The organism is Flavobacterium nitrogenifigens (assembly GCF_003254565.1).
GTDB classification, from domain to species: domain Bacteria; phylum Bacteroidota; class Bacteroidia; order Flavobacteriales; family Flavobacteriaceae; genus Flavobacterium; species Flavobacterium nitrogenifigens.
Genome location: NZ_QJRI01000160.1, coordinates 1 through 87,541 on the forward strand (window position 1 = coordinate 1; position 87,541 = coordinate 87,541).

The window sequence follows — 87,541 nt, forward strand, 5'->3', positions numbered from 1 at the left end:
AACCGACACCGCAAGTTTTCCGTCCGGACTTTTTACCACTGATTGGGCGTTTAGTTTAAAGAAACTTACAAGCAATAAACATATGCTAAATTTTATATTCATAATTATAGAGGTTGGTTAGTCAGTTTATTTTTGATTTCAAGATGATTCTGAACAGCTTCTTCTTCATAATCCTCAAGTAGGCTGTTCGGTGCTCCAGCTCTGAAACTTCACAGATGCTAATGTACTCTTTACTTTGAATGCTCAAAAGCAATAATACATTTCTGCCAGCCATAAAATACATTCTGACCCCTTTTACAGCATCCAAAAACGTGATAATACATAAGAGCCTCTCAAATAACACATTTACGCCCCCTGTCCTTTTACATTAAAAGATATTTTTACACTCCAGCATTATCAGCTGCCAATACAACTTGAATGAGCCTCATGCAGTCACCAAAAAATGAAGATTGCCATTTGACTTTTACAGCTTGCAATCGTTTGAAACCCATTTGAAATTTAGCTCGACTGAATATAGTAACTTCAAGATCGGGGAAAACATAAATCGCAAAAACTGCTAATTATCATATAAACTATTCTTAACCAAAAAACATGAAAAAAAACACAATCGCTTTAGGTCTTTCCGCCGGATTGCTCTTGGCATCGTGCGCTGTTAAAAATTACACCAAAACAAATGACAGTGTGTTTATAAACTTGAAACCAAACGCAGAAAACCAATTGCGCACACTGCGTCTGCAGGTTTTAGGCAATGATCTGATACATGTTGCTGCGTCAGCCAAAGAATCTGTGAAAGATTCCAGTCTGATTATTGTACCCGGCCAGCAAACTGTCCCTTTTCAAATCAGTCAATTAAAAGACTCCCTTAAACTCGCAACCAAGACTTTAAATGTAATGGTTTCGGCAAAAGATGGAGGGATTAAGTTTAAAGATAAAAACGGCAAAATGCTGCTGGCCGAAAAAGCAGGCGGCGGCAGGACTTTTCTTCCTATAGAGGCTGACCAGACAAAAGGCTATACGGTGCGGCAGATATTTGAATCGCCTAAAGATGAAGCGTTTTATGGGCTGGGACAGCATCAGTCGGATGAATTCAATTACAAAGACAAAAGCGAAGAGCTTTTCCAATACAATACCAAGGTATCGGTTCCTTTTATTGTATCAAATAAAAACTATGGCCTTTTATGGGACAGCTATTCCTTAAGCCGATTTGGAGACAGCCGTCCTTATGAGCAGTTAAACAAGGTTTTCAAATTATATGGAAAAAATGGCGAGCCAGGCTTCTTAACGGGAACCTACATCACGCCAGAGAAGAAAAATGCACCGCTCATCCGTCAAGAGCAATCTATTTTTTTTGAAGACGTTAAAAGCATTAAAAATCTGCCAACACATCTGCCTTTAAAGAATGCTGCTGTTGCTTATGAAGGGGAAATCGAAGCGCCGCAAGACGGAGAATATAAATTTACTTTATATTATTCCGGATATGTAAAAGTCTATCTAGACAATCAATTAGTGGTTCCTGAGCGATGGAGAACAGCTTGGAATCCTAACAGCTACAAATTCTCTATGAATCTGAAAGCAGACAAGCGCACTGCTTTAAGAATAGAATGGAAACCGGACGGTTCAACATCCTATTGCGGATTAAGGGTAAGAACGCCTCAATTGGCTGAGGAAAAAAACAGCCAGGTCTGGTGGAGCGAAATGAACAAAAAAATCGATTACTACTTTATTCATGGCAATTCCATGGACAGCATCATTAAGGGATATAGAACCTTGACAGGAAAATCCCAAATTATGCCTAAATGGGCAATGGGCTATTGGCAGAGCCGCGAGCGATACAAAACCCAAGATGAAATCTTAAGTAATTTAAAAGAATTCAGAACGCGCCAGATTCCAATTGATAATATCGTATTGGACTGGAATTATTGGGAAGATGATGCATGGGGAAGCCACAAGTTTGATCCAAAGCGTTTTCCTGATCCAAAAGCCATGACAGACTCCATCCATTCGATGAACGCCAAAATGATGATCTCCGTCTGGCCTAAATTTTATAAAACCACAGACCACTTTAAAGAGTTTGACCAAAAAGGATGGATGTATCAGCAGGCCATTAAAGATAATGTATGCGACTGGGTTGGCCCAGGTTATGTAGGCTCATTTTATGACGCTTATGCAAGCGGTGCGCGTAAACTGTTTTGGAAGCAGATTTATGAAAATTTATATCCTATAGGAGTTGATGCATGGTGGATGGATGCAAGTGAACCTAACGTATTGGACTGCACAGATATGGAGTACCGTAAAAAATTGCAGGGACCAACCGCTTTAGGGTCTGCGACAGAGTATTTCAACACTTATGCCCTAATGAACGCCGAAGCAATATATGACGGACAAAGGGCTATAGATCCTAATAAACGTGTATTTCTTTTAACTAGATCAGGTTTCGCTGGACTGCAGCGTTACTCAACAGCAACCTGGAGCGGAGATATTGCAACGAGATGGGAAGATTTGAAAGCGCAGATTTCAGCAGGCCTTAACTTTGCTGCAAGCGGTATTCCATACTGGACTATGGATATCGGAGGATTTTGCGTTGAAGACCGCTATGTGAGCGCACAGCAGCAGTACGACAAAAGCGGAAATGAAAATTCCGACAGCAAAGAATGGCGCGAATTAAACACGCGCTGGCATCAGTTTGGGGTGTTTGCTCCTTTATACCGTTCTCATGGACAATTTCCGTATCGCGAACCTTGGAACATCGCTCCAGAAGGCCATCCTGCATACGAATCAATTGTATTTTATGATCGTCTGCGTTACAGACTAATGCCGTACATCTATACAATGGCGGGCATGACCCATTTTAACGATTATACCATTATGCGTCCTTTGGTGATGGATTTTCAAAACGATAAAAATGTCGTTAACATCAGCAGCCAATTCATGTTTGGGTCATCTTTTATGGTGTGCCCTGTTTACCAATATGGAGCCAGAAAAAGAGAAGTGTATCTTCCTGCTGGCAAAAACTGGTACGATTTTTATACGGGTAAGCAGCTCTTAGGAGGACAGACTTTACAGGCTGACGCTCCTTATGGATGCATTCCCCTCTTTATTCCAGAAGGCGCTATAGTTCCCGTTGGCCCTGAAATCCAATACACCGATCAGAAACCTGCTGATAATATGGTGCTGTATGTTTATAAAGGCCGCGACGGAAGCTTTACCTTGTATGAAGATGAAGGCGTTAACTACAATTACGAAAAAGGCAATTATGCCACGATAAGCTTCAATTATGATCAAAAAAACGAAACTTTAACCATTGGCGAGCGCAAAGGAGATTTTAAAGGCATGCTAAAAGACCGAAAATTTAAAATCATCGCTGTCGATCCATCTAATCCAAAAGCATTCCTTTCTGATACTTCTGGAAAAGAAATCCATTATAATGGAACGCTTCAAGCCATTAAAATTTAATTATCCTAAAACAATCACATCAAACACCTGCATTAAGACAACTTAATGCAGGTCTCGATGCAAGTGAGAAAAATATAGATCCATGAAATTAAAAAAATATATCATTTATTTATTGCTGCTGTCTTCAGCAGGCATAATGGCACAAAAGTCCCCAGTTTTCTTTCCTAAAGAAAATCTGATGGCAATGGGGATTTATTACTATCCGGAACACTGGAATAAAAAAGACTGGGAAAGAGATATCAGCAACATTTCTAAGATTGGTTTTGAGTTTATCCATATTGCGGAATTTGCTTGGATAGAGATGGAACCCGAAGAAGGAAACTACCAATTTGAATGGCTTGACGAAGTGATAAATCTTGCAGGAAAATACAAGTTAAAGGTTATTCTAGGCACGTCTACGGCAATTTCGCCTGTCTGGATGGGCATTAAATATCCTGAAATCTATCTGATGGACAGCCATTACCAGAGAGCTGAGCATGGCACAAGAGCACAGCAGTCTTTGAGCAATCCCGTATGGAGAAATTTTTCTAAAAACATCATTAGTAAATTGGCGGCACGCTACGGCCATAATCCAAATGTAATAGGATGGCAGCTCGACAACGAACCGGAAGCCAAAGAAGACTATAGCCCTTCCTCACAAGATGCTTTCCGCAATTGGTTGGAAAGCAAATACCGCACCATAAACGCTTTGAATACTGCATGGGGAACTGCTTTTTGGAGCCAGACTTACGGCAGTTTTGGCCAGATTAAAATTCCAAATGCAAATCTTGTTGGATGGTGGGGAATCAATCCGCATGCCTTGCTGGACTTTAAACGATATACTGCCGATACGCAGGCCGATTTTTTAGATTTTCAGGCAGACATTATCAGGCCTCTAATTGCTAAAAATCAATTTGTAACAACAAATTATACCGCTACTACTCCATCAGCAGATCCAAGAAGAACAAAAAAACTCGATTTTAATGCTTTTACAAGCTATCCGAATAAAGGAGTTCCTAATATAGGAGACAAGGGGTTTCGTCTTGGCGATCCCGGGGAACTTTCCTTTGCGCTGAGTTTTTTCAAAACTAAAGACAACATTTCTGGCATAATGGAACTCCAGCCTGGTTTTGTCAACTGGGGAAATGTTAATCCTTTGCTTCAGCCTGGAGCGGTGCGCATGTGGCTTTATCATTGTATGGCCGAAGGCATGTCTTTTGCGTGCTCTTATCGCTATCGCCAAATCAATTATGGTGCGGAGCAGTACCACAGCGGGATTACCAAACTTGATGGAACCACCTTATCGCAAGGAGGAAAAGATTACCAGCAGACCATGCAGGAAATGAAATCATTAAGAAAAGCTTATAATCCCAAAGCGGTAATGCCTAAAGAAGTACAGGCTCGAAAAACTGCCTTATTATGGAATTATGACAATTTATGGAGCATGGGACGCCAAGGGCAGACAAGCCAATGGAATACCCTAGCTTTTTTCCAGAAATATTTGGAAATCGTAAAATCATGCGGCGCGCCGGCAGAAATAATCTACGAAAACGAGCCATTAGATTCTTATAAGGTGGTGATTGCCCCTGCTTATGAGCTGGCAGACGAGAAACTTATCAATAAATGGACAGAGTATGTAAAACAAGGCGGGCATTTAATCTTAACGGTGCGCACCGCCGTTAAGGACAAAAACGGACATTTGTTTCAAGGGTGGGGAAATCCGATATATAACCTAATAGATGCCAAAATTGAAGATTTTGACCATCTTCTGCCCTATGCAAAAGGCACAATTCAAGGTTTCGGAAAGGAGTATTACTGGAATAACTGGGCAGATCTAGTAAAAGCCAATAAACCTGAAAATGTGCTTGCTAAATACACTAATCAATTTTACGCAGGCACAGCATCTGTGGCAACCAACAAAATAGGAAAAGGAACCGTTACTTATATTGGCACTGATACAGATGATGCCCAACTTGAAAAAGACGTTCTGCAGCATGTATACAAGCAGGCTGGAATTGCTGTTGAACAATATCCTAAAGGTGTTTACATTAATTGGCGTGACAGTTTTTGGATCGCGGTAAATTATTCTTCAGAGGATTATGAGATAGAAAAAATATCCGGTACAGCAAATATAATAATTGGCGGCAAAACTTTGCCTCCAGGCGGTGTAACAGTTTGGCAGCAATAATTTTTTTAAAACAATTGCAGCCTTTGAACATCCCTGCAACTCTTGCTGCAGATTTAATGCTAACTATAAATTTAAACCAACCAAAATGAAAAAAAAATTAATCACTTTGCTTTTTGCGCTGAGTTTATGCGCAAATGCTAATGTAAAAATGCCGCTGCTTTTTAGCGACGGAATGGTCTTACAGCGCAATAAACCCATTTCTGTTTGGGGCTGGGCCGATTCAGGAGAAAAAATTGAAGTCGCTTTTAATAAACAGATCCAAAGAACTAAAGCAGACAAAAACGGAAAATGGCTTTTATACTTAAAGCCTGAAAAGGCAGGCGGGCCTTTTAAAATGGCGATTAAAGGAAAGAACAGCATTACCATTGAGAATGTTCTGGTCGGAGAAGTCTGGATCTCCAGCGGACAGTCTAATATGGAATGGACCGTTGGCCAAGCTCAGAATGCTGATTATGAAATCAGTCAAGCAGATAATCCTTGGATACGACAATTTTTAGTGGACAAAGATTTAAATTCGACACCCAAAAAGGAGCTCAAAGCTGGCAGCTGGAAAGAAAGCAGCAAAAAAAATACGGGCGCCTTTACAGCAGTGGGCTATTTTTTTGCAAAAAAAGTGTACAATGAATTAAAAATCCCGATCGGAATAATAAATGCTTCTTGGGGAGGCACGTGCTCAGAAACCTGGACCAGCAGAGAAGCTTTTGAAAAAAGCCCTGAGTTCAGCAGCATGATTGCCGATCTTCCAAAAGGCACAATGGATTCATTTCTAAAAAATAAACTCGATGCGCTTACAGCAAAAATTGAAGCTCTTCAAAAATCTAAAATAACTTCAAACTCGGAAAGCCAGTACAAAACAGCAAGCTTTGACGATAGCGCATGGCCAGAAATACATGCCCCGCAATTGTGGAACCAGCAATTAGGCAGTTTAGACGGCACGGTCTGGATGCGCAAGTCTTTTATAATTTCAAAAGAAGATGCCAGTAAAGAAGCTTTACTGGAGCTAGGCAAAATAGATGATGAAGATCTTTCTTATGTAAATGGAATTGAAGTGGGGAAAAATACCCAATGGGACAAAAAAAGAATATACAAAATACCTGCTGGAACGCTTAAAGAAGGCATTAACACGGTTGCAGTGCGAGTGACGGATTACAGCGGAGGGGGCGGCATTTTTGGCGATGAAGCTGATTTAAAATTAACTGTAGGCACTACAATTGTGCCACTTGCAGGAAAATGGAAATTTCAGGTTACAGAAATCAAAACAGACCTTTCTCCAAACAGCCATCCCTCTCTTCTTTACAATGCCATGATCAATCCTTTGGTGCCCTATTCTTTTCAGGGTGTGCTTTGGTATCAAGGCGAGGCAAATGCTACACGTGCCGAACAATATAAAAAAGCTTTTCCGTTACTAATCAATGACTGGAGAACAAAATGGAATCAAGGTGATTTTCCTTTCTTTTTTGTCCAGCTGTCTTCTTTTAATGAGTTTGGAGGAAACAGCAGCGTTGGCAGTTATTGGGCAGAATTAAGAGAGGCTCAGAATTTCACCCTTAACAATGTCGCCAATACCGGCATGTGCGTTACTGCAGATATTGGAGATCCAAAAGATATTCATCCAAAAAACAAACAGGACGTTGGATATAGACTGGCGGCCATTGCCTTGAATAAAGTGTACGAAAAAGGAAATGTTTTCAGCGGACCAGCCTACAAATCTATGGAAACAAAAGGCGATCAGGCACTCTTAACATTTGACAATGCCGAAAGCGGATTAACGGTTCATGATAAATACCAGTATGTAAAAGGATTCGAAATTGCAGGATCCGATCATGTTTTTCATTACGCCAAAGCCCAAATAAAAGGCAGTCAGCTTTTGGTATGGAGCGATCAGGTACAAAATCCGCAAGCTGTCCGCTACGGCTGGGCTGACGATGCTAGCGACTGTAATTTGTACAATGCAGAAAATTTCCCTGCTATTCCTTTTCGAACAGATGACTGGGATACCATCTCAAAAGGCATTAAATACAGCTTTGAAAAATAAATATCTTTAATAAGCCAAGCGTATTGCATATTTCAAATTTCACTATCGATTCTAAAAGAAAATAAAATCGATAGTGATTGAAATAATGGCTGTGATTTTACATAAAAACTGTTATTTTGATACTGCAGCTGCAGATAAATGATTAATTTAGACCGAATGAAAAAACATAAAGCACTCTTATTATTTCTTGCTGTTTTTGGAATAATTTCGTTCCAGAGCATTCTTGCGCAGTCCAATTATATTTTTCATCAGTTGAAAACCAGCGAAGGGTTTTCGAGCACCAATGTCAAGACATTTCTAAGGGACAGTTACGGTTTTTTATGGATTGGCACTGAAACCGGACTTAATAGATATGATGGCTACGAATTCAAGGTTTACACTACCAACTCTAAAAAGCCCAACAGCCTAATTTCAAATGATATATTAGGCCTTCAAGAAGACGGCATGGGCAATATATGGGTCAATTTTGGACATGATAATGCAATATATAACAGAGATAAGGACTGCTTTATTACAGACATCGGTTTTCTTTTAAACAAGCTGCACATTCGCGCAGACAGCAACTGTAAAATTTATGTGGATAAAAAAAAGAATTTATGGATTTTCAATAAAAAAAATATTTCTTTCTACGACATAAAAAAAAGGCATACTTCCATCTTTACCGGCGTAAACATTGAAGACCCTTTTTTTATTAGCGTAACAGATAATGGCGAGTCTGTATATTGCATTGAAAATTCTCAAAAATGCTGGCAGTTAAACAGTACTACAGGTCATATTAAAAACATTACACTCCCAGTTTCAAGCAGAAAAAATGGAACTGATGAATGGCATATCGCTTTTCTGGACAGCAACAACGGATTATGGGTCTATTTCAGCAATAACCCCTATGAAGTTTCTTATCAGGATCATCAAACTAAGAAATGGAGCTCTATAACATTAAAATCCAGTGTAGACAGCGACATTAATTTCGTTAGCAGCATTATCGAAAATAAGCCAGGCGAAATATGGATTGGAACCGACCATAAAGGGCTTTTTATTTTTGACAAATCAAAAAACAGCATAACAAACTGTGTTCAAAACCCAAACAAAGACAATTCTCTGCCGTCCAACAATATAACCTGCATGTATCGCGACAACGATAGGACCATCTGGATTGGACACAGCAAAAAAGGGCTTTCTTTTTTTAATGAAAGCTTTAAAAATTTCATCAATTTCAAACACCCGGAATGCTCTGATATTAGCACCATAATGGAGGATCACAACGAAGATCTCTGGATTGCAACAGATGGGAAAGGACTTTTTAAAAAAGATAAAAAATCAGGAAATACTTCTCGAATTCCATTTCCCAAAGCAGCTATCACCTGTTTATTGGAAGATCGCAAAAACCGCATTTGGATCGGCACTTATCAAAATGGGCTGTTTTGCTGGCAAAATGGCGTAATAAGCCAATATACCACAAAAAACAGCAAACTAAGCAACAACAATGTCTGGAACTTAAAACAGGACCGTTACGGAAATATCTGGATAGGGTCTATGGGAGGAAAAATACAGCAGCTTCCGTCAGATGCCACAAGTTTTGATTCTGTGATTTCTGTATTTGAAGATCAAGTCTTTGCGCTCGATATGTTTTACGATTTAGGCGATGAGCTTCTGCTGGGTACGGGTTACGGGCTTTTCAATATTGATATTACCAATAATAAGAAAATCGTATCGTATGGCAATAAAAAAGGAACGCAAAAATTCAAGCACTTTCAGATTTCTACGGTCTACAAAGACAAACACAATATTTTATGGATTGCCCATAATGATGGACTCAATATCTGGAATCCGAAAAAAGATACCATTTATTACTTCAACAAATCAAATGGCCTTTGCGACAATTCTGTAAGCGGCATATTGGAAGATAACCGCAATAACATTTGGGTTACAACCCCTAATGGACTTTCCATTTTAACTGTAAGTTATGATGCAAATGATAATTTATCCATAAGCAGCAAAAACTATTCGGTTAGGGATGGGCTGATGGATAATTATTTTAACAAACACTCTATACTGCAATTAAGAAACGGTGATATTTTGCTTGGCAATCTGGACGGATATACCATAATCAATCCAAACAAGCTGCTAAAAGAAAATAGACCAGTTTCAAAAATTATTTTTACAGGGCTAACTCTTGGAAATCAGACCATAGAGGTAGATTCTGTCTATAATGGGCATAAGTTGCTGCAACATTCTACAGAACTGCTTTCCAAGCTTACCTTAAGGCACGATGACAGGCTTATTACCCTTAAGTTTACGAGCACGGATTTATTAAATGCCGATAAAGTCAAGTATTTTTACAGGATTGAAGGGTTTAATTCTGAATGGATTCCTATTCAGGACAATAAAATTGCAATTTCTGCCTTGCCAGCCGGCAATTACAAACTTTTGGTAAAAGCATATGATAATGCTTCGGGTTGGAACGATAATATCAAAGTATTGGCATTGAGTGTACTGCCACCTTTTTATTTAACTATCTGGGCGTATCTTTTTTATGGGCTAACGATCTCGGCCCTAATATGGTATACCGTGCGCAGATCAAAAATCCGCCATCATTTAAAGTTAGAAGAACAGCGCGAGAAAATGAATCATGAGAAGGAATGGCAGATTAACGAAATGAAGCTGAACTTTTTCACCAACATAAGCCATGATCTGAGAACTCCCCTAACCCTTATCATAACGCCTCTGCAAGTGCTCTTGAATGATTCTATGGATGAGGTTATGCGAAAGAAAATAAATGTCATCCATAAAAATGCGCAGCAGCTTCTTTCCTTAATCAATTCGCTGCTGGATTTTCGCAAATTAGATGCAGGAATCGTCAGCTTAAACTTAAAGGCATCAGAGTTTGTAAGTTTCGCCGAGGATATCTGCAGTTCGTTTAACGTGTATGCCGCTGAACGCAATATCCAATTATCTTTTGAAAGCGAAATAGACAGCCTGCTTATGGAATTTGACAAGGATAAGATACAAAAAACACTTGCCAATCTGCTTTCGAATGCTTTTAAATATACTCCCGATGGAGGAAAAATTCAGGTAAAAATTAGCCGCAACGATACTCAAGTCTGCGTCAAAGTTCTGGACACTGGTTCGGGAATAAACGATAAGGATAAACCGCTTGTATTTGAGAGATTTTATCAAGGAGAACAGAGCCAGAATGAAACCGGCAGCGGTCTTGGACTGCATATTGCAAATGAGTACATACAGCTTCATGGCGGCACCATAACCATTGAAGATAATATTCCGCATGGGTGTGCATTTACCTTTAAAATCCCAATTAGAGAAAGCTCTGAAAAGAATTTGATGCTTAGTCCTGCTCATGCAGATATTATAACCATTGAAGAAGAAAAAACAGAAAGTCCTGCCCAGCAGCTCGTTCTTTTTGTGGATGACAATAAAGACCTGTGCGAATTTATAGAAGACAACCTAAAAGATGACTTTACAGTACTTACGGCCCATAATGGCCAAGAGGCTATTGAACTGCTGCAAAAACACAATATTACGGTTATTGTAAGTGATGTAATGATGCCTGTTATGGATGGCATTGAGCTTTGCAAATTGGTCAAAACCAATATCTACTGGTCACATATTCCTGTAATTCTTCTTACAGCGCGCACTGCTGAGGAATATCATATAGACGGACTAAAATATGGAGCGGACGATTACATCACCAAACCATTTAATATCCATATTCTCAAACTTCGAATTAATAAATTTATCGAATGGACCAAAAAGAGCCATGCCGCATTTAAACAAAAAATAGACGTTAATCCGCAGGAGATTACCATTACCTCTCTAGATGAAATTTTTATCGAAAAAGCTATAAAAGCGGTCGAACAGCATATTAGCGATACTGAATTCTCTGTAGAAAATCTTGGAGATTTTTTAGGCTTGAGCCGAGGGCATCTGTATAAAAAACTAATGTTTATAACAGGCAAAGGCCCTGCCGAATTCATCCGTACAATCCGATTGAAAAGAGGACGACAGCTTTTGGATAAAAGCCAGATGCAGGTTTCGCAGATAGCCTATGAAGTCGGATTTAATTCCCCAAAAAGGTTTTCAAAATACTTCCGTGAAGAATTTGGCTTGTCTCCTTCTGAATATCTAAAACTTCATAAAAAACTGTAAAAAACAGCGCAATAAAAAGCAGCCTTTATATATGTTAAGGCTGCTTTTTTTTATTTTCTCAGACTATATGTTTTATCTAAAAGCGTTTTAAAAAAGAGTTATAAACTGCTTAAAAGAATTTTTATTTAAAAATATGCTGCGAGAAAAGATACAGATTGTTCGCCCATTCTGTATCATCGTGCGCATTGCCATCTACATGCCATACATGAGGCACCTGGTTTGCTTTTAGACAGCTATGAATGCGCTGGCTCACATTGAAAAGCCAGTCTTTACTGCCGCAAGAAACCCATAACACTTTAAGATCTTTTCTTGCCGCTTTTACCTCTGGCACAAGCTTAAGACTCGAAAGTCCTCCGACTTCATTTGTATTGGGAGCTGATGAAAAGCCTCCAATAAAAGCAAAAGTATCGATATGGGAAAGGCCAATGTTTAGAGATTGCCCGCCTCCCATAGACAAACCTGCTAAAGCTCGCTGCTGTCTGTTGCAATATACAGCATAATTTGCTTCAATATACGGAATGATATCCTTCAGCAGATCTTTCTCAAAAAATACTCCATAACTTTTATATCCCATTTCTTTCTCCTTCTCTTGGTCAGGAGCCGGATTTTCAACAGTGACACTTGAGTTGCAGTTGGGAAAAACCACCAGCATTGGCTTGATTTTTCCGTCACGGATTAAATTATCTATAACATCCTGGGCGCGAATCCAATCCGTCCATTGCCCTTTATCTGAATTAAGGCCATGCAGCAGATAAAGCACCGGGTATTTTTTATCAGTTGCATAACCTGCAGGGGTGTAGACTGCCATTTCGCGGCGCGTGCCCAATGTTTTGGAATTGTACTGGACCACAGTCAGTTTTCCCGAAGCCAATTCCGCGTGCTTATCCCTAAATCCTTGTGGCGGATCTTCAAATGCCGGTTTGTCGTCGGCATTGAATACTATGGGCTGCAGGTTTAATTTTTTATCTGCAGCATTCTCTGTTTGGGAGTGCCCTATAGACCAGCAGACCAAGGCCAACATAGCCATTAAAAATGGTTTGTTTTTCATTATTTATCTTCTTTGTAATAGTTATTTATAACGTTCCAAGCTTTTTTCTTTTCGCCATTTTCAGAGATCAATCCTTTCCTATTATATCCCTTCTGATACACAGGGTGCATCCTTCCCAATGATCTGTAATCATACAATAGCCATGGGCAGACACCTCTTAAATTTGGAATAGTCTTAAACATTTCAATCTGATTTTTATAAACCTGCTCCTGATATTCTTCAGACCAGTAGGCAGCTTGATCTGCAGGAACATTTCTGGTTCCATATAATGCTTCTGCTCCAAATTCAGAAATAAACACAGGTTTATTAGAGAAATCTATTTTCCACTTCACTTCTGAAGGTTTTCCTTGCCAAGGAATATACCAGCCAATATACTCATTAAGAGCAACTAAATCAGAATAATTATAAAGCGGATCCCAAACATGAAATGCATTATTGGCATAACCTTGCGTATTGATAACATGGGTAACCAATCTTGTAGAATCGATCGCTTTACATTCTTTTGTTAAATCAATAAGCGCTTTATCTCTATTTGGAGTGCCGGGATATGTTTCGTTCGAAAGGCTCCAGACCACAACTGCACATCGGTTTTTGTCTCTAGCAATCATTTCTTGTAGCATATGCCACATTTTTTGGGGAACCAAACTATCGGAAAACTTAATATTCTGATAGATGGGAAGTTCGCTCCACACCATCAGACCCATTTTTTCAGCTTCTTTAACCATGTCTTCATTGTGCGGATAGTGTGCCAATCTCACTAAATTACATCCTAGCTCTTTGGCAGAATTAAGCAATAGCCTGTCATCATCCAATGAAAATGCTCTAGATTTTTTCATCGGATTTTCTTCATGAATGTTTATGGCCTTAATGAAAACTGTTTTTTTATTAAGCAGAATTTCACTCCCTTTGGTCTCAATGCTCCTAAAGCCAATTTCATCAGCAAGGGAATCGGTGTCGCATTCGACAATTACATGGTATCGTTTCGGATTTTGAGGCGACCATAGCTTAAACTTGGATGAAAATTCAAGCTTTGCATAACCGTTGCTATCGGTCTTTGTCTGATAAACGATATTTAATTCTGGTATTTTAACTATAATTTTTTGGGTCAAATTCTCGCCGTTCAATCGAATCCATCCCAGCACATTGGTCATACTGCCTTTTTCTAGCTGGATGGAATAATCCTCAATGTATGTTTTTGGGGTTTCAATAATTTTCACCTCGCGAGTAATTCCTCCATAATTCAGCCAGTCATATCCTAAACCGGGAATTCCGTTCTCTAAACGCCTATTGTCTGCTTTTACAATAATGGTATTATCTCCATCCTTTATTTTGTCTGTAATTTCAAATTGGAACGGAGTGAAACCTCCCTCATGGCTTCCCAGTTTTTCTTCATTCAGATACACATCGGCACTATAATTTATAGCTCCAAAGTACAGAAACTGTCTTGAATTTTTCTTTTTAAGAGTAACCGCTTTTTTGTACCACACAGCACCTTCATAAAAAGCAAGCTCGCATAATTGCGAATTGAAGTCGCCCGGAACATTCAATTCTGGCGCACCGTCAAATGAATATTCAAAAAAATCTGTTTTCCTCTGCGCTTTTGGCTCTATCCAAACTTTCTTCCAGTCGCCAGCAGCTCCCGGATCAGACAGCACTTTCCATTTCCCATTCAAACTTGTTGAGTTTCTAGATGCAGCATTGGCCATTGCTGTTTGGGCATTTGTCGTGCTGGCTAAAAAAACTGCCAATAAAACGTTTATTACCTGTGCTTTGCAGATTTTTTGCAGTCGATCCATTTTCTATTCCATTTTACCGGGTTTATATGTGAAACTGTCAAAATCCGCAAAGGCTTTGGTATTTTTATTTTGAGATGAGGCATACAGTCCAACATACACGCCAGTAAAACCTCCATTGGTCTCAGAGCTTAGATACCAAACATTGATTTTATCCAAAAACTTAAATTCCTTTCCATCCAAAGAATAATAGAAGCTGTAAAAATCCTTATTGCCTTCCACTTTCAAATAAATTGTATCGGCAGGAATTTCCACTTCAGATGCGGTATGATTCAGTATGCCCATTTTATAACGCAATACCAATTTATTTTTGCCTTTTTCTGTTTTTTTCAAAGAAAGGTCGTAATGCGCCTGACTCGAATAGAAGATGGTCATTCCAGCGTCATCTCCACTTTTTGCATTATCCAATGACATCACGGTGGAAGCTGAAAAATCAATATGTTCCTGTCTGCGCCCTACAAAAGTTGGCGAATCATTGTCGTCTAAAGATACCGAAGTAGCTTTTAATCGCAATGAACCTTTCCTTTCGGTAAGTGAATATTGCTGTAGGAAAGGATTTCTAAGATAATTCCAATCGGTTCCGAGCTTTATTTCATCAAAATTAGTAGAATAATCATGAGGTTTTACAGCCTGTACCGGTAAAGTAGGCACATTCATATCTATATTAACCGTTCCATTGCCATTTATTACGGGCCAAGCATTTGCATCCCATCTTACAGGAGCCAAAAATGTTTCTCTACCTAACACGTGGTGCAGCAGACTTTGCGGACGGAAAGCCAGAAAGACAATCCACCAAGAACCATCATGCGCCTGAATAAAATCGCCATGCCCTGTACCTTGAATCGGATTGCTTTGAGCGATTTCATTGATATGGGTCAAAATCGGGTTGGCAGGATTGGATTCATAGGGTCCGTAAATGTTCCTGCTTCTCGCTATGGTTATTTTATGGCCGTATTCTGTACCTCCTTCAGAAATAAGCAAATAGTACCAGCTGTCTTTTTTATAAATGTGCGGCGCTTCAGGATAACGTCCTCCTGTTCCATTCCACACCGTTTGTCCTTTGGTGAGTTTTTTTCCTGTTTTAATATCAATTTCGCAGATCGTAATGCCATTCTGATTCGATACAAAATAAGATTTGCCATCCTCAAAATATAAAGAAGGATCTATACCGCCTTGATCGACAAAAACGGGTTCTGACCATTCTCCTGCAGGATTATCGGTATGCACATAAAAATTTCCTCCACCCGATACATTGGTTGTGACCATATAAAAACGGCCTTCATGATAACGGATTGTAGGCGCATAGATCCCAGCTGAAGGAGCGCATTTGTCTAATTTGAGCTGAGAAGCACGCGTAAGGCAATGCCCAATTTTGGTCCAATTGATTAAATCTTTACTGTGAAAAACAGGAACTCCCGGAAAATACTCAAAACTGGAAGTGACCAAATAATAGTCATCTCCTACCCTGCAAACGCTCGGATCGGGATGAAATCCAGAAATGACTGGATTCTTGTATCCTTGCGCATTCAAAAAATGGCAGCATCCGACTATAGTAATTAAAAGGAAAATTATTCTTTTCATAATTGTAAATTATTGCAATGCTTTATTTTAAATTAAAATCTGCCACACCTCTAATATCAGTAGCCGAAGCTCCAATCATGATTTTGAATTTGCCCGGTTCTGCAACCCATTCTTTTTTAGTGTCGTCGTAATAAGAAAGATCTTCTTTTGTTACAGTGAAATGCACTGTTTTTTCTTGTCCCGGTTCAAGCGAAATTTTTTCAAATCCTTTTAACTCCTTAATTGGACGAGGCAGGCTAGATGTTTCGTCACTAACATAAAGCTGCACAACTTCTTTTCCTGCCACTTTTCCTGTGTTTTTTATGGAAACTGCCACCTCTAAAGAGTCAGCAGCTGTAATAGTTTTTGATGAAACGGCCGGCTTTCCGTACTGGAATGTGGTGTAGCTCAATCCATATCCGAATGGGAAAAGCACAGGGATTTTTTTAGTATCGTACCAGCGGTATCCTACCAAAATATCTTCTTTATAATAGACATTATTTCCATCACCCGGATAACAAAGCTGGTCAAAAGAATGTGCCCCTACGTCTTCCAGTTTTTTAGGAAATGAAATAGGGAGTTTTCCTGACGGGTTTGCTTCACCCGAAATAATATCGGCCAAAGCATTTCCTGCTTCCGAGCCAAGATACCATCCTTGCAAAACGGCTTTTGTTTTGTTAAGCCAAGGCATCAAAACTGCATTTCCGCTTAGTAAAACAACCGCAACGTTATGATTCACTTTCTGAATTTCTTTAATAAGCTTATCTTGACCAAACGGCAGGCTCAATGATTTACGGTCTCCGCTTTCGCAATCCTGAAAATAATTTTTATTCAGCCCTCCAACAAAAAGCACTATATCAGCCTGGCGGGCAGTCTCGATAGCTGCATTTTGCAAAGAATCAAGTTTTAATTTAGAGGGTTCTTCGGCGCCATAAAGCGGTCTTCCCGAAGCATATCCCATACTGTAAACAATATTATTTTCGCCGTATTTATTTTTTAATCCTTGTAAAGGAGAAATTTCGTAAGCCGCTTTCAATGACGTAGAACCGCCGCCAACAATCAGGCTTTTCACGGCATTTTCACCTATCACCGCAATTTTTTTGTATCTGCCTTCTGGAATAGGCAAAAACTGTTTCTCATTTTTAAGCAATACGATTCCTTCCTGTGCTATTTTTCTAGCCGCATCGCTATGTTCTGGAGAAACAAAACGGCCATAAAGACGATTGGCGCTCATAGTGGTGCGGAAAATCATTCGGAGAATTCGGCTTGCTTTATCGTCAAGTTTTGACATCTCGTATTTGCCCGATTTAATTCCCTTTAAAAAAGGATCGGCTAAATAATAGCTCGAGAAAGGAAAATAGCCTTGCGTGGTCAATCCGTTTGTATAAGTGCCCATTTCAATATCAAGTCCGCCATTGACCGCTTCATCCGTATTGTGGACACCTCCCCAATCGCTAACCACTACACCATCAAATTTCCAGTCGTTTTTTAAGATTTGGTTGAGCAAGATGTCGTTATGGCAGCAGTGCACTCCCCATATTTTGTTGTATGCTCCCATGATGGACCATACCTTTCCTTCCTGAACTGCCGCTTTGAAGGCTGGCAGATAAATCTCATGCAAGGCGCGATCGCTTACGTTGACATTAATTTCACCACGGGCGATTTCCTGATTGTTCAGTGCGAAATGTTTCACGCACGCTGCCACTCCATTAGACTGCACGCCTTGCACGTATGGAACTACCAATCGCGAAGCCAAAAAAGGATCTTCGCCCATGTATTCGAAATTTCGCCCATTAAGTGGCGTACGGTAAATATTGACGCCAGGCCCTAACAGCATGGTTTTGTTTCGGTATCGGGCTTCTTCTCCAATAGATGTGCCGTAAAGCTGCGCAATCTTTGGGTTGAATGTTGCCGCTAGACAGGTTAAAGCCGGAAAAGCAGTGCAGGAATCATTCGTCCATTGTGCTGAGTTCCATTCATCCCACAATTTTTCATCGCTCACTCCATGCGATCCGTCTGATGACCATACATCTGGTATGCCCAGACGCGGAACTCCTTTGGAGCTGAACTTTGACTGCGCATGGCAAAGTGCCACTTTTTCTTCTGCCGTCATTCGCGATAAGGCATCCTTTACACGAACTTCTATCGGTTGGCTTTGATCTAAATAAAGAGCCCTTTGTGCCCATCCAAAAATTGGTGAGAGGAAAAAATATAGTAATAGCAATACAGTGATATATCTTTTTTTCATTATGGTATATTTTCTAATTATTTATGAAATCACGAACAATCCTTCCCTTAATTGAAATAAGCAGAGCATCATTCCATGATATTTCAATTACTTTTCTGGATTAATTATAATCGCAAAACCGCCTCCAGGTGCCATCTGCACTTTCAGCTTAGCGGCATTTGTAACTTTAATTATTTCGCGCTTATAATCTGTAGGATCTTTTTCGGCATTCAAACCGTCTTTAAAAACTTCTGCTGTAAAGCTTCCTTTTTCAAGGAAAGATAAATCGATCTCTATTTCTCTAGCCGACCAATTGGTTAGTCCGCCTACAAACCATGTATTGCCTTTTTTTCTGGCAATAGCTGCATATTCGCTCACTTTTCCATCCAGCGCAACAGTTTCATCAAAAGTGGTTGGAATTTGAGATATAAATGTGGTGCTTTCCTGCTCTTTCATATAAGCTGTTGGACTATCTGCCATCATTTGCAGCGGCGCTTCATAAAGAACATACATTCCCAACTGATGGCATCTTGTACCTTGGCTCATAGGCAGTGAATTGCTTGGACGAAAATCTGCTTTTGTAGCATTGCGCATTGCTCCCGGCGTATAATCCATAGGGCCGGCCAGCATTCTTATAAAAGGTATGCTTGTTTCATAATGCGGCATGTCATCATGTGGTGTCCATTTGGCATTTTCCAATCCTTTAACGCCTTCAAAATTCACAATATTAGGATAGGTTCTTTGAATGCCCGTTGGCTTATACATTCCGTGATAGTCAATAAGAAGTTTATAAGAAGCCGCTTTATTGGCAATATTATAAAGAGAATTTACCATTTTTTGATCGTCGCGGTCTATGAAATCTATTTTAAAGCCTTTCACTCCCATATTCGAATACTTCGCAAATGCATCATCTAAAACCTGATTTATCGCATACCATGAAGCCCAAAGGATGATTCCGACATTTTTTTTCTTACCATATTCTATAAGCTCCTTAATGTCCATCGCAGGCGAAATCTTCAAGATATCCGTTTCTTCACTCCATCCCTCGTCTATCACCACATATTCAATATTGTTTTTAGAAGCAAAATCGATATAATATTTATAAGTCTGCGTATTGATTCCTGCCTTAAAATCTACTTTCGATATATTCCAATCATTCCACCAGTCCCAAGCAACTTTACCGGGCTTTATCCAGCTTATATCTGAAATTTGTGAAGGCGAAGAAAGTTTCTGAACCATATCATTATTCAAAAGCTCGCTGTCTTTTTCGCTTATTATGACTGCCCTCCAAGGAAAACTTCTGCTGCCATTTGTTTCAGCAATGTAGTTCTCTCTCTCAGAGACCATGTAATTCATTTTATTATAGCCTCCTAAACGTTCTTTTTTTGGATAACGGGCAAATATTCCCTTCAGGCCATATTGTGCCTCATTATTGCGTGTTAAGAACATCCCCGGATAATCTTGGAGTTCAGCCTCAATAATAGCTGCTTTTTTTCCATTCCCTAAATCAACAAGAAGCGGAGAAATAGCCAATGAATCTTTGACGAATTTAGAAAGCGGAATTTCATCATAAAGCGCTTCAAAAGCAGAAGTGTACATGTCTTTTTCTCTTAAATCGCGAACATAGGGCACAAAAGCTTTATGGTCTTGGCTGAAGTTAAAACTGGTTTCTTCAGATGCAATGGCAATTTTTTTATTCTTATTTGTAAAAAAACGATACGCTACACCATCATTATAGGCTCTTAGTATCAGTCCAAAATTCCCTTTAAAATTCACAATCAGCTGATTGTATTGGTCCACAACCGTTTTCTTTTTATAAACAGGCGTTTCAAAAGTAGTGTTGGAAGCCGATTTTTTAGTGCTAGTAATTTTAGCATTGTTTCCTAAAATCTCTCCGCTGCCCAAGGTTAGTGAAATAGCAGAAGGAGCAACGACTTCTGTATTGTTATGTTTTACAGACCATCGGATTTTGGTTCCGTTTTCTAAATCCATCTCAATCTTTCCGTTGGGAGATTTGAGATGAAGCACTTGCGCCGATCCGCTTGCCGATAAAAATATAAAAATAATTGCCTGTAATAAAGTCCTGTTCATTTGATGTGTGGTTATTCTAGTTAGTAATTACATGTTTTTTAGTGCGCTTTGAAAAAACTTAAAAAACGTTCGTGTAAGCGTTATCTCTTTTGGAAAACTATTTTGACATCTCGCTGCACTAATTCATATTGGTAATTTGAATTATAGCTTCGAAGTTTTTTCAACGGGCAAATTTGACAAGAAAAAATAGCTGAATACGGTACGATTTGTATTAAAAAAGGGCAATAATTGTTGTAATCATCAATATTTTAGACCATATAAAGATGAATCGATTGGTTTTCCAAAAAGATCTGCTTCCGCAAATAGATAGATAGTGGCTGAGAAATTAAATATAGGTTCTTGCCCGTTGGGTGCAATTGCTCCAAATTTAATTTTAACACATAGAAACATAGATTCAGAAAAGCTTAAAAAAGGCGTTTCACTAGTTTAAATGCACATAGCAGTTATATGAAAGAAATAAATTTCTCTTTTGGAGACTTTAAAAAACATAAAATCTATGTTCCTATGTGCTTAAATTTTATATACCAACGGGTTAGGTTCTTTTAATTGATCAAGCCTTTTGATTTAAGCCATCTGCCGCATGCCAGACTCCAATCAGACTCTGTGCCGCCAGATTTGCCAAGTCCATAGCCATGTCCTCCTTTTTCGTAGATATGGAGTTCGCAAGGAATTTTATTTTTCTTTAGCGCTAAAGCATATTCTATACTGTTTTCTACCGGTACAGCATCATCATTCATTGAATGCACTAAAAATGCTGTCGGAGTTTCACTATTGACTTGCAATTCGTTTGAAAAATTATTAACCTGCTCCGCTGATGGTTTTTCACCCAAAAGGTTGATTCTCGATCCCATATGTGTGATACCTTCACGCATTGATATTACAGGATATATCAGCAATGAAAAATCTGGACGCGCACTAGTCGCATCTGCATCATCATATGCTTTTGCATTAAAATGCGTAGAAAGAGTAGATGCCAAATGCCCGCCGGCAGAAAACCCCATAATGCCAATCTTTTTAGGATCGATTCCCCACTCTTTGGCCCTGCTTCTAACCAAACGGATAGCACGCTGTCCGTCTTGCATAGGACCAACCGATTTATCAGCCATTATCGCAGCATCTGGCAATCTGTATTTTAGTACAAAAGCCGTAATGCCAAGACTATTGAGCCATTGCGCAACCTGTTTTCCCTCATGGCCGATAGCCATTCCAGAATAACCTCCTCCAGGGCAGATAACAACGGCTGTCCCTGTTGCTTTTTCTGCAGGAGCAGGATACACATCTAATCTCGGATTTGTGACACGCTGCATCCAGCTATCGTCTGAATTGGTTTCTTTATAATCGGCATTAGCGATTGCGCCTGGCGCTTTCTTATCCCAAAGATTAATGGTTTTACTTTGTCCAAATGTTTTACCTGCTACCATAAGCATAATAAGCAATGCGATTCTAATTCCTTTTGTTTTCAAAATATCTTTCATTTTAATTATCAATATTCTAACTATTTTATTACGCCTGTAAATCCTCCTCTTGGCAGGCACTCAATTTTTAATACGGTGCCTTTTTTTACCTTTATTATTTCAGAAGAAAAAGATTTATCGTCTTTACCGTCTTTTATAAGTTCAAAACTATAAGTCCCTTTGCCAAGGAAATCAAATGTTACAGTTAAAGTCTGAGCCAGATCTTTACCGTTTAAGCCTCCAATGTACCATTTATCTGCCTTTTTACGGGCAATAATAACTTTTTCGCCGGGAAAGCCGTCAATTAATTGCGTATCGTCCCAACTTACCGGCACTTTTTTCAGAAATTCTTTGGCCGGTTCAGGCAATGATCTGTAGGCCGATGGCCTATCGGCAAAATGCTGCAGGCCTGATTCAAAAACGACTGCCAAAGCCAATTCGTGGCCATAAGAAGTAATATGCGGATGCTGTGAGTTTGAAAAAGTTACAGGAGTGTAATCCATCGAGCCTACTGCATTTCGAGTAAAAGGAAGCGTGGTATTGTGTACAGCCGCTTTATCTGTAAGTTCAGCCGTATTGTTGTACCATTCTGCTCCATAAACTGCCTCGGTGGACATCAGGTTCGGATAAGTTCTAGCCCAGCCTCGAGGAACAGTGGCACCATGAAAATTTACCATCAGATGATATTTAGCGGCATCTTCTAAAATAGCGATGTAGTACTGCATCATTTCTTGCTGGTCGCCTGCAAAAAAGTCGACTTTAATGCCATACACGCCAATCTTATTGAGCCACGAAAATTCCTTGGCTCTTTTTTCAGCCGTTTGCAAACGATCGTTTGGAGTAGGCTCCATCCAGCTTGTGCCAGAATTGTACCATATCATAGGTTTTATAGATTTGCTTTTGGCATAGTTTACCGCATCGATAATACTGCCTCCATTTGCCATTACATCCCATTCCCAGTCAATAAGCACGTACGGCCAGTTCATTTCAACAGCCAAATCGATATAATCCTTCACAATCTGATAATCCTTAGATCCTCGGTTGTTGGCCCAGTAGATCCAAGAAACGGCACCAGGCTTAATCCATTGGGTATCTTTCACGCGGCTAGGCGCACTTACATCTGTAATAAGAGTAGAGGCCACGATATCAGAAAGTTTTCCAATTATTACGGTATGCCATTGGGAGTGCCATGGCTGTTTTGATTGCACAGCAGAAGGATATGCAATTTGATATTCATCATCATTTGAAGTGCTCGTTAATCTGGCACCGCAGTTCCCCTCGCTGATATCAGCTTCAGAAATCAATGCCCACACTGGTTGGTCTTGAAGCTTATACAATGCTGGAAATCCATATTGCTGTGCCTTATCTGCTGCTGATTCGCCTGTTCTATAAGGGAAAAATCTTTCGTAAGAAGGATCGTATGGCTGCATCCATCGGTCTGCTTTTTTCGGCAGGCTGTATGTCGTAGCTTCTCCAGTAATGCTAAGTTTAGAATCGGAAGCATCAGGAAATACATAACGAAAGGCTACTCCGTTGTTATAAACCCTGAAAATGATATCTAAAGTCTGATTGTTTGTGTTTTTAAAATGAAATGTTTTTTCAACTGCTGTATTTTCGCAATGCTTGCGTTTGCCACAGATCATCTCGTAAGTGTCCTTCACCGAAACAGATTCAGATTGTCCAACAAACAATAGATTCCCCACAAACTGCTGATCTTCTCGTGTTATGCCTAATTTTGATTCGCGAACCACTTCTGAAAGTGTATTGTCGCTTTGGTATAAAACTTTATAAGAAACACCATCAGGCTTATTGTTATCTGGCAGGTTTAAAATAACCTGCATACGTCCATCAGGAGAACTGATCTTCTGGGCGTCTATACAGAAGGAACATAAAAAAAGGATTAAAAAAAGGCTTTGCCTTGCTGCTGATATCATATTCTTTTAATTAAATTGATGTAATAGTAATGGTCTGTGGCTGTAATCCATCTCCGGAAACGGTTACTTTGATTTCTCCTTTCTCGTGCGTGCTTCTCACAATTGCCAGAGCCCTTCCGTGCCAAGCTTTTCGAGTAAGAGATTGATAGGGTTCAAAATCTTTTAGATTGGCATTATCCACTCCTTGTATAGTTCCAGGCCCTTCAATTTTAAAAGTAAGGCGTCTATCTGCATTAGGATTCAAAACTCCTTCCCGATCCCTTAGTTCAACTGCAATATAGGACAGATCTTGTCCGTCAGCTTTGATCTCTTTTCGGTCGGCCACCAATTTAATCTGCACCGCCTCACCTGCTGTTTTCAGCGTAACGGATTCCTGTTCTTTTTCATTTGCTACACCAACCGCTCTTAAGCTGCCTGATGCATAAGGTACGGTAAAAACCGCTTTAAATTCTTGCTGCTCGCCCGTCTGCTTTTCTCCTAAAAGCTGGCCATTAAGATACAGTCTAACCTTTGGATATTTGGAATACACTTCGACCTCCACATTTTTCCCAGTATATTCAGTCCATGTCCAGCTTTCCCATGTAGGATATACCGACCACCACGTCTGCTTGATTTCCAGAGGTTCTGGTGCCGGCTCTCGAACTGCCATATAGAGTTTTTCTTTATCATTATAAAGCATTCCTCTATAATGTGCAATAGGTTTTCTCCATCCAATCAAATCTATATCTCCACAGTAAGCGCCGTGCCATGGAAAAAAATCATTCTCCCAATGCTCTCCAGGCACTTCTCCAGAATAATAGTAGCGTCCTATTCCAGATTCTCCCAGATAATCCATGGCTGTCCATACAAAGTCTCCAATGATGTACTTGTTTTTCTGCACTAATTCCCAGTTTTTAAAAGCATCTTTAGGATACGATTCTGTTTGGACTATAATTCTAGAGGGCACTCTTGTATGGTCTTGCGGCGCTTTGTCTAAGTTGTAGTTGTATCCCGCAACATCATGCTGAGCCATCAAAGGATCAAATATATCCCAATTTTTACCGCCATTAACAACGGCCGATGTTACCGGACGGCTTGTATCGATTTTCTTTATTTCTTCAGAAAGCATTTTGGCCGTATTCACTGCATCAGGATCTTCCCTTTCTGGTATTTCATTTCCAATGCTCCACATAAAAATACTCGGATGATTGCGGTCGCGCAATACCATGGCCTGCAAATCGCGTTTCCACCAGGCATTGAAATAGTTTGAATAGTCATATTTATTTTTACCAATCTTCCAGCAGTCAAAAGATTCGTCCATAACCAGCAAACCTAATCTGTCGCAAGCGTCTAGGAATGCTTCTGATGGAGGATTATGCGATGTTCTTACAGCGTTGAATCCGCTGGCTTTTAAAAGCTCCACTTTGCGCTGTTCTGCACGGTCAAAAGCAGCGGCGCCAAGAGCACCGTTATCGTGATGCACACATCCTCCGTTGAGCTTAATTGTTTTTCCGTTGAGCTGAAATCCATTCTCAGCTGTAAATTTAAGAGAGCGGATTCCAAAATCGACAATACTCTCATCAATAATTTTCTTCTGTTTTGCAACCTGCATCAAGACTTTATACAAAAAAGGCTGCTGCGGGCTCCAAAGTGCCGGATTACTTACTTTTATAAGCTGAGTCACGACTTTTTCGCTCTTTGGAGAAAGCACCACTTTTGTTTCATGACGTCCTGCGGTATTGGAATTCGGATTTTGGATTAATGCTGTAACGGTAATTTCCTGTAACGATTCGGTTTCATTCATCAGTTTTGTTTCCACGCGAACCGTTGCTTTTTTGGCAGAAATCTCGAAAGTACTGATTCCTGTTCCCCATTGCGCTATATGAACTGGATTGGTCTGAATTAGCCAGACATGTCTGTAGATTCCCGATCCGCTATACCAACGGCTATTCATCTGCTGCGAATTGTCTACACGCACAGCAATAACATTCTGTTCTCCATATTTGAGATACTGAGAAAGATCGTAGCTAAAAGAGGAATATCCGTAAGGATAAACGCCAAGCGATTTTCCGTTAATAAACACTTCGGAATTCATATAAACCCCTTCAAAATAAATCGCTGTTTTTTGGGTCTTCCAATTCTCTGGCACCGTAAAAGTCTTTCTGTACCAAGCGACTCCTGCGGGAAAATATCCTCCTCCTGCTCCAGTAGGATTCTTTGGATGAACTTTACCTTCAATACTCCAATCATGAGGCAGATCAAGCTTTCGCCAATCTTTATCATTGAAATTATCGGATGACGCTTTAGTTTCCTCTCCTAAAAAAAATCTCCAATCATCGTCAAAAAGCTGTTTTCTCTTTACGTTTTCCTGTGCATGCAGAGATAAAAAATTTAGAAGCAGCAGGCATAAAAACAGCATGCTTTTCTTTAAATAGTGTATGTGATGCAGAATTGAATTATTCATTTTTGTTATTTGATTTTATGCTGTTCTAAAATAATGCAGCTAAGACGCTACTGCTTTTGGAGATATTCTAAAGTAAATCCAAACTCATACGGTTTGCTGCCAGAATTGGTATATTTTTCCATTGTTTTTGCCCCCCAGGAATCATTGCCTCCAACACCATGTATATTTAGATCAATATTTAGGTTTATAAAATCGCGTCTGGCCAACTGATAGTCATGTCTGGCATTTTCCAAATCTTCTTCTGCATAACGCCAAGCGCGGAAATTCAGCGGCTGCAATCCCGTTACTTTAATACTGTTTCCGTCTGGAGATTCAAGAGAAAACCAGCGCACATCACTGCGATTTGCATTATCTTGCGGAGCTGGATACGGAACAATAAAATGTTCGAGATCTTTGTGATACGCTCCTAAAAAAGAAGCTGTTTTTCGGTCTGGGTAATTCTCATAAGGGCCTCGGCCATACCAATCTACGGCATTATAATTTTTGGAAATGCGCAGTCTCATTCCAAATTTAGGAATTTGTCCGATCGTATCGTTTAATGGCCTATAAAAAGCTTTTGTTCCTAATTTTCCATCTCCGTTGAGCTGATATTCCAGCGTATAATTGGCTCCAATACGAGGAAAATTGATATCAAACTTTACCGTAGCCAAGGTGTCTTGTTTAGTTATAGCAACCTTTTTAACCACTCTATCGGCTGTTGCGTTTTTCCATTTTGAGAATTCTTTTGAATAACCGCTCTGCTTCTGGTTGTCATTTGGCGTTTTCCAGAAATAAGGCTCCAAAGGTCCTATTAAAAGCTCCTGATCTTTAATCTTCCAGCTTGTCAAATCACCATTGGTTTTATCGAAAACAAAATTCATAGCATCCGTTTTAAGCTCAATAGCAGCAGGTGTTTCCTTTACTTTAACAGTCTTTGCTCCAGAAATATTGTTTTTCCACTGGTAAGGTTTAATGACAAACTGCTCGCGGGCGATGCAATAGCCTGTTTCTGCCCAAAGTGCGGCGTCTTTTAGCCTTACATAAATATTGAGGCAGATCTCAGAACAGGTTTTCTGTTCGTTCTGAAGATGTGGAAGATCAATAACAGAAGAAGCGCCTGACAAAACAGAACCAAAGTTCAGAAGGCCTTTCTGCAAAGATTTTCCTTCGCAGACATATTCATATTCGATATCGAAATTTTGAAGCGGCAGAAAATCAAAACGATTGGTGGCTTTAATGCTTGTTTTCTTTTCATCCTGCATCTGGAAAACGACAGGCTGATAGACTTTCTGCACCTCATAATAATGCGGATACGGTTTTCGATCAGAAGAAACAAGTCCTCTCATGACAAAATTGCCATCGTTGGGCTTGTCGCCAAAATCTCCGCCATACGCCCAGAATTCACTGTCTTTTAATGCATAATCGTCAGGATGCTGGGTAAGCTTAAACGGAGAACCATCTTTAGCTTTTGGCAGTCCGTGCTCGTCCCATTCCCAGATTGCAGCTCCGCATAGGCTTGGATCTGCATAAATTATATCCCAGTATTCCTGCAGATTGCCTCCAGAATTTCCCATAACATGCGCATACTCGCGCATAATTACGGGTTTGTCTTTGATCCTCTCGCCCAATTTCTTGAAATCCTCGGGATGCAGATAGCTGTCATCATAAAGATCTGATATTTCTCTGTGGGTATCCGAGAAAACCAGACGCGTCTTATCAAGTTTGCGGATGGTATCTGCCATTGTCTTCATATTTTCTCCTTTTCCTCCTTCATTCCCCAATGACCAGAAGATAACGCACGCATGATTTTTGTCTCTTTCAACAAGCGATACTGCACGTTCTATATGAGAAATTTTCCAGAGAGGATCTTCACCCAGCTCTTTATTCCCCAGACCGAAAGCATGGGATTCCTGATTCGCCTCGTCCATTACATAAAAACCGTATTTATCGCAAAGCTCATAAAACAGCGGATCATCGGGATAATGGCTTGTGCGTATCATATTGATATTGGCCTGCTTCATGAGCTCCATGTCTTTCACCATGACTTGGCGGCTGATATACCTTCCGGTACGCGGATGCATTTCATGCCTATTAATGCCTTTCAATTTCACCGCTTTGCCATTGATGTAAAATACGTCCCCGCGCACTTCAATGCTGCGAACGCCAAAATAGCATTCGGCTCTGTCTACAATCTCATTTTTCTTATTTTTAAGCTCTAGCACAAGCTTGTACAAATCCGGAGTTTCTGCCGACCACAGTTTCGGATTCTCTAGTATGGCGCTAATCGCAAAGGTGCTTTTATCGGATGATGAAACAGGCGCTTTTGCCTGAAACTGTTTTTCTACATAACCTCCTGATTTTGAATACCCGCTTATGGCTGCTTCAACTTTCAAGCCCGCAGAATTCTCTTTATGCCTGTTATCCAAACGGACATCGATGGCAACTTTTGCCTTTGAAAAGCTTTTATCCGGAACTGCTTTTACAAAATAATCTCCAATAAAAATTTTAGGTCTTGCAATCAGATCCACATCTCGAAATATCCCTGCCAATCGCCAAATATCCTGATCTTCCATATAACTGCCGTCGCAGTATTTGTAAACCTCTAGGGCCAGTTTATTTTCCCCTTTCTCTATATAGGGAGTAATATCGAACTCGGCAGGCGACATAGAGTTTTCGCTATAACCAACTTTATGTCCGTTTACCCACAGGTACATTGCCGACTGGACTCCACCAAAATTAATAAACACCTGTTTATCAAACCAATTATCTGGAACAACGAAACTTGTTGTATAACTCCCTACCGGATTCCTTTCTTTAAAAGCTGTATAATCTTTATCGGGCTCAGCGCTTACTCGCGGAATATCTTTTTTGAAGGGATAGGCGACATTGGTATAAATTGGCGTTCCAAATCCCTGCAATTCCCAACTCCCAGGCACCAGAATAGCATTCCAGTTATCTGTAGAAAAATCTTTGGCATAAAATCCAACCGGTCTAGACTGGGGATCAGCAGACCAGTTAAATCTCCACATTCCATTTAGGGACTTAAGCATTGGATTATTTTTTTTCTTCTCGGCAAGAAAACCGTAAGCATGGGGTTTTTCCTTATTGATCCCATTAACCGCTGGATTCTCCCAATCATTTACCAGCTGGGCATCTGCAATATTAACCGCAAGAAACACGGCAATGAGAAAGATTTTTTTTATCATGTCAATGGGTTTGAACATTTTTGTATGTTCCTAATTATTAATAACTTGTAACAGCGACTTAATACTGTATCTTAAAAACTACCGCTATGGCATTCGGCATAACTTTTGGTTTGGCAATTGCCAGCGAATCATTATTCTGTTTCCATGATATTTTTTCATTGCTTCCCAGCACTTTAATGCTTTTTATTTTTCTGTTTTCTTTTGCTTTGCCAAGAGATTTTACGATTATATCTTCTGAAGGCGCTCCCATAACCGAAACATAAAGCAGATTGCCTTTCTGGTTGAAACGAATGTCTTTCTCAGTTAAGCTGGCCTTACCTTCATTAAAGCCTGCATCTTTTATTGGATTGCTTGTCTCAGCAATCGGCCCTTCTCCAAAAACTTTCCAAGGGCGGGTATCAAAAATACTTTCTTTGTTTACATCCATCCATTTGGCTATATCTTCAAGAATTGCAATTTCTTTCTCATCAATAGAACCATCTCCGCGCACTGGAATATTTAACAGCAAGTTTCCATTTTTGCTGACAATATCAATAAGCATCTGAACAACCGTTTTGGCTGATTTATATCCGTTGTTGTCATAAATTGCCCTGCTGTAATGCCAGTCGCCAATACAGGTGCAGGTCTGCCAAGCTTCGTTTTGAATCTGGTCGGGCACTCCTCTTTCCACATCCCAAACCATACATTTTTTCTGTTCTGAAGTCAGCACTTTTCCAAATAAAACTGCTTCCAGCTTGTTATCATGGGACGCCATGTTGGTATTGTAGTAATGGGCCGCTATTTTCAGGCCTGCATCGCTTACAGGATAAAGCGGAAGTCCCGTATCATCAAAATAAAGAAGGTCCGGTTTGTAAATATTGATTAAATCCATCGTGCGGTTATAAAAATTCTCGCAATATTCTACAGAAGGAATAGAGGCTCCATTATCCCAGTTCCACTGTCCCCATAAAGAGGTAATGCTTTGCTCGCTTCCAGCGCTTAGCGGATGGTTTTGCGCATATAAAGCCTGAGGATCTAACCCTTCCCACCAAGTGCCAATTCCGTCTTTCTTGGTAAGTTTTCCATCGTAAGGAATTCCAGCATAAGGCCCTTTTTTGTCTGAACGCTGCGAAGTTTCAAACCAAGTCCAAGCATGAGCTGCATGAACACTTAATCCAAATGGCAATCCCTGTTTTTTAGCCGCCGCAGCCCAGCCTGAAATAATATCCTTTTTAGGACCGACTTTTGTAGAATTCCACGCTTGGTACTTGCTGTTCCATAAATCAAGATTGTCATGATGGTTGGCCATGGCAAAAAAATACTGTGCTCCCACCCGTTTATAAAGCGCTACAATTTTCTCAGGATCCCAGTTGTCAGCTTTCCAATCCTTAATAACCTCCTTAAACCCTGCTTTAGACGGGTGCCCGTAATGTTCTGCATGCCATTTGTACTGCGCTCCGCCTTCATCATACATAAATCGGCCATACCAATCTCCCTGCTCCGGCTGGCATTGCGGTCCCCAATGCGCCCAAATTCCAAACTTAGCATTACGAAACCATTCAGGAGTTTTATACTGCTGGAGAGATTCCCAAGTCGGTTTAAATTTTCCCGAAGCGACCTTTTCAGTGTTTTCTGTAACCGGCGACTGGTATTTTTGCTGTGCCTGTAAAAAACTGGCGCAGAGGATGCATAAAGCAGCAAATAATTGGTTTCTTTTATTCTTTTTATACATTTTGATTTTTATTTTTTGTTAGCCCTGAGCTAACGTGTTTTTAAATTTTTCTTTTCGGCTTTTATTGCAAAAGATTATTGGCTTTCTAATTTACCGTAGATTCTGCTGATACAGGTACATAATCTCTATATGAAAGTCCTAACAGAGATTACTCTACTGTTAGGACTTCTGTCAATTTAATTTATCTAGTTTTTTTAATCATTTTAAATGACTGGAGAAGATTGCCTCCAGTTCCTTCCACTTTTACGATATAGAATCCCGACTGAAGCGTATTCCCCATTGACAGCTGGCTTTGGTCTTTAACTTGGGCAGACTCAACATTTTTTCCGTTAATATCAAAAATTCGCACGCTTATCGGTTCCTTATAATCGTTTATTTCAATTTTAAAGCTGTTTGTAAACGGATTTGGAGAACAGATCACAGTAATTTTTTGATCTTGCAGGTTTTCTGCATTAGCATTTAACCTCAAAGTTGCGCCCGATACCGCAGTAAGAGACCATTGCTGGTTATTACTTGAACTAAGACTCCATTGGCTTAAATCTGCTCCGTTAGTTGCATTTCCTAAACCATCCAAGTACAATCCGGTCGCCTTGTTTTTAAACTTGAAATAACCTGAACCAGCGTCTTCTTGTATCCATTTTTGCGCTTCACTTCCACTATAGGCCCATTGTCCAGCGATTGATGGATTAGCTGTTCTGCTCATTCCGTCGATGTACAATCCAGTAGTTCTGTTTTTAATCATAACTTCGCTGCCGTTATACTCTAGAGCCCATTGCTGGGCACTGCTTCCGCTGTAGTTCCATTGTCCTGCGTTACTTCCATTTGTGGTTCTGCTCATTCCGTCTATTAGCAGTCCAGTGCTTCTATTTGAAATGGTGTAATAAGCTGCAGTTTCAGCAAGATCGTCACCATAAACAAGGCCTCTTCCAACAGTACTCATATATACGCGTCCGTAGATATTCATGTCTCCCATTACGAAGTTTCCGTTTCCTGTACCTCCATACTCATGCGCATCATCATTAACGCGAGTCCAATTGCTGCCTTGGTCTACAGAACGAAAAACTCCCGTAACGCCGCTTACAGTACCCCAGATATAAATAGTTGGATAAGAAGCGCCAGCCTTCGCTTTACCGATTCCGACTGCCGAAGCATTGCTTACAGCTGTTGAAGGTGTGCTAAAACTAGTTCCGCCATCAACTGACCTTATCAGCCCTCCATAATTCTTAGCAATCCACAAGTGCCCAGCATACCCAGGAACTGTCCTAATCAGGCTAGATCCTCCTGCTCCAACATTGGAAACCGTATTGAAAGAAGCTCCTCCGTCTGTACTTGCTTTTAAATCTCCGTTACTTCCGTTGTAGGCATAAAACTTGTTGTTCGTAACAGCATCAGATACCGGAATTGTATTGAAATTAATTCCTGTTACGGTCGTCCAGCCAGTTCCATTATTGGTGGAACGGTACATAGCGCTGGAGGATTCCGGAACATGCAGAATAGTTGCGCCGTCATACGAAAGCGCCACCGTTCCGCGTGGTCCTGCTAAGTTTGCGGTTGTCTTTGTCCAATCAGTTCCTTGATTGTTGGAATAATACATATATTCTCCAAGTCTTACAATTTTATTGGTATTTCCTGATGCATAAGCCAATCCAGATGTGGTTCCCATTGCTGGCTTATACTGCGGCGCATATACCGAAACATCAGTATGCTTAAATCCATCATAATCTCCAATAACACTCATTAAAGGTCCGCCAGGAATGCTTATTAAACCTAGTGGAACGCTCTCTTCAAGGCCAATAGCATCAAACTTCCACGAGGTTTTTGATGCATTAAGATCATCACAGGTAAAAATACCGTTTCCAGATATTACGCTTGCCTTATTGGTATTAAAAGGATTAAATTTGATATCGCCAGTCCAGTGAATGGATGCTGAAGATCCTGAAATCCAAGTACAGCCATTGTCCAATACGTTGATTCCTGAATTTCCAACCAGATCTCTCCATGATGCGCCGCCATCTGTGCTTAAAAAGAAGCGGTCTGCATAAATTATACTGCCCTGTGCATTAGTATACTGCGCCATATAAGTATTCATCGAAGAGGCAATCAGACGCTGCGAATTGGAAGGGTCAACATCAATTCCGCCAAAAGGCCCCGAAAAGCCTGATGGCGTAATATTGGTTAGAGCCCCTGCACTGGAAAGCTTCCAAATCTGTCCTGAAGAAGGGTTCCAAGGCCCTTCTTTATCAGCATACGTAATTAATAAAGCTCTGTTGGAATCCAATACTGCGCGCTGAGGCATATAATTTACTGTGGCTCCCGAAACGGCGTTCCAAGTATTTCCTCCATCCGAACTTTTATAAAGATTAGACGCCCCGGTTCTGGAAACGCCAGCATAAATAGTCTGGGTGATGCCTCCAGAAACTGATGCAGAATCAAAAATCACAAAACAGATTCCGTTGTCATTTGCTGTTGCCGTAACCGGAAATGACGATACCTTAGTCCAAGCCGAACCGCCATTAGTGCTTTTAAACAATCCATCGCGTCTGCTTCCGCAGAAAAGCACATTAGAATTATTGGGATCTACAGCCAATCGCTCGCCGTTAGATCTTCCCATACCGTTTCCATGCGCCTTAAATTGTGAGGTTACTATAGTTTCAGTAAAATTGGCCCCTCTGTCGGTTGATTTTAAAATCGCTGTTTTCTGCCCATTAAAATAATCGGTTCCCACCAGCATATATACCACATTATTATTCTGAGGGTCGATAGCCAATGATTCCACTCCCTGATACCCCAGCTGGTCTACACTGGTCCAATCCAACAAAGGTATCCATCTGCTGCTGGATGAATCCCATCGATAGGCTCCCCCCACATCTGTACGGGCGTATTTTAAATTGGCATCTGTTTTACTTGGAATAATGCCGGTAACAAAACCTGCGCCTCCAATCTGAACATTTTTCCAAACACTTTGGGCTTGGGAAACGAAAACTGATAAAATCAATACGCATAATAAGTAAGCTTTTTTCATTTTGATTTGTTTTTAAAAGTTTAAAATATTATCATCCTTACAATCTATTCTTACCTGGCCAATACTTTTAATTCTCAGCATTTTGGCATTGATAAGAGCTGCCGCATCAGAAATGCGGCAGCATACTGCATAATGTAAAAGCAAAAAATTCCCTTATTCCAGGAATGGCCAATAAATGCCTAATCCTGAAAAAAACTTTGAAAGAAGGCTATCTTAAAATTTTAATTAGCCCCTGCTTTAATGGCATCTATCGTACGTTGATCTTTTACAGTAAAATTACTCCTGTCTATAGCTGCTCCTGTATCCCACCAAAAAGGTTTAATGCCGCGCGTTAACGCTTCTTTGGTTGTAAAGTTTATCCAATAGTCCACCGAGGCGTTATGCATGGCCAAATCTTTGGGAAGATAAGCAGGATCGCTACGTCTGTAAGCGCCATACTCTCCCATGATAACCGGTATCCCTTTATCAACAAATTTAGTTTTCATCTTGTTGTAATCAGCAATTATCTCGTCCTCTTCTCCGTATGTGGCATTACGCTCAGGTTCAATGGCTGAATGATGGCCTTTACCCCAGTAGTAAATCAATTTGCCCCAGCTCTCATCTTTATTCCCGATACAAAATTGTGATGGCGTATAGTTATGCACCTCAACCATAAGGCGATTTGGCACCTGATCTGTAGGAAGCGTGTCCATCAGGTCAAATGTCAATCCAGGATTTGTTTGAGGACCTTGAACGATAAGAACTCGGTGACTGTTTCTTCCGCCTGTAGAGCGAACAGCTTGAACAAACGTCTGGTGGTATGATGCTAATACTGCCATCTCCTCATCATTCTTAGCATCCGGTTCGTTAGCGCTGGCAAACATCAAGTGCTCGTCAAAATCACGCATTGCGGTAGCGATTTGCTCCCATAATGCTTTTTGTTTGGCATTGACAGCCTCCTGCTTTGCTTTAGTGATGTTTTTTTCCAGCCATCCGCCGTCCCAATGGATATTAAGCATAACATATATGTCATTATTCACACAATAGCCTACAACCTCTTTTACCCTTTTGATCCAATTTTGATCAAGATGTGCGGTAGCTTCGTTGTCAAGATGAAAATTCCAGGCGCAGGGTATGCGAATGGCAGAGAAACCCAATTGCTTTACAGCTTTTACATATTCCTCTGTGATCACTGGACTACCCCAACCGGTTTCACCGCCTGGCGCTTCGAATGTATTCCCAATGTTCCATCCCAGTTTAAATTTGGCAGCCAATTCAACCGCTGTGCCCATCCCTATAGCATCAGCCGGCTTTGGAGATAAATTATAACTTGGATACAAATTGCCGGTTTGCGTTACTGTTATGCGCCTGGCCTGTCCGTTATCTGCTGTAACAGTCAGCACAGCCGAACGGCTAACTCCGCTGTTATTGGCAGAGGCTGTAAATGAGGTCTTCTCCGTGCCTTGAACCCCGCTTAATTTGCTCAACTGCAGCCAAGATGAGGCTGAATTTGTTATAGTCCATCTACTGTTTGCTTCAATGCTAATTGGTTCAGATGTGCCTCCTTCGGGCATAAAAGAAACTGATTCTGACGAGACCGTCAAAAACGGCTCTTCATCTGCATTTTTAGAACAGCTAAATGAAGATGCGCTGATCATAAAGAGCAGCAGCATCTGATATAAAAATTTATGTTTCATTTTATTTATTTTAGAATTAATGAATTTTATTTAAACCCTGCGAAAAAATTCAAGCATTTAGAATATCCGCAGGCTTAATTCTTTAATTGCTTTACTCATTAATAATTTTTACCACTCTGATATTATCAAAAGCAGCTTTAAAAGCTATATTTGATGCCCCGTAATTATGCAGATATATCTGACAATCGGATTTTCCTTCTGCTCCAATCAGGGCTGTAATATTTTTCACGATGTCACCTTTTCCATTTCCTCCATCACGAAACTCTGCAAAAGGAATCGTTACAGTCTGCCAGCCTGTTGTTTTAAAACCTGTTGGAGAACCTTGCCAAGGCTCATATCTTGCTAAATAATTTCCTGTTGAGGTAGCAACCATTATAGAACCGCCCAACCAAGGATTTGGAACGTTTATTTCAAATTTTAAAGCCCAATTATCAACAGGATCTGAAAGATTTTCGGCAGGTATCCATTGTGTTTGATCAATTCTGACCGCATGGCTCCAAGATTGCCCCTCTCCAGCGGATAAAGAAGCAAAATCCATAACAAAGAAATTCGTTACATTTCCTCCATGAAAATTAGAATTACCCGCGCCACTAACAACTTGCGCACCTCCCCAATATGGCCAATTGAAGATATTATCTGCATTTGATATCACACCAGTTGTTTTATCATTCACATTAAATGCGGTAAGAATTTTACCTGACTCTGTTGTTATTTTTAAAGGCCCGCTTGTCGCAATACTAGGCATTATAAAACTGACTGATGTTCCGTCATCTGAACCTGTAAATTCCTGTACTGACACGCCTGCAAAAATCAGTTCGCTGATATGGAACAAATTTGTTCCGTACACAACCACCTCTTCTCCCGGCAGAGCATTTTCATTTGATATGCGATCCAGAGCGGGAGGTCCAGCTACAATATCAATATCAAAAACCACTTTTCCACTTGGAGTGACAAGCTCAATGGTGTTTAAATCATTTTCAGCAACAGAAGGAAATGGAATCACTGCTGGCACCTGTACAACTGCATAATTGTCTGCAAACAGCCCGCCATTAAAATCGACCGCTATACCATTGAAGGCAATCTTTACGGCATCCTTTAAATGGGATCCTTTTAGGACAACCCACTGTCCCGGAACCAGTTTATTAACCAATGTGTCATTAGGAGCCGCCGCATAATTGCGCACTTCTGTGATCTCCGGCCCAGAACCTGAATCTTCATCATTGTTGCAGGACACAAACATTGCCGCCACAAGCATCATGCTTGCAAAAAAAAGACGTGCAAAACTATTGTCTATTATTTTTTTCATAACTGTCATTATTTATAGTATGGAACTGACGGTTCATTTAGTTTAGGATTCACTACAACTTCTGTCGTTGGAAGCTGCAGGGTAAAAGTGGCAGAGGTTGCAGGCGATATCGTTCCGATAGGATCGTTTGGCGTTGCTGTTTTTGAATCCTTATTATAATCAAACAATACTCTCTGCTGATCACTTAAAAGCTGCACTGCTTTTTGGGGGTTATAATACGAGAGCCTTACCAAATCATACCAATATTGCCCCTCGCAGGCAAACTCCACCCTTCTTTCGTTCAAAATGATATCTTCATTAATCGAGGTAAGAGGATCCACACCTGCGCGCGTTCTTACCTTATTAAAATATAGGAGCGCATCGGCATCACTTGTTGAAACATCATTTCCAAGCACTGCTTCGGCATATACCAGATATACATCTGCAAGTCTGAGAAGGGCATTATGCTCGATAGATCCCAAATAAGACATAGCAGGAGAATTATTGTCGGCTTCATTGCCTATGATATGCTTTTTCATTCCAGGAGAAGCAGCCGTATAACCGCCTCCCGCAGCATTAAGCTCAGGATAATGGTCTCCTGGCAGCATAAAGCTCGCTTTGCGTCGGATAGAATCCTTCTCTGTATAGGCTAAATACAAATCGTAGCTCACGCCTGGAGAACCCCAAGCGCCCCCTTTTTGAGGATTAATGTCATTGCTCGGCGAATAGGTCAGCAGATGATTGCCCTGCATCCATTCGGTAGTGGCAGACCACTGCAGCGCAAAAAGCGATTCCTGATTGTCGTTAAACTTGGTCTTAAAAAGATCTGCATAACTAGGCAGCAGGCTTAGCCCGCTATTTGCAATGACATCTTTGGCATAGGTCTTTGCCAGATTTAAATACTCCTGATTGCGGCTTCCTCCCGGCTGGCCAACTCCCGCTCTAGTCAGATAAACCTTGCTTAACATTCCTTTGGCAGACCATGATGTAACTCGGCCCGGCTGATCGGTTTTAGGCAGTTTTTCCGCCGCAAAAGTTAAATCCTCAATTACAAATCTGTACACATCCTCTATTTTATTTTTATTGATTAGAGGCGATTTTATCAGTTTGGTATTATCTTCTATAATAGGCACTTCTCCCCAAAGCATGGCCAAATGATAGTAAGCCATGGCACGTATGAATCTTGCCTCGGCTATCGCCGCATTTTTATCTGCAGCTGAAACTGTTGATGGGGTTCTCTCATTAATGGCATTAATAGTCGTATTGCAGTGTGCCACGATAATGTAAAGTGCCGCCCACCCCGTTGTCAGTCGTGCATTGGATCCCGAAAGGGTAAAAGTATTGAGCTGCACCAGATCGGAACCCTGATACTGCAGAATAAGATTGCCGCTTAATATATCTCCTAAAGGCAGATAAGCCGTATTATTCCATTGTGCCCATATTCTTCCTCCATACAAGGCAGCAGTAGCCAAACGAAGCTCCTCTTTTGTCTGGTAAAAGTTCTCTGTACTTATTTCTGATTGCGACGGACGATCAAGAAAATCGTCTTGGCATCCAGCAAGCACTGCTGAAGCCAGCAGGCTTAAAATGATATTTTTATAAATAGACCTCATATTGTTCTGTTTCATTTTTTAGTTAGTTAATCCCAGATTAAGTCCAAATGTAAAGCTTCGGGATTGCGGATAGAAACCATTGTCAATTCCCGCCTGCAGAGGATTCCATGAACCCACCTCCGGATCCATTCCCGTATAGCTGGTAATTAAAAAAGGATTGTTGACATTCACATACAGCCTAAGGGAGCTTATATGAATTTTCTTCATCATCTCACTTGGAAAAGAATAGCCTAAAGTCATGTTTCGGCATCTTATAAAGGAACCGTTCTCCACATATCGGTCAGAAAAACGGTTGTTTCTGTTGCTGTCATTATTTTTCAATCCCACAATAGAAGTTTCCGGATTGGTCACATACACGTTATTGACATCTGAAGCTGAACCGTTAGGATCAATTAAGGCCAATACAGCGTGATCTTTTAAAGACTTCAAATAGCCGTTATTGGTAAGCGGATTGTCTCCATTGATTCTCATTCCGTTCACGACCTCGCTTCCCTGGTTGGCTGTAAAGAAAATATTCAGATCAAAACCTTTGTAGGTGAAAGTATTCCCAAGTCCAAACTGAAATTGCGGAACAGGCGATCCTAAAAATGTCTGATCTTTTTCAGTGATCACGCCATCTCCGTTAAGATCTTTGAATTTAAGGTCTCCATACCATACACCGCCCGAATTGGGAGTAATCGGCAGCACTGTTCCGTCAGTATTGGTTGGCAGTGCATGGTTTTTAAAATCTTCTGCCGTAGCAAATACGCCATCTACTTTGTAACCGTAGAATGCTCCAATGGAACCGCCAACTACAGTTCTAGACACAACATCTCCTCCATAGTATCCTGGAAGGAAAGCTCCGTCTGTATTTAATTTCATCACTTTATTTTTATTGTGGGATAAAGTAAAATCCGTAGTCCATGTAAAATCTCCACGCTCCATATTTTTTGAGCTCAAATGAAGATCTATACCTCTGTTGCGGACCTGTCCAATATTTACATATGGGGCATTGATGGCTCCGGGAGAATACCCCACAATGGTACCTGAATATAGCGGAAGAGGAATCTGCATCAATAGTCCATCAGTCATGCGGTTATAAACATCAACAGATAGATTAAGCTTCCATCCAAACAGCGCGGCATCAAGCCCTATATTTCCGTATTTGGTTTTTTCCCATTCCACTGCGGGATTTGCAATATTGGTAGTCATTTGCGCGTTGCCTGAAAGCCCTGTTGATACCGATTCTAAGGTTGACAGGTAGGCATTGTTTCTGACATTTTGATTGTTGGTAAGTCCATATCCTGTTCTCAATTTCAATTCATTGACTATTTTAGAGCCTTTTAAGAATTTCTCATTGTTTAATTTCCATGCAAACGCTCCAGAATATGTGGTTACCCAGCGGTTGTCAGGTGCAAATTTTGATGAGCCGTCAGCACGGATATTTGCCGTAAAAAGGTATCTGTCATCATAGATGAAATTCAAACGCCCAAAATAGGATTCCAGTGCGCTGTCCCCTTTGGTGCCTCCATTGGTTGCAGTGGTCATATCGCCGCTTCCGATATTGGTCACATTGTTGGAAATGAAATTTCTTCTGCCCGCAGAAACATTTTCAAACTGTGTAAGCTGCGCCTCATGTCCTAAAAGGGCATTGAAATTATATTTTTTATTAAAGACTTTTGAGTAGGTGAAGAAACTTCTAAATGTGGTAAAATAATCCTGATTGTAAGAGTAAAAAGCTTCATTGGTCACTTTTTCGGCTAGTCCGAATTTATAGGTCGGGCTAAACCTGTCTTCTGTCTTATAGAGGAAATTACCTGAGATCTCATTACGGAAAGAAAAGTCTTTTGTGAAAGCGATATCGATATAAAAATTGCCAAAAAACTGATTTCTCTTTGGATTATTTTTATTGATAAGCGCCAGTGCATAAGGATTTACACGCTTTGCAATCCATCCTTCGCTGCTTTCTTCCCCTGCAAAGCTTCCATCGGCATTTCTCACGGGAATGTCCGGTGTCTGGCTTAGCGCTTCCTGAATAACGTTTGATCCGGTAGAGTTCACATTCTCATCAATGTGGGTCAGCTGCAGGCTGGTTCCTAGCTTTAGCCAGCTGGTTGTCTTGTTGTCCAGATTCAATCGCACTGATGCTCTTGTAAATTCAGATCCCAAGGCTATACCTTCCTGATTAAAATACGATCCTGAAAGCAGATACTGCGTTTTTTCAGAACCTCCGCTTAAAGTTAGGACATGATTCACCATAGGGGCTTTGCGAAACAATTCTTCCTGCCAATTGGTGCCCTTACCTAAATATTTTGGATTGGCAAACTCCGGCCTATCATCAAAACCCCATACTGCCGCTCTCTGATTAATAAATGTGGCATATTCCCTTAAATCCATGGTCGGATACTGCTTGATAAGCTCTTGGAATCCTGTTGAAACCTCATAGGTTATTTTAGGAGCTCCTTCCTTGCCTCTTTTGGTGGTAATCACAATTACGCCATTTGTGGCCTGCGAACCATAAATTGCAGTTGCCGAAGCGTCTTTCAATACGTCAACCGACTCAATATCCGAAGGACTTATGGTCGCTAGCGGATTGGTGCCATTGCCGCTGTCAAAACTCTGCCCAATGATTACCCCGTCAATTACATACAATGGCGAGCTGCTGCCAAAGGAAGACATGCCTCGTATCTGTATGTTTACACCCCCTCCAGGCTGCCCCGAAGTCTGCTGCACCACCACTCCGGCAACTTTTCCCTGCAGCGCCTGATCGAAAGTAACAGGCTGCGTCTTGCGGAGCTCGTCACCGCTTATGGAAGATATGGCTCCTGTAAGATCTTTTCGTTTGGCTTTTCCGTATCCGATCACCACTACTTCATTTAGCGCTTTTAAATCCTCTTTCAATTTGATTGTGAGCTCGGCATCGGTAATTTTCACTTCCTCCTTGACAAAGCCCAGATAGCTAAATACAACCGTTTCACCTACTCTAGCGGTAATGGAAAAACCTCCATCGGCATCTGTTGCTGTTTTCTGATTGGTTCCTTTAAGCTGGACATTCACCCCAAAAAGAGGCTGGCCATCTGTTTCCGATGTGACAGTGCCCTTAATTTTTTTCTGGTCAGAATTTTGGGCTGACATCAATCCGGCATACAATAGCATCGCTATTACGATGCCTGCATTAAAAAGACTGCAGCTGCGCTTTTTAATGCATCGCATTTTTTTTTCATTCATAATTTGGTTGGTTAGGTATTAGTTAATAAGCTGGTTTGCCTCTTTAGAAAAACCCTTAGAGACAGGGAACAAATTAACAATAAAGACTAGCCAAACTACGGTTCTATTTGTATCAAAAAAAGGGTCTAATTGTAATTATTACAGAACTTATGACAAAAAAAAGCTGCTATTTATTTTATTAAAATATTTTATATCTTAATTTTTTATGATATTATCAATACAAAATACTAAATCAATAATACCTCAGAAAGCAGCTTATGCAAAAGGATTCGTGATATACCCATTATAAAGCCTAAGAGTAGGTTTAGCAGACAAAACATCGGCTCTTCTAAAAAACGCAATCTTTAAAAAGCCAAACTGCTATTTCAATAATTCACTTATCTTTTCCACTAAGATATTTAGCAAATGAGAGAAATTATTATAACTGATTTACTGTTAAGTTTTCAGGCTGCGAGCAGAAAGTATTCTGATGCATCTGCATTTATGCATGCTGCGATTGCACGAAAAGCAGGGCTTTCGGGAACCGACCACAAATATTTTAGGGCTTATTCTTCCCTACAAATCTACAACCGCGGGAGAAATTTCAAAACTTACAGGTTTAAGCACAGGTGCCGTAACGGGATTAATAGACCGATTGGAAAAAATGAAGCTCGTGGAAAGGCATTTCACCAAAGAAGACCGAAGAAAGGTCATCATTGTTCCAAATGTCGAAAACAGCATGAAACTTCTTAAGCCGTTTTTTGATGAACTGCAGCAGAAAACTATGGCATTGCTTGCCACTTTTTCAGAAGAGCAGATCAAAACTATAGAAAGCTATTTTATTAAAGCCACAGCCATAATGGAAGAAACAAAAGATAATTTAAACAAAAAATAATATGGGAGGTCTTACTGCAAATTACCTGACTAGAGCTGAAATATGGCTCTGCATCACCACGCTTATCTATTTTTTAATGAATGGCGCTCAGATTTTCGAAACTCTGGTTTTTGTGCCTAAATGGACCGAATCGGCGCCTGAAAATTTTAAGCTTCTGCTTGATGGAAAAGGCGCAAGCCTGAAAGTTTTCTGGATTATATTTCATTCTCTGCATGAAATCGCCTTTATCCTTGCCATTATTTTCTGCTGTAAATTGACCCTGTCAGAAACTGGCTTTTAGTTTTATTTGCTGCACATTTTGCAGTTAGAGCATGGACGCTTTCCTATTTTGCACCAAACATCATTGATTTTCAAAAAATAGCAGAAAACCCTTCACTTGCAAAGGATCTTGCAAAACGAACTTCCCTTTGGCAGACGCTCAATTATATCAGGGTTCCTATATTTCTTGCCATTTCCTGCGCATTAATTCCGCTCTGCATTAAATTATTCAGTCTAAGAGCATAACAAAAGGCAGTGTAGATTTACACCGCCTTTTGTTTTATGCTAATTAGGTTCCTTTTTTATCATTGCACTGATATTTTATAAAAAGCATAGCTTAGAAAACACTCATGCAGTCTAATGCCGCTTATCTTTTGTTCTTGCTTATCTCGAAGGCTGAAAATGCATCATTTGTCGCACATAATGCTTCAAATTTATTACCCAGACTGCTTTGCTAAAAGTACATTTACAGCCTTTAATTTTCTGCCCATGCCATTCTAAGATGATTTTTTGGCATTGAATATAAACTGCGCAGAAAAACAGCATTAGAAAGTGACCTAATTTAATCTCAATAATAAAATTAAAACCGTAATGATGAAAAAGCAAATGAAACGATACGCATTTTTACTGCTGGCAATTTATGGAACCAGTTATGCACAGACAAAAAAATATCTTGACCCGACCAAACCGACAGAAGAGAGAATTTCGCTTTTAATGAAAGAAATGACATTGGAAGAAAAAGTTGGCCAAATGAATCAGTACAACGGTTCATGGGATGTTACCGGACCTAAACCTGAATCGGGCTCTAATGAAGAAAAATACAATAATATCAAAAAAGGATGGGTTGGCTCCATGCTAACTGTTCGAGGCGTAAAAGAAGTGAGAGCCGTGCAAAAAATTGCTGTTGAAGAAACCCGTCTTGGCATTCCGCTCCTTTTTGGTTTTGATGTAATCCACGGCTACAAAACCTTAAACCCAATTCCATTGGCTGAAGCTGCCAGCTGGGATTTGGAAGCCATTAAAAATTCGGCTGGCGTAGCTGCTTTAGAAGCATCTGCTTCTGGATTAAACTGGACTTTTGCCCCTAATGTGGATATCTCAAATGATGCAAGATGGGGAAGAGTTATGGAAGGCGCCGGTGAAGACCCTTATTTGGGAAGTAAAATTGCCACAGCAAGAGTTAAAGGTTTTCAAGGCGAGCGTTTTGACCATACCAAAATCATCGCCTGTGCAAAACATTTTGCCGGTTATGGTTTTGTAGAAGCAGGCCGAGATTACAACAGTGTAGATATGAGCAATTCTAAACTATACAATACGGTGCTGCCTCCTTTTAAAGCGGCAAGCGACGCAGGAATCCGAACTTTTATGAATTCATTCAATACCTTAAACGGCATTCCCGCTACAGGAAATGTTTTTTTACAGAGAGATATTCTAAAAGGCTCATGGGGATTTAAAGGATTTGTGGTTTCTGATTGGGCATCAATAGCCGAAATGATCACACATGGCTATGCCGCAGATCGTGCCGATGCGGCTAAAAAAGCGGCTCTCGCAGGTTCTGATATGGATATGGAATCGAATATATATGTTACAGAACTGGCTAAACTGGTAAAAAATGGATCGGTAAAGGAAAGCGTGATTGATGATGCCGTGCGCAGAATCCTTCGCGTGAAATTTGAACTGGGCCTTTTTGACGACCCTTATAAATATTGTGACGAAGCTCGCGAAAAATCAGATATTGGCAGCAAAGCAAACAACGACGATGTTCTGGATATGGCCAAAAAATCGATTGTGCTATTAAAAAATGATAAAAATCTTCTGCCTTTAAAAAAATCGGGCGCTAAAATTGCTTTAATCGGCGCTTTGGCCAATGATAAAAACAGCCCTCTGGGAAGCTGGAGAATCGCCGCTGATGACAACACCGCAGTATCGGTTCTGGAAGGAATGCAGCAATATAAAAACAGCGCATTAGTTTATGAAAAAGGGACTGATGTCGCTACAAACAAGCAATCCTTTTTAGACGAAGTGAAAGTCAATACCACTGATTTTTCCGGATTTGAAGCGGCAAAAAAAGCGGCAAAAGAGGCTGAAATTGTGGTAATGGTGCTGGGCGAAATAGGCTTTCAAAGCGGTGAAGCGCGCAGCAGAACAGAATTGGCGCTTCCAGGAAATCAGCAGCAATTGTTAGAAGAGGTTTATAAAGTAAACCCAAATATTGTTTTAGTCTTAAACAACGGACGTCCTTTGTCCATACCGTGGGCGGCAGAACATATACCTGCTATTGTTGAAGCTTGGCAATTGGGAACGCAATCTGGCAATGCGATTGCACAGGTTTTGTACGGAGACTATAATCCGAGCGGCAAGCTGCCGATGTCCTTTCCAAGAAACGTAGGCCAATGCCCTATCTATTACAATCTGTACAATACCGGAAGGCCTACAGACAAAGACAATAATGTTTTCTGGTCGCACTATTCTGATGTCGAGAAAACTCCTCTATACCCATTCGGCTATGGATTAAGCTATACTTCTTTTGACTATAAAAACCTGAAAATTTCAAAACCTTCTTTTCAAAAAGGGGAAAAAATAGAAATCTCTGTCGATGTGGCCAATACAGGAAAGTTTGATGGAAAAGAAATCGTCCAGCTCTATATAAATGATCCTGTTGCCAGCATTGCAAGACCTGTAAAAGAATTAAAAGGCTTTGAGCTGATTGAATTAAAAAAGGGAGAAACCAAAACAGTCCAATTTATCCTAACAGACAAAGAACTTGGCTTTTATGACAACGACGGCAAATTTTTAGTAGAACCCGGCCAATTTAATATTATGGCGGGCTGGAATTCCAATAATGGGCTTACCGGTAAATTTGAGCTAAAATAAAACCAGAAAAATAAAATCCAAAGAATAATTCTCTAAACAAGAACAAAATATCCTTTAAATTTATATATCCTGAGTACGATAATTCCTTAATTGGTTCATAATCGCACTCAGGATTTTGGCAATATGGCAGATTTGAATAAAAAAAAATAAGTGTTCAAATTAGTTTTATTAATATTGTTTCCCATATCCTAAAAAAATCCACTTAAACAAATCGGATAATGCATACTGTTATATCTAAATGAAAAAGACAACTTATATCCTTATGTGCTTCTTTAGCATTGCAAACTCGCTGTTCTCGCAAGGCAAATTTGACAGCTACCAGTTTAGAAGCATACAAGAGACCGCTTCAAAACGGGCTGTTTCTTCCATCATTCAGGATAAAAATGATTTTATATGGATCGGCACAAGCGGTGCTGGCCTATATAGATACGATGGCGTAAATTATTTCGGATATAAATACGAGAACAAACCTGGTTCGGTAAACAGCAATTTTATCTATTCTACGTTTATAGATTCCAAAAATAACCTCTGGGTGGGCACTGATCAAGGGTTATGCTTATATAACAGGGATTTGGATAACTTTACCCGAATCAACATTGAGGATGCCATAACACAAGGATACACGCAGCCCATCACTATAAAAACAATTATTGAAGACAACAGCGGCAATCTATACTTAGGCGCTTACGGTTTTGGGCTATTCAAACTCAACATCAAAACCTTAAAGGCTTCTTTAGTGCATTCAAAAGTGCTCGACAAACCCAATTTTCTCATAAAATCTTCGGTTAAAAACAAACAGGGAACTATTTATTTAGGAACCAGTTACGGGCTTTTAGAAATTGACGCCAATGGAAAAGCCAAACAGGTTTATAAAGACAGATTTAAACGCGAACCTCTCACTAACGACATTGAAAGTCTTGTTATAGACAAATTTGGATACCTATGGATGGGCACAACCGAAAACGGCCTGATAAAAATTAAGCCTGAAACAGATAATTATCGGTTTGAAAACTACGCCATTACCAAAAATAAAATCCTATCAATCGTGCAAAGCAGTTTGGGCTACATTGTCTGCGGCACCGAAAATGATGGGTTGCTTGCTGTAAATTATAAGGGAGAAGTGCTAAAAAAGTACCTGCACAGCAAGTACAATAGCGCCAGCTTAAAATCCAATTCGGTTTGGTCCTTGTACGAGGACAAAGAAAAAAGACTCTGGCTAGGATATTTTAACAAAGGGCTTGGCGTTTTTGACAAGCCCAATAATAAATTCAACTCGCTGGAATCGCTTGCCAGCAATGAAAATTCCCTGCAGACAAGCTATGTCACTTCGGTTGCAAAAGACAAAAAAGGAAACCTGCTCATTAGCAATGAAGGAGGAGGACTTGACATATATAACCTTGCCAATAAAAGCTACATTCACGTTAACAAAACAAACCAAAATTATTATTCAGGTCTGGATGCTGTCGATATTCAAGCCATTTTTATAGACAGCAGACAAAACATATGGCTTGGAAGCTGGGATCGCGGCATCTATTTCTTAAAAAACGGAACTTCAAGATTTATAAACTATAATACAGCAAATACGCCTGGATTAAAATCAAATCGGATTTTCAGTTTTTCTGAAGATTCAAAAGGCCGAATCTGGATCGGAACTTTTATAAAAGGACTTCATTATTTTGATAATAAAAACAGCACATTTGTACACTGCGATTCGGAACCGTTTATCAAAAACGGTTTGGATAATGCTTTCATCCGTAAAGTTTTTGTGGACTCTGATAATGTTTTGTGGGTCGGTACAATCTTAGGATTATATAAAATCAATATAAAAGACGAAGCTGGCTTCAAAGTGGCAAAAATGCGCGATGCCATGTTCGGAGGCATAAATAAGAACAATAGCATCCAAACTATTCTATCTATTTATGAATCTAATGACAAAACGATATGGATAGGAACAGATGCTCAAGGCCTGTTTAGCTACAGCAAAAAAAACAGGACATTCTCCAATTATGATGATTTTCCCGGATTTGAGGAAAAATCAATTCGCGCTATAATTTCAGACAATAATGGCGCTTTATGGGTAAGCGGCGGATCCGGGCTTACAAAACTTGATCTTAAAAACCGAAAAAGCACCAACTTCAATAAAGATGATGGTCTTATTGATAACGATTTTAACAACAATGCTGTTTATAAAGACGGGAACGGAGAACTTTATTTTGGAGGTTATGAAGGAGTCAATTATTTTAATCCAAACGAAATTAAAAAAGCAGAAAAAGCCCCGCGCCTTTATTTCAGTGATTTTAAATTATTCAATAAATCAGTAAAGCCAAATGAAGAAGGCTCGCCATTAAGCAAGGTAATTTCACAGACTAAAGAAATTGCGCTTAATTACACGCAGTCTGTTTTTACCATCGAATATGTGGGAATCAATTATAATTATTCTAAGAAAAACCAATATGCGTATTATCTCGAAGGCTTTGAAAAAGACTGGAACTATGTAGGAAATAACAGAACAGCAACCTATACCAATCTGGCTCCGGGAAATTATACCTTTAAAGTAAAATCGGCCAACGCGGACGGCACTTGGAGCGGCAATCAATTAGAACTGAAAATAAAGGTGCTTCCCCCTTGGTGGAAAACCATTTGGGCTTATCTAATCTATTCTTCTATTTTAATTTTCCTGATCCTTTATCTTAACAAGATCTATCAAAACCGTTTCAAAGCGAAACAGGCTATCATTCTGGAAAAGGAAAAGAACATTCAATTGGAGAAATTAAACAATAAAAAACTGCAGTTTTTCACCAATATCTCGCATGAATTCAGAACTCCTTTAACGCTGATCATTAATCCGCTGGAAGACATTTTAAAAAGCAAAAAAATATCTCCTGAGATCCACAATAAATTAAAAATAGTGCACAAAAGCTCCGACAGGCTCTCCAGACTAATTAATGAGCTTATGGATTTTAATAAATTGGAGTTTAATAAAATTTCGCTCCAAGCCAAGAAAGTCGAAGTCGTATCGTTTACAGAAGCCGTTATAGGCTACTTTTATGAAGAAGCCGCTGCCCGAAACATTGCTGTAAATTTTGAATCGTCCGCAGACGAGCTCGAAGATTGGCTGGATCCTAAAATGCTGGAAAAAATACTGTTTAATATTATTTCGAACGCATTTAAATTTACCCCTGATAATGGTTCGATCCATATTTCCATAAACGCATCAGAGACCGAAAATGCACTGATAATTGACGGAAATAAAGTTCCATCTTTCTCGATAACCATTGCAGATACAGGTTCGGGAATACGAAAAAAAGATTTGAATAAAATTTTTGACCGTTTTTACCAAGTTAATAATCTCAATAAGGAATATTACGGAAGCACAGGAATTGGCTTGGAGGTTGTAAAGGAATTTGTCGAACTTCATAAAGGAAAAATTGAAGTTGAGAGCCAAGTTGGCCAAGGCACAAGCTTTAAAATAACTTTTCCGCTAGGCAGCTCGCTATATAAAGGAAGTGAGGTCATCGATGAGAAATATAAAATAGAGAGTAAAAACGAACTTCTATCTGAACCTGTTCAAGATGAGATCGAATCCAATTCTGAAGCAGAAACCCAAAAAGCCTATACCGTTTTAATTGTAGAAGACAATACAGAGCTGAGAAATTATTTAAAACAGGAACTTAGCAAGTCATACAAAGTAATTACAGCCGAAAATGGCCAAAAAGGTTACGACCTTGCCGTACAGAAATTGCCTGATTTAATCATAACCGATGTCATTATGCCAGTCATGGACGGACTGGAACTGTGCAAAAACATAAAAGGCGATTTAAAAACAAGCCATATTCCTTTATTGATGCTTTCTGCCAAAGCAATGGTAAAAGACCGACTCGAAGGCATCGATTCGGGGGCTGACATGTATTTAAGCAAACCTTTTGAACTGGACATTCTAAAATCGAGTCTGGCACAGCTTATCACTAGCAGACAGATTATGTTTAAGAAATTTTACAGCGGCATCACAAAGCAGGGGAAAGAAAAAACAACCTCGCTGGATAATGATTTCATCCAAAAAATTCTGCATTTCATTAATGAGAACATCAGCGAGCCTGAATTGACGGTCGAACTCCTTTCTTCTAAAATCTTTTTAAGCAGAAGCCAGCTGTATCGAAAAATAAAAACCTTAACGGGTGTTTCTGTCAATGAATTTATCCGAAATGTGCGATTAGAAAAAGCAAAACAGCTCATAGAACAGGGCAATAATAATATCAACGAAATAAGCTTCAAAGTAGGTTTTACTTCTCCCTCCTATTTTGCCAAATGCTATAAAATCAAATACGGCCATTTGCCCACTCAGGAAAAAAGAACCAAAGAATAGCAGAATATCCATAATTAAACATCAAATGGCAGAGAGCTTCGGTTTACACCGAAGCTCTTTTTTTTGTCAGTGATTTTTTTCAAAATCGAAGCTTTACATTTTCAGCTGAAAATCAGCAAATAAAAATTAAACCCTTAATATTTTGAACAAACAATATTTTTTAGTCTAAAAAATTATCAATACTTCAGAAGCTGTTTTAATGCCTACAGGGATTCATTTTAGCATTTACAGGGCTTCAGAAGCGCTTTTTGCATCATCTGTTGCACAATATGCATCATCTGTTCTACAATGCAACAACTCTAGAATATACTTTCGTTAAGAAATATTTAAGAAAAAAGTTTAGCCAACCCAACTCAAAACAATCTCTTGGCAAAACACCCAAATTTTTAAATGTTTTTCTTAAAACTTAACGAATTACTAATTATTTCAATTTAAACTAAACAACCAAACTTTATGCAGAAAAAAACATTAAAAAGACTATTGTGCTTAATAGTATGCTTGTGGGGAAATTTTTTCTTCGCTCAAACTGTTAAAGGTAAAGTAACATCGGGAGGAAACAGTCTTCCAGGCGTTAGTGTGATAGTACAGGGCACCAAAAACGGAACGGTCACGGATTTTGACGGCAGTTTCGTATTGAATAATGTCGAGCCAAAAGCAATGCTGCTTTTCACTTATATAGGATACAAAAATTTAATCCTTGAAGCTAAACCCAATATGCAGGTGGTGATGGCGAGCGACCTCGAAAAATTAAACGAAGTGGTCGTTATCGGATACGGGACATCAAAAAGAAAAGACATAAATGGCGCAGTATCTTCCATTAAAGCTTCTGAAATTCAGGATAAGCCATTTATTTCCATTGATCAGGCTCTTGTTGGTAAAGCCGCAGGTGTGAATGTTACGCAGAACTCTGGTACTCCAGGCGGGGGAATCTCTGTTCAGATTCGAGGAATTACTTCCATTAACGGGAATGAGCCTTTATATGTGATCGACGGAACGCCTGTTTTTGCAGACAAGAACAATGATTCCTTTTCGTTTAGCGCTCTAGGCGGAGGAAACGGACAGACTAAAAATTCCGCTTTGTCTGGATTGAATATTTCAGATATAGAGACGATCGATATCTTAAAAGATGCTTCTGCAACAGCCATATATGGTTCAAGCGGTGCAAATGGAGTGGTTTTGATTACCACTAAAAAAGGAAAAAAGGGAAAATCTAAATTTACATACGAAACCTATTTAGGCACTCAGCAGATAAACAATACGGTTGATGTTTTAAACCTGCCCCAATATGCAGCTTATCAGGCAAAAATCTACAAGCTAAACGGAGAGCCAGTTCCTTATCAATATCAAAAGCCCAATCTGCTTGGAAACGGCACAAATTGGCAGGATGAACTTTTCAGAACTGCAACCATGTACAATCACCAGCTTTCTTTCTCTGGAGAAAAAGATGGAACACGCTTTTACACTTCTCTAAATTATTTTGACCAGGAGGGTATTGTTTTAAACTCAGATTTCAACAGATTGGCAATGCGTTTAAATGTAGATTCTAATGTAAAATCTTGGCTTAAAATTGGCAACAACCTCTCAATAAGCAAATCATCTCAGCAAGTGGTAAGAAATGATGACAGAGGAGGATTGGTTATGAACGCCTTAAGACAGTCTCCAGAATTGCCGGTTAGAGCTGCAGACGGTTCTTATGCTGGGCCAACATCCGGTTTGGGATCATCGGCAAATGAAGCCACTAACCCGATTGCCTTATCTGAATACAATAATGCCACTACAGAAAGATTTAAAATCAATGGAAATCTATTTGCTGATTTTACTATTTTAAAAGGATTGGTTTTCCGATCAGAATTAGGATACGATTTGAATTTCTCAAAAAACAGCACTTTTGTGCCTAAATACACTTTAGGAAACGTAACGGAACTTTTAAACAAATCCTTCAAACAGCAAGATCAGAGCTATTACTGGAATATCAAAAACTATCTGACTTACAGCAAAACGCTAAACGAGAAGCATAATTTTACTTTTTTACTGGGCCAGGAAGCGCAGGAAAGCTATTATGAATATTTAAGCGGCTACAGAACAGGCGATTTCCTAAATAAAGATTTCACCAACCTGAATATCGGTGATATTGCCACTGCATTAAACGGAAACGGTTCAGGACGCTGGTCTATGACCTCTTATATTTCAAGATTAAACTACAGTTTTTCTGACCGATACTCTTTTTCCGCTTCTTTAAGAGCAGATGCTTCATCCAACTTTGGACCAAACCACAAATGGGGATATTTCCCTTCATTTTCAGGAGGATGGACAGTGAGCAACGAAAAATTCTTTGAGTCTTTGTCAAAAAGCGTCAATTATCTGAAATTCAAAGCCGGATATGGTCTTGTAGGAAATCAAAACATTCCGGCAAACCGATACCAGACCATTTTATCGCTGCTAGCATCGCCATTTGGCGGGGTTTCGCCAACGATCGACAATTTAGGAAATCCAGACATAAAGTGGGAATCTCTTAAATCTTTCAATACTGGTTTTGAACTGGCTATGCTTAACAACAGAGTGAAATTAGATTTTGACTATTACATCAAAAATTCGTCAGATTTCCTGACCAAACAAATCAACGATGAATCCAATCAAAGTGCTCTTAACTATTATTTGAATACGGGCGAAATTGTAACCAAAGGGATTGAGCTTACTTTAAATACAAGAAACATCGCTGCAGAAAATTTTAGCTGGGATACCACGATCATTTTTTCAAAATACAATAATGAACTGACACGTTTTCAAGGTCAGGGCAAATCATTGTTGGGAAAAGTGCAGTTTGATTTATACAACGTAACCAGAACTACCGAAGGACAGCCTGTAGGACAATTTTATGGCTATGTAACAGATGGCTTGTTTAAAAATGCTGCAGAACTGGCAGCCGGACCAATTCAAGAAGCAGGAACGGGTGTGGGAGACATTCGATTTAAAGATCTTAATGGTGACGGAAAAATAGACAGTAAAGACCAGACGGCCATAGGAGATGCCATTCCAGATTTTACCTATGCTATTACCAATAGCCTTAGATACAAAAACTTCAATTTTTCGGTTTCTTTAACAGGAAGCCAAGGCAACAAGATCTACAACTTTACGCGCCATTATACTGACGGCATATATCCTGGCTTTGGAGACCGATTTGGAAACGTAAGCACACAGGCCATGGAGGCTTTTGAACCTGGAGTGAATGAAAATACCGATGTTCCGAGAATCACCCTTAATGATCCAAATGGCAACGGAAGAATCTCGAACAGATTTGTTGAAGACGGTTCTTATTTAAGAATCCAGAATGTTTCTTTGAGCTATGATCTGCCAAATAAAATTTTCGACAATTCCATTATATCTAAAGTAAGATTGTATGCTAACGTTCAAAACTTGTACACGTTTACAAAATATACCGGATTTGATCCAGCTCTTGGAAACCTGGACCAGAATATAACACTGAGCGGTATCGACTTAGGGCGTTATCCTGTGCCAAGAATAACTTCCATAGGGGTAAATTTAGAATTCTAAGCTTTATAAAAACACATTCAACTTAATGACTTGCAGTCATTAACAAAAAAATATAGTTATGAAAAAACTTTTTAAACTTTTTTTGATGGGAATGCTTATACCATTGCTGTCTTTATTTTCCTGCTCAGATGAGTTTTTGAATGCGCCATCTGAGAACCAATTGACGCCAAGCGATCTGCCTGAAGGCGTTACCGCTTTTGACGGAATCGCAGAGAGCTTGTACTTTAAGCCTTGGTTTGCCTTTAACGACAAATTCCTGATTGCCGTAGGGGACATGTATGCCGGAAATGCCTTTACATTTGACGGTGCATATGCGCAGTTTAAAGATGCTCAAGTGACATCTCAAAATCCGATCCTTACAGAAGGATATGTGGCCTTGTTTTCAGTTATCGACCAGTCTAATAATTTAATGAGTTTAGTCGAAGCCAGAAAAAACGAACTTCCTGAGGCTTCTTATAAAAATGCTATTGCCATATCAAGATTCATGAGGGCCAATGCCTATTTCTATTTAGTCAGAACTTTTGGAGCCGTGCCTATCATCAATAAAGCGGGTTCTGCAGCACAGCCAAAAAGAAATCTGGTTGCAGATGTTTACAAATTCATCAAGCAGGATTTAGAATACGCAACAGAAAATTTACCGGAAAAAGGATTAAAGAAAGGATACGTGACTAAATATGCCGCAATGGGAATTTTAGCCAAAGTGCATCTGACTTTAAATGAGTATGCCCAATGTGCGGCTTTAACCCAGAAAATTATCGGTAATCAGTATGCTTTAATTCAAGAATACGGAAACCTGTTCAGCAGTCCGGAAAATAATAACAGTGCCGAGAGCATGTTTGCGCTTCAATGGAAAGCTATTGCTACAGAATGGGGAACTCAAAATACCAATCAGGCGTATATAGTTCCTGGAGGCACTGGAATTACAGGCGGTGGTGACGGATGGGGAGTTTACCTTCCATCAATTTCCCTGCAAAATGGATTTGAGCCAAAAGATATCAGAAAGAAAAACACCATTATGACCGATGGCGATTTTTACCCTGAATTATTAAAAAGCCAAGGCGGTTTTACATACAAAAAAATATATTCTTCAACTGCTGCAAATTTCAGAAAATACATTGTGGGCTCTGCTGCAGAAAGAAACGATGTATTCTTTATGAGAACCTCTCAAAACACGATTATTCTAAGGTATTCGGACATTCTACTTATGAATTCTGAAGCGCTATTGGCAGGAGCGCCATCCACTACTTCTGCAGCTGCTTTAAGCTCTTTTAATGAAGTAAGAAAAAGAGCAGGATTACCAATTAAAACAGCACTTACAAGAGATGATCTGTTTAATGAAAGAAGAATTGAATTTGCTTTAGAAGGACAATATTTCTTCGATTTAAAACGCCGCGGTCTTGCTGAAGCAGCTGCGATTATCTCGCAGCAGGAAGTAGGCTTTTATTCTGATGATGCCAGAACAGAATTGGTTTCAAGAAAGATAACTCCAGGAAGCAATTATTTTGAACTTCCATTGCCTCAGTCTGCCATAGATACCAATCCATCATTATTGGAAGCTCCGGTTCCTTTTAACTTTAATAACTAAACTATGATCAATACAATAAAATATAGCATTCTACTGCTTTTTATGCTGGCTTCTTTTACAGCCTGCCAGAATGATGATGCGACCAGCGCAAACATAGATGCAATGGTTGCCGAACCGGGAGATTTACTAAATCAGGCCTTTCCAAACAATAAAGTAAGAGTTGAAGGAGAAGGTTTAACGGGGCTAAAAAAAATAACACTTGATAATACTATCAATATTGCTTTTAATCCTAATTACAATTCAGACAAATCGTTTATTTTCACCATTCCTTTTGATGAAAAACTAGGAAGCAGATTTGGAGTTCAGCCTATTACCTTTACAACTGCAAATGGCTCTGTTACTAAAAACATTGAGATTTTACAGCCTGTACCAACAATTGCCAAAACAACTCCCGCTGTTGCGACTCCAGGATTTCCGTTAGAAATCGAAGGAACCTGGTTTTATAATATTTCCTCTATTACCTTGGCGGGAAAAGCGGTAAGCTATACGGTAAAATCGTCATCTTCTATCATCATCGGTTTGCCTGCAGATGCAGCTTCTGGATCAGAACTTGCCATTACCACACCTGGAGGAACAGCAAAAAAGACAATTGATTTTGCAACCATTATTCTCGTATCTGATTTTGACGGAAATGGCCTTAGAAAAGATTGGACATCTTATGGAGACGTAGAAAGTTTCAACACCAGTACAGCTGGAGGTCCGACTGGAAATTACACCACATTGGTTTGGGCAGGTTCAACTGCCAATGGCTACAACGGAAGCAGTGGCGGCGGCGGGGCCAGTTTCCTAAGCGCTTCTAATACAGATGCTGCAAAAGCTTATATTGACATTGACGTAAGCGCAAATGTTGCGGGCGCCCAATTTGCAATCCAGCTAAATACTATCGACGGAGTGAACTATGGCTATAACTTTAAAATTACGGATGTAAACTGGACTACAAAAACCATATCAATTGCTGATTTTAAAGACAACTACGGTTTTGGATCTAATACAGCTGCGAATTTAAATCCATCTAAAATCAACGAAATTAAAGTTGGAATTGCCCAGGGAGACACCCCTAATCCTAGCGCCATTAAATTTGATAACATTAAAATCCGCTATCAATAATTAATCTGGCATTTTAACTTTAAAAAGAGGCTGTCGCCAAAAACGGCCTCTTTATTAAATCGAAAAAATAACTATAAATAAGGACATTCTATGAAAAAAGAATGTCCATAATACAAACAGTATGAAAAGTAAATTTTTATTAATGCTGGCCGGCCTCGTCTTTTTTTTAAATGCATGCTCAAATGACGATAACCAAACCGTTGAAACTCTGGAAACGCCGGTTGCCAATGCTCCAAAAGATGTAAATGATCATGGTTTTAAAGCCAAATGGAATTATGTTTCGCATTCCAAAAGCTATCTTCTGGATGTTTCAACTGCCGAAAACTTCACCTCTTTTGTCCCAAATTACAATGCAAAAGAAATTACTGATCTAAATGATGCTGTAACAGGCCTAACTGGAGGAACGCAATACTATTACAGGGTGAGAGCCAAAAACGAAACGCAGATTTCTGACTATTCAAATGTAATTGCGGTTGTTACAACAGGCACAAGCAATATCCCTGAAGATCCCACTTTTTTAAAGGTGAAAGTAAATAAACTGGCCAATCCGTTTTTTGTTGGTATGGCGATAAAAGCCTCACAATTAACAAACGGAAGTCCTTATGATGTGATCCTAAAAAATGAATTCAGCAGCATTTCTGCCGAATACGAAATGAAAATGGATCAGATCTCAACTGCAAGCGGTGTGTATAACTGGGCTGCAGCCGACAAAATTGTAGCTTATGGAAACGCCAATAATATTAATGTACACGGCCATGCTCTAGTTTGGCATAATGCAGTGCCGCAGTGGCTTAAAGATTTTTCTGGCACAGATGCTGAATTTGCAGCTGAAGTTAAAAAATACATTACCGATGTGGTTACGCATTATGCAGGGAAAGTAAAATCTTGGGATGTGGTTAACGAAGCTGTCGATGACAGTGGCGCCATGAGAAATACTATTTTCTTGCAGCGAATGGGACCAAACTATGTTAAAGACTGCTTTCAATGGGCAAGAGAAGCTGCAAATGCTGCAGGTGACACTTCATTATTACTATTCTATAATGATTACGCTACCTCTGCCAATACTGCCAAACAAGACAAAGTTTTTAGCTTACTGGATGATCTAAAAGCAGCTAAAGCAATTGATGGCGTTGGCTTTCAGATGCACAATACCTATTTAAGTCCAACTAAAGCACAAATAGAAGCAGATCTTAATAAAGCAGTGGCAAAAGGCTTAAAAATCCACGTTTCGGAATTGGATATACAGGTAAACCAGTTTAATGACATCTCTGCATTTACTAATGAAAGAAGACTGGCTCAAAAAGCAAAATATAAAGAGATGGTGCAGATTTATAATGCGCTTCCGGCAGCAAACAAATACGCTTTGACAATTTGGGGAATGAGAGATAATGAATCATGGATTCCGTTCAGCACTGAACTGAATCATCCGGGCAATGACTGGCCTTTATTGTACGATTCTAATTTTGCGGTTAAAAGCTCGCACACCGGATTTTTAGAAGGTTTAGATTAAATCAAAAAAAACAAATTTGAATTAGATCGGCAGCCATCTGCCCCAAAAAAAACACCACTCATAACGGAGTGGTGTTTTTTATTAGCAGCAATATGAAAAACGGCAGGGTTATTATAGCGCTCTTTTATAGGCCGAAACTTGATCTACCCACATGACTGCAGTGGTAAACAAATTTATTTTATCAGGATTTATAAAGCTGGAATCATTTGACCCGACATTCATATTTAAAACAATATTATGCTTTTTGAAATTATTCAAATTAAGTTTAGCTACGCTGCTATTGGTATAGGTCGAAACAATTGCATCATCAATTTTTATTGTTACAGTTATCGAATTATCTTTCATTTTTATAAAACATTCATATAAATGCCATCCGTTGTTTCCATCAATATTAAAACTTACTGGATATTGCCTTTCTGCCAGGTTTCCCAATTGATTTGCCCCTACCGCTGTTCCGTAAAAAAGATTAGAGGCAAATCGGGAGGCATTTGGGGCAAAAGAATAGCCTTCCATAATATCAATTTCACCATGTGTAGGCCATCCATCTTCCTGAACTGTCCAGAAGGCCGGCCATGCGCCATATGTTTGCGCAAATGGCTTATAATTGGCTCCATCCATTGCCAGCAGTTTTATCGTGGCAGACAATCTGTATTCGGTATTATTTTCAGGCGTGTACTCATAAAGCGACTTCACAAGTCCTGACTGGTATTTGGCTGTGCTGAGCCTAGTTGTTTTAATTTCCAGGCATCCTCTTCCGTCTCGAGATTGCACTGAAGGCACAGCGCTTTTATAATCGCAGTACTTAGAATTATAGTCTGTACGCTCCACTCTTTTCCACTTAGAAAGCGAAATATCTGTCTCAAAAGTATCTTCAAATTGTTTTATCCAATCAGATTCTGCGGCTTTATTAATCTTCTTGTTTGCATTTATCCCATCCTGTTTTTTCTCTGTGCCTGAATTTTCAAAGCAAGAAGAAAATCCAACAGCACATGTTAGCATTAAGGCAACCTGACTTAATTTTTTCATGAAATGTTATTTAGTTATTATTTAGTTTCTATTAAGGACTAAAAGTAACTTTATATGAAAAAACAGAATGCCACATTTGAGGCAGTTAATGCCATAGATGTTGCATTTTCACTGCTGCATCAAATACAGCTTGCGATAAGAATAATTTTACTCCAAATGATATCCGATTACAGTCTTATTTAAAGTCGGCACTATCAATAGCTTTTTCTCTGCGATATATTCAATATCTGCCGCAGCAATCTTTTCTTTTCCTAAATCAATGATGAGTTTTTTCTTTCCTTTTGAATCGATATGAAACACTTCTCCCTGCCATGCTCCGGACACTATTAACCCGTTACCTCCATCAGGGACAATACCGTCTAAATTATCAATTCCATTAAAAATTTCATAAGCCTTGCCTGTCGATTTATTAACCGCAAAAGCAGTTCGGCTTTTCATATTCAACACTAAAACTTCATCTTTTCTGGATAATAATCCATTTGGCATAGAAAGAAAATCAGATTCAAGCCATACCTTTATTTCTCCATCAGATATTTTATAGATTTTATTGTCAAAACAATCCGATATGTAAATGTCTCCATTGGCATCTGATGTAACATCATTGAAAAATTTTGCAGAATCCACTTTATATACCTTTTCTATTTTAGATGTATTGGTATTTATTTGCAGAACTTTATTAATATCAGCCACATACAGTTTATTTTTAAATAAAGCCATTCCTTGCGGATTGTCCAGTCCATCAATCCATTTTAGAACTTCTATTTGTCCATTAGTTTTAATTTTAGAAATAAATCCATTTCCATCTTTGGCTAGGTATTCTCCATTTATATTAGAGATATACACTATCTTTTTCGAAGAATCATAAAGTGCCGATTCTGGTTTGAGAAATAAAGAATCCGATTCCCATACTTTAGCTGCTCTTTGACTAAAAGCAGTTACAGGAATCATCCCTATCATTAGCAAGAGACCTAGTTTTTTCATGATTTAAATTTTATATGATTTAATATTATTTTATTGCCGCTAATGTTTGAATGATCAGTTACGGAATGCCTTCCACCTACTGCAACCGTTAATTTATTCTGCTAATAACCCATCAATGCTATTGCTTTTTCTGCTTAATAAATCTTTTGGTCTTGGAGCATTTATCTCCTTTAAATTGCCCTTTCTGTCAATAAGCAGATAATGCGGCACTGCATCAATGCGATAATCTTTGCAGATCTGGCTTGATGTTAAATCTTCTGCAATTACATTGACGCCATCCAATTTTAAATCATTTAAAGCTTCCTTCCATTTTTCTTCTTTTGAATCGATGCAGATATTAATAAACACTACATCTTCTCCTTTATATCTATTATGCAAATCAGGAATATAATTTTTAATGTCATGCAGGCATGGAGCGCATGATATCCCCCAAAAATCAAGATACACGACTTTTCCCGCAAACTGGGAAAGGGATACCATCTCCCCTTTCTCATTCTTTAATGTAAATTCTGGCGCTTTAAATCCGTCACCTATACTTCTGTAATATTTAAATGTGGAAATTAGGGTATCCTTATAGACAGAAGTCTGGCATTTCTTCAAAAAGTCAGCATATATGGGCTCCACCTCATTAAAAGGCTGGCTCTTAAAAGAATTGATTATATGGTTGGAAATATACCAGTCTCTAATAGAACTGATGGAGATTTGGGATAATGCCTTATAATATTGCGACCACAAAATATCCAATTGGCTTTTATCATTTTGAATGTCAAAAAATCTAGTCAGCGTATAGGGCACCTCCATAATTTCTCCCTTTGAGTTTCTCATTTCCATTGAATTTAAAACCATGGTGTCATCAAACAGTTCTTCCCGGCTTATATACTTATATAGAAAATCCCTGTATTCAGGGCATTGGTAGAATATTTCATTAGACAGGAGTTTATTTGATGCAATCATTGAATAATAGTTTTGAAAACTTTTACTTTTACTGTTTGTCCCATCAAGAGAAAGACGGAAGGTGTCCAACAATCCTATATCCAGCAGAAGGGTCTGAAATTTATAATATATCTTGAAGAAAAACACATTCTGCGCTATTTCTGCAGTATCCAATTCCCTTAACTCTTCATTAAACAAGTTATTTATCTGATTATAAAAACTGCTTTTATTATCTGAACTTTTCTCACTGATTATTTTCCATAAAGAAAGTTCTGCATTTCTGAATTTTTTATGCAGTTGCAGACTAAAATTAAGCTTTTTACTTGTGAGCGCATCAGGACTGTCAATTTTGACAGAATTTATAAAGCTTGTTTCATCCCAAGTCAGCGTAACAATTTTATTAGGTTCAACATTTATATTTACTGCATCATCATTGAGAATGAGATATAAATTTGTGATTCCCTCTACAGGAACTAGCTGATGAAAAGAGCCATCGTTGTCCACCGTAATTTTAATGCTCTCATTGCCTAAAAACCCTTCATTTAACAAGCTCCAGCTTTTCCCTTTAAAATTCTTTATTGCACCTTTTAAAAGAATAGCATGTTTTCCCTTTATGTTATTTTGCATTAACAAATCAGAATCTTCCAAGGGAATTTTATAGTCTTTTTCAGAAATTTGATTCATTGAACTATTTTGTATCTGGCAGAACAGTTTACAGTTTAAAAGGAGTAAAAGCAAAAAAGAAATTCTATTCATATTTTTTCAGTCAAATTGGCAATAAATATCTGTTTAATTCAAATCCGGCATGTCCTATTTTTTTAATACATCTTATGTTTTTTTTTCAACAGCGCCTTTTTCACCACAAAGCCTAATATGCGATTCTTCCTGCTCTATTGCTGTCTTAAATGCTTTAAAAAAGCTATTCGCTAATATTTTTCAAGAAAAAACAAGTCTGTCTACAAACCAGCTAAGAGTTATAAAAAGATTTAATCTGGTCTAAACAAGCATGAAAATTTTAATCCCATTTTTTGTCCGCATGATTGGCTAAGCTGCCTCTCAAATATAAACAAACGGTTGCTTTAAATTATAACAATTCACATGATTTCTGTTTATTCCTAAACGAATCCCATCCCTACTAATATAATGCGCATCGCTATTGATCAGCATTCAGTCATGCTGGACCATTGCTTTGTCAAGCATTCCGACAGACTGAGCTGATATCTTTTCTACGACCAAAAAGCTAAAGCAGTGTTAATCTGAAGCTGTAAAAATAAACGATATAATTCACAAATTTTACCGATTTTCCAAGTAAACCGCTATATACTCACGTTTCAAATCGATCTTGGCCTTTTAAAAAAGCTTGCACATAAAGCATTAAAACAAAAGCTAAACGAATAGACCGCTCCAAATTTGATTATCAAAATTTTACTCAGAATCCTCCAATAAAATATTTTCTTAAAAAACAACACAATCGGTTGTTTTTAAATATCTTTTATTATTAAATTAGCAGTAAAAAACTTACTCTAAATCAGGAGTAGATTTACTAACTAATTAAAACCATTTAAGTTATGAAAAGATTTAAAAAATTACTTTTTCTATTTTTAATGTTTATTCCTTTAATGCAATTATTTGCCTGGCCCGGAATGCCTCTGCCTCCATTGCATATTGAAGGTAAAAATTTAAAGGATCCTTGCGGAAAAAACGTTTTGCTTCATGGCGTTGCCATAACTCCCAGTCCGTGGTTTAATGGCTGTTCCTATGGCCAATGCCGCTGGGACAACTACAATGTTCAAGGCTGCCTAAACTATAATAATGCAGTTATGGATGCACTAACAGACACAAATAATGGATGGAAACTAAATTATATAAGGCTTCATATCGATCCTTACTGGACCAATACGCCAGGCTGCTCAGCGGGAGAAAATGATATCTCCTGCTTTGATTACAACAGATTGGTAACTTATGTAAATCAAGTTATAATTCCTTTAATTAATCATGCTAGAAGCAGAGGGCTTTATGTCGTCCTTCGCCCTCCTGGAGTATGTCCTAATCGAATTGCCTATGGAGACAATTACCATAATTATCTAAGAACTGTGTGGCAATATCTATCGGGCCATCCAAATTTAAAAAATGTAGATAATGTGATGTTTGAAATAGCCAATGAGCCTATAGAAATACTTGGGACAAATGGAAATTGGGGAGCTACGGGCGATGAACATTTTGCCGCTTTACATAATTACTTTCAGGATTTAGTAAATAAAATTAGAGCCAATGGTGCAAATAATGTCTGCTGGATACCAGGAACGGGATATCAATCCCATTACCAAGGATATCCAAACCATTTGATAACAGGCGGCAATATTGGTTATGCTGTTCATGTTTATCCTGGATATTGGGGAGCAAATGCAGAAAACACCACCAGTTTTAATAACGCTTGGAATGCTAATGTCCAGCCTATTGCAAATGTTGCTCCTATTATGATAACAGAAACGGACTGGTCTCCCACAGGTGATGGGACCTGGGGCACTGGCACGACAAGCGGTTTTGGGCTCAATCTGAAAGGAAGAATTGATGCTGCTGGAAATTGCAGCTGGAATCTGCTCGCACCGGAAGGGCTTATAACCAATGCAGATCCATACAATGTTACAACTGCATTCAATAACAATTGGGAGGCTTGTGCTGCACCAGTCAAACAATGGTTCTCTGCATATGCAAACAGCAACATCCCATCGCAAAACTGCACTACACTAATAAATAATAGTGTCTATGAAATTGAATTTAAAACAAACTCAAATAAGGTAATAGATCTTAAGTACGGAACTAATGCAAATGGCACTGCGATTCGCCCTTGGGATAGATCAGGAGCAACAGCGCAGCAGTGGATTGCCATTGATGCTGGAAACGGCTATTGGCGATTTAAATCAAATGCAAGTTCTACAGGACGCGTAATAGATCTTGAAAGCGCAGATCCAACAAATGGAAAATCGATAAGACTTTGGGATGACTATAGCAATGATGCCCAAAAATGGCTGGTAACAGATGTTGGCAATGGCTATTACAGCGTAAAATCAGCCGTAGATACTTCAAAAGGCTGGGACACTTCCAATTGCAATATGGATGGCACGGCAAATCTTCAGCTTTGGGAATATTACGGGACTTCGTGCCAGTTATTCAAGTTCAATAAAATAGGGGCTACAGCAAAAATTGCCAATGCTGCTATTTTGGCAGATAATGTTGAAGCAGATACTAATATTCAAGTATATCCGAACCCATCAAAAGATGGAGAGTTTAATATTTATTATGCTTCACAAGCAGACGAAAATTATTCTCTGACTATATACTCAATTACTGGTGCGCCATTATACGAAACCAAAAATCTAAAATCTAATACTAATCATGTTATAAGAACTAAACTTCCTAGAGGCATATATTTAGCGAAGATTCTTCAAAATTCAACTGCAACAACCAAAAAAATCGTAATTGAATAGCCTATTCTTAAATATATAGATACTAATATTGATACTAACTTTATAGTTTTATCCATTATTATTTATTAATGCAAAAACCACTATTTTAATTAAAATTTAAAATAGTGGTTTTATTTTTCACTTCAAATTTAACGAACAGCCAATAACTTTGCAGCCAAACAAGCTAAAGCAAATCCAGCCTTCCTTTAAATAAATCATTGACTGGCGCTTAAAATGCGAGATAAATTTTCAGCTGCCGGTATTTTTAAAAAACATCAGAAAGAAATCCCAAAGACAATCTGCATACATCAAAAAATGGCTTTCATATCTTTACTCCATCCAAAACCAGAATAGACACCCCAAAAAGTATCTTATTTTTAAGAACTATCTAAACAATAGCGGAGCTAATTCTTTGAAGCTTCTTCGCCAAGTCAAAAATTCATGAGCCGTATTTTCAGAAATATATGAAACCGCATTAACCCCTGCATCTTTCAATGTTTTTACCGCAGACTGTACTGATTCGGGCCTTTCGCGGCTGCCACAGCTTATAAAAATAAGTTTAAGCTTTGACTTATCTTCAATTTCTTCCGGCTTATAAATTCCTCCGCTTAAAAGCGCATAATGAGAGAAAACATCAGGTTTATTGACCGTGATAGAATGCGTTTCCATTCCGCCCATTGACAGACCGGCCATGGCACGGTTTGCCTGATTGGAAATCGTACGGAAATTTGAATCGATGTACGGAATTAATTCCTCTACAAGAACCGTTTGAAATGGCTCTATTTTAAAACTGGCCAAACCTCCGTACTTAACTTCATTTGTCATTCCGTACGTCATGACGATAATGAACGGTTTTATTTTGCCTTCTGCAATCAAATTATCCATAATTAAGTTTACACGTCCCTGATTGCTCCAAGCCGTTTCATCTTCTCCCCAGCCGTGCTGTAAATACAGCACTGGATATTTTTTGTCCTTATCTTTATGATAAGAAGGTGGGGTATATACAAAAGCCCTACGTGATGTATTAGTGCTTTTTGAAGGAAAAAGAATCTGCTGCACATTTCCGTGCGGAACATCTTTTAATGCATAGAAATCCTGATCGTGCGCCGGAATTTCAATACCGCTTTCCCAACGTGTAGATCCGTAAAAATTGAGCGCACCAGGGTCATTAAAAATTCCGCCATCAATTGTAAGATGATAATAATGGAAACCTTCATCCATTGCTCCTTCTGTAGTGCCTCTCCAATAGCCGTCCTGATCTTTTGCAAGAACAGTTCCGCCTTTGGCCCCTCCCAATCCAAGACTCACTACAACAGATTTTGCCTCTGGCGCTGAAATTTGAAATCGTGCATAACCTTGAGAATTAACTTTTGGATATTCCTGTCCTGGCTGATTGACCACTGAAGGTTTAAAATCTTCGATAATTGAAGCTGTTTTTGTCTGTGCAAAACCAACAAAGCTTGATAAAATCAATAAGATGACAATTCTATACTGTTTCATGTTTTCTGTTTTAAAAATTATTTTACTTCTGGAACAATAATTTGATACTTTCCGCTAAGATGCATTAGGCTAAAAAGATACATCAGCCCATCATAATAGGGATCAAAGTAACCGTCTTCGTAAGGCTCAAGCTTAGCATTCCATAGGGCATGAACAAAATCTAAACTTTCTTTATCGGGATTGACTAATGATGCTGCTGCTGAAGTGGCTACCAACCCAATAGAATGCCTAAGCTTTTTTACAGGACCGGCTTGAAGGATAAAATCGGGGGTTGAGCCATCTAGATTAAATTGATCTTCGAACTTGTCCAATCCTTTAGATCGAAGAAAATTTTGAAAGCGCTTCGCATATCCCTCCTGCCATTTTTTATCTTTCCCATACCAAGTATAATCCATTGCCACATTCATGGGAACTCGCCATGAATCATAGCGAAATCCCGCAGGCATCCAAGGTGTTGGATGCGGTTCTCCAGAAAACTCGGTGTAATCAGAATTAAGACCTGTTACGGGATGACAGGCTTTATGCAAAAAATTACGAGAAACCTCTGCACATTCTTTATAAAATTGTTCATGTCCATCTTTAGCATACAGTGCCCAAATTTCGAAGAATGCAGGGACATGATAAGAAGGATCTGTCCAGTTATAGCCACCTCCCTCAGGAACAAATGAAATCTGTTTGTGTTCAATATTTATAATATTATGCACATTGCCTGTGCCATCTTTTTTCCACATGGCATCGAGGATTCTCCTAGCTTCTTTGTAATAGTCAATTCCTGTATTATTGCCCCATTTGTTAGAAGCAAAAAGAAGACTCGTAATATAATATAATTCACCATCTGAAGCCGAACCTGCGGAGTTCTGCTTTTTGGTCACTGGGTTTACGCTCCAGGCAAAATAGCCTTCTCTTGGCCCATCCTGATGCTGCATATATTTTACAGACCATCTCCATAAACGATCAAAAACATCTTTCTTGTCGAGCTGGACAGCCACCATCATACCGTAAGACATTCCCTCGGTACGGGCATCTTTATTTTTAACATCGGAAACATATCCCAGATCATCTCCTTCTTTAAAATATACTTTGTTTGGACCTTCGAATATATCAAAATAGGCTTTAGCTAGTTTCTTGTCTATTTCATCTTGACTATAACCTGCTTCCTTAAAGAGATTTTTGTATTGAGGCCTTTCAGTCTCTGCTTTAGCGGTTTTCTTTTTGCTCTGCCCTATTCCCGATAAAGGCATTGTTAGCACGAATGCCATCACAGAAACCGAAATTTTAATGCTTAATTTTTTATATGCCATTATATTTATCTTTTTAAATAGTATTTCTTCGTACGAAAAAACAAAATGAGATTCTATTTAACGGAACCTACCCCCTCTGTGGTTTGTATAATTTTTTGAATAGTTCCGTCTTTGTTATAATGCATATAGTCTACACAAATTGAACGTCTGTAACTGCCTCCTGTTGGCAAACTTCCGTTGTGGTAAAAGAAGTACGACTTTCCTTTATAGTCAATAATTCCAGGGTGGGTGGTAAAACTATTTTGGACATTCTCCTGAATAATTCCCTGATACCTCCATGGTCCCGTTATGTTTTTTGCAGTGCAATACTCTATCATTTCAGGTTTTGTGCCTGCACTGGCATATACTAAATAATAAAGTCCTTTTCTTTTGTACACCCACGGACCTTCAATATAATTTTTAGGTGTGAAAGTGGTAATTTCTCCATCCAATTCTATCATGTTCTTCTTAAGCTTCACCCATTTGCAGCTTCCATTTCCCCAAAACATATACGCTTGTCCATCATCATCTATAAATACAGTAGGGTCGATATCATCCCATCCATATTTCATATCTGTTGTCATTTCATTTATAATAAGCGCCTTCCCTATCGCATCTTTAAAAGGCCCAGTTGGACTGTCTGAAACTGCCACGCCTATTGCCGCACCTCCCTGGCTTACTTCATCTTTTTTATGAAATGTAGAAACAAACCAATAGAATTTTCCGTCTCTTTCTATGCACTGGGCTGCATACGCATCGCCAGTTGCCCAAGAAAATGCACTTGGAGAAAGAAGAGCTCCGTGATCTTTCCAATCTTTCATATTGATGGTAGAAAAAACGTGCCAGTCGGCCATTTTATAATTGGTATCTTCCTGAGTTGCCACATCATGTCCCGTGTACAAATACAAAGTGCCTTTATGCACTAGAGGTGCTGGGTCGGCTGTAAAAATATCTTTGATAATCGGATTTTGTGCTTCTATGTTTATTGCAAATAAATTACAAAAGAGCACACATAAAATTTTACCTGTATTTTTCATTTTATCTGATTTAATTGAAATAATTTCGAAAATGCAGTCAGTTTTTCTGCAATTCAATTTCTGTAAACAATAAACAGCGCAATAAATGCGCTGTTTATAAAAAAACTAACTTAACTTGACTTAACTTGACTTAACTTAACTTGACTTAACTTAACTTAACTTAACTTAACTTAACTTAACTTGACTTAACTTGACTTAACTTAACTTGACTTAACTTAACTTAACTTGACTTAACTTAACTTGACTTAACTTAACTTAACTTGACTTAACTTTACTTTATTTAACTTAAACTAACCAAAATTTAAATATCTTAATAACCAGGATTGTTATCGCTTGGTTTTATTTTAGGATTAGAAGATGTTTCTCTGTTTGGTATAGGCCATAGCTCACTTTTACCAGAAGTAAAACCTGTACCCTGCAATACTGTACTTGCCATATTCCATCTTATAAGATCATCAAAACGAGATTGTTCTCCAGCAAATTCTACCTGACGTTCGTGAACAATTGCCGCAAAAACTGCGTCTTTTGATGCTGTAATATTCGTTGCCAAGTTTGCTCTGTCACGAACTTCTTTAATATAAGCAATCGCTGCTGTCTGCGAACCGCCATTCCTCTGGTTTTCACATTCTGCTTTCATAAGCAATACATCTGCATAACGCATCACTTTAAAGTTAATGCTTGAACGCGTTGCTTCATCTTCTCTATTGTAATAGTTTTGATATTTTTTCCATCCTGCTCTTCTAATGCCTGCAGAAGTAGTAAAATTACTTGGAACCATCACCTTAGCTCCTTTTAAATAAGTTGATCCTGGCACATAAAAAGTATCACCAAAACGGTTATCACCTGCTTCATAAGAGTCTAAAAGACCATCTGATGGATAAACATTGTACCAGCTAAGATTTCCGTATTCCTGACCTCTAAGCGTTGACTCATCAAAACCGGTTCCGCCACTGTCACCAACAGCTCCCCACTGATCACCAGTTCCATTTTTTTCATCAAACTCGATTTCAAAAATCGACTCTTTGCCATGTTCTGTTTCTTGCATGAAGTTGTTGTAAAAATTACCTTTATCTTCAAGGCTGTAACCAGTCACATTGTTAAACGCCGCTAAAGCTTCGTCATATTTCTTTTGGTACAATAATACTTTACCCAATTGCGCATAAGCTGCTTCTTTATTGGCTCTTCCTGCAGATTCTGATCCTTTTGGCAAAAGATTTTGTGTTGCAAATACCAGATCCTCTTCAATCAAAGCGTATACCTCTGCTTTAGGGCTTCTTGCATTTCCTACAATAGTACCTGTTTTATAAATTGGCAAATCGCCAAAACGTCTTACTAGCAGGAAATAATAGTAGGCTCTTAAAAAATGAGCTTCTCCTAAATACTTGTTCTTTTTTTCCTGAGATAAAACATTATTGGGAAGCGCATTGATTCTCTGTTCGTTATCCAGCACAAAATTTGCTCTAGATATTCCCGTAAAACAAGACTCCCAATAGTATTGGATAATATCATTTCCCGCGTTAAAAGAAAAATCCTGAAAAGGTTTTTTGTTACCTTCCAACTGCGGATTTCCTAAAGCATCATGTCCCATAAGGTCCATTGCGAAGAAAAGATTTCTTCCATAAAGCCCTCTTGTCTGCAGATTTGCATACGAAGCATTTACAGCAGACTGCACCTGAGTTTCAGTTTTAAAGAAAGTTTCAGGCGATAAAGTATTGGGGTTAGTCAATTCTAATTCGCTACTGTCACATGAAGTCATGATTAAAGCTCCAGACAGCATTATAAGTATATATTTAATTTTTTTCATCATCTTTAAATATTAAAATGTAACATCAATTCCAAAAATTACCGATTTCGGCTGTGGATACCTTCCTAAATCAATACCTGCTGAATTTGCATTGCCATCGGCACGTGCGATTTCTGGATCTAAACCAGAGTAATTAGTAATTGTTATAAGGTTCTGTCCGCTTATATAGAATCTTGCTTTTGAGAAATAGCTCTTAAATGCATCTCCAGTTAATGTATATCCTAAAGCGATGTTTTTTAATCTTGTAAAAGAACCATCTTCAATATAGCGCTGATTTGCAGAAGACCAGTTGATATCTGCTCCTTGTGCTCTTGGCAAAGTCGCTGACGGATTTGTTACAACACCGTTTTGAACAATTGCTCTGTCCAGAACATCAGTGCTGGCATTAAACAAACGATTCATTCCTTTTAGGTCAAAAGTGTTTGCATTATAAATATCATTTCCTGCAACTCCTGTGATAAAACAATTGAAATCAAAGTTTTTATATGCTGCAGTTAGGTTTAAACCGTAAGTAAAATCAGGATACGGATTTCCGATGTTTGTTTTATCATCTGAATTGATCACTTTATTGCCATCGCGATCTACAATTTTAATATCACCCGGTTTTATAGCAGTCTGACCTGGTCCAAAAACAGCATCCACTTCTGCCTGATTTTGGTAAATTCCATTAGTCTGGTATCCATAAAAATAGAATAATGGCTGTCCTACTTCTAATCTAGAGAAATTTTCTAAACCTGCTCTTGCAGAAGGACCTCCTAATACGCTAGTCACTCCAGGCGCTAAACCAACCACTTCATTTTTACTTGTCCCTAAATTTGCAACGGCAGACCATGTAAAGTCTCCTTTTCTGTCATTGTAACCAATAGAAACCTCAAAACCGCTTACTTTTACATCTGCAATATTTTGAATTTGAGTTCCGCCGCCTGCAGATCCAACAGAAGCAGCAAGAGGAACTGCAAAAAGAATATCGCTGCTTTTATTATTGAAATACTCAAATGAACCTGTTAGCGCATCATCAAATAAACCGAAATCAACACCAATATTTCTATCCAGTTTTGACTCCCACTTCAAGTCCGGATTAGCAGCAACACCTAAAGAAACACCTGGTGCATTTTCTCCTCCAATTGGATAATTGTAATTTGCCAATAAAGTAGCGCTGTATTGGTAATTGTCAATTCTATCATTTCCTGTTGTTCCTGTACTAGCTCTAAGTTTTAAGGTGCTGAAAATAGAATTTTGCATAAAGTTTTCTTTCGCAATATTCCAACCTAAAGCCACTGAGTAGAAATTCCCCCAACGATTATTTGCCCCAAAACGAGAAGATGCATCTCTACGTCCTGACACCGCCAAAAGATATCTGCCATCATAATCATAGTTGATACGAGCAATATATCCTAAGTTTTTTTCTTCATAATTTGAAGACCCTAAACTTCCCTCATTATATCTTAACTGATCAATTTCGTTTGAAATATAGTATTTGCTTCCTGCTGCTAAACTTTGTCCTTTTCCGTCAATTTTAGTAATAACTCCCAATACTTCAAGGTTGTGCTTTTGAGCAATAGTTGTTTTATACGTTAAACTATTATCGAAAACGATAGTTTGTCCTTGAGAATTTGTTTCGTTAGTGGAAGAAAATGCTTGTTTATGGTAAGAACCATCTTGAAAACTTGGAATGAAAGTATGATCTTTACTTGTATAGTAATCTAAAGAAACTTGCGATCTGAATTTCAAACCTTTGTAAATTTCCAATTCTGCATAAATATTTCCAATAATAGAAAGGTTGTTAATCTTTTGATATCCCAAATTAGCTACACGCACTGGGTTTTCAGCATCATTTCCATCAATGGCGCTAGGCCCTTGATAACCTCCTAAACTGTTTTCATTATAAATTGGGAAATATGGAGCCATTTTAATGGCATGCTCAAGTAAAGTTCTTCCTCCTGAGCTGCGCTCTGGATTAATCGTGCTGAAAGAAACCCCCATGTTGCTTCCTATTTTTAGTTTACCAATATCCTGCGTATTATTGGCTCTAAAAGAATAACGTTCGAAACCCGTATTGATAATAGCTCCATCCTGTTTCATATATTCTGCAGAATAACGCCCTGTTGAAGTCTCTGTACCATTTGAAAAGCTCAGGTTGTAATCCTGCATAACTCCTGTTTGAAAAATCTGGTCCTGCCAGTTGGTATTGATATTTCCAAACTCTGCCGCTCTTGCTGTTAAATCGCTTCCTAAATCTTTAGCGTACTGCAAATATTGCTGCGTATTTAAAACACTATATCGTTTTGTCACTTCCTGTCCGCCAACGTAAGTGCTAAAGTTTAACTGGCCTGGGCCTTTTTTACCTTTTTTGGTGGTCACCATAACAACGCCATTAAAAGCTTTAGAACCGTATAAAGCGGTTGTAGAAGCATCTTTCAAAACCGAGATGCTCTCAATGTCATTAGGGCTTAATCCAGAAAGATTCCCTGTTAAAACTCCGTCAATCACATATAAAGGAGCACTGTTCCCCATTGTTGCCAGACCACGAATGGTTACGGTAGGATTAGAACCCGGCGCGCCATTTACCACTGTAACCCCTGCAGCACGTCCTTGTAAAGCAGATTCAGCATTGGTAATAGGCACTGCGGCAATATCTTTTGAACTTACCGTAGAAATCGCTCCTGTAACCTTAGCTCTCTTTTGAGTACCATAGGCTACTACAACTTCATTTAAATTTTGCGTGTTTTGAACAAGAGTCACATTGATTGAGCTTCTTTCGCCTACAGTAATAGTCTGTGAAACTAAACCAACATAAGAATACGTTATTTTATCGGTAGGATTAACTCCTTTTAAAGAGTATTTACCGTCAAAATCTGTCGATGCGCTATTTTGCGTACCTACTACATTAATACTGGCACCCGGCAACGGAAATCCCGAAGGGTCGGTAATCACGCCATGAATGGTCTTTGATTGTGCCATTATGCTATGACTGCCAACTAACAGCAGTCCGATTAGTGCAATTTTGAGTTTTAACTTCATATTAATTGTTTTTTGTTTGGTTTAAATAGTTAATGGTTTTTGTTTTTTTAATCAGTAAAGGTTCATATGTATTCTTTTATTCTGTTTATGCTTAAAATCTTTTTTATAAAAAAGACTATTTAAATATGAATCAATTTTACAAACAACATATCATCACAAATATAAAAAAACAACTCGTAAAACAATCGGTTGCTTAATAATTTATTTAAAAAAAACTCAAAAAATAACACAAATAAAAACATTAAAAATATTTTTATCTTAAAAAATTTAATAATTATTCATTTTAAAAATAATTATTAAATAAATAATTATAATTCAGTAGCTAACTGACCGACTTTCTATAAAAAATACAATATTGAAAAAAGAGCGTAAAATCTTTAAAAACCTATAAAATATCAGTAAAAATTTACTAAAATCAGTTAAAATGATCGGTTTTGCAATTTATCTTATACTGATATTGATTTAAAAAAGGCTAGAAAAAGCCAAAATAACAATCGGTTGTTAAAAAATTAGCCGCTTTTTTAAACTAACAAAACCTATTCAATAAAAAAGCCCGATGCAATTGCATCGGGCTACAAAAAACACTTAAAAATATATTTACTTTACTTCATTTCATTTAATCCATCTGCAAATCGTGCATAGGCTGGTTTACGGGTAAACTGGATATCCCATAAAGCTTGTTTTTCGCCAGGAAGCCAAGAAGAATCTTTTTTGCTGTCGCTAACTCCCCAAACCGTAATGCCATATCTTTGTTTGGCTGGAATATATTTTGAATACATATCTACAACATATTTATACATTTCAGCTTGTTTTTGAAGCATAGTTTCGGTCACATCTGCAGTTCCTACAGCAATATCCAATTCTGAAACTTTAATAAGCTTGCCTGTTGCCGCCAATAATTGAAACATTGCTGCAATATTTTCTTTATTCGAATTAATGCTAATATGCATCTGTGTTGCAATCCCGTCAACTTTCTGTCCTTTACTTTCAATATACTCTACGTACGTAATAAGCCCTTTGCATTTGTCCAAATTATATTCAAGATTATAGTCATTTACAAATAATTTATCAGTAGGATTACCATATTTTCTTGCCAATCTAAATGCCTCTACCGCATAATCCTTACCTAAATAATCCTGCCAGAAAAATTCGTCTGCGGCCAAAGTTTTTCCAATACCTGTTTTTAATTCGTAAGGTTTGCCGTCATCCATCGGCTCATTAACCACATCCCAAGCTTTTACGGCAGGAGCACATTTTTTCATCATTTCTGAGATCCATTTCTCCAAATTTTGATTAATGATATTTTTCTTCTCTTCTGGAGTCTTCTCAATGATTGTGCTTCCTCCTGTTGGATTGTACTTCTTTAATGTAATATTATCAAAATAGTAATTGGTAGCCGTTTTTCCAAGATTGAAAGCAATTACTCCACAAGTTGCCTGCTCTGCCGAAACGGTAATTTCTTTTGTATAGGTTGTCCAAGTTGGCGTTGAAGAAATTGTTCCGAAAAAATCCCAGTGCTTATAGGCTCCTGGCGTTACATGTGCCTGCGTAGGATAAGAAGCATTTACATCTGAACGGATATCCATTGACAACTGGTATTTTTCACCTGCCTGAACAGCTGGAGAAAATTTTATAAACAGCTGTGCCTCCCAGTCGTTCGCACGAACTGCAGCATTGGTTAATTTAAGCGCTCTGCCTACTCCGTTTGCACCTTCGCCAGCTGCAGTATATGCCATGGTTACATTTGAATTAACCTGATAATTGGATGTGTTATCTGATTCAAAATCATTGCCTGTTACAAGATCCCAACTTGGTCCTCCTGTTGATGGAATGATTACAGGAGCAATAAGGCCCTTTAAGTAAGCTGCATTTTGATTGGCATGCCAGCATAAAGTATGCCCAAATAGCGTCACTCCAGATTGCTGAGTGGCTGCCAGCAGTTTATCTATTCCAGAGAAGTCAAACATGCCGTCATTTTTAACTACTGCCCCATGCTTCATTTCGTACCCCATGGTGATTTCGTCGAAATTTCGATCTACAAGCCTTTTGACAATTCCACCTGAAACATACTCTGATAATGAAATTCCGGCACCTAATTTAAAATCTGGATTGCCCGATCTGCCAACATAGGTTTTTAAATCTTTATAGGCATCTATTTTCTCCTGATTGGCAATGGACTCAGGTTTGGCATATTCAAAATCTAAAACACTATCATTTGCACAGGACCAGACTGCTGCAGCAGTGCAGAACAGCATCGCCATTTTATATAATTTATTCATATCGTTTAAATTTATACTTTTAATAATTTCAATTATTTGGCAACTGGCGTAAATAATTCTGCAGTTACGCCTCTATCACGAAGCACTAATGTGTCTTGGGTTGTTAGGCTAAAATCTTGAAAATTCACTTTATAATCCAAATAAAGCGCATCGCGATCCTTGCTTCCCCAGCTGTTTTTTTCCCCTCTTTTCACAAATTTACCTGTGCCAGTTGCTGTAAACTGAGCACTATTGTTTCCAGAAACAGTACACCCATTATTATCGTCAAATGTGAGCACCAGATTGAAATTAATATTGGCTCCCGTATTATCTTTAATAGTAACAGGAAAATCTATAGTCTTCATTGACAAGGTATTTATCCTGTTAACCTGATCTTTCTCAACATATTGGCTGTGACGGCTTACTACTCTATTAAGCGCAGTGTTTCCGTTATTTCCAACAAAAGTGTCTTTACCTCTTCTTAAATAAAATCCGTCCCAAGGATTTACATATCTAATCGCGTAAAAAACATAGTCTTTGGGAGCTACACTCCAATCGGAAGCTAAGGGTCTTAATGGATTTGCAACTAATGCTTTTCCTGACAAAATAGAATCCGCATTCATAACTTTTGTCATTTGAAGCGGAATAACATAGGTCTTTTTTATGGCAAGAGGATCCGCAAAGAAAGCATCTGTCAACTGCACTTCGATTCCTCCAGAAATCTGACCTTTCGGGATAACAATTTTATCGCTCAAAAGTGTGTAGTAATTTGAAGGCATGGCAACAATCTGATCGCCTCCGCTCTTAAATAAAAGATTCGATGTTAGAGAATTGGCAACCGAAACATCAATTGTTACGTCTTTATTATTCTCATAAACCCCGCCTAAGGTTCCCATAATTTTACATTTATGCGCATTATCTAGCGATGTATCAAATATATCTTCTCCTAAAGTTATGGTTCTAACAGGAAACTGATAAGCAAAATAAACTGCTGAATATTCATAATCATCAAAATTTTGATCATCGTTAGTGCATGCTGCCAATAAGCCAAAGAGAACCGCGGCCATTAAAAATATCTTGTTTTTCATTTTTTTATACATTTATATAATAGACATTTTAGATAGAAATAATTCTACCATCCTTTGTTCTGAATGAGAGCGTTAAACTTAAGAACTTCAGAATATGGTATCGGACCATAATTCATATACTCTTGAAAAAGTCTATTTTCCACAGTAATTTTTTGATAGGCACCTCCTTGAATTTTCATTCCTTCTGCTGCGCTGGTTAAGTTTAAATTCCATCTGCGCAAATCCCAAAATCTAAAACCTTCAAAACATAATTCCAATCGGCGCTCGTTTCTAATCAAATTGCGCATCGCAGACTGGTCTGATTTAATAGATTCCAAATACAAATCGGGCTGGCTTATTCCTGCTCTTTTTCTTAGTGCCTGAATTACGTCGTAAGCCGAAAATCCTGCAGAACCACTAGCCAATGGCCCCCATGCCTCATTTGCTGCTTCAGCGTAAATCAAATACAGCTCTGTGTATCTCATGCGAGGCTTATAGTGTCTTTGATTATTGACTGCATTTGGATTTAAGTTAACATCCTGACGCAATAATTTTTTCATATAATAGCCTGTTCGCGTCGATGTGCCTACTTTGTTCAGCGCGTCATTTGTGCTTCCGTCGCTTGCTGTAGTAATAACAGTATTGTTTACACCCGCTGTAGCCTGATTGACTAAAATAAATTTCTGCAAACGCGGATCACGATTGGCATACGGATTGGCAGCATTATAATTGCTGGCCGGATTTGCAATAGGATATCCATTCGCCATAGGAAAAGCATCCACTAAATTTTGAGTTGGATTAACACGCCCTTTTCCAAAAAGTGTCGGCGGAAAATTATCGCTTTCCAAAGCATTGCTTTCTGCAATATCTGATCTCCAAATTACCTCTTTCGGATTTACTCCTCCTCCTAAACTGCTCAATTCAGCCGCATTATTGTACCAGTTTAAACCGTTCGGATCGATACCTGCAATGCCGCCATTCAGATTTAATAATTCCCCTGCATATTTAGCTGCGCTTTCCCAAGCAGTAGTGCTTCCAGAACTAAATGCTGGACTCGCTGCCAATAAAGCCGCTTGAGCTCTTACCACTTGTGCAATTCTAGAAGACATTCTTTGTCTAGCGTACTGCCCAAAAACACGATTATAATCTGCTAAATTATCATACCCAGGAGGCAGAGTTGCTGCATCTTCAAAATCTAACGGAAGCAATTCAACAGCCTTTGCAACGTCAGCGTACAATTGTTTCATGCAATCCTCAAATGAGCTGCGGCCAACATTGAAGTTTGAAGTTGAAGTTTGAGGCTCTAATAAAACCGGAACTCCCAATAACTCACCATTTGATGCAACACCTGCATGTGCCTGCAATAAGTAGTACATATAAAGTGCACGCAGACCGTAAGCTTCGCCTTTTAGCCGATTTCTAAACAATACGCTAACATTATCATCCTTTGCCCATTTTACCTTATCGGCTTCCGCAAGAAATATGTTTAGATATTGAATAGCGCTTTTTGAATTTGTCCATTGGTCTAATGGATTAAAATTGGCAGTCCACTGTCCTGTTGCCACTTTAAGATAGTTGCTATTGATATCGTTGGTAACGGCGTCATCTGTCGCCACATCGTTAAAAGACCAAGAGTTTCCGGGAAGTCTAGTATAAGCATTTAAAAGAATTCCCTGAGCATATTCTGCTTCCGCGTACATATCTTTCAATCCCCTGTTATTTTCTATAGCAGGCTCAATCAAGTCATCACAGCTGCAAAAAACAAACACAATTGATATAAAAGTTAATAGTTTTATTTTTTTCATATTAATTAAATTAAGTGTTTCTAAAATTTAAAATAATGCTTTAAGACCTAGATTGAAATATCTGGTTTGGGGAGCACTGCCTATGTTCAATTCCATATATTCTCTTTCTTTTGCTATGGTCGCAAGATTGGCTCCTAGCGCATAAACACTTAAACCATTAAAGAAAGTCTGACTCAGCGCTTTTTTTGGAAAATCATATGTAATTTGAACCTTAGAAAGATCAATCCTATTGGTGCTGTAAATCCAGAAATCTGATGAACGGTAATTATTATCGCTATTCAATGACGTTAATCGAGGAAATGTTGCCGTATCTTTTGTTTCTTCTGTCCAGCTGTTGCGAACATTTACAGAATATTTATCTTCTCCATCTATCCAGTAGTACGAGTTATTTTTCATGCCGTAAGCACCAGTCTGGCCTGTAACTATTGTAAAGAATGTAAAGTTGTTCCACTTAGCCGTAAAGTTAACCCCATAAGTAAACGGAGCTCCGTTCCATCCTGCTTTACCCAAATAAACCTCATCTTTCACATCAATTATACCATCGCCATTCTGGTCTTTATATTTAATATCACCTGGTTTAACCTGTCCAAAAGTTTGTGAAGGCGAGTTTTGAATATCAATTGCGTCTCTAAAAAAACCATCATTTTTAAGCCCCCATAAAGCATCCAAAGGTTTGCCTTGTCTGTTTTGATAAGAGTCTTCATAAAGCTCTGCACGTTTTGAAGCTTCAGTATTTAAATAAGTTCCTGTAAAGCCAAGCGCTAAATCTACAGTTCCGACCTTTTTGTTAAATCTCAAATCGAAATCAAATCCTGTACGTTTATCATCATTGTAATTGATGTAAGGAATAAACGAAGTGTTTGGCCAGCCTGTCGTATAATAGATAGGATATAAACTTGCAGCCTGAATAACATTTCCTTCGAATTTATTAATGAAAAAATTACTGTTCAATGTTATTAATTTCTCGAAGAACGAACCTTCCAGACCAAAGCTTATCTCTTTTCTTTTTGCGAAAGTAAGGTCTAAATTTTCACCTCTTCTTGAGTCTGTACTTCTGTTAAGCGCACCATCTCTCCAGCTAAACCAAGCACCATCTGTCTGAGTATAGATGCTCTGATATAAATAATAGCTGTTTACGTCTAGATCGGTATTTAAAACACCTCCCGAAGCTGTCAATTTAAGATAATCGATCACACTTACACTCTTCATGAACTCTTCTTCTGATAATTTCCATCCAACAGACATCGTTGGAGAAAATGCCCCTCGGTTTCCTTCAGCAAATTTTGCTGAGTGGACATATACACCATTGAATTCTGCAAAATATTTTTGATTGAAATTATACCCTAAGTTCAACCCCAAATTAGCATTACTGGTTTTATGATACACTTCAGATCGTGATTGCTGAAATCCTGAAGCTGTCAGCATAGCTGATACATTATGCTGCTCTTTTATTTTTTTCACATAATTAAACTGTCCTGAGAAAGCCACTGTCTGATCAAAAGCACTATTGCTAATGTTCTGCACTCCAGATTTTGCATCTTTTCCGTATTTTGTCAAAGATGTTATCTGATCAAATCCTGCGTAAGTATTCCAAGTTGCCTCATAAGTAGCATACGAATTATTATACGACTGAGTATAAGAGGTAGCATAATCTACAGCAAAATCAGTGTGAAATGAAAGACCTTCCAATAAATCTCCCAACTTCACATCAACGCCAGTATTAAATTGGAACTGACGGCTTGTAAAGGTATTATATCCTCCGGCATAAATTGCTGCAAACGGATTTGTCGGATTAAGCTGCGTACCGCCCAAAAGATATTGATTGTCTATTATATAATTACTGCTGTTAGCAAGAGCCAATGTTGCCTTATCATTTGGCTCAATCATGCTAATTGGCAATAAAGGGCTGAACAGATGCGGTCTTAAAGTTGCCGCATTTTGCCAATAGTCTGTATTCACTCCTCTTGTGTTTGAATAAATGGCATTAGCGCCTATAGTTGCAGAAATTCGATCATTAATGCTAAGGTCTACATTACCTCTAATATTAAATCTATTCATGTTATTATGTGCCGCTTCACCAAAATCTTGCAAAGGATCCTGTTGCGATAGAAAATTGACATTTGTAAAATATCTGGCCACTTTATTACCGCCGGTAATTTCGACATTGGCATCGTAATTAAAATAAAATTTCTTTATGTATTCAGGTGCATAATAATTAACATTCGGATATCGGTACGGATTTTTCCCCGAAGCAAAATTATAGATCGTTTCATCTGAATATAAAGGATCTAAACCATCATTAACTCTCGCTTGATTGTAATACTGCATGTATTCTGCTGATCCCAGATATTTAGGAAGGCTCTTGGGAATAAACACGCCATTATCCAGTCTTGATGTAATCTGCTGTTTTTGAATTTTGCCTTTTTTAGTTGTAATATAAATCACCCCTTTAGCGGCGCGGCTTCCGTAAAGTGCCACGGCAGATGCTCCTTTCAAAAAAGTAATCTGATCTATTTCAGTAGTAAGTATTGAATTGGCCGGCCTTGGAAAGCCATCTACCAGCACTAAATCGCCTCCCATGCCCCATATACTTCCATTATAACCTCCCACAAGAGCCTGAACCCCGTCAAGACTGTAAGTCGTATAATTTTTATCTATTATTTGAGGCACATTTATATACGAAACGCCTCCCATCAAATTCTGAGCATCTTCCTTCTTAAAAGCAATCTGCACTTGGTCTGCCGCAATGCGATTAAGACTTAAATCGTCTATTCCGGTAGAAGCTTTAACCAAAAGTGATTGATATCCAGGCGCCTGCACTACTAAATCGGCATCTGGCGTTACTGTAATCGAATAGCTCCCTGTAGCATCTGTCGTTACCGAAACATTATCCGAGCTGCTTACTAAAGTCGCATTTTCAAGAGGCTTTCCTTCTGCTCCAATTATAATCCCAGTTAAATTTATTTTTTGATTATTTTGTGCAAGGATTTTAGCAGGTAACAAAGTTAATACTGCAAAACATAGCACTATTTTAAGCTGTATAAATTTCATTATTCTATATTTTTTTTAGTTTATTAAAATAGTCTATGAACTACCATCCTGGATTCTGTGAAAACTCCATATACATATTTACGTCTGCATTTTTTAATGGCAGCCAATAATGTTTTTCAGAAAATTTTCGCTCCAATATTACCACCTCGCGAATATTAAGCACTTTATTCTGGCTTGGATTATCTACATCTAATGGACCTGCTCTATCAAATTCAATTGACTTTTTCAAAGTATACGGACTATCAATTAAAAGCATCCAGCGGCGCAAGTCGTTAAAACGGTGTCCTTCAAAACTCAATTCAACTGCGCGTTCACGTCTTACTTCTCCAATAAACGCATCTAAACCACCTGTAAATACAGCTGCAACATGGCCAACGCCAGCTCTGTCGCGGATCACATTTATAGCATCAACAGCTGTTTTTGAAAATTGCGGATCTTTTCCTGCTGCACCGCCGTAACCTACCGCGGCTGCTTCTGCATACATGATATAGATGTCTGACAGACGCATCCATGGAAGGTGGATATTAAGATTGTTTCCGTACCCAAAACCATCATCAAATTTATTGGCTGTTCTTGGAATGAATTTATACAGCAAATATCCTGTTCTGCTGCCTGAGCTTATATTTCTATAGCTTCCATCAGTATAAAGATTGGCATATCTGTTTTGCTCTTCGTTTGCAGGCATAGATCCTGTAACACATTTTACGCCATCAAATACAATATCATTATAAAAACGCGGGTCTCTTCCTTTCCAAGGATATTGCGGATCATATCCAGATTCTGGATCAGCTTTCGCAATATCTTTAATCGGCATTCCATTTGCCATTCCGTAATTGTCAACATAATTTGCTGTTGGCAAAAACTTCACATCACCGTCACAAATTTGAGGAGCTGGCTGATATTGTTTTGAAGTTCCCCAATTCGATCCGTTTGCACCAAAATAAGGTCCTCTAAAAATCGCTTCTGTTGATCCAGGCATTCTCCAGTTACCTCCTGTTGTATAAAAATTATCACTGTATTTGCTGAATGGAACCAATTTATACTGAGATGCGCCGCTTTCTGTTATAGTCAAAAGTTCAGCAAAAGCTTTTGCCGCTTTTTTACAGTATTCGGCATCATAACCAGCATTACCGGTAGACACCTTATTCATTAACGGACTTCCTGCCCATAGATAATTTTTTCCTAAATATCCAAGAGCCATTATTTTATTAATGCGCAGATCATTTTTTCCTAAAGTTCTTTTTCCAATGGCAGTATCATCCCAATTCACCGGCAGTAAATCGGCAGCTTCTCTAAAATCGCTTCCTGCTTTATCTGCACATTCCTGATAGGTAAGTCTTGGCAATTTTAAGGGCTTATCACTAGGAAGCACTTGATCAATATAGGGAAGCCCTCCAAAATACTGCATGAATTGAAAGTGAAACCAGCCTCTAAAAAATAAAAGCTGTCCTTTTATCATTTTCTTTTCTTCCTCTGTATATTCGGTCATTTTATCAATGTTGGCCAGTCCTATATTAGCTTTACGTATTCCTGCCCATCCTAATGTCCACAAATCTTTAGCAAAACGGTCGCTATTTGTGCTCACATTTCTTCTGTTCATCCAGCCTGCCTGCCATCCGTCAAATTCAGTCTGCCATCCCCAGAAATCTCCTTTATCAATTTTGCATACAAAATGAAAATCACGAGCTGTAGACTGAATTTCATCTTCTCCCCAATTCCATGAATTTGTCCAATAGGCATTTGTAAAATCAGGAATGCAATGGTACAATTCTTCTGTAAAGCCTTGAAAATTTTCAAAATTTTTGAATGCCTCTTCTGACGAAATATCAGAATCTGATGATTTTTCAAGATAATCCTCACAGGATCCCGAAATTAAAAGCGCACTTAAAACAATGCTGTACTTTACTATAGTGTTTATATATTTTTTCATAATTCTCAGTTTAAAATATAATATTGGCTCCCAGATTAAATCGCTTTACAGTTGGATACGCTCCTTGTGACGCCCACCCTGTTCCTGCAAAATTAGATTCTCTATCATCTGGCATTTTTGACCATAGATATAAGTTGTTTCCGTTGATATATACTCGAATGCTTTGCAGACCTGCAGATTTTACCCATTTTGATTTCCCGTCAAATGTATAGGCAATCTCAGCGTTCTTTAGACGCAAGTATGAGGCATCGTACATGTATCTGCTTCCATTATTAAAACTGCTTGCAGTAGATAGCCAGCGAGGCATTGGAGAATCGGCATTTGTATTATCAGCTGACCAATAAGATCCTTGATCGTAAACCACGTGATTCTGTTCAGACAGACTGGTTAAAACGACTTGTCTGGTAACATTGCTTACACCGTAAAACTGAACAAATGCACTGAAACCTTTCCAGTTTACTCCAAAAGTAGTGTTGTACGTATTTTGCGGTGTCCCAGAATATCCGAACGGAATATTATCCTTCGCATCTATAACACCATCTGCATTAAAGTCCAGGATATTATAATTGCCTGGTAATTTTTGTCCATCATTTGTGCTATGAATAGTGCTAGCGTATAATTCATCCCATGTATTGTAGAAGCCATTGCTAACATACGAGTAACTCTGTCCAATTGCTTTTCCTTCTCCTTTTTGGTAATCTGGCAGCAACTCAGGATTATCGGCACTTATGATTTTGTTCTTGGCATGCGTAATGCTGGTGTTCAGCCAAAGATTCAGGCCACTCCCAAAAGTATAATTAAATTTAAGCTCAAGCTCATAACCTCTATTCTGAACCTGTCCAAGGTTGGCGACAGGAGCTACTGCACCATAATAAGAAGGTATTGCTCTTCTAAGGCCGTCCAATAAGATATCTCTACGGTCTTCACTATACCAATCAAAAGTTCCTGAAACCAATCCTTTGAAAAAACCAAAGTCAACCCCAATATCACTCTTTTTAGCTACTTCCCAATGAACATCAGGATTACCTACAGAAGCTTCCTTGTACCAAGTGTACGGGCTCTGTTCTGCAGCTTCGCCTGTCACTCCCATCAGCGCATTGCCTCCATAAGCCCACTGGGACATATACAGCCATCTTCCATTAACGTTGTCATCACCAATCTCTCCATAAGTGGCACGCAATTTTAACAAATCCAAAAATGATGCTGTTCCTTTCATGAAATTTTCTTTGGTAACGATCCAGCTTACCCCACCAGAAGAGAAAAATGCAAAACGGTTTTCTTTATCAAATTTCTCCGATCCATTGTAGGCTCCATTATATTCGATAAAATATTTGTCGGCGTAGTTATAAGTGGTACGGAAAACCCAATCTTCTCTGAAGTGCGGAATTTCACTTCCTGTCGCAGTCTGATATCTGTTAAAAAGCCCCAAAGCACCAATATCATGTTTCTGGGCAATTTTGGTATGATAATTTAACTGAAGCTGATAGAAAAGGTTACGAACTGAAGCCCCATCATTTACAGTACCTGCACTAGGCGACCACTTAACCCCTTCTTGAAAATCAAATCGGTTATTAAAGTCAAAACTATTTTTGTAAAGCACCAATCCAGTGTTTGGATCTATCCATTTCTGCTGTACATCATTATATAAATCATTTACCCCTCTGTTATTCTCCACAAAAGTATTATCAAGAGCGATCATTCCTTTAAAACTAAGCCCTTTAACTACTTTGTCTAAGTTTTGCTCCAGCGTAAAATCGGTATTTAACTTTGTATTGGTTACATACTGCACCCCGCTTATCGCTAAATTCAGCACAGAGTTAGAAGCTTTACCTTGATTAGGCGCGTAATACCCCCAAGAACCGTCAGCATAGAAAGGCAGGAACACATCTGGAGCTGTCGAATAAGCCGCATCCCACATTGGATACTCGCTTCCTGAAGCTCCCCAAGGGCTTTTCTTAACACCATGAGAACCCGCAAGTCCAACTTTAAAAACAGTGCTTGGCGTAATCTGAAAATCTAAATTGCTTCTAACATTTAAACGGTTATAACCGTATCCCGCATCATATCCTCTATTATTGTTGTATTTTTTAAAAAGATCTCCTTCACTTACAAAATCGGCACTGGCAAAATACTTCACATATTTGGTTCCTCCGCTTACATTTAAACTTGCATTGTAAGACATTGCATAATCTTTAAAAAGCGTTTTCTGCCAGTCAACATTCGGATAACGTTCAGCTTCAGCAGTATTGGCGGGATATCTGTATTTATCAATTATAGCCTGTGGCAGATAATCGTTCCAGCTTGAAGGGCTCAACGCCAATTCGTATTCAATAGCCCTGTTTTTAACCATAAGCGCATCGTAAGCATCCAGTTTGGCAGGAAGTTCTGAAGGCACTTTTACCGTAGTATTGACAGTGGTTCTGATTAGCGCAGCACCAGAACGGCCTCGTTTGGTGGTTATAAGAATTACGCCATTAGCCCCTCTTACTCCGTAAACTGCAGTAGCAGAAGCATCCTTTAAAACCGAAACAGATTCTACAGAAGTGATTTCGACACTATTCATTGATCTTTCTACCCCATCTACTAAAATAAGCGGCTGTGCATTGTTCCAAGTACTGGCTCCACGAATAAAAAGCTGCGGATCTTCTTCACCCGGCATACCAGTACTGGCAGAAGTGATTAATCCTGGCACATTCCCCGTCAAGGCAGCACCAATACTGTTAACCCCCCCTGCACGTTCTAGCGTTTTACCAGAAACCTGTGCAATGGAGGCAACCAAACTTGCTTTTTTCTGTTTTCCGTATCCCACAATAATCACTTCTCCCAAATCGGTCTGATCTTGCTTCATTTCTGCATTAATTTCAGACTTACCTTCTACGGCTATCTCCAACGGTTTAAACCCTACGCTTGTAAAAACTAAAATCGATTTTGACGACGGAACTTTTATAACGTATTTACCATCTATGTCAGTAACAGCAATCGCATTCGGCACATTTTTTACGGCAACATTTACCCCTGGAATTCCCAAATGGTCATTGGCAGAGGTTACACGTCCTGTTATTATAATTTCTTGATTAGTCTGGAATACTGCTTTTTCCAAAGGTTTCGCCTTCTCAGCAGCCTGCAATGCACCTGTAAACAAAAACTGAAACAAAACTCCTAAAGGCAGATACTTCATGCCAATAAAAATTTCACGTAATTTTATTCTCATATTAATTAAGATGTTTGAACTAATTATTTATTTATCTCTTCTCAAATTGATAAGCAGTAGGAATACAAGGAAAAACTTATCCTGTCGAACCATAGATAGCTGCTTATAATCATCATTGCTTCATGTCGAATTGTGAGTCATTATTTTGTGGTTTAAAAGGTTGGTTAGTAAGGTTTTTATAGTTCATCTGACTCCATTATTTGATGAATGAAATCTTCGGTTTGTTTTTGAGAAATGAATGTGAATTTTATGTTAACAAAAATATAGAAAAAAATGAATTACACAACCGATTGTTTGAAATTATACTGATTATTCCGTAAAAAAACACATAAATAATAATGTATTAAATACTTTTTAACGTAATTTATTGATTATTTAATATTTTAAAAACAATTTCAACTAGAAACAATATTGGTTTTTCAACTAATCCTCAAAATTATTAACAATTGTATATTTTACACTTAACAGCATAAACGGTTCTACATTGTAAGCATATTACCACATTATATTCATAAAATCAGCACATTAGCCCCAAATTGAAGCGTAATAGATTCAATAGGAAGTAAATTTAGAAGCAAAAAAACAACCGATTGTAATAATTACAGCACGTCAAAAAAACATGGATGTTATTTGGAAAGAAAAAGCCAGCTTAACCAATAAGCTGGCTTATATAAGAATGGATCAGTAAAACGTTTTAATCTGTTATTACTATACCTCCATTTTTAGGTATTTTTATTTCAACTTCTTTGTTTTTGCCTACTATCAATTTACTTACTTTTCCGTTTAACTGATCGTCATCTGCGTAGTAATTTACCGTCATTCCAGAATTAAGCATTTCTAGTTTTAACTTTATCTTTAACAGCTTATTTTCAGCATTAATTCCCGCGATATACCACTTTGCCCCTTTTCTTCTGGCCAGCACAGCATATTTGCCTGGGTAGCCTTCCAGAAAGCGGACCTCATCCCAGACCGTTGGCAC

Annotated in this window: 43 protein-coding genes; 13 read left to right on the top strand and 30 right to left on the bottom strand. The window is 38.8% G+C overall.

Going from position 1 to position 87,541, the window contains the following annotated elements; genetic code table 11:
- Positions 1-591 precede the first annotated feature (591 nt).
- The 4 genes from DM397_RS03030 to DM397_RS03045 all read left to right on the top strand — a co-directional run bounded on the left by DM397_RS03030 (position 592) and on the right by DM397_RS03045 (position 11,819).
- The gene (locus tag DM397_RS03030) at positions 592-3,453 is read left to right on the top strand and encodes a glycoside hydrolase family 31 protein (RefSeq protein WP_111376126.1); all 2,862 of its coding nucleotides are present in this window, start codon (positions 592-594) and stop codon (positions 3,451-3,453) included.
- An 82-nt stretch (positions 3,454-3,535) separates the two neighbouring features.
- The gene (locus DM397_RS03035) at positions 3,536-5,620 is read left to right on the top strand and encodes a beta-galactosidase (RefSeq protein ID WP_111376127.1); all 2,085 of its coding nucleotides are present in this window, start codon (positions 3,536-3,538) and stop codon (positions 5,618-5,620) included.
- A gap of 85 nt (positions 5,621-5,705) precedes the next feature.
- A complete protein-coding gene (locus DM397_RS03040) occupies positions 5,706-7,655 on the top strand; it encodes a sialate O-acetylesterase (protein ID WP_111376128.1) in 1,950 nt (649 codons plus the stop codon).
- A gap of 156 nt (positions 7,656-7,811) precedes the next feature.
- Positions 7,812-11,819, top strand: coding sequence for a hybrid sensor histidine kinase/response regulator transcription factor (locus tag DM397_RS03045; protein ID WP_111376157.1), 4,008 nt, complete (start codon positions 7,812-7,814; stop codon positions 11,817-11,819).
- 121 nt (positions 11,820-11,940) lie between these two features.
- Here DM397_RS03045 and DM397_RS03050 read toward each other — a convergent pair whose 3' ends face one another.
- From DM397_RS03050 to DM397_RS03120, 15 genes are all read right to left on the bottom strand, one after another.
- Complete coding sequence (locus tag DM397_RS03050; RefSeq protein WP_204251868.1) at positions 11,941-12,867, bottom strand: alpha/beta hydrolase; 927 nt, start codon at positions 12,865-12,867, stop codon at positions 11,941-11,943.
- Positions 12,867-14,663, bottom strand: a complete 1,797-nt coding sequence (locus DM397_RS03055; RefSeq protein WP_239457780.1) for a glycoside hydrolase family 2 protein — start codon at positions 14,661-14,663, stop codon at positions 12,867-12,869. Before DM397_RS03055 ends, DM397_RS03050 begins: the two co-directional genes overlap by 1 nt.
- 3 nt (positions 14,664-14,666) lie before the next feature.
- Positions 14,667-16,241, bottom strand: coding sequence for a glycoside hydrolase family 43 protein (locus DM397_RS03060; protein WP_111376129.1), 1,575 nt, complete (start codon positions 16,239-16,241; stop codon positions 14,667-14,669).
- 22 nt (positions 16,242-16,263) lie between these two features.
- The gene (locus DM397_RS03065) at positions 16,264-18,468 is read right to left on the bottom strand and encodes a glycoside hydrolase family 3 C-terminal domain-containing protein (protein ID WP_111376130.1); all 2,205 of its coding nucleotides are present in this window, start codon (positions 18,466-18,468) and stop codon (positions 16,264-16,266) included.
- 87 nt (positions 18,469-18,555) lie between these two features.
- On the bottom strand, positions 18,556-20,538 hold the full coding sequence (locus DM397_RS03070) for a glycoside hydrolase family 97 protein (RefSeq protein WP_111376131.1): 1,983 nt from the start codon (positions 20,536-20,538) through the stop codon (positions 18,556-18,558).
- Positions 20,539-21,080: 542 nt separating this feature from the next.
- The gene (locus DM397_RS03075) at positions 21,081-22,013 is read right to left on the bottom strand and encodes an alpha/beta hydrolase (RefSeq protein ID WP_111376132.1); all 933 of its coding nucleotides are present in this window, start codon (positions 22,011-22,013) and stop codon (positions 21,081-21,083) included.
- A gap of 20 nt (positions 22,014-22,033) precedes the next feature.
- Positions 22,034-23,926 carry a glycoside hydrolase family 97 protein gene (locus tag DM397_RS03080; protein WP_111376133.1) on the bottom strand — a complete coding sequence of 631 codons (1,893 nt, stop codon included), beginning with the start codon at positions 23,924-23,926 and terminating at the stop codon, positions 22,034-22,036.
- Between the two features lie 10 nt (positions 23,927-23,936).
- On the bottom strand, positions 23,937-26,369 hold the full coding sequence (locus tag DM397_RS03085) for a sugar-binding domain-containing protein (protein ID WP_111376134.1): 2,433 nt from the start codon (positions 26,367-26,369) through the stop codon (positions 23,937-23,939).
- 47 nt (positions 26,370-26,416) lie between these two features.
- Positions 26,417-29,554, bottom strand: coding sequence for a glycoside hydrolase family 2 TIM barrel-domain containing protein (locus DM397_RS03090; protein ID WP_111376160.1), 3,138 nt, complete (start codon positions 29,552-29,554; stop codon positions 26,417-26,419).
- Between the two features lie 58 nt (positions 29,555-29,612).
- Positions 29,613-31,265, bottom strand: coding sequence for an alpha-L-fucosidase (locus DM397_RS03095; RefSeq protein WP_111376135.1), 1,653 nt, complete (start codon positions 31,263-31,265; stop codon positions 29,613-29,615).
- A 181-nt stretch (positions 31,266-31,446) separates the two neighbouring features.
- Positions 31,447-34,287, bottom strand: coding sequence for an RICIN domain-containing protein (locus DM397_RS03100; RefSeq protein ID WP_111376136.1), 2,841 nt, complete (start codon positions 34,285-34,287; stop codon positions 31,447-31,449).
- A 221-nt stretch (positions 34,288-34,508) separates the two neighbouring features.
- Positions 34,509-35,963: a cellulase family glycosylhydrolase gene (locus DM397_RS03105; protein ID WP_111376137.1), complete on the bottom strand. Its 1,455-nt coding sequence runs from the start codon at positions 35,961-35,963 to the stop codon at positions 34,509-34,511.
- 91 nt (positions 35,964-36,054) lie between these two features.
- A complete protein-coding gene (locus DM397_RS03110; RefSeq protein ID WP_142479129.1) occupies positions 36,055-37,269 on the bottom strand; it encodes a glycan-binding surface protein in 1,215 nt (404 codons plus the stop codon).
- A gap of 8 nt (positions 37,270-37,277) precedes the next feature.
- A complete protein-coding gene (locus DM397_RS03115) occupies positions 37,278-38,876 on the bottom strand; it encodes a RagB/SusD family nutrient uptake outer membrane protein (RefSeq protein ID WP_239457781.1) in 1,599 nt (532 codons plus the stop codon).
- Positions 38,877-38,879: 3 nt separating this feature from the next.
- Positions 38,880-42,053, bottom strand: a complete 3,174-nt coding sequence (locus DM397_RS03120; RefSeq protein ID WP_239457782.1) for a SusC/RagA family TonB-linked outer membrane protein — start codon at positions 42,051-42,053, stop codon at positions 38,880-38,882.
- Positions 42,054-42,537: 484 nt separating this feature from the next.
- Here DM397_RS03120 and DM397_RS03125 point away from each other — a divergent pair, with 484 nt between their 5' ends.
- The 8 genes from DM397_RS03125 (at position 42,538) to DM397_RS03160 (ending at position 58,191) form a co-directional block, all read left to right on the top strand.
- On the top strand, positions 42,538-42,942 hold the full coding sequence (locus DM397_RS03125) for a MarR family winged helix-turn-helix transcriptional regulator (protein ID WP_239457783.1): 405 nt from the start codon (positions 42,538-42,540) through the stop codon (positions 42,940-42,942).
- Position 42,943: 1 nt separating this feature from the next.
- The gene (locus tag DM397_RS23990) at positions 42,944-43,222 is read left to right on the top strand and encodes a hypothetical protein (RefSeq protein WP_239457784.1); all 279 of its coding nucleotides are present in this window, start codon (positions 42,944-42,946) and stop codon (positions 43,220-43,222) included.
- Positions 43,223-43,794: 572 nt separating this feature from the next.
- Positions 43,795-46,074: a beta-glucosidase BglX gene (gene bglX, locus DM397_RS03135; protein ID WP_111376140.1), complete on the top strand. Its 2,280-nt coding sequence runs from the start codon at positions 43,795-43,797 to the stop codon at positions 46,072-46,074.
- Between the two features lie 238 nt (positions 46,075-46,312).
- On the top strand, positions 46,313-50,437 hold the full coding sequence (locus tag DM397_RS03140) for a hybrid sensor histidine kinase/response regulator transcription factor (protein ID WP_111376141.1): 4,125 nt from the start codon (positions 46,313-46,315) through the stop codon (positions 50,435-50,437).
- Between the two features lie 453 nt (positions 50,438-50,890).
- Positions 50,891-53,989, top strand: coding sequence for a SusC/RagA family TonB-linked outer membrane protein (locus DM397_RS03145; protein WP_111376142.1), 3,099 nt, complete (start codon positions 50,891-50,893; stop codon positions 53,987-53,989).
- A 58-nt stretch (positions 53,990-54,047) separates the two neighbouring features.
- Positions 54,048-55,574, top strand: coding sequence for a RagB/SusD family nutrient uptake outer membrane protein (locus tag DM397_RS03150; protein ID WP_111376143.1), 1,527 nt, complete (start codon positions 54,048-54,050; stop codon positions 55,572-55,574).
- Between the two features lie 3 nt (positions 55,575-55,577).
- On the top strand, positions 55,578-56,681 hold the full coding sequence (locus tag DM397_RS03155) for a CIA30 family protein (protein ID WP_111376144.1): 1,104 nt from the start codon (positions 55,578-55,580) through the stop codon (positions 56,679-56,681).
- A 121-nt stretch (positions 56,682-56,802) separates the two neighbouring features.
- On the top strand, positions 56,803-58,191 hold the full coding sequence (locus DM397_RS03160; protein WP_111376145.1) for an endo-1,4-beta-xylanase: 1,389 nt from the start codon (positions 56,803-56,805) through the stop codon (positions 58,189-58,191).
- Between the two features lie 111 nt (positions 58,192-58,302).
- Here DM397_RS03160 and DM397_RS03165 read toward each other — a convergent pair whose 3' ends face one another.
- The 3 genes from DM397_RS03165 to DM397_RS03175 form a co-directional block, all read right to left on the bottom strand.
- Positions 58,303-59,217: a glycoside hydrolase family 16 protein gene (locus DM397_RS03165; RefSeq protein ID WP_111376146.1), complete on the bottom strand. Its 915-nt coding sequence runs from the start codon at positions 59,215-59,217 to the stop codon at positions 58,303-58,305.
- A 147-nt stretch (positions 59,218-59,364) separates the two neighbouring features.
- Positions 59,365-60,198, bottom strand: a complete 834-nt coding sequence (locus DM397_RS03170; RefSeq protein WP_111376147.1) for an SMP-30/gluconolactonase/LRE family protein — start codon at positions 60,196-60,198, stop codon at positions 59,365-59,367.
- 93 nt (positions 60,199-60,291) lie between these two features.
- The gene (locus DM397_RS03175; protein WP_162615454.1) at positions 60,292-61,815 is read right to left on the bottom strand and encodes a TlpA family protein disulfide reductase; all 1,524 of its coding nucleotides are present in this window, start codon (positions 61,813-61,815) and stop codon (positions 60,292-60,294) included.
- 884 nt (positions 61,816-62,699) lie between these two features.
- Between DM397_RS03175 and DM397_RS03180 the strand changes: the two genes are divergently transcribed.
- Positions 62,700-64,619 (top strand): RICIN domain-containing protein, encoded by a 1,920-nt coding sequence (locus DM397_RS03180; protein WP_111376149.1) that lies wholly within the window; start codon positions 62,700-62,702, stop codon positions 64,617-64,619.
- A 363-nt stretch (positions 64,620-64,982) separates the two neighbouring features.
- On the opposite strand, the gene DM397_RS03185 is transcribed toward DM397_RS03180, so the two are convergent.
- The 12 genes from DM397_RS03185 to DM397_RS03240 all read right to left on the bottom strand — a co-directional run.
- Positions 64,983-66,098, bottom strand: a complete 1,116-nt coding sequence (locus DM397_RS03185; RefSeq protein WP_111376150.1) for an alpha/beta hydrolase-fold protein — start codon at positions 66,096-66,098, stop codon at positions 64,983-64,985.
- 17 nt (positions 66,099-66,115) lie between these two features.
- A complete protein-coding gene (locus DM397_RS03190; protein WP_239457785.1) occupies positions 66,116-67,357 on the bottom strand; it encodes a glycosyl hydrolase family 8 in 1,242 nt (413 codons plus the stop codon).
- A 95-nt stretch (positions 67,358-67,452) separates the two neighbouring features.
- Positions 67,453-68,415: a glycoside hydrolase family 43 protein gene (locus DM397_RS03195; protein WP_185957098.1), complete on the bottom strand. Its 963-nt coding sequence runs from the start codon at positions 68,413-68,415 to the stop codon at positions 67,453-67,455.
- A 310-nt stretch (positions 68,416-68,725) separates the two neighbouring features.
- Positions 68,726-70,222 carry a RagB/SusD family nutrient uptake outer membrane protein gene (locus tag DM397_RS03200; RefSeq protein WP_239457786.1) on the bottom strand — a complete coding sequence of 499 codons (1,497 nt, stop codon included), beginning with the start codon at positions 70,220-70,222 and terminating at the stop codon, positions 68,726-68,728.
- A gap of 9 nt (positions 70,223-70,231) precedes the next feature.
- Positions 70,232-73,240, bottom strand: a complete 3,009-nt coding sequence (locus DM397_RS03205) for a SusC/RagA family TonB-linked outer membrane protein (protein WP_111376152.1) — start codon at positions 73,238-73,240, stop codon at positions 70,232-70,234.
- Positions 73,241-73,842: 602 nt separating this feature from the next.
- Positions 73,843-75,519: an endo-1,4-beta-xylanase gene (locus tag DM397_RS03210; RefSeq protein WP_111376153.1), complete on the bottom strand. Its 1,677-nt coding sequence runs from the start codon at positions 75,517-75,519 to the stop codon at positions 73,843-73,845.
- A gap of 32 nt (positions 75,520-75,551) precedes the next feature.
- Positions 75,552-76,586: a DUF5627 domain-containing protein gene (locus DM397_RS03215; RefSeq protein WP_111376164.1), complete on the bottom strand. Its 1,035-nt coding sequence runs from the start codon at positions 76,584-76,586 to the stop codon at positions 75,552-75,554.
- A 44-nt stretch (positions 76,587-76,630) separates the two neighbouring features.
- Positions 76,631-78,370, bottom strand: a complete 1,740-nt coding sequence (locus DM397_RS03220) for a RagB/SusD family nutrient uptake outer membrane protein (protein WP_111376154.1) — start codon at positions 78,368-78,370, stop codon at positions 76,631-76,633.
- Positions 78,371-78,397: 27 nt separating this feature from the next.
- The gene (locus DM397_RS03225) at positions 78,398-81,421 is read right to left on the bottom strand and encodes a SusC/RagA family TonB-linked outer membrane protein (protein WP_111376155.1); all 3,024 of its coding nucleotides are present in this window, start codon (positions 81,419-81,421) and stop codon (positions 78,398-78,400) included.
- A gap of 40 nt (positions 81,422-81,461) precedes the next feature.
- A complete protein-coding gene (locus DM397_RS03230) occupies positions 81,462-83,351 on the bottom strand; it encodes a RagB/SusD family nutrient uptake outer membrane protein (protein ID WP_111376156.1) in 1,890 nt (629 codons plus the stop codon).
- 10 nt (positions 83,352-83,361) lie between these two features.
- Entirely contained in the window at positions 83,362-86,562 is a 3,201-nt protein-coding gene (locus tag DM397_RS03235) for a SusC/RagA family TonB-linked outer membrane protein (protein ID WP_204251869.1), read from the bottom strand.
- A 694-nt stretch (positions 86,563-87,256) separates the two neighbouring features.
- On the bottom strand, positions 87,257-87,541 hold a 285-nt coding region (locus DM397_RS03240; RefSeq protein WP_204251870.1), incomplete at its 5' end, for a glycoside hydrolase family 97 C-terminal domain-containing protein.

What these genes read in the sequence shown, in the direction of transcription:
- DM397_RS03030 (WP_111376126.1), top strand. Translation starts at nt 592, where the DNA reads ATGAAAAAAAACACAATCGCTTTAGGTCTTTCCGCCGGATTGCTCTTG.
- DM397_RS03035 (WP_111376127.1), top strand. Translation starts at nt 3,536, where the DNA reads ATGAAATTAAAAAAATATATCATTTATTTATTGCTGCTGTCTTCAGCA.
- DM397_RS03040 (WP_111376128.1), top strand. Translation starts at nt 5,706, where the DNA reads ATGAAAAAAAAATTAATCACTTTGCTTTTTGCGCTGAGTTTATGCGCA.
- DM397_RS03045 (WP_111376157.1), top strand. Translation starts at nt 7,812, where the DNA reads ATGAAAAAACATAAAGCACTCTTATTATTTCTTGCTGTTTTTGGAATA.
- DM397_RS03050 (WP_204251868.1), bottom strand. Translation starts at nt 12,867, where the DNA reads ATGAAAAACAAACCATTTTTAATGGCTATGTTGGCCTTGGTCTGCTGG.
- DM397_RS03055 (WP_239457780.1), bottom strand. Translation starts at nt 14,663, where the DNA reads ATGGATCGACTGCAAAAAATCTGCAAAGCACAGGTAATAAACGTTTTA.
- DM397_RS03060 (WP_111376129.1), bottom strand. Translation starts at nt 16,241, where the DNA reads ATGAAAAGAATAATTTTCCTTTTAATTACTATAGTCGGATGCTGCCAT.
- DM397_RS03065 (WP_111376130.1), bottom strand. Translation starts at nt 18,468, where the DNA reads ATGAAAAAAAGATATATCACTGTATTGCTATTACTATATTTTTTCCTC.
- DM397_RS03070 (WP_111376131.1), bottom strand. Translation starts at nt 20,538, where the DNA reads ATGAACAGGACTTTATTACAGGCAATTATTTTTATATTTTTATCGGCA.
- DM397_RS03075 (WP_111376132.1), bottom strand. Translation starts at nt 22,013, where the DNA reads ATGAAAGATATTTTGAAAACAAAAGGAATTAGAATCGCATTGCTTATT.
- DM397_RS03080 (WP_111376133.1), bottom strand. Translation starts at nt 23,926, where the DNA reads ATGATATCAGCAGCAAGGCAAAGCCTTTTTTTAATCCTTTTTTTATGT.
- DM397_RS03085 (WP_111376134.1), bottom strand. Translation starts at nt 26,369, where the DNA reads ATGAATAATTCAATTCTGCATCACATACACTATTTAAAGAAAAGCATG.
- DM397_RS03090 (WP_111376160.1), bottom strand. Translation starts at nt 29,554, where the DNA reads ATGATAAAAAAAATCTTTCTCATTGCCGTGTTTCTTGCGGTTAATATT.
- DM397_RS03095 (WP_111376135.1), bottom strand. Translation starts at nt 31,265, where the DNA reads ATGTATAAAAAGAATAAAAGAAACCAATTATTTGCTGCTTTATGCATC.
- DM397_RS03100 (WP_111376136.1), bottom strand. Translation starts at nt 34,287, where the DNA reads ATGAAAAAAGCTTACTTATTATGCGTATTGATTTTATCAGTTTTCGTT.
- DM397_RS03105 (WP_111376137.1), bottom strand. Translation starts at nt 35,963, where the DNA reads ATGAAACATAAATTTTTATATCAGATGCTGCTGCTCTTTATGATCAGC.
- DM397_RS03110 (WP_142479129.1), bottom strand. Translation starts at nt 37,269, where the DNA reads ATGAAAAAAATAATAGACAATAGTTTTGCACGTCTTTTTTTTGCAAGC.
- DM397_RS03115 (WP_239457781.1), bottom strand. Translation starts at nt 38,876, where the DNA reads ATGAAACAGAACAATATGAGGTCTATTTATAAAAATATCATTTTAAGC.
- DM397_RS03120 (WP_239457782.1), bottom strand. Translation starts at nt 42,053, where the DNA reads ATGCGATGCATTAAAAAGCGCAGCTGCAGTCTTTTTAATGCAGGCATC.
- DM397_RS03125 (WP_239457783.1), top strand. Translation starts at nt 42,538, where the DNA reads ATGCATCTGCATTTATGCATGCTGCGATTGCACGAAAAGCAGGGCTTT.
- DM397_RS23990 (WP_239457784.1), top strand. Translation starts at nt 42,944, where the DNA reads ATGGGAGGTCTTACTGCAAATTACCTGACTAGAGCTGAAATATGGCTC.
- bglX (WP_111376140.1), top strand. Translation starts at nt 43,795, where the DNA reads ATGAAAAAGCAAATGAAACGATACGCATTTTTACTGCTGGCAATTTAT.
- DM397_RS03140 (WP_111376141.1), top strand. Translation starts at nt 46,313, where the DNA reads ATGAAAAAGACAACTTATATCCTTATGTGCTTCTTTAGCATTGCAAAC.
- DM397_RS03145 (WP_111376142.1), top strand. Translation starts at nt 50,891, where the DNA reads ATGCAGAAAAAAACATTAAAAAGACTATTGTGCTTAATAGTATGCTTG.
- DM397_RS03150 (WP_111376143.1), top strand. Translation starts at nt 54,048, where the DNA reads ATGAAAAAACTTTTTAAACTTTTTTTGATGGGAATGCTTATACCATTG.
- DM397_RS03155 (WP_111376144.1), top strand. Translation starts at nt 55,578, where the DNA reads ATGATCAATACAATAAAATATAGCATTCTACTGCTTTTTATGCTGGCT.
- DM397_RS03160 (WP_111376145.1), top strand. Translation starts at nt 56,803, where the DNA reads ATGAAAAGTAAATTTTTATTAATGCTGGCCGGCCTCGTCTTTTTTTTA.
- DM397_RS03165 (WP_111376146.1), bottom strand. Translation starts at nt 59,217, where the DNA reads ATGAAAAAATTAAGTCAGGTTGCCTTAATGCTAACATGTGCTGTTGGA.
- DM397_RS03170 (WP_111376147.1), bottom strand. Translation starts at nt 60,198, where the DNA reads ATGAAAAAACTAGGTCTCTTGCTAATGATAGGGATGATTCCTGTAACT.
- DM397_RS03175 (WP_162615454.1), bottom strand. Translation starts at nt 61,815, where the DNA reads ATGAATCAAATTTCTGAAAAAGACTATAAAATTCCCTTGGAAGATTCT.
- DM397_RS03180 (WP_111376149.1), top strand. Translation starts at nt 62,700, where the DNA reads ATGAAAAGATTTAAAAAATTACTTTTTCTATTTTTAATGTTTATTCCT.
- DM397_RS03185 (WP_111376150.1), bottom strand. Translation starts at nt 66,098, where the DNA reads ATGAAACAGTATAGAATTGTCATCTTATTGATTTTATCAAGCTTTGTT.
- DM397_RS03190 (WP_239457785.1), bottom strand. Translation starts at nt 67,357, where the DNA reads ATGGCATTCGTGCTAACAATGCCTTTATCGGGAATAGGGCAGAGCAAA.
- DM397_RS03195 (WP_185957098.1), bottom strand. Translation starts at nt 68,415, where the DNA reads ATGAAAAATACAGGTAAAATTTTATGTGTGCTCTTTTGTAATTTATTT.
- DM397_RS03200 (WP_239457786.1), bottom strand. Translation starts at nt 70,222, where the DNA reads ATGATGAAAAAAATTAAATATATACTTATAATGCTGTCTGGAGCTTTA.
- DM397_RS03205 (WP_111376152.1), bottom strand. Translation starts at nt 73,240, where the DNA reads ATGAAGTTAAAACTCAAAATTGCACTAATCGGACTGCTGTTAGTTGGC.
- DM397_RS03210 (WP_111376153.1), bottom strand. Translation starts at nt 75,519, where the DNA reads ATGAATAAATTATATAAAATGGCGATGCTGTTCTGCACTGCTGCAGCA.
- DM397_RS03215 (WP_111376164.1), bottom strand. Translation starts at nt 76,586, where the DNA reads ATGAAAAACAAGATATTTTTAATGGCCGCGGTTCTCTTTGGCTTATTG.
- DM397_RS03220 (WP_111376154.1), bottom strand. Translation starts at nt 78,370, where the DNA reads ATGAAAAAAATAAAACTATTAACTTTTATATCAATTGTGTTTGTTTTT.
- DM397_RS03225 (WP_111376155.1), bottom strand. Translation starts at nt 81,421, where the DNA reads ATGAAATTTATACAGCTTAAAATAGTGCTATGTTTTGCAGTATTAACT.
- DM397_RS03230 (WP_111376156.1), bottom strand. Translation starts at nt 83,351, where the DNA reads ATGAAAAAATATATAAACACTATAGTAAAGTACAGCATTGTTTTAAGT.
- DM397_RS03235 (WP_204251869.1), bottom strand. Translation starts at nt 86,562, where the DNA reads ATGAGAATAAAATTACGTGAAATTTTTATTGGCATGAAGTATCTGCCT.